Raw genomic sequence first — 115343 nt, 5'->3', positions numbered from 1 at the left:
CCCCAAGCTGTTGTGGTTGCGTGCTAACGAACCAGAAGCTTACGAGCGTACGTGTCATAGTTTGTTACCCAAGGACTATGTTGGGTATTTGTTAACAGGAGTTATGGCAGCCGAACCAACTGATGCCTCCGGTAGCAATGCTTTCCATCTAGCTTCTAAACGGTGGGACACCGAAGTCCTCAACGCAATAGACGTAGACCCAAAACTATTCCCCGACCTTGTTGCTTCAGATGACATAATTGGACGTCTGGCGTCAGAGGTCGCCCAATTTACGGGTCTTCCAGAGGGCCTACCAGTTGTAGCTGGGGCTGGAGATAATGCCGCGGCAGCTATAGGCCTCGGCCTTTCTAATTCTGATCCCAGCATTGGCAGCGTAAGCCTAGGGACTTCTGGTGTAATATTTGCCCCACTAACCACAGCTACTCCTGATCCTGAAGGGCGAGTGCACCTTTTTTGCCACGCTGACGGAGGTTACCATTTGCTAGGCGTAACTCTAGCTGCTGCTGGGAGTTTGAGATGGTACCGTGATACCTTTGTTCCGGGCGGTGAATACTCAGCCCTAATCGAGGCGGCAGCTTCGAGTCCAGCTGGAGCCAATGGAGTAACTTTCCAGCCGTACTTAGCTGGCGAGCGTACGCCCCACATGAACCCTAATCTACGAGGTTCATTTTCAGGGCTAAGTCTTGCTACTAACAAAGCCGACACTATACGTGCTGTCCTTGAGGGCGTAGCTTTTAGTCTCCGAGATGCTTTGGATGTAATGACACCACTTGCACCTTTGGGGCGAGCTGTAGCTACCGGTGGTGGCAGCCGCTCTGAACTATGGCTCCAGATCATAGCTGACGTACTACAACTACCCCTTCTCCGGTCTTCCTCAGACCAAGGTGCAGCGTACGGTGCAGCTCTTTTGGGCCTTCAGGGCGTGGGCCTAGTTGAGAAAGCTGCGGAGGCAGCCCGTACTGATGTTGAAAACGAGTTCGAACCAGACGCTGACACCTACTTAGAGCCTCTTAAAAGGTATCGGGTTGTGAACGGTTAAGGGTTATCAGTTGGGCAGGATATAATTATTTTTGAGTTAATTTCGTAATTGGGTGGTCGATAAAACCATTATATTCCTTGTAAATCTCAGGAGCTTTTTGGCGGGTTTAAATCATCTCTTCAGAAGCTCCTTTGCTAGCCCTGCAAATATAGATTGTAGGATCGAGAAGAGTTTTCTTTTGGTAATGATCTTTGACGTTGCAGATAAAAGAATCAGCCTTTTGGTCCTCTACCAGCGCAACCGCTGCTCCACCAAAACCAGCCCCCGTCATGCGTGCACCGTAACAACCCTCTAGACGCTGAGCTGAAGAAACCATTGCATCTAAGGCGTCAGATGAGACTTGGTAGTTGCGCTGCAAACTCTTGTGACTCTCGTTCATTTGAAGACCAAAATTTACAGGATCGCTATTGTTAAGTGCTTCGGCAGCCGCTAAGGTACGGTTGTTTTCGGTAATCACGTGTAGAGCTCGACTGAAGGTAGTTGAGTCAAGACTACCCTGGGAACTCTCTAGTTGGTCAAGAGTAACGTCTCGCAGGGTATTGGCGCCAAGGTGATGAGCGGCCATTTCACAGTCAAGGCGCCGTTGATTGTAGATAGAATCGACAAGACCTCTCCTAGTCCCAGTATCGAGTACAACTACTACCGAATCTTTTGGTAGAGGGATTTTAACTCTTTCAAGTGTACGGCAATCAATTAGCATCGCGTGACCATCAATACCCGTTGCGGAGATAAGTTGGTCCATGATGCCGCAATTAACTCCTACCCAGGCATTCTCGGCCCTCTGGCTAGCTAATGCCATTGTTACTGGATCCCAAGTGAAATTAGAGACTGCATGGAAAGCACGAGCAGTTGCAAGTTCGAGGGCGGCAGAGGACGAGAGGCCAGCTGCAGCTGGAACGTTACTGGAAATTACACCGTCCCAACCCTTGAGCTCATGACCGCACTCTTGAAGCGCCCAGGCAATTCCCTTTACGTATTCAAGCCATCCCTTTCCGCGGACAAGGTGGTTTAGGTCAAACTTGCCCTTCGCGTTTAGGTCCACTGCGTGTATGACAACGTGATTATCCCTCCGAGCTCGGAGGGCTATCCACGTCCACCGATTTATCGCCATCGGTAGGACGAAGCCATCATTGTAATCGGTGTGTTCACCAATCAGATTGACCCTACCTGGTGCGCGCACGAGTATCGAGGGTTGGTTACCAAAATGCTCTGTGAACTGTTTCATAACGATTTCTTTTGGGTTCATGGTGCTTCTTCCCGATAATGGGTCTCAGGAAGTTGTTTTAGCTTAATTGCTGCTTGTTCCGGGGTGAGGTCACGTTGCGCTTCACCTAACATTTCGAAACCGACCATGAACTTTCTCACGCTGGCACTTCGCAAAAGAGGTGGGAATGCATGTCCGTGCACTTGCCAGGGGCTCGAGTCAGACCCATCAAAAGGTGCTCCATGCCAACCTAGCGAATATGCGAAGGGGGTTTTGAAGAGATTGTCATAACGCACAAGTACCGACTTCAGAAGAATGGATAGGTCCTCTCGTTCGGCTGTTGTCAAGTCGTTCATGCGGGCGATTGGCCGCTGGTGGGGCAAGATTAGGATTTCAAAAGGCCAGCTTGCCCAATACGGCACAACGGCAAGCCAGGTACTGTTGCAGGACACAACTCTCTCCCCATTTTCGATTTCTAAACGGGCGTAGTCGAGAAGTAGTGGGGATTTATGCTTACTGAAGTAGGACCGCTGCTGATCATCCTCTTTAATGGCAATGCTAGGTAGTGTATCCATAGCCCAAACCTGTCCATGTGGGTGTGGGTTCGAGGCTCCCATAAGTTCACCCTTATTTTCAAAGATTTGGACCCAACGGTATTCCTGTCCTAGTTCTTCAGTCTGTTCTACCCAAAGATCAACAACTCGAGAAATATCGTTAGGCGAGAACTCTGCTAACGTTAGGTGATGGTGCGGTGAAAAGCAGATTACGCGGCATGTGCCCCGAGTCGTTTCAGATACCAGCAATTCGTGATCCCCGAACCTTAATTCAGGGGATTTAGGTAGGAGGGAAGCAAAGTCATTAGTAAACACAAAGGTACTGGTGTAGGTTGGATTGATTGATCCTCCTAGGCGCTCATTGCCTGGGCAAAGGTAGCAGCTCGTATCGTAGTGAGGTAGATCCTTTTCTGGGTTTGCTTCGATTTTTCCTCGCCAAGGACGCTGTATTCGATGAGGACTAACTAGTACCCAATCTCCGGTTAATGGGTTTCGGCGGCGATGGGGGTGGTGAATTGGTGAGAATTCCTTCATGCGTGGTGCGTATCTTAACCGAGTCAGGAAGCAATTTGTTTTATATAAAGCTTGATGTAGAGTAGTACATCTAAATCAAGCGTTGGATATTAGACGGAGGTAATATGGAGTACGGTACGGTTGTCGGCATTGATAAGCCAATTTCCCGCCTCGTGCACGGAGCAATGGTGCTGACTGGCGAGGATGATGCTAAGGAATTTGCCCTTTTAGATGCTGTTATCGAGATGGGCGGTAACACATTCGACACTGCCCATGTTTATGGGGGAGGTTCATCCGAGCGTACTATCGGACGTTGGATGGCATCTCGGGGTAACCGGGATCAGGTAGTGATTTTGGGTAAGGGTGCTCACCATAGTCAGGACCGTAAGCGAGTTACACCCTTCGATATTACAGCTGACATCCATGATTCTTTGGAGCGTTTCAAAATCGAGGATATAGACCTCTATCTACTACATCGTGATGATCCTTCGCTTCCAGTGGGTCCAATTGTGGAAGTCTTGAATGAGCATAAAGAGGCAGGTCACATTCATGCTTTTGGTGGTTCAAATTGGTCACACCAGCGAATCGAGGAGGCTAACGCTTACGCCGAAGCAAACGGGCTCACACCTTTTGCAGCAAGTAGTCCCAACTTTAGCCTTGCAGATCAGGTCCAGGCCCCTTGGCCCGACTGTATAAGTATCAGTGGTCCCTCTGGTGAAGATGCCCGGGCTCACTACCTTGAACAAAAAACCCCTCTTTTTACATGGTCCAGCTTGGCTGGTGGATTTTTTTCAGGCCGTTTCCACCGTGACAATCTTGACGAGTTCACGGAGTATGCCGATAAGGTCTGTGTTGCCTCGTACTGTTCAGAGGAAAACTTTCAACGCCTAGATCGGGTTCAGGAATTAGCTGCAACAAAGGGTGTGAATGTGATTCAGATCGCAGTTGCCTTTGTACTGGCTCAACCGTTGAATATTTATGCGCTAGTCGGTTGTTATACTCCCAAAGAATTCCAAGATAATGTCGAAGCCATGGAACTTAAACTTACATCGGAGGAACTAGAGTGGTTGGATCTAAAACGATGAAGCGTGCACTTGTCAACTGGGGTGGTTGGGATGGTCACGAGCCGGAGGCCTGCAGCTCTCTTTTTGCTGGAATTCTTGAGGACGAGGGCTTTAGCGTTGATCTTGTAAATGACTTGGATGTGTTTCTTGACTCTTCATATATTGCTGGTCTAGACCTCATCGTTCCCGTGTGGACTATGAGCAAAATTAACCCTGAGCAAGAACAAGGGTTACTGAATGGAGTCCGGTCAGGAGTCGGACTAGGTGGTTGGCACGGTGGGATGGCTGACTCATTTCGGGAAAATACTGAATACCAGTGGATGGTTGGTGGACAATTCATATGTCATCCCGGAAATATCATTAACTATAGAATCAACATCACAGTACCTGAAGATCCTTTGGTCCAAGGGCTGTCGGACTTCGAAATGGAATCGGAACAGTACTATATGCATGTTGACCCAGGTAATCAGGTACTTGCTACAACAACATTTTCCGGTGAGCACGGGGATGCTCCATGGGTAGCAGGAACCGTTATGCCAGTCGTGTGGAAACGTAATTACGGGAAAGCCAGAGTCTTTTATTCTTCTTTGGGTCACGTCCTAAAAGATTTTGATGTTCCAGAGGCGAGAGAAATTGTTCGGCGAGGCTTATTGTGGGCCAGTAGGTAAAGCTGGTCTGTTCAAGGGGCGTTTAGCAAAATGTTTGGTATCGAACGTAGTGCGTAGGTCATCTTTCTGGCTCCCTACTAGGAATATTAAGAGGGTTTTAATATGGAGCTAACAGGCTTCGTTAATCCAATTTAGGATCAGCCTAAGGTATTTTAGGATCCCTCTGTTCAACAGCCTTTTAATGTCATTATTCTTTTTGACAAAATATAGATTTTTGTCAAGTTCAGGATTAACTAGGTTGTAGTTCGGGATCAGTAATTGTCTGGATTAGAACAGCTTATTGCTGCTAGAATTGGTCAGCATTGTGTTAGCAGAACAGGCTAACGTAGTTTTGGGAAAATGGCGTTGTAAGTTGAGTTTTGTGTTTTGTCGAAGCTAGTTCCTTAGGGGGGCGATTATGTCAATAAAGGTAGCTATGATTGGGGCAGGATCTGTAGGGTTTACACGACGCTTAACCCAAGATATTCTAGCGGTTCCCGAACTGCGGGATACCACCTTCGCTTATATGGATCTTAGTGAGCATAATTTGGAAATGGTAGCCCAACTTTCTCGTCGTGACATAGAGAAAAATAGTTTATCGGCTAGGATTCAGACTACTACTGATCGCCTTGAGGCCCTCGAGGACGCTGACTATGTGGTGAGCATGATTAGGCAGGGCGGCCTTGATGCTTTCCAACTCGATATAGATATTCCACTAAAGTATGGAGTTGATCAGTGCGTTGGGGACACTATCTGTGCTGGTGGGATCATGTATGGTCAACGAACCATTCCTGCTCTCCTCGATATATGTTCGGATATCCGAGAGGTATCAAGCCCAGATGCTCTATTTCTGAACTATTCAAATCCAATGGCAATGAATACCTGGGCCTGCAATCTTTACGGAGGTGTACGTACCATTGGGCTTTGTCACGGTGTTCAGGGTGGCCACAAACAGATAACTAACGTGATAGAACATTGGGCTCGTGGTGAAGGTCTTATCACAGCTGAAGAAGAGGTAACTCCTGCTGATGTTGATATTGTGGCGGCCGGTATTAACCATCAAACCTGGTATGTAAAGGTCCAATGGCGGGGTATGGATATGTTGCCCCGGCTTCTCGAGTTATTTGAGGCGCACCCCGTGTATAAAAATCAAGAGAAGGTACGCATCGACGTGCTTCGGCGTTTTGGGTATTACTCCACCGAGTCAAATGGTCATCTTAGTGAGTACCTTCCGTGGTACCGAAAGCGGGTAGATGAAATAGGCGACTGGATAGACTTGTCGCATTGGATTCACGGAGAAACTGGCGGTTACCTCCGGATCTGTACGGAAGGTCGTAATTGGTTCGAGACGGATTTTCCTAACTGGCTTCAGCAGGAGCCTCCCGTTATTAGTCAGGAAAATCGTAGTCACGAGCACGGTTCTTTCATTATTGAGGCGCTCGAGACGGGTCGCGTCTATCGAGGGCACTTCAACGTTCCTAATCAGGGACACATAACCAATTTGCCCGACGGCTGCATTGTGGAGATTCCTGGTTACGTAGATCGCAATGGGATCAATATGCCCGTGGTTGGTGACCTACCCTTGGCTTGTGCGGCAACTTGTTCAGCAAGTGTACAGGTGCAAAAGATGGCTACTGAAGCAGCTGTTCACGGCGACGTTACGTTATTGAAGCAAGCAATGTTGCACGATCCATTAGTTGGTGCGGTTTGTTCTCCCGAGGAAGTTTGGCAACTTACGGATGAAATGCTGACAGCGCAGGAACAGTGGTTACCGAACTACTCAATTTCGGAAATCCAAGCAGCCAGGGCTCGCCTCGCGCAGCATGAACGTAATGGTACTCGGGTATACCTTCATGAAACTGAAGGGGCGGCTCGACTTCAAACGCGTACAGTTGCAGAACTTGCTAGGGACAAGGAGGCCGCTACCGAAAACGCGGGCTCAGCAGACAGGGGTGAGAATATACAAAGGGTAGTCTCCGGGCAGGCATGAAGTTACGTGTAACATTCTGATGGTAGTAATTTAGGTTGTTGCCGCACTATATATATTGGAGAGATCATCATTACAAAGCCAAAGATTACTTTTGTAGGAGCCGGTAGCACTATCTTCGCTAAGAATTTAATGGGTGACATCCTTAGTTACCCAGAGTTAGCCGAGTCGAACCTGACTCTTTTTGATATCGATGAGGATCGCCTTCGCACTTCTGAGATTGTTGCCCATCGGACTGCTGAAGCTCTTAACGTTAGTCCTACGATTGAGGTCACTACAGATCGCGTTCAGGCTTTAGACAGCGCTGATTATGTCATCAGCATGTTCCAGGTTGCAGGTTATAAGCCTGGTACGGTGACTGATTTCGAAATACCTAAGCGTTACGGTTTGCGTCAAACGATTGGCGACACTCTCGGGATTGGCGGGATAATGCGCGCCTTAAGGACCATTCCCGTTTTTCTAGATATGGCTAGCGAGATGGAGCGGCTTTGTCCAGAAGTGGTGCATCTAAATTATGTCAATCCGATGGCTATGAATTGTTGGGCCTTGAATAGAGCAACCGCCATAAACACTGTAGGCTTGTGCCACAGTGTCCAGGGAACAGCTGCACGGCTTGCACGCAACATTGGTGTTCCCATAGAGGAAATAGATTATGTTTGTGCTGGGATTAACCATATTGCTTTTTATCTTAGTTTCGAACGAAATGGTGCAAATCTTTATCCGGAAATTTCTCGAGTGATCGACGAGGACCGTATACCTGAAGACAACAAAGTTAGATACGAAATGTTCCGCCGACTAGGGTATTTTGTTACTGAATCAAGCGAACATTTTGCTGAGTATGTACCCTGGTTTATTAAACGCGATCGCCCAGACCTGATAGAGGAATTTAACATTCCGCTTGACGAATATCTTCGGCGCTGTGAGGTGCAACTTACTGGTTGGCGATTTATGAAGCAGAAGCTTGAAGACCCCAGCGCAGACCTTGTTCCGGCTTTTGAAGTGGCTATGCTGGATGCGGGTGTTCCCAAAGAAGAGTTGGCCAAGGTTGTCGAGGAGTTTAAGAATCTCGGATTGGTAAAGCGAAGCCTTGAGTACGGATCCACTATAATCCACAGTATTGAAACGGGAACACCAAGCTTAATCTACGGCAATGTTGATAATGACGGATTAATTGACAATTTGCCTCGAGGCTGTTGCGTAGAAGTACCCTGTCAGGTAGACGGCAGAGGCCTCCATCCCAAGGCTGTTGGGTCATTACCTCCTCAACTTGCTGCTTTAATGCAGACCAACATTAACGTGCAGTCACTGGTAGTGGAAGCTATGCTAACTGGAAGTCGAGAGCACATATACCATGCAGCAATGTTTGATCCCCATACCGCAGCGGAGCTTGATATCAACCAGATTCATGACCTTGTTGATGATCTTATCGAGGCTCACGGTAGTTGGTTGCCAGAGGTCTTTCAAGATAGTGCTTGAATTAGTTAAGTAAAAGCCTTCTAATTAATTTCCTGGGCTATCAGTTGGAAGGCGTCGCCGCGCAGGAGACCCATATAAACTCCCTCAATATGGAGCGTATCTGCCATTACTTTTAGGGTTGGGTAGGTAGGATTGTGTGGTCGCAGTGCGTAGACCGACTCTTCCAACTTATCAAGATATTTTAACGTTACATCGTTATCCTCAACTCTTACAGCGCATATTTCCCCATTGCGGTAAAGTTCCCGCTTTTGGAACAGGACTATATCGTTATCCTGGATAAGATCTGCCATAGAGTTGCCTTGGACGCGTAAGGCAAAGTGGTCACCGTTAAGGCCAGTTGAGGGAAGATAGCTTTCGGCATGAGGTACAGCTTCGCTAATGGGGCCGGCTGGTATGTTGCCAAGAACCGGTATGCCGGTGGCTTCGGCCGGGAGCACCAGCAGAGGGGAGCGGCCACGTCCTCTACTTTCGAACGTAATGTAACCCTTTTTGTGTAGGGCTTCGAGGTGTTGTTTGAGTGAGACATAGTGCACGCTGAGTGATCTTGCGAAGTCTGCGAGGTCGGGAAGAGCCCCAGTTTGTTGGAAGTGACGCCTTAGCCGTTCGTAAACTTTTTGCTGCATATTAGAGAGCTTATTCATAAGTACCTTAAATTTTAAGGGTAATGGATCTGTTTTGTCAATTGCTACGCGTTTTAAGAGAGTTTTCATAGTTTGGGTAACGAATTCCATGAGAGTGTGTTTGCGTGATTTGAATGTAATCTGGTGATATTACTTTAGGGGCTGGACAGGATATTGGATCTCGGCTATAGTTTCTAGAGCAATTTGAAGATATAACTATGGCAACATTGATGAACTTTTTCCGCAGGAAACCTTATGTTGGTGCCTCCCAAAGGAGGGAATTATGCTAAATGCCCTCGATCCCCTCGCACTGCACAAAGATTGCAATGCCGTTGAAATAGTCCCAGATACCTTGGCTTTGCCCACGCGCACCTTGGAGTCTGATGGAGTGCTGTATGAAGCCGATCGTAATGCTAACAGCCTTTATATAGTCAATTACGGAGTCCTTAAGGCCGTAGTGCCTACAAGCCTTGGTCGAGATCGGATAGCTGATCTTTATGGGCCAGGTGATGTCCTGGGCTTGGCTGCTTTGGGCAATGCAACTCATCCTGAGACCGTGATGGTAGTGCACGAGGCCTGTCTTACTCCAATCGATCCAAGTCAAGCTATGAACGATCGAAAGCTTCGCGATTACATCATGACAAGCATGGCGGGGCAAATAAGTCGGGCGAGGGAGATGCTTAATGAAGCAGAGATGCCAGTTGGCGCGCGAGTTACTCGTGCACTTTTGCGATTGGCTAAGCGCTTTGGGAAGCCGAGTAACGAGGCCGAAGGGGTGAAGTTACCGCTGGCGCTGACTCATGAGGATTTAGCAGACCTTACGGGAAGTAGTAGAGTAACCATTACCCGTATCCTGGGTGAGTTAAGAGCAGAAGGAGTTTTGAGTGGCACAAGAGGGGTCTACGTCGCAAATCTTGAGGGGCTTGAACGCGCTACTGATGATTATGTTATGCAGGTGCTTTGATAATGATTGACTTCACCGATACCGCAAAGGAGCGGATTCTGCACTTTCTCGAAATGCAAAAAAGCCAAGGTGTAACAGCTTTAAGGTTAGCTGGTACTAGCTTCGACCACAAACTTTGGTTGGTTCGGCCGAGTGATCGACAGGAGACAGATAAAGTCTTTGATGCGGGTGGCTTTCAGGTCTTTATGGATCCGGTAAGCGCCAATGGTTTTGAGGGTTCCACAATTGATTTTGTCGAGAGTGAAATGCAATCAGGATTCCGTGTTTTCCGTCCTAGCGCGAGTTGGGATGACCCGCTCTCCCAAAAAGTTCAAGATGTGCTTGATGAGTACATCAATCCTGGTGTGGCAGGTCATGGTGGTAGCGTAGGACTTGAGCGCGTCGATGGTGACACTGCGTACTTGACTCTGAGTGGCGGGTGTCAAGGTTGTGGTTCAGCAGACGTTACCCTACAACACGGTATAGAAAGAATACTCCGCGAGCATGTCCCTGAGATTAAAAATATTATCGATGGTACGGATCATGAGGCTGGCGAGAACCCCTACTACGAATCAACTGAAACTGGGAAATCAGCACTTTCTAAGTAAGAATTTATTCGCTAATTTCGGTAGCACGTGCCATCGCAAACCAAGTATTCTCAAGAACTGGATCACGTATAGTGCGCGTTATTGGAAATCCATGTTCGTCCCGTTCAGGCACATTTCACATTATACCAGCGCTGGTAGTTCTGAATATTGCACTAGATTAGGCTTAATACTCGGCCAGGTACTATCACGTTTGGTTGCACTGATTTCGAGCTACTTGCTATTATTAGCGAGTGGCGTCTACGCCTCCCAAACATGATTCAAATAACAGTTTACCTGCGTTGTTAAGCGTCAAGGGGATAACTAAGAGTTTCCCCGGAATCAAGGCTAACAACAGTGTAGATTTTGAGATCCGAGCCGGGGAGGTTCACTCCTTGCTAGGAGAAAACGGGGCTGGTAAGACTACCCTTATAAACATTCTTTATGGGCTTTATCAACCCGACGAGGGTGAGATTAAGTTTAAAGGCAAGAAGATAGTTCTGCGGTCACCTAAGGATGCGATTAAACGTGGTCTCGGACTGGTGGCCCAGCATTTTCATCTTGCTCGGCGTCATACTGTTGTCGAGAACATTGCCCTTGGGTTGCCTGGGACTCCGATGTTTTTCCCAACCAAGATCTTGCGTGGACAACTTAGGCAACTTGGTGAGCATTATGGACTAAAAGTTGACCCTAATGCACGTATATGGCAACTATCGCCAGGTGAACAGCAACGCGTGGAAATTTTAAAAGTTTTGATCCAGGGAGCCGAGATCCTGATTCTTGATGAACCTACCAGTGTTTTAACACCCCAGGAATCTGATGCTCTTTTTGGTGTTCTTCGAAAGATGACGAGTGAGGGGAAGGCCGTAATATTAATTTCCCATAAGCTTGATGAGGTTATGCGTATCGCTGATACGGTCTCTGTGCTCCGGAAAGGCAACCTTGTAGGTTGCCTTAATAGCAAAGACACAAGTCCCGCCGAATTAGCAAAACTCATGATTGGTCGTACGATTGAACCGACCACACGTACTGATATTGAACCCAGTAAAAGCTCAGTACTTGAGCTTAAGAGCGTCTGGGTCCAAAATGATCGCGGCACCAATGCCCTGCAGAACATATCCTTTCGACTTCGACGTAGGGAGATCCTTGGGGTGGCTGGTGTAGCTGGCAATGGTCAAGGTGAACTTACCGAGGTGCTTACTGGTCTTCGCTATCCCAGCCGTGGCCAAATCATCATTGATGGAGAGGACTCTACCCTACGAGGAGTGCGCGGGCTTTTTGAAGGTGGAGTTGCACATATTCCGGAAGATCGCAACCGTATGGGAATCGTGCCCAGCATGTCGGTGGCAGAGAACCTGATTATGCGACAGTATAGACATAAACCCTTTGCGAAAGGGCCTATGATTGACCAACGAGAAGTGACCAAGTTCGCGATTGAGTCAATTGATCACTACTCAATCGCAACCGCTTCTAAGGACACTCCGTCTCGTCAGTTATCAGGTGGAAATGTACAGAAAATAATTCTTGCTAGGGAGCTCAGTGGAAATCCGAAACTATTGGTAGCCTCACACCCCACCTATGGGCTTGATGTGGCTGCCGCTGCCCTAACGCACGAGTTGCTTCTTTCTCAACGCGCTCGTGGCGCGGGTGTACTCCTTGTTTCAGAGGACTTGGATGAGCTAATCAAGATCTCCGATCGAATTTTGGTGCTTTTTGAGGGAACAGTTATGGGCTCTGTTGACACCCAAGAGGTCGATAGTCAAACCCTTGGCGCGATGATGGCGGGCGTGTCATTTAAAGATATTCAAGGACCGACAACCAGTGCTTGAGCGTTTTGGATTCAAATTAGTGCCCCGAAAGGCGGTACCCGGATACTTTGTGTTCCTTGTCTCATTTGGTGCCATTGTCGCAGCTATTGTTGTCACAGGTTTTATATTTTGGATTTACGGTGTTAATCCCTTTGCTGCTTATTCGACCATCGTAGAACGAACACTATTAAATAGTCGAGGACTTAGTGAAGTTGTGCGGAAAAGCATTCCCCTATTATTTGCTGGAGTAGGTCTTGTTTTAGCCTTTCGTGCACAATTCTGGAACATCGGAGCTGAAGGACAAATCCTTGCTGGTGCTGTCGGAGCTAGTGGAATAGCACTTTTCGTTCCTCTGCCACCTTTCGTGGCAATCCCGGCTATGTTCGTGGCAGGTTTTGTAGCTGGGGCACTTTGGGGGTTAGTACCAGCTATCCTTAAAGTCCGTTTAGGTGTTAATGAAATCATAACTACGTTAATGATGAACTATATCGCTCTGTATATAGTGCGCTGGTTAATCAATGGACCCTGGAAAGGTGATAGTGTCGTTGGTTTCTCATACAGCGACATGTTTCACCGCTCTATTTGGCTACCTACAATAGGAAATACTAGACTTCACTGGCCCACATTAGTTCTGGGTTTGCTACTGGTTGTGTTGTTAGCAGTACTCATCACCCGTACAAAGCTTGGTTTCGAAATTCGTATGCTGGGAGAGAGTCCAATTGCGGCTAAATATTCTGGTGTAAACGTTCTTTTCACCACTACAATGTTGATTGCCCTGTCTGCTGGTGCTGCTGGACTTGCTGGTGTTGGCGAGGTAGCTGGTATTCATCACCGTCTTGTTGAACCGAATAGCATTTCACTAGGTTTCGGCTACACTGCGATAATAGTTGCGATGTTAGCTAGAGGAAGCCCCGTTGCTGCAGTCTTTACAGCGTTATTTCTTGGTTGGGTTTTTGCTAGTGGAGACATTATGAAAGTGGCGCTCGGACTGCCCTTCCAAATTACCGGAGTTATCAATGGTTTGGTGCTACTATTTATGATTTCTAGCGAACCGCTTCTGCGATTTCGGATCGCTAGAGTTAGTCTCAAGAACCCAGAGACGGCCGAGTCGGAAACCGGGACCGTTTGAGATGGAATTAGACCAGGTTACTTATACTTTTGCTAGGGCTCTAGCTTTTAGTACCCCACTGTTATGGGCAGCTCTTGGAGAGATAATGGCTGAGCGGTCCGGCGTGGTCAATTTGGGTGTCGAGGGCATGATGGTGTTAGGGGCAGTAATTGGCTTCATAGTTTCTCAAGCCACAGGATTACCCTACCTGGGACTCCTTCTCGCAGCAGTAACCGGGGCGTTAGCTGCCCTAATTCACTCTTTCATTGCAATTATTCTAGGAGCCAACCAATACATTTCAGGCTTAGCAATTACTATATTCGGCCTCGGGTTGTCTGGTCTAATTGGTCGAACTTGGGTTGGGCAGCCACTACAGGCCCCAATGAAGTTCGTTACTGTGCCAGGTCTTTCAGAAGTGCCTATCCTCGGACCAGCGTTTTTTACTGATCAATACATTCTCACATATGTCGGTTTAGTAACTGCTGGTCTCTTGTGGTTTGTCCTTTATTATACTCGTCCTGGTTTAATTTTACGCACAGTAGGCGAATCCCCGGTCGCAGCCGACGCTGTGGGTATTAACGTGAAAGTAGTACGTTTTTTTACAGTAGTGTTTGGTGGTTGTATGGCTGGGATCGGTGGTGGTTATCTCTCTATAGCTTACCGACCTTCATGGGGTGAAGGCATGACCAACGGCATGGGCTGGATTGCCCTTGCGATAACCATTTTTGCTCTTTGGGACCCCCTAAGAGCAGTGCTAGCCAGCTTTTTCTTCGGAGCCTTCTTTTTCCTCTCGTTTTTGTTGCAGAAGATGTTTCCCCCCGAGTTACTTACCTTGATGCCATATACCTTCACAATTGTTGCCCTCACTCTTGTGGCACTGGGTAAAGGGAGGCGAGCTTTTGGGTCGCCTGAAGCTCTCGGGGTTCCATACAAAAGAGGAGAGCGTTAAAGTCATTTTTTCACTACTATGTTCGAATCTTTGATGCAGATTTGTGATGGAGTTGGGAATTATGGCAGTTACTCTAAACAGCTTCTTGGCGCTCTCCACCACGGGAAACAGCCCTAAGGTTAATGCGTTAGTTGTACTGGGCACGATCTCTTTTCATGCCTAAGTCAATATTGGTTTTGGTAAAATATGCTTAAAGAAAAAAACAGGTGTAACCTAAAATTGGGAGAGCCTGTTAGGTTGTCATACAGGTTCTAACAATCGATAGTAGGTGGTGCAAGATTAGGTATGGATTAGCTATCTCTGAGGAGTTCCAGGTTTATCGAGGGGGGGGGAAGTACTTTGTTTGCTATGGTACTTTGTTTCGGGGTTATTGGGGGTTTGATGGAAATTTCGTTTTCCGTTAAGAATCAAGTTCGGCCACAGTGGCTCAAAAAAATCTACTGGCCGTCGTTCTTTGTAGCTTTCATTACCATCATCTTTCTAAGATCTGTCGAAGAAGCATTATCAGCTCTGGGCCTTCCCTTTGTACTGCTTAGTTTGGTAGTTAGTGCCATAGTTGTATTTGGTTTGCGGAAGTTAGGCGACACAATTCGAACTATCCTCTCGGCCACGGAGGGAGAATGAGGCAGACAGTTTTCTTCCTTATTTTCTTCTTTGCGGGATTCTCATGTGCACAAGGTCTAAACCACTACATACGTGTTATCAAATCTGGGGATACATCCGAAGGTAGGCTATATAACGTTTATGTTTATGTCATGAACCAATCAGTTGATGCAGTTCCCGCAAATGGTGTAACTATTAGCTTCCCAATTTCTGATGGAGCGCGACTACAAAAAACTTCAACTTGGTCCGAAGGAATGATTGGCTATGCTGGGAAAATTCCCCTTGTTGTGCAGGAAGGTGCTTTAGTCTCGATTAACCACCCAGACACTTTCACCGTCACTAATAGTAGCGACCTTGATCAGTATTGGAAACGATACGGCCTTCAGTATTTGGTTGAGGCGTCTTACGTCGATTCTTTTCCGAATGACGTGGTTGAGGGCATTACGGTCAATATCGCTTCTGACAAAGAGTTTCTGGCTAGAGAAGAAGCACGTGCATTACAAGAAGCTGGAGATAAAAAGTTAGGTGAAGGCGCTCCGCAAGGAGTAGGGACGAGCCGGCGATCTAGCTCGAGAGTTGGTTTGTTAGATGATCTTTCGGAAAGGAATTTCTTTCTAACCCTCGGACTCGGGTGTTTTATCATTATAGTTATAGTTTCTTGGGCAATTATTGTGGTGAAGAAAAAATCGAACAGATCGGTGAAGGAGTCTTATCTAGCTCGAGTTCACAAGGACTGACACCTAATTTATGTTTCAAGGTCAGTCCTTACTTTAGCGAATTTGACCTTTTGTTACCGAATTCAGCGAAACTTCTTAAGTGCACTTTAGATGCATCTATACGAGTTATAATAAAGCCTAAAAAGTCACTATGGAGGTGGACATGAAAAGACGTTGGTTGATGGCAAGTCTTTTGATCCTAGTATTTACGTTTGCACAGGCTCAGGATGCTCTTAAGGTGGGTTTCATCTATGTCGGTCCCGTTGGAGACGCTGGATGGACCTACGCTCATGACCTCGGTCGTCTGGCAACAATGGAGGCTCTTCCGGAAATTGAAACCGTGATCGTCGAATCAGTTTCAGAGGCCGATGTCGAACCATTCATTGACCAGCTAGTTGCCGACGGCGTTGAAGTAATTTTTGCCACGAGCTTCGGGTACGGTGATGGCGTACTAGCTGCTGCAGAGCGGTATCCAAATGTGATCTTTGGACACGCAACTGGTATTCAGCGGGCACCCAACGTGATGACTTACATTGCTGACTTTTACCAAGTTTATTACCTAAACGGCCTGATAGCAGGGGCTTTAACAGAGTCTAATAAGCTTGGTTATATTGCTGCTTTCCCGATTCCTGAAATTAAGCGGCACATCAATGCTTTTGCCCTTGGGGCGCGTGAGATCAACCCTGACGCGACGGTTGAAGTCCGATGGTTATTCAACTGGTTTGATCCAGCAGGAGCTAAAGAGGCCACTGAGGCTCTTATAGCTGAAGGGGCGGATGTTTTTGCGTTCAGTGAAGATACACCCACTGTGATCCAAACTGCAGGTGAACGAGGGTTCCCCAGTTACACCCATTACGCTTCTATGCTAGATTTCTCGCCTGACACAGTTGTTTCCGGTCAAATTGCTAACTGGGAAGCCATCTACATAGATTTCTTAAGTGGTGTTTTAGATGGGACTTATACAAACGAAAACTTGGCTGATCTAGACTATTTTTGGCGCCTCGGGGAGGATGCTGTCGAAGCAGGTGCTGCACCAGGGATGGTTATTAACCCGGTATATGAAGACCGACTTGATGCCCACATGATAGATGATCCTGAATTCGGAGAAATATCTGTTCATGATCTGGTTTTTGCTCGCATCGAGCAAATGACAAAGCTCGATCCCGATTATGAACCTTTCACTGGGCCTCTATCCGATCGCAAAGGAAATGTGGTTTATGAGGATGGTCAAATCGCCACTATTGGTGAGCTCTTAGGTTTACAATGGGCCGCTGCTAATGTCGCTGGGCCATGGTCAGAAGAACCCTAAACACCTGATAAATTAATGACAAAAAATTTGTGCCGGTACCAGGGTTTTTATTGGACCGGCACAAAACTTTGATGACAATATAATCGAGAGCCACTTATTGAAGAATTAGGTTTAGCTTGTTCAGATAAATTCAGATGAATGTGGAAACATTTTAGTTGGAATTCCGTTTTCTGTTGGTATTTTTCCTATTGGGTTGTTTTTCAACCCCTGCTTACCCCTTACCGGATATGCTTCAAACGTTGGCCACACCGACATATCACACACAACATCAGATGGACTGAACCGTAGTGCTAAACCAGCCCGAACCCGGTCAGATGTATTGGGCCCGGACCCGTGAATCAAACCATCGTCATGTAGAGACATTTCACCCGCTTTGAGTTCGAAAGTAACAACCTCATCAAGATGGATTGAATCAGGATTAATCTCTTCCTTAAGCACGTATGATTCATTATTTACAGAACGGTGGGTCACAGCACCATGGTGATGACTACCAGGTACCACCTGCATAGCAGCGTTCGATAGGTTGGTATCAAAGATTGCAATCCAAACACTAACAGCTTTTCGGGGCGACAGAGGCCAATATTGGGCATCCTGGTGCCAAGGCACTACCGTGCCATCGTTAGGGAATTTGCAGAAAAATTGGGCACCCCATAGAAAGAAATGTGGCCCAAGTAGGTCTTCAACATAATTAAGGAGAGCAGGAGTCAAGGTCAGGTCATATACCCAGCGATTAGCTTTGTGCCAACAATTGACACTATTGAAATCAAGTCCAGGAGGAAGAGCTTCGCGCATAGCCCAAAAACTTTGTTCTATTTTTCTTACTGACAGTTGGTTGAAGATTGGTAGGCCTGATACATAGCCGAGTTCTGTGAATTGTCGATTCTCAATCTCGGTTAGACGACGTGTTTTAGGGTGAGGATGTAGATCGATAACGTAGTATATCCGTATGTTGACCTTAGGAAGGTGAGGCCTACACGAAATATTGAATAGATAATGCAAGGTTGTAGTTTCGTATCGGTACTTTCATGTTGCACCGACCTAAGGTAGGTAGAAAGCAAGAGATGTTTGATAAGAGGAAAATAGTAAAGTACCTATTAACCAAAGCAATAGATATCCTGCCTAAGACTCAGGTTCTTTGGGTTTTCTTCCAACCAAGAACAATTGGGAATACAAAGACTAATCCTAATAAGATGCTAAAGGTTTCTATTAACCCCCACGGACGGGTGAACAATAAAACAGCCCCACCAAAAGGTAAGACAAGGGTGAAAAGAAAAGAAATCATTTAGAAAAGCAGTTTACCCTGGTTAGGTGAGTTGTTCATAAACTATGACAACCCTGTTGGAAGATATTTGTGAAAATCAATAGCTTTAGTCGTTAGTTATTTACTATTTCTACAAGCCAGTACGCTTGTCAGTTAAAAAATATGGTTTTGAGATTAAAGAAGTAAATAGATATCAAGTAGTTTTAATTCAGGAATCTTGTACTACAATCCATATAAATGGGAACAAGGACGACGAACACAGAATCAATAATTAATGCCCGACATCGTATAGAGAAGTGTTTAGGCGAGGCTGGTGTGGCTAGTCCCACCGCAGAAGCAGACCTCCTACTAGAGTCGGTTTTAAAGTTAGATCGGGTAAGTCTCTTACTCTGCCCAACGCGGGTTCTGTCTCAGGGAGAACAAGCCAAGTTAACCAAGTGGTTGGCGCGGCGCATGAAGAGAGAACCTCTCCAGCATATTCTCGGATGGGCTCCGTTTTTCGGTCTAGAACTTGAGGTGACTTCTGATACGTTAGTGCCTCGTCCTGAAACAGAACAACTGGTGGAGTTATCCCTTCGGCGACTATCTGATTCAACTAGACCGGTTGTGTTGGATGTAGGCACAGGAAGTGGTGCCATTGCTCTGGCTATCAAGCTTGAACGGCCCGATGCTACTGTTGTCGCCACAGATATTTCGCCCAAGGCTCTAAGATTAGCGCGTCGAAATGCCAATAAGCTTGGCCTGCAAATCAATGTAATCGCGGCTGACCTCTTGACGCATCCAAAAGTAACGAAGTGGGCTAAGAAGGCGCGACTTGTGGTAAGCAATCCGCCCTACCTGCCAGATGGGGATCGGGAACTAGTGCCGCCTGAGGTAAAGGCGGATCCTGATTTGGCGGTTTTCGGTGGCCTTGATGGCCTTGATGTTGTGCGAAGACTAGAGCATCAGGCTCAATCGCTACTTAAGCCTGGGGCTGAGTTACTATTAGAGCTAGATCCTCGCAATCTTACGGTAGTTAGAGACTTTGCAAAAAGCTGGGAATACAGCCAATCATATGAAGACCTTGCAGAGCGTAAACGATTCTTGCTTTTGACGAGATGAGGGTCTTGCCTACTTTGTAGCTTGAGCTATAAATATTTTCAAAGTCGAGCCCCCATAAACTCCCTTTAAAGGTCGGATATATTTGAGTTTACAGGTCAGCCGAATTGATTGGAATCAGGCTATAGAGCAAAAGAAGAATCGCGCCTATTACGATGCAGCTGTCTGCGAGATTGAACACGGGGAAGTTGAAAAGACCGATTTGGAAGTGTACGAAATCAACGACGAATCCGAGTCGAAGTCGGTCAATCATGTTACCTACAGCACCACTAAAGATGAAAATGAGAGCCAAGGATTGTAATGGTTTTAGGGTCGGACCTCGGAATACTAAGTAAATTAATAATGCAGTTGCTATTAATCCTGATAAAAGCCCCAACATATGCGTACCATCAAAGATAACTGAGCCGATAGGTACGGAGAAATCCCTCAGGATTCCGAATGCAGCACCAGTATTCCGGACATAAGTCAATGAAAAGCCTAAGCCAAGCTCAAGCTCCTGACCGCCGAATGCGAATCGTTGCTTTATCCAGAGCTTAGTCAGTTGGTCAGCAGTTATTAACAACGGCGCTAGAAGCAAGTACATTGGTGCAATTATATGGGTGAAGTGGGAATTGGCAGGTATAAATACCATGCTCGCATAAAACATAATTCTTAAAAGTTTGTTCAATGTTAATCTGTTCTACCTAATTACAGGAAATTGGTCTTCAGTAAGATTATGACCAAAACTTCCCTCAATTAATTTCGGTGTCAAAAAACTTTTTCAATAAAGCATCAAGTATCATTAAGCCAGCATTTGTAGCCCGTAATTTAGCTCCCTCTCGTTCCAGGAACCCCTGTTTGGAAGCATCTTCTATCACCATCCCATAACGGTCGCTAACCCGGATGCCGGTTCTCCGCTCTAATAGGTCTAGATCTACGCCGCGACGAGTACGTAGGCCAGTCATAAGCATCTCTAAGACAAACATGTCTGGGGTCACCTCATGTTGTTCCGCTGAATAACCCTTCAGCCATTCTTTTATTGGAGGGTTCGTCAAACGTGCGCCTAGTGCCCCAGATTTAGGTATGAATGAAGCTGCTGATGGACCCAAGGCCAGGAAGTAACCGCCGTGCCAATAGATTTGATTATGCCTCGACTCAGATCCAGGTCTAGCGTGACTAGATACTTCGTATCTAACATACCCATGTTCCGAAAGAACACGTTCGGTAAGTTCGAATCCGTCGGCCTCCTGATCTGGATCAATTACTACCCCGCGTCTTCCGAATGGTGTGTCGGGCTCTACTGTAAGGGTATAGACACTAATATGGGGTACGCCAGTTGCCACAAAAGTATTGAGATCTGATTCAATATCCTGACCAGGCACCGCAGTAATAAGATCAACCGAGGTGTCGAAACCTGCCTGAAGAGCCCAATCTACGGCTTCAATCCCCTGTGTACTATTATGCAGCCGGCCTAGGAAACGGAGAACCGGATCTTGAGTTGACTGCACCCCAATAGAGATCCTACTCACGCCGAGGTCACGCCAATGTCGGAGGCGTTCTGGGTCAAAGGTAACAGGATCAGCTTCGAAGGTGGTCTCAATTCTGGCAGGCCAACCCCAGGTCCGATCTAGAACACCGATGATACGTTCGAGTTCAGCATCAACAAGGTGCGAGGGAGTACCGCCACCGAAATAAATGGTGTCTAGTGGCTCTGGATGTAGGTTGTGCCATTTTTCAGCCTCCTCTTCAAGCCTATCGAGGTATTGTGCTACTAGGCTTTCGTTCCGTAGCATCTTGTGAAAGTCGCAATAAGGACACACCACCGGACAGAATGGTATGTGGAGGTATAAAGCCATTGGCATATCCGAAGTTTACGCTTAGAAGAGGGTAATGGGGAACTTGTACGCCTCAAAATTAACCGCTGGAAAGGAGTTTTCAGAGATGCCCCCAAAAGCCACGAAATATATCTGGGACGAAATTCCTATGGATTGTCCGATACCCCTCCTACAACGCCGTAGGATTTTTGGCGAGAAGATGCTTGCAGCACGAATGCTTCTTAAGAAAGGTTGTACCGTTGAACTTCACTCTCACAAGAATGAGCAAGTGTCGATAGTTTTGTCGGGTCAGCTGAAATTCTTTGTGGGGAAAGATCCAACCAAGGAACTACTGCTGGGTGCCGGCGAGGTACTACACATTCCTGCATTCACCGTCCATGGGGTTGAAACGCTCGAAGATACTGATGTGATTGATTTGCTTAGTCCGCCAGGTGAGCAGGGCGTGGATTCACAAGGTTCATAACGCCAAAATTGTGAGAAGGGATGATCTAGTTAACTAGATCATCCCTTCTCACAATTTTAGGACGTCTACAATTAATTTCCGAGATTAACAATCCTACTCTCGACCTCTGGGGAGACATTACCCATTTCACTGATGTAATTGCCTAAGACGTCGGTGTCAAGCTGCTGGGTATCGACGAAATTAGTTCCTTTAGTGAAAATTTCGAAACCATCGCCACCACCAGCGATATAATTGTTGGTTACGATTTTGTAACTTTCTCCTAACACTAAGGGTAATCCAGCTACCTCCACTGAGACCACCCGACTACCTGGTTCGAGTCGTTGATCGAAAACGAAGTTTAAGCCAGAAACTTGGAGAAACCGTCCAGCGCCGTCCTCAATTTGAGAGACTCCATTCTCAAGTGCGGCTAGCAGTTGCGTGCCGGTAAGGTCAAAGGTAACGATGCTATTCCCCCAGGGGTGCACTTCAAGAAGATTTCCTAAGGCAATGTTACCTTTCGCTATGGAGTTTCGGATTCCACCACCGTTAGCAAAACCTATGTCAGCCTCAGGAAATCCAGACCTAAGAGCATCCGCAATCAGATTCCCAAGGTTCGTCTCAATACTACGAACATCGTTTCGTTCTCCATTTAGATTTACATCTGCAAAGCCGATTTCTTGATTAAGCCTATCACTAAGCCGTGATTCGTAGGTCTCGGTTAGACTCGCGACAGTTGGGTGAGGCTCAAAACCCTCTACCGGAATGTTGAGCGCTGTTTGATGGACAACCTCACCTTGTTTGACGCTGAGATCAACCCTAGATATCGCCTTTGTGAATGACGGAGCTTTTACAAGTGCACTAGTTGATGTTTCGGATACACCGTCAGGTAATGAGGGATCAAAAGCCATTCCAGGCACATACATTCCATTCCAGCCAGGACTATGTCCACCGATAATAAGGTCGACACCATCGAGAGTATTTAACAGGGCGAAGTCCTGTCTAGTCGATTGGTGGGTGAGTAGAATCACCACGTGTGCCCAATCTGAAACTGCGTGGACAGCATTCTGCACAACTTCTACAGAGTCAGCTACGACTAGACTTTTTGTTTCAGGGCTGGTGATGTCGTATAAGTTCGGGTTGGTGATACCAAAAATAGCAACATTAATGCCCCCCACTGTTTTGAGGACGGCAGCCTCAACCCCCAAGTTATAAGTGCCGACTAAATTTGTCGATAGGAAAGGAAAGTTAGCTAGGTTTTCTAACAGATCCATGTAGTCGATACCAAAGTCAAATTCGTGATTACCTAGCAACATCGCATCAAAGCCGATGAGATTCATTGCCTCAATATCGGGAACGCCACGGAAAGCACTCGACATTACGGTACCGATCAGGATATCGCCCGAGTTAACTAATAGAACTTTGCCATCAGTTTCGGCCCTGACCATGTCGACAATGGTGCCTACTTGCGCCAAGCCGCCAACACCATCACCGTCAGGAAGTAAATGCCCATGGTATTCCGAGAGCGAGAGCACGGTAAGCTCTTGTGTCCATCCAAAACTGCAGAAAACTGTTAGGCCTAAAACCAAGGTGAGAACTATACGATGCAATGTTTTCATGAAGAAGGCTCCTCGATTAAATATTGTTCCAATCAGTTTGTACCTAAAAACTGTAACAACATCATACAGATTTGCATGTCTGCTTACTAGCACTAACGCTATGTCAATTAGGTTAAGGTTTTTTGGTGGAGAAAAGTGCAATTTACGAAACTGAGTTTCTTGACGGGTTAGCTCCATTTGTTTTGAAAGAGCTAGTGGAATTAGGTGGAATCTCGATCAAGAAAATGAAGAATTCTTTTCGTTTTAGATTCAAAAAAAACTCTGAAGAACTCTCTCGCCTAAGGACCGTCGTTTCTGTATACCGTTTCCTCCAATACGATATATCTCGTCCACGAGCCCTACTAGGCGACCACAACCTTCGGAGGCTTGTGGAAGCTATTACCGAAATCTCTTCTTCTGGAGACTTTAACAGCTTCAGGTTTAGTGCTGCAGGTAAAACCTCCGAGGTTTTTCAGCGTCTTGGACGAACTTTAAAGGGTCTAACGAGACTACGTTTTGACCCTGACGGAGGCGACTTACTTATTCGAATACGACGGAAAACATCTAACAATGGTTGGGAGGTACTACTCCGGCTTTCTTCCCGCCCTCTCTCAGCACGTTCTTGGCGTGTATGCAATCTTCCAGGGGGGCTTAATGCCACGGTTGCTGTTGCCGTCAATACAATGCTTGGGATTTCTCCTAATGACCGTTATTTGAATGCAATGTCGGGTTCTGGGACCATTCTAATTGAACGTGCATTAGCAGGTCCCTCAGGCAGCCTTTTAGGTTGTGATTGTGATACCCGTGCTCTGGATTGCACCCGACAGAACCTCAAGGCCGCGGGGCTGGAAGGCATTGAGGTTCTTAAGGCGGATGCCACCTCAATGCCAGTACCGGAAGGTAGTTTTGATGTTGTCTCTGTAGATCTTCCATGGGGTGATGCTATCGGATCATTCAAGAGTCTTAACGATCTCTACCCAGCTTTTTTAACTGAAATGCATAGAATAATTTCTCCAGGAGGCCGAATAGTTCTGATTAGTCATGATCTTAAAAGATTCGATGCGTTCCTTAGAACGCAGACTGGATGGCGAGAAAAGCACCAATTCCAGGTTTTCCACGGAGGGCATCATCCGAAAGTTTACTTGCTCGAACGGGATTGAGCGCTAGTTATACTAAGGGTCAGCGATAAATCAGATTCTAGAGTTTTGCTCCTAAGGTATGCGTTATGCTACAATCGTCCGGCTGGTTTTCCCGCGCTATTAGAGCGCTCACGGGGAGTGTAAAGATTATGGCGAAAGTGTGTTCAATATGCGGCAAAGGGCCGATCGTACGCAATAAGCTTGTTCAAAGTGGCAAGCCCAAGCGTGAAGGCGGCGTTGGTCGTAAGACCACAGGAATCACAAAGACATGGAAGTACCCTAACCTTCAAAAAGTGAAAGTGTGGCGGGAAGGGCACGCCCGCTCAATGCGCGTTTGTACGTCCTGCATAAGGCAGGGGAAGACGCTGGTAGCCTAGAACTAGGCTACTCGCCATCACGAGGTTTATGGTTAGGTTACGCGCTGGGTAGCAACCCCTGGTACACTTTCTGGGTGAGGAATTCTTCGCTAATTAGTCCATGAAGGTGCCATTTAGAGTGCGTCCTGGATGGGTTTTGATGGCCATGCTACTAATATATTCAATCTTCACAACCAGCTCTTTCCAGCGGGCAAGCTCCGAAGTGCGGTCTTTAAAGGCTAGGTTCGTTAAAGAGGAAGTGAAGTCTCTAGGGGTAGATGGGCCTGAAGGCCTTTGGTTTCCGATACCTGGAGCACGAGTTCCGGATAACGATTTGTTTCTTCCTGGATCAGTCCGGTCCTATCGTCGCGGAATGAATCAGGGATTCGATTTCCATTCCGGGGATAGTGGAGTACCCATCGATTTTGGAACCCCAGTTATTGCAGCGGCTTCTGGGGAGTTAGTTCGGGTAGACAAAAACTACGTTGAGCTGGAGCCGAATATTTGGCGTGACCTTATCGAAAGAGTGGCAAAAGAGGGGGCAAGTGATAATCAATTAAACCTTCTTCGGGGACGTCAGGTTTGGATAAAGACTACTGATGGAATGATTCTGCGTTACGCACACTTGCACGACATACGTGATGGAATTCGGGAAGGTCAGCCTGTGTATCGAGGCCAGGTTATTGGTTTCGCTGGTAATTCTGGAACGGATGATGGCGTGCAAGGTACTAGCGATGGTGTTCGTCTTCACTTTGAGGTTTGGATCGATGAAGAGTTCTTTGGTAACGGCCTTGCGCCCGATGAACTGAGGGTTGCGGCTGCTCAATTGTTTGTGGGGCCCTGAGTATGTCTAGTATAGACAAACCTAAGACACAGAATAGTGAAAACTCAGCACTAAAAGATTTGTGGGGTATTTTTTGGGTTCGGGGGTTGGCGTACTTAGCTCTGTTGCTTCTAGCTCTTGTGGTCTTATGGAAATTACGGGAAGGCTATGCTTTTGCTCTGCAGATAGGGCTTATTGGATTTATAATTGCTTATATCCTGAATCCACTTGTGACATTACTTATGCGTATTAGGATTCGTCGTGTGTTTGCAGTCATGATCGTATATTTGTTTCTATTATTGCTTTTCATATTTGGATCTTTTGTAATTACCCGCGTAGTTTCAGAGACAGGACGTTTCGTAAATCTCTTGCCAGCAGCTTTCGACAGCATAGATCTGGAATTAGATAATGCCACCAAGCGGTTGTCTGGACTGATTGATCGGTTACCTGCATTCATCTCTGATCGACTTGGTATGGAGACCGCTGATGAAGAGCTCAACAATCAGGTTCGAAATCAACTTCTCGGTATACTTGCCAGGGCCTCGGAGGGAATTAATACCCTCTTAGAGAAGTTAGTTTCAGAAGGTCCGAACGTCTTAATGGCTGGTGCTACAAATATTCTTTCCACTACTGTACAAGTGTTCCTAATTTTAATCGTAAGTGCCTACTTCTTATACGATTTTCCTCGCTTTGCCTTAAGTTTTAACAGGATCATACCGGTGCATTTAAGGCCGAAATATGTCGATCTCACGAAGAAAGCGGATCAAGCCGTTGGGGGTTATCTTCGCGGCCAGTTGTTGATAACCGTTTTGCTTGGTTTCATGATTTGGGTAGGGCTGTCGATAGCAGGGGTGCCACTGGCCCTAGCAATTAGTTTTCTAGCTGCAATATTTAATTTAGTGCCTTATCTGGGACCAATTGTAGGAGTCATACCGGCTGTACTATTTGGTTTTACTGTGAGTCCGCTGACAGCTATTATTGCTGTTCTAATTTTCTTTGCTGCTAACCAAATTGAAGGTTATATATTGGCACCACTGATCCTCTCGCGGAGCGTGAAGTTACACCCATTAACGGTACTCCTAGCCATCCTGGTTGGAATTGGGCTTTTGGGACTTCTTGGCGCTATTCTAGCTGTTCCTGTAGCGGCTTTTGGGAAATTGGTTATTAACGAGTACGTCCTCAGTAGTCCCTTATATGATGACGCACAGAAGGTATCACCAGAGATGGCTGGCAAAGATAACATTAGGTTAGCCCCTAAACAAGATGCCCATGATTAAATTGTGCGGTAGACAGATGTCCAGTTCTTCTCTTTAGTTGATAAAGCAACGCGTTACACTTCATTGACGTGGTGGGTAGAACTAAGCGAAAGATAGGTCGTTCTCGCCAGCCTGATTTAGAAGCGGTCGGGCTGGTGTTGGTTGCGATTGCCATTTTTTCTTTAGCGGTTTTGACCCCAGTTTTTCCCACTGGAGTCCTTGGTGAGTACCTAAGGGAAGCTGGGTTAACCCACATTGGTTGGGCCACCTATTCTCTTCCTTGGCCCTTCTTGGTTCTTGGGATTATGTTCCTGTTTCGCTTTAACCCAGTTTCGTGGCCAAGAATGTTGACTGGATACGAATTTTCTATTCTTGGGTTATGGATTGTAACGGTACTAGTGGTTCCAGTGAACGCAGGTTCTTGGGGGATCAATCTTAAAGCTGGACTGTCTGGTTTTGGCAATCTGGTTGGTTATCTGGTGGGAGTACTTATCATCACCATTGGGATAGACCTGATGATGGGATGGTTACCTACCCACATGTTTCGTACTCTACTCACCCGACTCTTTGCGCTAGCGAGTGCTATTTTTCGAAGTGCTGTCGCGATGCGTAATTTGGCTAAATCACGAGCGGAGTTTTATGCCGACATTGCTCAATTGCGGAGTGCACTTCAAGATCTTGATCGGGATCTACTTGCGCTAAGTAAACTCTTTCCAGGTAGTTCTGAGCTTGAACGGTGGCGGAAGGAAGTCAACAAGACGCTTGCCGGGCCATCGAAACTTACTCCTGAGTGGCTTGGGGAAGGCCAGGCTGATCAGAAAGCGTGGCAGAAGGCTGTTAAGGGTTTTACGCGAGATAGAGCTCAAGATATGTATCTTCAGTTCCAAAATGAGGGAATGCCGGATTTTGAAGGTTGGTTACGTAAGTGTAAAACCTTGCTGCAGGAGAGCTTTAATGATCCGTCAGGATCTTCTGCTGCGCTAGATGCTTTGCGTAAAGCTATTGACCTTGACCTCACTGCTCTTGCTGAGCGTTATCGTGGTCTTAGTCGAGAACGGGATAACATTCAAGCTACTGTAAAAAAGATGAGTCCAAGAGAACTTGAACGCGCTTCGGTGCAACACGGAAGGCGCTTAGAGCATTATGGGAAGATAGCTTTAGATGCAGCGGATATTGAGATTTATGCTGAGGCGATCAGCCTTTGGCGTAGCTTAGTCGACGCGATCGTCGAATTATCACACAAGTTTCCTGGGCACAGTTCGCTTGTTAAAATTGAAGAACGTTTAAGTGAAGAACTCCGTCGTGGGCGTAAACATCTCCTTCAATTTGAAGAGGTACGAGGAGAGTTAGATAGGCTTGAACGTTCATTGCGGAGTGAGGATACTGTGGAGGCTAATGTTAAAACTTCACTTGAGGACGGCGATGGATTTCTCAATGAGTTATTTGTCGCTGAAGATTCAGTTTCTTCTCCTAAGTTTACAGCAGATTTCGAATCTCTGGGTGGTGAGGTCAGATCGGATGAAACGAAGTTTGCTGCGCCGACTTCGTCATTTTCAGAGATGACGCTAGATTCTAAAGGGCTATCCGCAAATATTACAGACGATCCGAGCATACCTTTAGCCGGCAATAGCCTTGGCGAGATTACAGGGTCACTCCCTACAGAGCAAGAGGCGTCTTTAAGTGAGCAGCTAACTGGGAGTGAAGCTGGTCTTACCGCGGTGGGATCTGACGCTGGTGGTTTACCTATTCAACTTCCAGGACTTGATATTCTTGATCCGATTGATCATACTGACGAAGATCCTGAACAGGTTGCTCGCGAGGTTGAGACTCGTGTTCACAAGATCGACGCGACTTTAGCTAATTTTAATCTTCAGGGACGGGTAGTTTCTAGTGTTAGAGGTCCTACGGTCACCCGTTTCGAGGTTGAACCTGCCCCGGGAGAAAAGATCTCTCGCTTTGCTAATTTGTCGGATGATTTAGCGCTTGCCATGGCTGTTGGGTCGGTACGAATCGAGGCACCAATACCGGGGAAGAGTGTTATAGGTCTCGAGGTGCCAAATGCCAATCGTGACCTAATTAACTTCCGGGAAGCTGCCGAGATTGCGAGTTTCCGGCTCAGTAAGGCACGGTTACCTCTTATTTTGGGAAAATCTATCGATGGCGAAATGGTAGTTGCTGATCTATCAAAGATGCCTCATTTGTTGATTGCAGGTTCAACAGGTGCCGGTAAATCAGTGGCGATTAATACCTTGATTGGGAGTCTGCTTTATAAGTTTCTTCCTACCGACCTCCGCTTTCTTATGATTGATCCGAAAATGGTGGAACTTACGCCTTATGATGGGATACCGCACCAATTGAGACCTGTTGTGACAAACCCTAATGATGCGGCCGATGTATTGCTCGGTGCAGTGACTCACATGGAACGACGATACAAAATGATGAGTAAGATTGGTGCGAAGAACCTAGATCAATATAACGAAAAGGCTCGAAATCTTGATCTACCGGAAATGCCTTTTATAGTTATTGTAATTGATGAGTTAGCGGACCTTATGATCACTAGTCCTAAAGAGGTAGAGTCAGCGATAATGCGACTTGCACAGATGGCCCGTGCAACTGGTATGCACCTGGTTTTAGCGACTCAACGTCCGTCGGTTGATATTCTAACCAGTCTAATCAAAGTTAATGTTCCAGCTCGTATGGCTTTCGCTGTTTCGAGTGGTCACGATTCCCGTACTATTCTTGATAACTTGGGCGCAGAGAGGCTTATTGGACTTGGCGACATGCTTTATTACCAACCTGGTTTGGTGAAACCTGTACGTCTGCAAGGTCCATTTATTAGTGAGAACGAGATCGGTAAGTTATCTAAATTTATGCAGCGGCAGTATTTTGACGATGACTTTGTTGAAGCATACGGTGTGGATTTTGATCCTCCTGCTCTCCGGGACGGAGGAACTGAGGGGATAATTGACTGGAATGATGACAAGCTACGTGTTGCAGCTGAACTAGTCATTGCGGAGGGTCAGGGTTCAGTATCTCGCCTTCAGCGTCGGCTCCAAGTTGGTCATGCCCGTGCAGGGAAACTTATGGACTCGTTAGAGGCCCTTGGTGTAGTTGGTGCCCACGTTGGTAGCAAACCTCGCGAAGTATTGGTTGACACGCAGGAACTACCAAATATATTTGGGAAATAACAGGTTTAACTAGTCCCAATATAATTGAACCTTCATTCGCTTTGGATCATGTTCCGCTACTCTCATAGCCGCTGCAAAATCTTCGAGAGGTAGAGTATGAGAGAGAAGGGGCCTAACCTTCACTGTTCCACTTCGAAGGAGCTCGATACTTTCATTGAAGGTACGATTTACGGCGTAGCTTCCAAATATGCTTAGGTCCTTCCTGAACACCTCGTACGGAGAGAATGAAGCTTTGGCATCTGGGGTGCAGACCCCGAACAACCAAACTTTACCTCTTGCCCGAACATACTGAAAGCAGCTTTCTACCACCGAAGGTGACCCAGTGGCATCTGTAACGATATCAAATCCGTGAGGTGCTAGATTCTTCAAAACACTAGGGGCTTCTTCAGTTAGTAGGGTGTGATCCGCTCCTAAGGAAGCCGCTTTCTTGAGACGACTTGGTAGGCGATCTACAATTGTAACCTCAGTAGCTCCGGCTGCTTTAAGGCTTTGCATGATCAAGCAACCCATAGGTCCGGCACCGAAAATCAGAGTGCGGTCCCCAATGGTAGGGCGTATCGTTTGAATGCCCCATATTACACAGGCCAGAGGTTCAATGAAGGCGCCTTCTTCGAAAGATATTGACCCAATTGGGTACACATTACCCTCGGGGGCGATTACGTAATCGGCAAAGCCTCCAGCTCTTGTAATACCTATTCCCTGCCAATCAAGGCATTGATTGATCTGGTTTTTCTGGCAATTCTCACATCGATTACACGCAATATTCGGGTCCGCAGTGACTCTGTCCCCTGGCTGAAAGCGAGTTACTGAAGTGCCTACCATTTCTATAGTCCCACTAAACTCATGTCCCGGGATAAGTGGGTATTGAGCTGGGTAGCTTCCGTGTAAAATATGAATGTCGGTACCGCATATACCTGCTCGTCTTACTTTAATTAGGATATCTTTCGGGCCAGGCTCCGGAATATCTATATTGCTTAGTAGTATTTGACCGGGTGCTGATATTTGGCCTGTTAGCATACGTATACCCTAACCGACGGGACATTCATTATGGATAGTCTTGGTATACAATTTTGCGCGAGAATTTCAGCCGCGGGACTCATAACTCGTTTTTTAGCCCAATAGCCATAGTAGTTAGTCAAGTAACCATCTACTGTTCTGCAATAAAGAAGTGCTTTCCAAAACGGGTTAACCTTGTACATACTTTAGAAAATTGAGATAAGAAAGTATACAGATTGGCATTTAGCCCACGGCAAGGCCTAGGACCTGTACACTGTTACTAATGCGGCTGGCGTTGTTTTACCTCCTGCTGCTACTCGCGCAGGGTCTATTCTCTGCGCTACTTGCTCCGTGGCCTCCCCCAGACCTCTTTTTTGTTGCCGTCCTTACACTTCTCCGTCGATTGCCTGCTTGGCAGGTTGTCCTTGCGGCTTATGGGATTGGATTTTTTCAAGATTTGATTGGTCACGGTATTTTGGGCTTTCATGCTTTTGGTTTGGCAGGGGCATCGGTGGGCGCATTGTTTGTTAGAACTAGGTTGACGCAATCCGGCATCTTTGAACGAATGGTTCTTGTAGGGGTAGGACTTGGCGGGAAATGGATCGCACTAACAGTTTCAATGGTTTGGATGACAGGTACTTTGGATGTCTTGAGTAGTGCGATCCGGGTTGTGCCGTTTGACATTGGTTTTTCCCTCGGATTTAGCATTTGGTTGTTGCCGCTAGCTGACATTCTATTCAGGCGGGCCTCAGTAATGCGCAAGGAGCTCATGTGATTGCCCGTACACGTATTTTGTTAGCCATTATGTTGACGATACTATCTATTTTTGTTGGGCGGCTTATTTATCTTCAGTTAGCGCAAGCGGAGGCCTTCGATCGGTTGAGTGTCGCCAACTTTTTGGAGGAGCGTCGTATTTCGCCTTTGCGGGGACGGATCTTGGCCCGAGACGGTACTATTATCGCAGACAGCAGAGTTGCCTATGATCTTATGTATCTGGGAGGGGATCTCTATCATTCGACCAGGCTAGGGGCTTTATTGGATATCCAGATTGTTTCTAGCGAACCTGATCCAACCTTGTTTGAAGATAGACGCCAGGTGATTGTTTTAGCATGGAATATAGAGGATCCTTTAGTAGCAGCCGTAGAAGAGCTAGTTGCGGGTCAAGAGAATCTCTATCTTAGAAAGCGTATAGAACGTGTTTATCCAACCAATTTAGCAGCCCAGGTAATTGGTTATACCACCGCTGCTGACCCCGAACGATTTCCCGGTTACGTGAATGAGGAGCTTGTCGGGGTTATGGGCATTGAGGCCGGGTTAGAGGCAAATCTGTTTGGGACACCTGGGCTACGTCGTGTTGAGTTAAATAACCGTCGGTCGATTCTCCGTACCCAGGTTGTATTACCGGCCGTACCTGGTGCAGACATTACTCTGACTATTGACCCAACGCTGCAGAGAATAGCCGAGGATGTTTTGATCGGAGCTCTGAACTATATTAATTCTGATCGTGAATTGGTGGGACTTCCTTTTGTCGATACTGTTCGGGGGGCTCTCATTGCGTTGGATCCGCGTTCCGGGGAAATTTTAGCAATGGCTAGTTCACCCAGTTTTGACCAGAATCTTTTTACTAAGCGTCCGATTGAATCTCAAACTATTGACCCAGTACTGCGAGACAAAGAGAATGTTCCGCTTAGTAATCGTGCGGTGCAAGCCTATGCCCCTGCTTCGACATTTAAGGTGGTGGCTGGTTCAGCTCTGCTAGAACATGGTTACGTAGGTCCAAATACCGTCTTTCCTTGTTCACCGCGTCTTTCGTTAGGTGGTCGGACATGGGAGAATTGGGCTGCATATCATAAGGGTGGCTACACGGTACGAGAGGCACTTGCTGACAGCTGTAATACCTATTTTTGGCACGCAGCAGCGAGTACTCCGGAAGTCCTAAACGGTTGGGGACCGTTTATAGAGGATCTTGTAGATCGTGCTTATCAACTAGGGTTTGGTAAACCTGTCGGTTTGGGCTTAGACGAGGAGAAAGCAGGTAGGATCCCGGACCGAGTTTGGGCAGATCAGAATTACGAGTACGGATGGGTACCGGGGTTTACATTGAATACCATGATTGGGCAAGGGGATTTGCTCGCTACACCGATACAGGTGGTTCAAATGATGGCGACAATAGCAATGGACGGTTGGAACGTGACTCCTCAGCTAGTTTTTAAGGTTGGCGAGAGACGTATTCCGGCAGAAGCTAAAGTAATACCGGGCCGTTACTGGGGCACCCTGCAAGAGGGGATGCGAATGATGTTTACTGATTATCCGGCAAGGGATTTGATGGGGCCTAAGGTCTTCCCGATTTCGGTTGCAGGTAAGACTGGCACTGCTGAGACTTCCAAAGGTAGTGATTATACTCACGCGTGGTTCACGGGCTATGGTCCTATTGATGACCCTGATCTGGCTCTAGTGGTGTTTATTGAGCATGGCGGTTCAGGGAGTCGTGTCGCAGTTCCAGTCGCGCGGGATTTTATGACATCCTATTGGGGTATAGAAGAAGTTCAATCTCAATAGGGGTATGGTCCGAGGTGAAACTATTTTTGTTCAACCTTAGCGTTGCTTATTGCTTCTAATTGAAATGCCATATCATGCTTGTTAACGTTAGTTTTTTAATAGAAAATGGGTAATAAACCTACCGGTAAAGCATTAGCGTAGTAAATGGCGGATCAGCATAAGCCTTTGTTTATTTCATGCTTGCTGTGTTAGGCGCCTCCTTAATACGTTGTTTTGTTAGTAACTAAACTGTCATGATGTTTGTTTATGGAAATATTCGAATTCTTGAGACAACCGTGGCCTTGGTATATAGCAGGGCCAATTATCGGTCTAATAGTACCGCTGTTACTGATCCTTGATAATAAGCACTTTGGTATCTCGTCTAACTTTAAGCATCTGTGTGCAGCCATTATGCCCGGTGACCTACCCTACTTTCGATATGAGTGGAGAAGAGAATCTTGGAATCTTGTCTTTGCGCTTGGGATAGTAATCGGCGGCTTCTTGGGTGGGATTTTGATTGCTAATTCAGACTCACTGATAGTGGCTGAGTCGACGCGAAAAGCCTTAACTACTCTCGGTATAAGTGTAGATGGTGGATTGGCTCCCAATACTATTTTCAGTTGGGGTGGTTTATTTACCTTAAAGGGTTTTTTACTGATGGTCTTCGGTGGTTTTCTTGTAGGGTTTGGGACCCGTTATGCGGGGGGATGTACTTCGGGTCATGCGATTACTGGTTTATCGCAAATTCAATTGCCATCGCTGATTGCTGTCGTTGGGTTTTTCGTGGGTGGACTGGTAAGCACTCACATTGTACTTCCATTAATTTTCGCTCTGTAAAGGGGATTGTATGAACACCAAAACTCGCCTAACTAATCCAAGCCTAGCTGAGCAGTCAGCAAGAATGTCGGCACTTTACTACTTTCGCTTCCTTATAATCGGTTGTTTTTTTGGGTTTGTCCTCGTCAAGGCTGAGGTCGTATCCTGGTACCGAATTCAGGAAATGTTCCGATTCCACTCGTTTCATATGTTTGGCGTGATCGGTAGCGTGATAATCGTCGGCATGATTTCGGTATATCTATTACGTAGGTTAGGTACCCAATCCCTTGCAAAAGAGAGGATTACCGTTCAGCGTTACCCTGCCACCTATTTCCGTTATGCCATAGGCGGTAGTGTGTTTGGGATTGGTTGGGCTTTGACTGGTGCTTGCCCTGGGCCCATACTTGCTCTTATTGGTGGAGGTATGACGGCTTTCCTTATTGTCTTAGTCGCCGCGATTCTTGGAACCTGGGTATATGGATGGTTGAAACCTAAATTGCCACATTAAGTACTTCTTGTTTACAACTTCCTTTTCGCATTTATTTGTTTGTCCCAGGTATGCTAAAAGAATGGTTGAGAACTTTAAGGAAGGCAAACAGGTTAATGAAAATACGGGCTACGAGACTCGCATCGTTAATAGACTGCGTCGGCTAGAGGGTCAGGTAAGAGGTCTCCAGCGTATGATTCTAGAAGACAGGTCTTATCACGAAACTCTTACCCTTCTAGCAGGTGTACGGAATGCCTTGGATTCTACTGGAGAAGTAATTCTAGAGGCAGAATTGTTAAAGGGTCAGGGTAGTACAGCAGCAAGGCGTAACGAAGTCAAAGGTATTATTTCTGCTGTGAAGTTGTTACGTGGGTAAGGACTCAGAGGTGCTAGTTTATCTAGAGGGCGGCTCTTAGAGCTTCTCCAAGCGCCTCAATATCTTTCTCGTCGTTGTATACATTTGTGGAAATCCGAATTGATTGTCCTCTGAAAGATAAAACAACGTTTCTCGTTGAAAGGCAATATCGTAAATGTTCCGGATCGATTCCAGGCGGTAGGCCCAGTCCAGTAAGATGGGAACCACGCCAAGACTTAGCCTCTATTGTGTATCCGAAACTTTCAATTTCTTGGAATAAGTCGCGGGTCAATACCTCAGCGTAAGTTTGGATTCTAGCGGGATCCCAATTAATTATTTGCTTAAGTGCAGCTTTGAGCATTGGCATAAGAATGAAGTTGCTAGGTTCACCTACGTCGTAGCGTAGGGAGCCCGGTCGGTACTCATCCTGATAGTTGACTAGATTTGTGAAGTCCTCGCTACCCAGCCGGTCAATCCAGCTTTCTTCGAGAGGAATGCCGTCATTGAAACGCGACCCATACCAGGCAAGGCCGATGCCGTAAGGACCCATGAGCCACTTATAACCTGCACAAATGAGAGCGTCAGGTTGTAGTGCCCTAATGTCAAAGGGTAGAGCCCCTACGGATTGGGTACCGTCGATGATGAAAGCTGCACCAACTTCCCGCGCTCTTATCCCGATCTCTTTAAGAGCAAATCGGGAGCCATCAGACCAATGAACATGACCCAGTGTTACAACTGCAGTGTCATTGTTAATAGATTCAAGAATTCGATTACTCCATGACTCTGCTCGCTTAGGTGTTTTAGGTGGAGCGACAAAGCGTAATTCGATTCCTTGTGATTCCAGGCGGCGCCAAGAGTAAACGTTGCTTGGAAACTGTTCTGCTGCGAGGATTATGTTCTGTTTAGGTTCTATTTGTAGGTTGCGAACAACTGTTGCTATTCCATAAGAAGCTGCTGGGATTATAGACACCCGATCAGGGTCTGTCGCATTGACTAATTGCGCGAATAGTTCTCGGACCTCACGAATCTCGTCAAAAAAGTGGTGCGGTTCGATCCAACTGGGGTCCAGAAAACCTTGGATAGCGGTGGTACCTGCCGCCGTGACTTTATGTGAGTAAGGCGCCAAGTAGGCGTTGTTAAAGTAGTGCAAATTTCTAGGAAGGGAAAAAGAGTCCCTCTGGCAATCTAGCGGGTCAGGTATCATGGAATAAAAGACCAAGAAACACCGAAGGCGTGACGGGTAGGTTGGTAGGGTCTGGGTTTACCAGAAAGCTGCTTAAGATTGATTTATAGCCTCTTTATCCACCGATCGCTATCATGGTTCTTGGTCTATGAACAGGGGTGATGACCCCACTAGCAACTTTCCTATGAGCTGCGACCAGGAACAAATCTTGTAGCGCCTTGATAGGATTACCATTATTGAGAGCTTCTCTTGCATCTATTTCCCGGTCTGTCATTAGGCAGGGTCGTATTTTCCCGTCGCTTGTGAGGCGCATTCGGCTGCAAGCACCACAAAATGGTTCACTTATAGGATTTATAAATCCTATTGCACCAGACCAACCTGGAATGCAAAATAAACGAGCCGGAGCTGAAGGATCATTTGTGACCGGACTGAGAGGACCGAATTCCTGTTCAATCATGACTCGGGCTTCTTTTCCCGAGATGAAGGAGTTCTGCCAGGCCTCGGGCTCAGCATTGTTGAGATGCATATATTCGATAAAGCGGACGTGATACGGTTTTTCGCGAGTAAGTTCTGCCAAAGACGTAATTTCTGTTTCGTTGATGTCTCGTACTATCACTGCGTTGAGCTTTACTGGTTCCAGACCTGCCCTTTCAACAGCTTCTATTCCACGCCATACCTGTTCAATGTCGCCACCTTGGGTCGCAGTGTTAAAGACCTCAGGGGTGACCGCATCTAAGCTGATGTTGACTCTATCTAGGCCGGCTTCCAGGAGTTCAGGAAGTCGGCGAGCGAGGAGACTAGCATTTGTGGTGATGGCAACGTCCTTGATGCCAACGACATGTTTAGCGTGACTTATCATTTTAGCAAGACCCTTGTGTAGCAAAGGTTCACCGCCGGTGAAACGGACGGAGCTAAGTCCAAGGTTAGAAGCTGCTTCAATCACGTTAGCAACGTCCTTGATTGAGACAGTGTTCTGTGGTTCCAGGGATCCTTCGCCAAGAGGATCGCAATAGAAGCAACGGTAGTTGCATCGAGGAGTTATGCTTATACGTAAGTCCCGAACTACTCGGCCGTATTGGTCTACGAGTGTGTTCACCGCACTAGTTCTCGGTTCCGCATGTTAGCTGATGGTAACGTATTTAAGTGTTGTTGTGTGACCCCAATCAATTGCTGGGTCTCCTTAGGCTTGCAAAAACATTCATGTAGACTTCCCTAATTTTGGTAACCAACTGCCATAATACCCACCAGACCAGTAATGGTCTTCACTGGTCCACGTTAATAGTACTTCAATTACTTGATTAAAATGGATCTTTGAAGCAAAGCGGGTACGAAGAAACCATAATTCCAAAGTTCCGGCAAGCAAATCCCGATCTGCGCTGTTTTTAAGAGTTCCAAGCCGGAGAGCATAGACTACAGTCCGGTTAACTGCTAGGTCGAATAGAATAGTTCGCGAGTGGGTTTCAGAGTCGTTTATAGGGCTGTCCAATCTAACCACTTGGTATTTCTTAATGCCCAAATACCATTGTACTAGGTATAGCCACTAAATTTCTTGGAATACTAATACCATCATTGTTTCTGGATTGCTCTTCTACCACTCAGGTTACCGCTAAAGCCAGCAAGGTTAATCATTAAGTGGAAGCATCCGGTTTATTAACGAACGGCTAGGGCTTCCCCTAAATCTGTGATGTCACGGAATACATAAGTTGGCCGAATGTCACTCGTTTCTATTTCCTCTTCAGTGGAAACGCCGGAAAGCACCAGGATAGTAGATATACCAGCGGCGTTACCCCCAGCAATATCGGTTGTCAGGCGGTCTCCAACCATTGCAGCTCCTGTTGCCGCAGGACCTAAACGACGAAGAGCTTCTTCGAACATATGAGGATTAGGTTTGCCAATTACCGTGGGGGAAACACCGGAACTAACTTCTAGTACTGCGATAATAGCACCAGCACCTGGTAACGGGCCGGTTTCTGTAGGGTAGGTCGCATCAATATTAGTGGCTATGAAAAGGGCTCCCTCATTAAGCAAACGACTTCCCATAGCAAGTAGCTCGTACGTAAGAGAGTTCCTGGTGAGCCCCGCGACTACAGCCTCTGCCGCTTCACCGTTTCTGACTTGTTCGGGGCCAATAACCTTAAATCCTTGTGTTTCCATAGCACGTATGAGTCCAGATTCCCCCACGACATAAACAGTTTTCACTGTCGGATGAACATGTTCGATATAACTAGCGGTGGCTTCCGAAGAAGTCAGTATTCGGTTAGGATTAACATCTACACCAAATCTAGCTAGCTTCTCGGTATATTGACTAGCTACCCTCATGGCATTATTGGTGGCCAAAACGAACGGTAAGTCCAGAGAGTTAAGCCTAGCGAAAAACTTATCGATACCAGGTTGCGGCGTTTCGCCATGCCAAAGCACACCATCCATGTCCAAGATTAAGCTTTTGATCTCATGCATGCTTTTCAGATTACCTCGATTGAAGCAAGTTGCGACTATAACTTTGAACCAAGACGGTTTTTAAGGGCTTCTATCAAGCCACTCGGGGGGTTAAAAGGTAAAGTTACTGGCTCATGGATTAGTGCACTCTGAAAGATTCCCAAGAGCAAGTTGAACTCTGTTAAAGACTGCCGGAGATGGGTTGGGTGAAGTTTGTTCTCGTCTTCAAGCCAATCAAATACTGCTTCAGTAAGACCTGCTTGTCCTAGGGTATCCTGAATGCGGTATTCGTGCTCACCGAATTCTTTTTCAGCGTCCGGGGTTCCTAGTTCCCAACCCACCATGGTCCAGTGAGCAAAACCTTGTGTACCTAAAACGGCAATCCGCTTATGGTGGTATTGGCTTTCATCATCATTAGTGTAAGGTGAAACTGCAGTACCAAAGGTGACATTTGCCCGTACCCCGTTAGCGTATTCAATAGTAGCCGTAGCATGCCGGGTAGATGGCGTAAGGTCTTCTAATGGCCTTCCGTCTGCCACTTGTCCAAAAACCCGGATTGGTTTCGAATTGTCAAGATAAGACGAAACGAGTTGCAGGATATGAGGTCCTTGGTCGACCGGGGTAGAGCGGGCACTTGCGTCAACAAAGCGGATGTCGCCAATTCTACCGGCAGAAACTTGTTTTTTGAGCTCGAGGTTGCGAGGGTGAAAGTGTAATTGTGTATTTACGCAAAACTTGGTTTTGGTATTACCCGAAAGTTCTATTAGGTCCCGCCAATCGTCACCGTCTACAGCTATGGGCTTTTCCACAATGACTGCTGGTACCCCGTATTCAGATGCCTTTTTCATGAGTGGATAACGGAGTCGTTTGCCACTTCCCCGAAGGGTTGGCGAGGTTACAATGTGAAGCAGATCAGGATTTTGCTCTTCTAGCATCTGGTCAAGATCGACATATTGGTTTTTGATCCCGAACTCTGAACCGAAAGATGTAAGTAATTCTTTGTCCATGTCGCAGATTGCTACAATTTCTCCTTGCTCTACATACTTATATGCTTGGGCGTGCCCACGAGCTCGGCCTCCGCAACCAAGAATAGCGCTTCTATACATTTGATACCTCCGTGCTTCAGTAAGAAAGATTCTCAGTATTCTACCCCCAGTGCTTGGGTAATTGGTGCCATTAGAATAGTTCCATGAAGATCGAAGAGTTTCTAGAGAGCATTAGGGTTGGTGAATTGCCATCAGAATTATCCATGGCGTTAACTGCACTTTGGTTGGATGCGAGAGGAGATTGGACGGCTGCGCATGACCAATTACAGGACGCAGGTGATTTAGGCTCCGACTGGGTCCATGCTTATCTTCATAGGAAAGAGGGAGATCTCATTAATGCTGCTTACTGGTACCGTCGGGCTAGGCGTAAGGTATTTGAGGGTACGTTTAAGCAGGAATGGGATGCAGTGGTCTTGGAGCTACTTACGTCTACGGGATAAGAGGTAGGTTTTCGACCACGTGTTTTAGTGACGATTGTCTTGAATTTGGTCCGGTAAAAACCGAGATTAGTTGGTTAAAAAGTGAACTGCTACGTGGTTAATCCTGGATATGATAGATAGCTGAATAGTGGTTATAAGGGTAGTTGTTTCTTTACCGTACACTATTAAGACTCACCCTGGATGATTACCTCGTAGCCGGCATCCTGAAGAGCTTTCGTGCCTTGGTGCATTCCGGCATGATCATCAAAAGCTATTCTGAGCGCACCTCCTGCCTCGCGAATCGACAGAACCTCGATGTCACAAATATTTACATTTGCGTTGCCAATTGCCTGGGTTACTAGGGCAAGTTGTCCTGGCCTATCTGGTAATGCCAGTACCACCTCGAATCTTGCTGGCAATAAACTGCGACGTACCACCGGTATTTCGTCCCGAATGTTTTTTGCTCGTGTAGCTCGTTCCAGGAATTCAGCGGGTCTATCAAGATTGTCTGAAAGGCGCTGCAGTTGAGTAGCGAACCTATGTAATGATTGTTTTAAGGCTGTACCGTTAGCGACAACCATGTCACGACTCATTTGTGGATTACCGGAGGCCACTCTGGTGAGATCCCGGAATCCGCCAGCTGCTAGAAGCATCATTAGATCTTTATCCTGGTCGTTTGAAATTAACTCAGTTAACGCCACAGCTGCCAGATAAGGGAGATGGCTTACTGAAGCCACAAGTCGATCGTGTTTTTTAGGATCCATGTGAAGAGGCTGGGCACCAAGATGCCTAACAAAGTACTCGATTTGTTGTAGAGCTACCTGGTTTGTCGCTGAAGTAGGGGTTAATACCCAAACAGCGTTTTCAAGCAATGAGGCATCAGCATGATTAACTCCATTGCGTTCACTTCCAGCCATTGGGTGGCCGCCAACGAATTGGAGGTTACATAAGCCCTCAACCACTTCTTCCTTTACGCTTCCGACATCAGTGATTAGACAGTCTTTCTTAAGGTAATTAGCTAGTTCTAGCCCTAGAGGAACAAGGGAACGCACTGGTGAGGACAAAATTACCAGATCAGCATGTTTTAACCAATTACCAGGTATCGTATGTGCCTCATCAATTATGCCTAGGCTTATCGCGGTTTCTAGAGTCTGTTGGTCCCTATCAAAACCAATCACTTTGTGAGCAAGAAAACGCTGGCGTATGCCCAGTCCGACAGATCCACCTATAAGCCCTACGCCTGCCAGGACAATAGTTCCAAACAGTGGCGAAGGTTTTGTCACAGACTTTTACCTAGGGCTTTCACAATAGCACTGACTCTTTCCATTAGGTCGTGGAATTCTGAGTTGTCTAATTGCTGAGCTGCGTCCGATTTAGCCGACTCAGGATCAGCGTGCACTTCGATAATTAAACCGTCGGCCCCAGCAGCAGTGCCGGCTAAGGCAAGCGATGGTACCAGTGATCTTTTCCCTGCCGCGTGACTAGGGTCAACCCAAACTGGTAGGTGGGAGAGTTCTTTTAGGACAGGCACAGCGCTCACATCGAGTGTAAACCGGGTAGAAGTTTCGAAGGTCCGTATCCCTCTTTCACAAAGAACTACGTTGGGGTTGCCTTGAGACAAAATGTATTCAGCTGCCTGGAGATATTCACTAATACTTGTCGAGATGCCCCGCTTAAAAAGTACTGGTTTTCCTGAGGCACCTACTTCAGCCAGCAGGGCAAAGTTCTGAGTATTCCGTGCACCAACCTGCATCATATCGGCTTTTTCTGCAACACTTTCAACAAGTTCAGGGGCAGTTACTTCCGTTACAATAGGGAGGCCAGTGGATTCCTTGGCTTCAGCTAGTAGTTCAAGACCAACTTTGCCAAGTCCCTGAAAGCTATAGGGACTTGTTCTTGGTTTAAAAGCCCCACCTCGGAGGACCCTAGCCCCGTTACTTAGTGCTATGTTTGCGGCTTTTTCTAGCTGTTCGCGGCTTTCTACTCCACAAGGTCCCGCAGCGACTACGAAATGTCCGTTCCCGGTTTTTACGTTCCCAATCTTCACAAAGGAATCCTCAGATCGGAATTCTCTCGAGGCTAATTTAAACGGTTGGGTTATTGGAACTACCATCTCGACGTCCCGGAAGGCCCGAAGTCTCTCTCGGACATTATGGGTAGGCGCTGGACCGATTGCTCCGATAACCGTTCTCGACTCTCCTTTGCTCAGGTGCGGGGTGAAGCCTAGCGATTTGATCTCACTTAAGACGTGATCAATCGATTCTAGTGGGGCTTGTTTTTTCATAACTACAACCATAGAAATCTCCAATTCATCCAGGTTCAAATACTTAGGTTAAGGGTTGACCCCACCAAGATAAAGATGTTTTTAGTGGTCTTTCATTTAAGGGAGGTCCCTACCAGAAGAAAACTGTCGAAGTGCGTGTATGCGGATAGCCGTAAACATCACCGTCCATCACGTCACACCTTTCGGTTGGTCGAGACATGGGAAGGAGTGTATGGGAGAGCAAGGGGAGATGTCAAGGGAGAAGCCTGTGATCACGTTTGTAATTGACGAAATATAGGGAGTTTGACACGCCTAATTTTGTGCTAGATTAAATACCCATGTCTACGGACCTTATGTAGTACGGATGATTTTGCTATACAAAGGGAACCTCTAAATTATGCTTTGGGGCTTAGAAGATGTTCGAGACACAGGTCGTAGTTTATGCCTTGCCGGAAGTCAACACCCAAGTCTTCGACTGTGACCGTGCCAAGGGCCTCTAACATGGCATCGCGTACCCGGAGCCAGACAGTCGATTGCGCATGACAACGACCAGCCTCTGGGCAGCCCTTATGCCATTTTAGGCTTACGCAACTTAACGGTGCGACAGGTCCATCAATCGCTCTGACCACGTCCTTTAGATTTATTGTTGATGGTTCAGCGGAGAGAGAATACCCACCACCCGTACCTTTTTTTGAAACGATAATCTCTCGCGCTGATAGGGTTGCAAGTATCCGTACGAGGTAAGGTCTTGCCACGCCGGTTGCGGCACTAATATCATCACTGCTAACCCAGTAAGACCGCGATTTAGTGGCGAGATAACCGAGGGCTTGAAAAGCGTAGATGTCAGTTGCTGTAAGCCTCATGAAACTACTCCAGTCTTCGGGAGGGGAGATAGGTTTATGTCAATACACCCTAGTCTAGCAAGTGAGTGGAATTTAGGCTTCTTGCCGTTCAGTTAAGCGTCGGACTAAAAGCAGTAACGTGAATGCGGCTATGGCTAAGAGAGCTGACAGGGTTAGTGCCACATCAAGGTCTTTTTCTAACGCTGCATATATGGCTAGTGGTGTGGTCCTAGTTCGGCCAGCAAGACTTCCAGCGACTACGATCGTAGCGCCAAATTCCCCTAGAGCTCGTGTCCACATTAGGATACAGCCTTCGACAAAACTAGGCCAGCTGAGAGGTAGAGTTACTCGCCAAAAGGTGCGCCAGCGGCTGGCATGGAGAGTTATAGCAGCAGCTTCGAGTTGATGAGACTGAACACTGAATCCTGCTTTCATAGCACGGATGAACAGGGGGCTGGCGACAAAAATTTGCGCTAATACCACTGCCACGCTGGTAAATGCCAAAGACATTCCTAGTTCATCCAGAGGTCGGCCGATTAATCCGCGCCTACCAAAAACTAAAAGTAGGCCCACGCCTGCGACCACTGGTGGTAGAACTAAGGGTATGTCTAGCAGAGCTTCTAGGAAGCGGCGCCCAGGGAATTTGTAGTGCGCTAACAGGTAGGAGACCGGGGTACCGAGAGTGATAGTGACTAATAAACTTATTCCTGTGGTAATTAGGCTTAAACGAAGTGCCTGGGTAACCGTGGGGTTTAATAGGGAAGATAGGAAGTCCGGCGTGAGTGCACGTAATACAAGGACCAACACCGGCAACACTAAAAGTACAATTAAAACACTACCAGCAGCTAAAACTAGGCCCCGAGGGAGAAATACTTTCACGGGGAAATGAATCCGTATTGTGAAATTATATTCTGACCCGGACTTGATAATACGAAATCGATGAATTTGATCGCGAGTTCAGGGTTTCTACCGTTGGAAAGAAGGGCGATTGGAAAGCGAGCTACTGGAGATAACCCTTCCGGTATAGGGAGTTGCTTCACGCCTTGAAGGTTGTGTAGGTCACTTCGATATACGATCGTTACGTCGGCTTCGTCCAGCATTACCTTTGCGGCAGCTTGTCGAACGCTAATCTCTTCTGAGACGAGGTTGCTTAACACCTTTTGAGAAAATCCTACGCCATATATCTTTTCAAGCCTAGTTAGAAGTTGGCGGGCGTACCGGCCCGCTGGTACTTCTGGCGTTGCCAGTACAAGTAGGATTCCAGATTCTGCCTGGAGGTCTTTGGGGCTGACGAGGTTAGAATGAACCGGAGTAATTATGCTGAGCAGATTAAGGGCAAAGACCTTTGGGATGGTTATGGTTAGTCCTGCATCTATAATCCTTGTCATTTGTGTTTCATCCGCACTAGCAAACACGTCTGCAGGTGCTCCTTGTAGTAATTGAGAGCTCAGAATAGATGAACCAGAAAAATTCAACGTCACATTTGTACCCGGGTGCTGCGTTTCAAAGACTGCAGCAACGGTACTGAATGCCTCGGTCAGACTAGACGCTGCAAAAACCGTAATATTAGCAGCAGACACCAAATTAATTAAGGCCATAAGGCAAGAAACTATTAGTAGGTTTCGCATGTCTTACTGTTGAGGATACCAGGACGCGAAAAGCAAGTCCTACTTGGTTCTGTTGATTTATGAGGGGAAGGATCTTGGGGTATGTCATACTGGCGTTTGGTTTAAGGATGTGTAACTGAGTAATTTCGGTGATTGACCAGGGGGTAAACATGCCTGGAGTAGCAATTATAGGGGCACAGTGGGGTGATGAAGGAAAGGGCAAGGTAGTTGATGCTCTTGCCAATAACGCTGACTTCGTAGTCCGGTATTCTGGTGGGGCGAACGCTGGCCACACCATTGTTGTTGGAAATGATGTCTTCAAGCTTCACCACCTACCTTGTGGCGTATTGCACGACCAACCTGTGTCCATTCTTGGTGGTGGCATGGTTGTTGATCCGTGGTCGTTACTGGAAGAGTTAGAGCAACTTGGGAGGGTGCGTGATGTTGGGAGAGTGCTGATTTCTGATGAAGCACACCTTGTTTTGCCGCACCATCGTAAGAATGATGAAGGAGGTGGTTTTGTAGGAACAACGGGTCAAGGTATTGGGCCAGCGTATAGTGATAAGGCGCGCCGTGTGGGGTTGCGCGTTGGTGATTTGCTAGAAATTGACCACCTTAAAGAATGTTTAGGACGACTTCTAGAAGCTAAACCAAACTCAACCCAACGCGTGGGCTGGACCTCGGTTAACGCTGCGTTGGAAGACCTTGATGAAGTTCGTAGTGATTTGATTCCACTAGTTGCTGATACCGGTCGGATGATTCGACAGGGACTTAGGGAAGGTAAGCGTGTTCTTTTTGAAGGTGGTCAAGGGACAATGCTTGACCTTGGCTATGGAACCTATCCATTTGTGACTAGTAGCCATCCCACAGTCGGAGGGATTCTTGTTGGTTCTGGTGTGGGTCATAAGGCTCTAAATGGCGTTTACGGCGTCGTGAAGGCTTTTGCCACCCGGGTGGGGAATGGACCCTTTCCGACGGAGATCGAAGATGCGGAAACCGCCCTCAGGCTGCGTGGCAGTGGTAAGAATCAATGGGATGAGTACGGTACAACTACTGGGCGTCCGAGGAGAGTAGGTTGGCTTGACCTTGTCCAACTCCGTTATGCTGTGGAGATTAATGATTTCGAGGGATTGGTTGTCACCAAACTTGATGTGCTTTCTGATTTTGATGATGTCCGTGTATGTGTTGCTTATAGAAACGGGAAGCCGGTTTATCAAGACATGCCTGGTTGGGGTGAGCTTCGTGGTTTGGGTAGTCGGTTGGCGCTACCGAAAGAGGTTATTGGTTACCTCAGTTTGATTGAGCGTGTTACTGGGGTTCCCGTTGTTATGTTCTCGACAAGCCCAGACAGAGAAGACACTTTTGGTGAGGTTAAGTGGTAATAAGTTCTGCTAAGCGGCCAGTTGACTGCGGTTTGGTTGGTAATTCTTTAGTAAAGTAATGAAGAAATACCCTTGTTCGTTCTAGCCGTGCATTAAATGACTGTTAACGCTGATCTATAGCCTTGAATGTTCTTCCTCGTGGGCCTTCGTAGACAAGTCGGGGTCTCATTAGACGGTTATTGGCGTATTGCTCAAATAGGTGAGCCATCCATCCGGAGATTCGGGCAACGGCAAAAATTGGTGTGTACATATCTATGGGAAACCCAAGCATGCGGTAAACAGAGGCAGAAAAAAAGTCGACGTTCGGGCGTATTTGTTTACCTTGACGCTTCATTTCGCGAGTCATGACTTCTTCCATTTCGAGGCTCATTACAAACCATTTTCTATCTCCGGATTCTTCGGCCAGATGTCTAGCAACTTCTTTTAGTATCACAGCCCTAGGGTCCAATACCCGATATACGCGATGGCCAAAACCCATTACCCGGCCGTGGGGTTTTGAAAGGATGTCAAGGACATAACCTTCTACATGCTCCACTTTATCGATAGCCTCAAGGGCGTTCATTACTGCGGTGTTGGCTCCGCCATGAAGAGGTCCTTTTAGAGAAGCTATTGCCGCTGTAATGGCGCTATATACATCTGTGCCTGATGATGCGGCAGTTCGGGCGGTAAAAGTACTGGCGTTACAGCCGTGTTCGGCGTGAAGCACTAGGGCCACATCCATCGTTTGAGTGGCCGCCAACGTTGGTTTTTTTCCGTTGAGCATGTATAGAAAATTTCCAGCGATGGATAGACCCGGATCAGGCGGAATTGGTTCGAGGCCCTTCCGGATACGCTCGAAGGCAGCAGTGATGGTGGAAAACTTTGCTAGCAGGGATGTACCGATGCGGTGGGAATTACCCAGGTCGATATCCTCAGAGTTATTATCTAAAGAAGCGAGTGCAGAGACAGCGGTGCGGATCGCATGGATTGGTTGTGTGTCAGTTGGGATCATCCTAAGGATGCTATAGATAGGTTCCGGGATAGCGAATAAGCTTTTCAGAGAACTCCTAAATGACCCTAATTGCTCTTCGTTAGGGAGATCTTCGTTCCACAGAAGATAAGTTGCCTCTTCAAAGCTAATACGGTCGGATAATTCGCGAATATCATAACCGCGGTAAATAAGTTCGCCTTTATCGCCATTAATTGATGCGATTTCAGTAGTGTCAATGTTGACACCAGCTAATCCAGGAAAAATATTGTGTTCCATCTGTCCTCCTTATCCTTACTATTGAGACTTCTTTAATGATACCAATGTGTTTGCCGTAGATTCCTGTTTTTGATTAAAACTGCTCACATCTAAACTTTTAGTGCCTTAGGTTAATTAGTTTTACGCTTAAGGTTTCACCGAAAAAGTGTTGAGGTAATTCAGCATTGAAAATACGGGATAGGTCAGCTAAAAAACGTCTTCCCCCGGCCAGAACCTAGCCCAAAGCGGATTTGTGATTTTATATTACCACCTACGTTCTACAGGGTATTTTGCACGTCACCTGGAGCTTTGTATAGGGGATGCTTTACAGAGTTAACTAATGTACCGGTGATAGACTGGTATTGGGTAGACTGCCGATCTCTTACCTAGGGTCAATTGGGCCGCTTGGAAAACTATCGGAAGTTACTCAGAGGCTAAAGGTTATGATGGATTTGCGACGGGGAAGTTTACAATTGGTCAGTGATTTGATAAAGACTTCAAGCATATCTAGGGGATACCACTTCACCTTTTCTGGAGGCGAAGTGTGATACGAAATTCTCAACTCTTCGAGCCCTTCACTGATGAACCGATCAGCGTTGTGTCGGAATCCGGAGAATGGACAGGTAGTTTCGAATTTGATTTAGATCCTGTACTAGTTAAACAAATGTACCGAGAAATGGTGGCTACTCGGCTCCTTGATGAAAGGATGATTCGTCTTCAAAGAACCGGTCGGATTAGTTTTGTTGCTCCGGCTGCTGGGCATGAGGCTGCTCAGGTAGCTACCGCTCACACTGTTATCCCCAAGGAAGATTGGCTTTTCCCTTATTATCGAGATTCGGGACTAGTACTAGCTCTTGGAATACCTCCGGTGGAATTATTTGGGCAAATTATGGCTTCCCGGGCAGATCCTAACCGAGGTCGTCAAATGCCTGCTCACCCAGGATCTAAGGCTTTTAATCTATTTACTGGTGCTTCTCCGATTGCTTCCCACATTGCGCCTGCTGTTGGTGCGGCAATCAGCATGAAGCTTCGTGGTACTGGCCAAGTAGTAGTTACTAATTTTGGGGATGGGGCTACCAGTGAAGGAGACTTTCATGCTGGTATTAACTTTGCTGGTGCTGAAGGTGCCCCCATAGTATTTGTATGCGAGAACAACCGCTACGCTCTCAGCGTCGGATACAACAAGCAAACTGGTTCTGAAAACATTGCGATGAAAGCTCATGCATATGGAATGCCTGGTTATCACGTGGACGGTATGGACCTTCTTGCGTGTTATTTCGTGATGCGAGATGCGGTCAAGCGTGCACGAGATGGTGCAGGACCATCATTGGTCGAGATGGTGGTATACCGCTATGGACCTCATTCTTCGGCAGACGACGATAGTCAGTATCGTCCCAAGGAAGAGGTAGAAGCATGGTGGCGTCGTGATCCACTCGTTCGCACGAAACGATTCTTGGAAAAGCTAGATCTGATTAACGAAGAGGAGGACCTGGCTCTCCGTCATGAGGTAGATACGGAACTTAAAGAAGCTGCAAAACTTGCTGATCAGGCTGGACCAATTCCGACTGATTGGATGTTTGAGGATGTTTTTGATGAACTCCCGCCTCACCTCCTAACTCAACGAAAAGAAATCGGATAGGTAAAGCGGAAATGGCTGCTCAGACGATAGTGCAGACCATTGCACGGACCTTGGATGAAGAAATGACGCGCGATGAGCGTGTTGTTGTGATGGGTGAGGATGTTGCTAAACGTGGTGGGGTCTTCCGCGCTACAGAGAATTTATTTGATAAGTATGGGCCGGATCGAGTGATTGATTCTCCGTTGTCAGAAGCTGCAATTATCGGAGCAGCTGTTGGTATGGCAGTTCACGGTCTTCGGCCTGTAGCAGAGATTCAATTCGCTGATTATGTCTTTCCTGGATTTGACCAGCTGGTGTCTCAAGCAGCCAAGTTACGTTATCGTTCCGGGGGACAATTTTTCGCCCCAATGGTCGTTCGTATGCCAGCAGGTGGTGGCGTAAAGGGAGGGCATCACCACTCCCAGAATCCAGAAACTCACTTTGTTCATACTCCGGGTCTAAAGGTGGTCTATCCGTCTAACCCAGTTGATACGAGGGGTCTATTAAAGACGGCTATTCGTGACGATGATCCCGTGGTTTTTCTAGAGCCGAAGCGTCTCTACCGAGCTTCGAAAGAATCAGTGCCCAAAGAAGAAGTTCTCATTCCACTTGGTCAAGCACGGATACTGCGTGACGGGAATGATGTGGTTCTGGTCTCTTACGGAAGTAGTATGGCTGAAACTACCCAAGCGGCCGATGCTCTTGAGCAACAAGGCTTTTCAGTTGCCTTAATTGATCTCAGAAGTTTATTGCCCTGGGATCGTGAAACCGTTCTTAGTGAAGTGGCGCGAGTAGGCCGGGTTGTTCTTGTTTCGGAAGCACCCCGACAACTGAATTTTGTTAGCGAGGTAGCAGCGGTCATTAGCGAGGAGATTCTAGATAGTCTCTTGGCTCCACCGCTCCGAGTGACAGGTTTTGATACTCCATTCCCCTATGCGCAAGAACGTACTTACTTGCCTAGCCTTAATCGCATTCTTAAAGCCGTGCAGAAAGCCCTGGATTATTAAGTCATGAAAGTTGTCTGTTGGATTTTGGTCCAATTATTGGCGCAACACCGACCTTATTAGATGGTTGGTTAAGGAGAGCTAATGCCGAGAGAATTCTTATTGCCGGAGCTTGCAGAGAGTGTTGTTGAGGGCGAGATCGTTTCGTGGCTTGTCCAAGAGGGTGAGGGTGTTAGTGAGGATCAGCCAATTGTTGAGGTAATGACTGACAAAGTAACTGTAGAGCTACCGAGTCCTTTTTCTGGAATTCTCGAAAGACATCTTGTAGCCGAGGGTGATGTGGTAGAGGTCAATCGGCCAATAGCTCTTTTCTCTGAGGAGGGTGAGTCTGGAGTTACAGATGGCGATCGCGCTAGCTATAAAAAGATCGAAACAAAGGTTACGGACGAGGAAGATGGGGAGGCTCTCACTTTATTTACTCCCTCGAGCGAGGAAGAAGATACTCCCATATTTCAAGTACGAACTAACCAGCGAGATCGTCTCGAAGACGATGGTGAGGCCGACTCTACTAGTTCGGAAGTTCGTGTGCTGGCGGTTCCTGCTGCTCGTAAGTTAGCTCGGGAACTAGGTTTGGAAATCCAAGCAATTCAGGGTACCGGTCCGAAAGGTCGGATCCAGATTGAAGACGTTAAAACCCACGCTAAACGTGGAACCATAAGATCTTCCGATACCGCAACCCTTTACGTTTCTCCATCTGGGTATGAAGAGCTAGAGGAGCGGTTACCTTTCCGCGGAATTCGTCGGGCAACCTCTAATCAAATGGTGGCTTCCCATTTGCAGACGGTAAGAACCCTACATGTGGATGAGGCGGATGTTTCTCGACTTGTTCGTGTACGTAGTCGCTTGAAACCAATTGCTGCTGAGCGCGGAATTTCTCTTTCATACCTCCCCTTTATAATGAAGGCAGTAGCTTCAGCACTTAAGTCTTTCCCGTCGCTAAATTCTAGCCTTGATGAAGAGGCAGGCGAGATTGTGCTTAAGAAATATGTCAACGTCAGTATGGCTGTTGCTACAGAAACGGGCTTGGTTGTTCCGGTTGTACACAATGTAGACCGCAAAGGCCTTCTTGAGATCGCTACTGATATCCTCGACAAAGCGACTAAAGCCCGAAAAGGTGGGCTCACTAAGGAAGACGTCTCCGGAGGATCATTTTCGATAACCAATGTTGGCTCTCTTGGGGGCTTGTTTAGTTTCCCAATAATAAATATTCCGGAAGCGGCTATCTTGGGCGTACATACAATTAAGAAGCGTCCCGTTGTGCTCGATGACGAAAGTATTGTTGCAAGGCCCATGGTGTATTTGAGCCTTTCGTTCGACCACCGCCTTGTAGACGGTGCTGAAGCTGTTGCTTTTACCAGCCAACTGATTCAAATGATCGAGGATCCGGAACGGTTGTTGTTGGAATTCTGAGGTCAAGGATTTAACAGAGAATGGTTAAGGCTCTATGGACAAAAAAATTAGTTGGCTTTCAGTGGGTTACTGATATCTTCCCGATAGCAAAATTACCACGTGTTTTGGGTCGGGCCGTACACTAGGCTGATGATCCGAGAAGATCTTCCAGTATTACCGAGGCAGCCTGGTTGCTATCTTTACAAAGATCAGCTTGGAAGAATTATTTATGTAGGTAAAGCTGTCAATCTTCATTCACGAGTGGGTAGTTATTTTAACGCAACACCTGGTAGGAAGGCCCGGGCCATCATTAGTGAGGCAGTGAGCCTAGAATTTTTAGTAGCTGAAAATGAGATTGATGCTTTATTACTGGAGGCTAATCTCATTAAAGGTCACAAACCGCGCTACAACGTCATGTTGAAGGATGATAAGACCTACCCCTTTTTGAAGCTTACTAATGAAGAGTTCCCGATGTTGCAATTTACCCGGAGAGTTACAAAGGACGGTAGCACCTACTATGGGCCTTACCCTAATGCAGGTGCTCTCCGGCGTGTTCAGGAGTTAATCGGTTCCCTTTTCCCCATTCGACAAAATAGCGGTTATCCAATGAAACAGCGCAAAAAGGCCTGCCTTCGTTTCCATATGGGACGTTGCCTTGCACCGTGTATCGGGGAGGCTGACCCAAACATCTATGCCAGTGTGGTTGACCAGGTGCGGTCTTTTTTGCAAGGGCGTGTTGAGGATACCGAAGCTGGTCTAGTCAAGGAAATGACTGCGGCAGCCGAGCGTCAAGACTTTGAGCTGGCGGCTACGTTTCGCGACCGGATCGATGCTCTCAGGAAGCTCACGGGTTTTGATAGTCCGGTTGTTAGTAATGCTGGTGAAAATTTAGATTTTCTTGGCTTTGCTGTTGGAGGAAATTTTGCTATGGTGCAGCTCTTCCAAATGCGTCAGGGTCGAGTAGTAGGTCGTGATAAACGATTTTTAACTAACGCTGTTGACGCTGAACCGAGTGAGATAGTTGACAGGTTTCTGGGAGAATATTATACCTATGCCCCCAATGTGCCACCTCTTATCTTGATTCCAGATTGTGAGCTCGAAATTACTGCCTGGACTACCTTTTTGAGCAATAGGGCAGGAAGAAAAGTAGAGCTGCGTACTCCCAAACGAGGCGATAAGGTTAGCCTGATGGGGATGGCAGTGCGCAATGCGCGTAGTGGCCTCGAATCAGAACTAGCTCTCCTTGAGCGTCGTGGTGAGACGCCCGGCGTCCAAGAGCTGCAGCAGCTTGTTGGTTTGGAGTTTCCCCCATGGCGTATAGAAGGGTTTGACGTTTCAAATCTTATGGGTACCCACACGGTTGCTGGTATTGCAGTGTTCGAGGGTGGCCGTTCGCTCAAGAAAGAGTACCGACGGTTACGTATTACAGGTCTCGATAAGCCAGATGATTTTGCCAGTATTTATCAGGCGGTCTATCGTCGTTTTACGGGCTCCCTTGCTGACAAACTAGCTCTACCGGATCTTTTATTGATCGATGGGGGTAAAGGACAATTGACTGCGGCCCGCAGAGCTCTTTGTGAGGCTGGATTGAAGATTCCGCTATTGGGATTAGCAAAGAGGAATGAAACGATTGTTACTGAGGAGAGAGGGGACATTGTGGTGCCTGAGACCAATCCGGGATTGCGCATGCTCATTTACATTCGTGATGAGACGCACCGGATAGCGGTCAGTTACAACCGCAAGTTGCGAGGAAAAGCTACGACACGATCCATCCTTGATGATGTTCCCGGTATTGGGCCTAAGCGAAGAAATGCCATATTAGGGTATGTCTCCTCAATTGAGGAATTGAAAGAGGCTACGATTGAGGAGCTCTCCCTTGTACCGGGTGTTGGGCGAGTAGCTGCTGAGTCAGTAAAAAGCTTTTTCTCTTTGGAAGGGGACGCTTCGGAAGTTGTTACTGATTATGGTGACTGACTTCCTATTTGCTAATCTGAAGGTGGTTATCATTAGTACGGATCTCCTGGTAGCGCTTAAACCATCCAGTTCTATGTAGTTCCATCTTGATGTCGATTCTCAAGGTATCCTTAGCCGTTGTACGCTTTACCTCACGGAACCCAACTTTCATGAAAGCAATTTGAGCTCGCAGATTATCACCAAAAGTAGATAGCTTGATATGTTCGAGTCCGAGGGTATTGAATGCGTAGTCCATTAAGGCGAAGATAGCTTCAGGGCCGTAACCTTGGCTCCAATGACTACGTTCTCCAATGATGATTCCTAACGTGCTAGTAGTGTGGCGGATATCATATAGTTCAATTGTGCCAATATATTCTTTATTTTGGTCGAATATCCCGAAAGTTTCTCGGTCTGGACGGCGACTGTCGGCGAGTAGTACCCGCTTTAGTAACCAAAGAGGCATTCGGCTTGTGGGTGTACCGTTAAGGTGTGCAATCTCTGGATCGCGGAGGTGTTTATGGATCCTGCGCCAGTCCTTGGGACCAAGTTCTTCGAGGGGTTTAAGCACCACACGCCGGAAGTTGGGCCACATTTATCCAGTTTAGCGCAACCATGGAGTCTGTACCGGTACCTAATCAAGGGTAGTCAGGTTTGAGACAGTGTTTCTTTAGGGGTTGATGGTGTTAACGTGAGTTTTATATGAATACTACTGAAGGAAAATTAAACTTCACCGTGTTTACTGAAAAATTTGCGGTTCTTCGAGAGGCTATCGGTCAAATAATCTTGGGCCAACAGGCCGTGGTGGAAGACCTATTAATAGCAATTTTAGCTAGGGGCCATGTTCTAATCGAAGGGGCACCTGGTCTTGGTAAAACTAGGCTAGTTCGGGCCTTTGCCGAGGCTACGAATCTGGGATTTGGAAGAATCCAATTTACTCCCGATCTAATGCCTGCTGATGTTACCGGCACCACTGTTTTTATCGAAGATGCTTCTTCTCCTCGTTTCGAGTTTCAGCCTGGACCTGTTTTCGTGAATGTGTTGTTAGCGGATGAAATTAATCGGGCTACCCCGAAAACCCAGGCAGCCCTTCTCGAGGCCATGCAAGAGCGTTCGATTACTATTTCAGGCTCGCGTAATGAATTACCAGAGCCGTTTATGGTCCTCGCGACTCAGAACCCGATTGAAATGGAAGGGACCTACCCTCTGCCGGAGGCTCAACTCGACCGTTTCTTGTTTAAGGTCATCATTAAGCGCCCAGACAGGGACACGTTACGTCGCATTATTCAGAATACTACAGGTCCTAATGAGATTGCTTTAAACTCGATTTTTGAGCGAGGAGAAATTGTTGAGTTGCAGAATATGTTGCGGGCTGTCCCAGTGGCGACCAGTGCTATAGAGCAGGTGGCGAACTTAATTGAGGCTACTCACGTGCACCCAATGGTCCGATTAGGCGCTAGTCCTCGCGGAGCGCAGGCGATAACGCTTGCTGCCAAGGGCTATGCCCTTGCGGAGGGTAGGCCCAACGTTGAGATTAATGATGTCAAGCGAGCAGTGTCACCGTCCTTGAGGCATCGTCTTTTACTCTCGTTTGAGGCTGAAGTGTCAGGTTTAGATCCCGATGTAATTATTGATGAGATTGTTGAATCGACTTTGACCGTGAGCAGGTGAAAGTTTAACGGTGATTACTTTACAAAGTCGTGCACTAATTGACCGATATTCTCTAGCATCCCGCTCTACTAGCGTGGCTGAAGGCGAAAGGCCTTCAAAAGGCGTAGGGGGTTCTGTCGAATTTCATGATTTTCGACCTTACCAGCACGGAGACGAATTGCGATACGTAGATTGGAATGTTTATGCTCGGACTGGGCGTCTTTACACCCGGCTTTATCAAGCTGATAGGACTGTAGATGTTCATATTGTTCTTGACACCAGTCGGAGCATGATGTTGGGCGGAAAACTCCGGTATAGTCGTTTTTTGGCGGCTTTGGTAGCGTACGTAGCTTTGCAAGATTCTCAGTGTCAAATACACTTATTTAGCGGAAGAACAAGTCGTCCATTTCATGGGGTTAACCGGGTCGGCGATATTTGGGAATTTATTGAAGAAACCCTTGTTGATCGTGAGGCTACGTTCACTCCTAGTGAAGCCCTCAAAAAGTTTGCGCTCGGGATACCCGCTTTTCGAGGAGCCGGGTTGGTGCTGATAATATCTGATTTGTTTGACGAAGCATCTTTACAGCCAGCACTCGCTGCTTTTCGGGCTCGTAGTCTAGATGCTAGCTTTCTTCACGTAATGGCTGAGGATGATTTGAGTCCTGATTTTGGTCATCTCGAGGTGGTTGATTTGGAAACGGGTGGGCATCTCTCCGTTGGTCCAGCTGAGGTCGAGTCTTATCATCAATCTGTCCGAGAGTTTTTGATGAAGACACGAGGGGCCATATTGCAAGCAGGATATCGCCATAGCCTCCTCAGATTTACAGAGGATGATACTGAGGCATTGGAGCGTAATGCGCTTTCTTCGCTAATCAGGGAAAGGATTTTCCAAAAACGATAGAAGGAAACTACCTTATAAGAAAGATCTGCGGGTTCGATAGTAGACCAATCTCGTCCTTTGTTGACAAAGGACGAGATTGGTCGGTGTGGCGGAGAGAGCGGGATTCGAACCCGCGAGGCAGTGATAACCACCTACACGCTTTCCAGGCGTGCTCCTTAAACCACTCGGACACCTCTCCGGACAACTACTAACATCCCGGAGTCTAGCAGTACCCCCAAACAGGGTCAACAATAATCGTTCCTAGGGTAAAGTTTAGAGTTAACATTGAGGAAACAGTTTACACATAATAGCAGTGCTAATTGATTACCAGAATTAACACGAGGGACGAATTATGGACCTCTATCTATTTTATAGCGTCGATTTTCTTTGACGGCTATCCTTGGGTAGGCCCATCAGATAAATTGGTGGGCTGCCAGATAAAGTTTAGGTTAGAGTTCGTCATGTCATATGAGATAGATCACCTTCTGTATGGTGTTCCAAAGCTAGACGCGGGAATTGCGAATTTGAAGCAGTTATTAGGGGTGGAGCCGGAATTAGGTGGGGAGCATCCGGGTTTTGGGACACGAAACGCCCTACTTTCTCTTGGTACCGGTGTTTATCTTGAACTAATCGCTCCAGATCCGCTACAGGATCTTACCGGCACTCGAGGAGAGGCGTTGTCTGCGCTAAATTCGCCAAAACTAATGACGTTTGCCTTGAGAACTAATGATCTTGGTCGGATACAAAGTCTAGCCGAACAAGTTGGGTTAAATACCTTGGGGCCGATAACAAGGTCCCGGCTGAAACCTAGTGGCCAAATCCTTCAGTGGCACCATTTAAAGTTTCCTGATAATCCGTTTGGAGAAGCACTGCCGTTCTTCATTGATTGGGGCGAGACTGAACATCCTTCCGAAACTTCTTGCGGAGGCTGTTCTTTGCAGGCCCTAGAGGTGTGGCATCCAGAGGGAAGTTCACTAGCGGAGCTCTACGCTGCTCTTGAGATAGACATCAAGGTTGGTGTGGACTCTGAAACCACCCTTCGGGCGGTGTTGGCCACACCTCGAGGTGACGTTACTCTGATTTAAGGGGGATCGATCCAAGGTTGTGCTTGTTGGTATCTGACAGTAATATGGGTACTGATAGTGTATGACTTCAATATAGTTACGAGGTTTTAGCCTTCAAGGTTAAGGAGAAAACATGCTTAGAGATCGAATAGTAAATCTCAGTACCCCTGAGGAGGTCCAGTCTTTCCTGGCTACTCATCCGACAAGCGTTATTTTCAAGGCTGGGACTTGTCACAAGACCATGCAGGGATTCGGATTTTTGCAGGAGAAACTTGAGCCTCGCGAGGACTTGATGCTAGGGATTATCAGGGTTGTCGAATGGCGTTCCTCGAGTAACCTGGTAGAGGAAATGACGGGAATTCGCCATGAGAGTCCGCAAATACTCCTCTTCAAGGATGGTGAAGCTGTTTTCGATGTAGATAACTGGAACATCACTCCTGAGGTTCTAGATGCTGGTTTAGAAAAGGCTCCTCTCAGTGGTGACGTTAAGCCTACTGAGGGTCTTACCACTAGCGATTTGTCGCGTTACATTCAGGTTTTAGAACAGTATCTGACCGGCATAATGAATCACCAGCAGTTTGAATACGTCTACACTACGATGTTTCGGGATGATGCGAGTCTCCGAAGTCGGGACGAAGTTGAAGTGCTCAACTCGATTTTCGGGGATGTCGACCAGCACATGAACATGCACTTGATGATGGCAGGCCGCTCTGAGGACAATAAAGTCCGTGAACGTGCTGAGGTTGCGTTCAGTAAGCTGAAAGAGTTAGCCAAGATTCCTGCCTGAACGTTACCCGGTTTGCTTTTGGGAAGCGATAAAATCGTTAGCCTTTTCGGGATTTCTGAGTTATTGATTTTATAACTGAGGTAGTGTTCTAAATATAAGTTAGGTCTGAGGTCAGACTGGGAATAGTGGCCCGCTTACAACTTCTAGGATAACTTATCTAGTAAACTGCGGACGCGGTGAATTCTTCTTTGCAAAAAAGACCAGCCATCCCACCCTCTAGCGGATTAAGTCAACCAGCTATCCTCTTTGGGATTATCTTTTTTAGCGTTGCTTACACTGGTCTCATTTGGTTACTAGGTTCCAGGCTTGAGACTATTCCTAAGCTTCCTGACCAGGGATATGCCTGGTACTTTTGGAAGTTACCTGAGCCAACTATCTGGTCTCGGGTAACTTCGTGGGGCTTCTACATGGCTCACCAGTTAGCTATGTGGGCGTTGATATATTATGCGCAGACAAGAGTAAAGCGTTATATAAACGGTCTACATCGGATAAACTACGTGGCTCTAGCGATTAATGCTAGTTTTATCCTTCTTCATCTATTGCAAACTCACCTCTGGTATGACGGTCTTGCCCAAGACGTGTCTATTTTCAGTAGTCAGGGAGCGGTCATAGTCATGCTCATCTGGGTCTTGTTGATGGAAAATCAACGCCGTGGCCTGTTTTTTGGAGCAAAGGTGCCTCTGGGAAAGCGAGTCCAGCAGTTTGCCAGGAAGTACCACGGGTACTTCTTTTCCTGGGCTGTGATTTACACCTTCTGGTATCACCCAGCTGAAGCTCTTTCAGGGCATCTATGGGGCTTTTTCTACACTACATTGCTTATTCTCCAAGGTGGCTTGATGTTCACGCGAGCGCATAAGAATAGGTACTGGACTGTGTTTTTAGAAGTAGTGGTTCTTGCCCATGGAACTCTTGTAGCAATTATGCAAGGGAATGGAATATGGCCAATGTTTTTTTTCGGGTTTGGGGGAATTTTTGTTATTACGCAGATGCATGGTTTGGGTTTGTCTCGAATATTACGAGGCCTGATTCTAGGTTGCTATGTCGTCGGTGCGATTTGGATTTACAGCGGCCGTGGTTTGGAAACCATTCATGAGATAATCAGAATTCCGATTATTGATTATCTTGGAGTTCTCGTGTTGTCGGGATTGCTCTCGTTGGGATTGTGGGTCACACGTCGTCTTCGGGCAGGTACTACGCCGGTCTTATAGACGTTGGTAAGCTACTATGGGATTTTAAGATCGATCTAGGCTCTCAACATAAGTCTGAGCTTCTGACAAACTGATGCCAGTAAGTGAAATGACCTTCTGAATCGCCTCGTTCTTGTCAGAACTAGCGATTGTACTTATTGCCTTCTCAAGGTCTGTCCGAAGGGGCAGTTTAGGGGTTTCATCGAGACCTTCTTTAGAATGTTCGTTCCGAGCTGATGATAAGGATTCGTCCGCCATGTCCTTCACAAGGCTTTCGACATATGCTTTAGCTTCACTAAATTTTACCCCGGTCTGATCTTGATATCTCTTGATTGCTTCAAGCTCTTTTCCCTCTGAGATTAGGGTATTAATCTCCCAAAGTTGCTCTTCATTGGGTTCCACTACGGCTGATTGGCCAGTTTCATTCAGCTCTCTCATGGATGAACGGCGTGTTCGGGCGGCATTGGACATTACTAGAAAGACTATGCCAATACCGACGTCTAACCACCGAGGCGGTGTTTTGGTGAAGATCCCACTTCCGGACGCTAAGAAGTAAACGGCAATAGCGAGAAAAATAAATCTCCTCATAATAATCCTCTCTAGAAACTTGGTTACCATCCGGTAAGTCGTTTCAGAACTGCTATAGGCAGGAGTATACGCGAACACTGTGTTCTTTCAGAACGGGTTTATCACTTTGACAAGACGTCTATTGCAACGTATATCTGGCAAAGGAGGGCCCCTATCTGTCCTCAAGGACACTCTGAATTTAGGGATTGTTGAGAGGTATTATCCAAAAATTTTTCGCCAGTTTACTGGTTTTCACCGATGCAAGATCAACTTTCGGGTCGATTAAGCGCTGTTCTGGTCGTCCGTTTAAAGAAGCAACAGCATCAACTCTAATCTCAATACCTTCGGTTCCGGTCGGATCAAGATTGAGTTTTAGATAGCGGGAAAATTGCCGGATCATGTCTGGTCGGCTAGACATTTTTTGATACTGTCGTGCCGTGAGGGTGAAAAGGGGATTTATGCTTTTAGCTTCTCCAGTTTTTGGTTTATAAGCAAAGAAACGCACCTTTGCCTCTTTAGCGCGGAGCTTCATGTGCCAAGCAAAGCGATGACCTTCCTCAGTCCAATGCACCACACTTGGAATTAAGTAGTGTCGTAGCGGAATGGTTACTTGAAAAATCATCCATAATGCGAGGAGAATGCTCGTAACTTTGTGCGATTTAGTGATGGTATAAAAAGTTTTATTCGGTAGCGACAATGACTTTTCTTCTGGCCATAATGCGTCAATTGCTAACCAGGAAATTACTAGCCCTGAAAGAATACCAACAAGGATTGGCACAAGGGATAGCCCAATCGCTGCCCAGGCAATTAAGCCGCCCAGTAACCCAGTGATCCCCACTCCCCATTGCCCTAATCTAGAGACAGATTTGATTCGCATAAGCATTTTTTGTGGCCAGTCTGGAGAAAAAAAGATTGTGCCAGCAAGCATCATGAACCATGGGAAAATACCGATCTGGAACCAGAAGGCATTTAATAGATGAAAGCCAGTGATTAAAGAGAAGGCGATACTTCTGCTCCGGGGCCATAGTAGTAAGGGAACAATAAATAAATCAAGGAGAAGGCCACTGTAGGCAATGAACAGGAGTCCCCAAGTCTGTTCAAACATAGGACCTACAAGGGGCAGGTCAGCAAATCCAGCGAGACCGATTGCAAGTGGTCGCGCGAGAAGCCAATCGGTGCCAATCTTAGCTACACCACCAAAGAAGTAAGGAATTGCTATCTGACTTCCAATCAAGTAAAGGGACCACGCAGGGATTTTAGTTCCCCATCCTTTGCCGATAATGATCTTGTCAAGCGATAGGCATCGGTTAGCTGGGACAAAAATCAGCAGGAAGCTAAGTAGGCACACCAAGTACATGTGATTCAGGTAATGAGATTCTTCAAGTAGGAAAACATATGTAATGCCAACAAAGAATAGAGGCGCACTTATTCTGTAAAAAAGACCTGTTGTGATAAATAGTGAGAGGATGCCGAGGACAGCAAAGTGTAAGAACATTCCGCTGCCAGCCCAGGGAGTTACCCATTCAAAAAAAGGGTAGGGAAAATTAAAGGCAGGCCAAATGTAGTACTCCCGAATCCAATCGTTCAAGAAATAACGCCAGACTTCCCAGTGCATGATCAGGCCGAAGGCTATACGGAAAACCGCGAGGCTGGTGCCATCGAGATCAGTAAACAGGTGAGCGATAATAGAGGGCTTAGGCGTCTGTGAGGTTTGTTGGCGAGATGCCCTATTTAGGTCAGTCATGGTTTCTGATGGCGCGCGAAACTCAAAACAGATCTTAATTTCCCGTAACTCAAGGTGGGTTGAGGATATCATGTCTCACGACATTGCTTGGTACAAAGTAATTTCGAAATTCGTACAAATATCGGATTCTATGCAGCTCATGATCACAAGTTCGCTTTGAAATTATTTGGTACAGAATGTGGCCATAAGCTGGAGATTAACGTCTTTGCATAAATTTCTTAGGATTGCTGCGCGACCGAATAGATTTTAGGACCCCTTTCTGTCTCTGTCGCCCCGAAGGAATCTTTCGAAGGCATCATTTTCCCGAGAATTATGCTTAGGTTGGATCCGTTCTGCTTGTCTTAAGTCAGGATCGTTAGTTTTAGCGTCAGGGTTTCCACTTGACCCTTCTAGGCTATTTATGCCTGAGCTAGGTATTTGATTAGATCCTTGATCATCGCTAGGTATTTTCAAAATAGTAAGATCTTTAGAGCGATTGGTTCGTGGCCATGCGTGGGATTCGTCATGATTCAGCTGCGATGTATTTTTAGAGCTTGCGCGTCGTACCTTCAAAACTGCCCAAAAAATTAGGCAAAACGAAATCAAAAGGCCGTATAACACCAGCACAATGGCTACTAGCGACGACACTCAGCTATTTTACCCCAATAACTATGACTGGATGATTTTTGCCATCAACTTGGGTTCAATGTTCCCCCCACTAATTAACAGAACTGTTGGTCCTGGGTTAAGGGTTAGGTTTGGATAGATCTCTCGTAGGAGCATACGGTAACCAGCTAGGGCCAGTGCGCCAGTAGGTTCAACCATTACGTGTGCCTCTAGGGCGTACCAGCGTGTTGCTTGTAGTATTTCTTCTTCGGTAACAGTAACAAAGCCGTCAACATGATCCTGAATAATAGAGAAGTTCAAATCCCCAACCCGTTGAGTTCGAACTCCGTCCGCGATTGTTCGGGTTACATCCTCAGCAGGCCACTCTACGGGGCTGCCTGTTTCAAACGACTGGGCGGCATCTCCAGCTAGTTCAGGTTCTACGCCAATTACTTTAGCTTCAGGACAAATCGACTTGACTGCAGTACTTATTCCAGCTATCAGGCCGCCACCACCGACGCACACAATGACGTTGCTAACCTCAGGAAGGTCCTCGACTATTTCAATGCCGACTGTTCCCTGACCAGCAATGACCCAAGGGTGTTCAAACGGAGGAATCAGGACCTGGCCTGTTGCCTCGACCACCTCTTTAGCAACTCTCGTCCGGTCAGCTCTGTTGTTTTTACACCGTAAGACTTTAGCACCATGTTCGATAGTCTTGCGGATTTTGATTTCAGGTGCGCCTTCAGGAATAACTAGCGTGGCTGGAACTCCAAACGATTTGGCTGCAAGTGCAACTGCCTGTGCGTGATTGCCGCTTGAATGGGCGACGACCCCTAATCTTCTTTCGTCAGGATTTAGCGAAGCTAGGAAGTTATAGGCACCACGGTACTTGAACGATCCGGTCTTTTGTAGGTTTTCGGTCTTAGCGTACACCTCACCTTTTAAGGGTAGTTTCACTAGTGGGGTACGGATTGCTGCGTTTGCAATTCGGTGGGCAGCAGAGCGGATTTCTGTAAGTGTTACACTCACGACCCTCCAATAATATGCTTTTTGTGTGAGAAGGCAAGGCTAAGTATCATCGCCATATTGCAACCCACCTTGCAGTACCCCTCACTATTAGAGCGCAAAATGGTAATTAATGGAATTGATTGTTAATGGGCGTCCCCACAACGTTGACGTATCTCCCGATGATCTCTTGCTATGGGTTTTGCGGGATGCTCTCGGAATGACCGGTACCAAATACGGTTGCGGACTAGGAATTTGCGGTTCCTGCACTGTACATCTAGACGGTCAAGTAACTAGGTCCTGCATAACCACCGTCGCTGCTGCCGAGGGTCGAGAGATAACCACTATTGAAGGACTCTCGGCTTCTGGAGGCCTGCATCCTGTCCAGAGGGCTTTCTTGGAATTAGAGGTACCACAGTGTAGTTGGTGCATGAGCGGACAAATGATGACAGCAGCGGCTTTTTTAGAGAAGAATTCGGCACCCAATGAGACTGAGATTGTTGAGGCAATGACCGGAAATTACTGTCGTTGTGGATGTTATGTGCGTATCAAGACTGCTGTAGCGATGGCCGCAGAAATAGCTCGAGAAGATTCATGAGGTCAGAAAAACGACGTTGGCGTATTTCTCGAAGAGGCTTCCTTATCGGATTTGGACTACTGGGTTCGGGACTTGCAATTGGATTGACGGTTGGAGTGCGTGAGGGTAGGCTTGCCTTAGCTCGGTACCTTGATGATTCTACTGCACCAGGGACAGTGAAAGCGCCTCCCAATCTTTGGTTCGAAATTTTGCCAGACAGCACGGTTAAACTGTACTCGCCGAAAGTTGAGATGGGACAAGGTGTACATACAGCTCTAGCCCAGATTGCTGCCGAGGAACTCGAGATCGAATGGAAAGATATCAAGGTGGTGCAAGCCAGTACTGTTCGGGGGCTTAACGACCCTTTCGGTACTGGTGGTAGTAGTTCAATAAACTCCCTTTTCGATCCGCTTCGGGAAGTTGCAGCCACACTGCGCGAAATGATCCGAATAAAGGCGGCAGACCTATGGTCCCTTTCCCCTGAATTAGTTGTGGCTACGAACGGTTATGTCTTTCAAAGAAACGACTTTACTGAGAAACTTTCGTACGGAGAAATTGCAGTTACTGCTGGAGAGTGGGAAGTACCAGAAGTTATTCCGACATTAAAGCCCAGGCGCGAATATAGATACATTGGTAAATCTCTTCCTAGGGTAGATTCTTTATCGAAATTAACTGGCGTGGCAACGTATGGCTACGATAAATATATTGACGGGATGGGCTATGGGGTAGTAGCCCGACCTAAGGAACTTGGAAGTGAATTAGAATATGCCTCTCCAGGTCGGGCTATCGAACAGCCTGGCGTGATTACAGTTTTGGTGGAGGACGGTTTTGCTGGGGTGGTGGCGACTAGTCGCAAAGAGGCCACCGAAGCCTTAAAGCACCTGGAACTGCGTTGGAGCGTTGTGGAGTCGTTTGGAACTGAAGATATTGAACGGGTCACGACCGTTCAAGACGGCCGTGGTGTTTTGATTCAGCGTCACGGTAGAACGCGAGCTAACCTACAAAACAAAGACCAATTAATTTCAGCAGAGTATCGTTCACCACCGGCCTATCACGCCCATCTTGAACCGCAAGCAGCCTTGGTAGACGTACGTTCAGACGGTGTTCAAGCTTGGGTTTCCACGCAGTCACCGGAGTTGGTTCAGAAAGAACTAGCAAGCATTCTGAAGAGAAAGCGGTCAGATGTAGAGGTTATGCCGACCTATCTGGGAGGGGGATTTGGCCGTAAGTTGAATGTAGAGGTAGCTGGTGAGGCTGCACGACTTTCTCAGGCGGCAGGTCGTCCTGTACATGTGGGTTGGACTAGGGAAGAAGATTTTTTGTTCGGAAGCTTCAGGCCACCTACCCACAGCGTTCTCCGAGGTTCTTTGAAGGGCGGTCGAGTTGAAGCAATAGAACATCAGCTAGCTAGTGGTGACGTAAGTCTTGCTGACCTTCCTGCGGTGGCTGGTGCCGTGATGGGAGCCGATTTTGCTGCTTGGAAGGGCGCTACAATCCAATATGCTGTGCCACATCGGCGTGTGACCCAGCAAAGGGTTTCGTTGCCTATTAAAACTACTTGGTGGCGTGGATTGGGCTTACTTGCAAACACGTTTGCTGTAGAGAGTTTCTTTGACGAGCTTGCAATAAATGCAGGGGTAGATCCATTAGAGTTCCGAATGAATCACTTATCCGGTGATGAAGAAGCTTTACGGCTGCGCAAAGTTCTAGAAACTGCTGCAGAGCATGCTGATTGGGGAGGGCCGTTGCCAACTGGTCGAGCCCAAGGTATAGCTTGTTGCACTAATGTTCGGACTGTGGTTGCTCAGATTGCCGAAGTTTCGGTGGAGAACAATGTAATTTATGTTCATCGGGTGACTGCAGCTGTTGATCCGGGACTTGTTATAAACCCCGATGGAGCGATTGCCCAGACTCAAGGTTCAATAGTAATGGCACTAAGTTCTACTCTGAAGGAGAACGTGAGTTTTTCTAACAGTTTGCCACGGGCCAGGAATTTTGATCAGTACCCCCTTTTGACGTTACGGGAGACCCCAGAAATAGATGTTGTATTAGTCGAAAGTGGGGAAGAACCGTTTGGAATGGGTGAGCCGCCGATGGGTCCTGTAGCCGCCGCTGTCGCCAATGCTGTGTTTGCGCTAACAGGCAAAAGGATTCGCAGGATGCCCTTAGATTTCTCCTAATCCCTCATTCTAGTTTTTCTGGACCTTAATAGGTAACTGCTCCTGGTAGAATAGAGGCAGAGGGAATCATTTAGTTAGTTCGTTTATCTTGAATCCGGGAGAGGACGACTTCATAAGCCTTTTATAATGTCTGAAAACCTTTCTGTAATGAGTGTGATTGATTTCTTACAAATTGATGTCGAGTGTCGGGAAGGAACCAGGATGGCTACCGGTTACGTTTCAGCTTTTTATAGGTCAATAATTAAGTTCGGTCGTTCACTCTCTGAAGAAGAAATAGTGAGGACTCTTAATTTGTGTTGCGATGCAAGGGTAGAGTGCAGCTAATGACGCTCCTCCATCGCGTTAACCGTCATGGTGCAGTGATACCTGACCCTTCAGCTCTTCCCAATGAACCGGTTGATTTTGGGTCTAAGCTTCAGGCTAGTTTAGAGATTTGGCGGGACAAGGGACACCGATCAGTTTTGCTCGAGCTACCGATTCATCTTTCGGAATTGATTCCTGTTGCGGTCAAAGCTGGCTTTGCTTTCCATCACAGTAATGCTCAAGAGCTAACCTTATTACGTTCGCTGACTGCAGAACCTGTTTTTGTCCCTTCTGCTACTCATACTGTTGGTGCCGGTGCAGTTGTAATTAACGATCAACAAGAACTTCTAGTTGTTTGGGAGGCGACTGAGCGCAATAACCCTAATCGATATAAATTGCCAGGTGGGTACGTCGATCCGGGAGAACACATTGGTACCGCAGTTGAGCGTGAAGTATTAGAGGAAACTGGTGTGCACGCTCGTTTTGAAGCCATGGTGTGCGTACGCCACTGGCACGTAAATCTTTTTGGAAGTTCTAATTTGTATTTTATTTGCCAGTTAACACCTTTAACCGAAGAGATCAGAGATCTTGACCCTGAGATTCATGATGTCAAGTGGATGCCTGTCAAAGACTATTTGGCAAGTGATGAAATATATCCGTTCAATCAGCGAGTGGTTGAGATGGCATTACGAGGTGATGGCATGTCAACGGGTAACTTGGAAGGCTACGCTCGGAGTCCAGAAGAAGTAGAAATATTTTTTCAACCTTAAGTTATTTGGGCGATTGGTTCTGTAATAAACATTGGAAGCTTCTTGGCTTCAGCACATATTTTGGTCGACGTTATTTTGGCGTATGTTGGGGTTATTGCCGGAATTAATGCCACAAAGACAAGCCACTCTCTATTTCTGTTAATTTTTCTGAGGATCTTTTACGGATAATGATAACTACTATTATTGGGCTCTTAATCCCCTTCCTGTTTCAATATTAACGAGGCTAGGTTAACCACTGCTTGCGAGGAGATTTTTCCAGTAACATTTCTATTCTAGGCGTTTGAATAAAGGGTTTGAAATGCATGTTTAAGGAACAGTTATTGCGGTTACCGCCTGTTATACTTCTTGTTCTGTGGTCGGCACTTCTTTATACAACCTTCCCATTGCCGATAAGCGCCTCGAGGGCATAGCTGAAAAAGTTGTCGAAGGCGAACGACTTAGTTTTGACGAAGGCATGATTCTTTACGGAACACACGATTTTCCCACTGTTGCCAGGCTTGCTGATCAAGTGCGACGAAGAAAAGTAGGTGATAAGGCTTACTTCGTGCACTCCTTAAGGTTATCGCAGACAAACATTTGCTACGTTGGGTGTACATTCTGCGGCTTCCAGCGAAAATTTGGTGAGGAAGGCGCTTGGGATTGGGAGTTAGAGGATGTATGGGAGTTTATTGACAGACACTACCACCCTAACCTCACTGAGATTCATATATCTTCTGGTCATCACCCTAATCGCCCTTGGCAGTACTATCTTGACTTGACGGCTGGTCTTACCGAGCGTTATCCGGGGGTTCAGGTAAAAGCTTGGACTGCTGCGGAAATACATCACTTTACGAAAATCACTCGTCCGCGTAAGACATATCGAGAGGTGCTCGTTGAACTTAAACAAGCCGGGTTAGTCGCTCTACCTGGTGGCGGAGCGGAGATTTTTGCTGAGGCGGTTAGGACTAAGATTGCTCGCGCTAAGGTAAAAGCGGAAGAGTGGCTGGAAATCCACCGAATCGCCCACGAGCTCGGGCTTAAGACCAATGCAACGATGCTTTATGGTCACGTCGAGAGTTATGAGGATCGGCTTGATCATATGATTCGCTTGCGGCAGCTAGAGGATGAAACGCCGGGTTTTTTAAGCTTTATCCCGTTGGCATTTCAGCCTGACAACAACGTTCTTGCAAAAGAGATTCAACGTTTCGAATTCACAACAGGCTTGGATGACCTCCGGAATTTAGCTGTATCGCGGCTAATGCTTGACAATTTTCCTCACATTAAGGGGTACTGGATTATGATTACCCCCGAGCTAACCCAGGTGGCTCTTTCAGCTGGGGTTTCTGATATCGACGGGACGATAAAGGAAGAACGGATTGCTCACGCTTCCGGAGCGGTTACAGACTATGGGCTTAGTGAAGATAAGCTGGTTAGTCTTATTCGAGAAGCAGGTCGAATGCCGGTAAGGCGGGATGCTCTTTACAATGAATTAAAGCTCTTCGTTTGAACTTAGACTCACTTTGGAGGTGACCGTCATTTCCTCAAAGATACCCGCTATAGGGATGGCTGAGTCATATTCAGGTTTTAAGGAACGACTTGGCATGGTGTCATATGCCAACGTGGCACCTCTTTTTTGGAGTCTACAGGAAGTGGAAGGCATAAGGTTTGTCTCCGGTGTTCCAACTGAACTTAATCAGATGCTGCTTTCGGATGAGATTGACCTCACGCTAATGTCTTCGATTGAATTTCTTAGGCATCGGGGTCACCTTCTAGCATTACCGGATTTCTCCGTATCTACCCTTGGATCTGTTTATAGCGTCATGCTATTTCATTGGAAGAAATGGACTGACTTGGATGGAGCCAAAATAGCAATTAGTACAGATTCTGCCACTAGTGTTGCACTATTGCGACTGTTATTCCAGAAGGAAAAATTAAAAGCCGACTTTCGGCCCGCGAAACCAGTTCTTTCTGAAATGTTATCAAGTCATGATGCTGCCCTATTGATCGGCGATGCTGCTCTTATAGAGAGTTTAGCCAAACGTAAATTTGATGGTCGCCGCCCACATATAACGGATCTTGGTGCCAGATGGAATCGATTGACGGGCTTACCTTTCACTTTTGCCGTATTGGTTTCCAAGGCAGATAATCCACCCTCAGAAATCTTGGTAACTAAACTCCGACAAGCAAGAGAAACAGGCCTCGCTAGCCTTCATAAAGTTGTGGAGGTTGAGGCAAAGAAGCTCGGCCTTTTGGAGAGCCAGATGCGCAAGTACCTTGGGAATTTTCGATATTACTTTGAGCCTGCTGACAAAGAAGGTCTGTTTGCATTCGGTAGAATGGCTCTTCCTGGCTTTAAGGTGGAAGATGTACGCTTCTGGCAACTCTAAAGATTAGGTTTTGGACTGGTGTGTGGCATGACTTTGAACACCAATCAAATTAATTAACAGAACATACTGGTCATCTTTTTACCAGTTTTAGGGCCCCTTCGATGCTTTGTTCGAGCATTTTAATCAAGTGTTTTATTTCCGATTTCGAAATGACTAAGGGCGGGCTAAATACGAGTGAACTCCCAACATTACGAGCTAATACGCCGAGTTTTTGGAAATGCCTTTTTACTTCTGCAGCAAGTTCTGCGTCAGGGTCTCGGTTTCTACGGCTCTTGACAAAATCAAGGGCACACATAAGTCCAAGACCACGCGCGTAATCCACGCTTTCAAATTTGGTTTTCAGGACCTCAAATCCGTCAAGCAGGTAGTTGCCCATCGATTCAGCATTTTCGACTAGCTTCTCGCGTTCTATGATAGAAATATTTTCAAGTGCTACTGCACAAGAAGCAGGGTGTCCAGAACAGGTGAAGCCGTGCAACCAGGCTTGTTCAAGGTCAGCATCCTCAATTGCTTCCCTAATAGCGTCTGATATTTGTATTCCTCCCAAGGGTAAGTACCCACTAGTTACACCTTTAGCAAACGAGAGAATGTCTGGAGTGACGTTCCACCTGTGAAGTGCAAAATTAGCGCCTGTGCGTCCGAATCCAGTGATGACTTCATCAGCGATCAAGAGTACATTGTGCTGGTCACAAATTCTTCGTAACTCAGGGAAATAATCATCGGGCGGGACAATCACTCCCCCCGCGCCCTGAACGGGTTCGGCGATTACTGCAGCAACAGTGTTAGCCCCCTCCTGTAAAATTATTCGTTCAATAGAGTTAGCTGCTGATTGTCCTATGGTTTCCCCGGATTTTAGTGGTTCGGTATAACGATAGGGGTTGGGTGAGGCGCCATGAAGGAAACCTGGCGTGCGAGGTTCGAACATTGGCCATAAACGAGATATACCGGTAGCACTCATAGTCGCAAGAGATAGACCGTGAAATGAATCCTTACGTGATATCACCTTAAATTTCTCGGGTTTACCCAACATTTTCCAGTAGTACCTGGCAGTTTTGAATGCGCTTTCGTTAGCTTCGGTACCGCCCGAAGTGAAGAAGGTGGTGTTAAGGCCCTCGTATGCATAGCCGGCTAGGTAATGCGCTAATTCAATGGCAGGCATATTACTAGTTCCGGAATAATTGTTGGCGTATGCGACAGTACGCATCTGAGCATGGGCTGCATCTGCCAGTTCATCTCGTCCGTAACCTACGTTAACGTTCCATAAACCTGAGCCGGCATCGAGATATCGTTTCCCATCAACAGTTGTGATCCATACACCCTGACCAGATTTGACTATTAAAGGGTTTTCATGGCTGGACGGATGTTGCATTGGATGGATTAGAGCTCGGTCGTGGATTAGTAAGGTATTAAGATCTAACGCTGGGTCGGCCACGTATCACTCCTATGTTGGTGCGTTGCACTATGATTGAGGTAATTGAACCATGCGTGACGTTTTATTAAAAGGGGTGGACACATGCTGGCTTGTCGGGCGTGGATCATCAAGACCCCATGTCGGTCAGAGGCCGATGGATCTCAAGTAATCACGGTTCTTTTTCGCGCTTTTTCTAGGGGTACCCATACCAGGGAGAATATCTTGTTCAACCGTTATCCAACCATTGTAACCAATGTCATGTAATGCTGAAAGGACAGCTTGGAAATCCACGCTACCCTGACCAAGTTCGCTGAATACGCCAGCGCCAATCATTTCCGTGTAATTCATATTTTCCTGGTTTGCTTGTTTTACCACTTCTGGACAAAAATCTTTGAAGTGAACAAGACGTATTCGGTCGGCATATCGGAAAATTCCCTCGACCGGGTCACCGCCACCGAGAGCAAAATGACCGGTGTCGTAACACAAGCCGACTAAACTGGGGTCAGTATTAGCCAAGAAGGTGTCGATTTCATCAGGAGTTTCAACATAGGTAGAGCCGTGGGGATGAAATGCTGATTGAAGGCCAGTACTAATCAATGTCTCTCGAGCGACACGTTCAGCACCGCGAGTGTACACTTTCCAGGCAGTTTTGGTCAGGCCGTGTTCTCGAAGAATTCTACCGGCGTTTGCATGGCGTAATGGGACTGAGCCGTGATCCGGGCCGATATTGATAATAGGGCTGTTCGAAGAAGCTTTTGCCATGAGTTGGGCTGTCCGGATCGCTTGCTCTACACCAGCTTGGTGACTTGATTCGTCGTAAAGACGAACGGTGACCCACGAGCCAATCAATTCTAAGTTACGAGCCCCAAGCTCTAAGGCTAGAACCTTGGGTTCGGTAGGCATGAACCCCCAGTCCCCTAATTCGGTACCGACATAGCCTGTATCAACTAACTCATCAAGCATCTGCTTGTAACCAAGTCGATTACCCCCAATGTTCTCTATAGTTCCCCAAGAGCAAGGGGCATTACCGATTTTCAGGTTATCTCTGATATTTATACCCTCCGATTTGCTATACGGTTTGTGTTGTAGAAGCGGAAAGTTGACGTAATTTATACCCTAGATATAGTACAAAAAGAGTTCATGATTCAGGTTATTCCCCTTCCCCGAGTTCTTCAACCCCATTGTGGAGAACCGCGTACTCTTGTTTGTTCTGGCCAGCATCAGCGAAAGGTACAAGCTGGAACTCTTTTTCAATGCCGTTCTGTCTCGCAACTTGTTTGTAGAGGATGTTTCCCCACCAACCAGAAGTAGGAATACCCTTAGCGCTTTCAATGGCTGTATCGACGGCCAGTACCTGTGGTCCCCTTACAAAAGCATTAGAGGTCGTCGTCTTGTCTGCGTGAGGAACCAGTCGGGTCTTCACGGGGATGTTAATAAGTACCGTATCTCCAGGTTCCCAGTAGCGTTCAATTTCTATCATGCGGGTGTCCTTAGGGGTAAAGATCTGATCGTTAATGATCGCTTGGAAACTAGAAGCCCATGCTGGTGCCCGTAAGACGATAGGAAATCGATCAGCGTGTGTCGGGAGAACTTCAATGCTTAATTCACCAGTATGGGGATAATCACCACTGATATTGATAATCACTTCTTTTCGGTCATCCTGATCACCATAAGCTAGAACATGCCTGCCTGGAACGTACTGGAATAATACTGGTTTATCATTCAGAATTCCGGAGACAAAAGTCGGAATCATTGCAATGCCACGGGGAATACTGCTCGAACAACAAGAGATTGGTGGTGTTAGTTTGAGGTCGTGACCATTAAAGTCCCTGCATCCAAGTAAGGGTACGAAGTAAGATACTTCCCCGGTACGTGGTGATTGGGCTGCCAGCAAAGCGTTATAAGTTGTGCGTTCTAATTCATCGGCATATTGGATTTCGCCTGTCAATTCGAGTAGGTGGCGTGTCAGTTGTAACCAAGTTACGGTGACACATCCCTCTCCAACAGCCTTACCGGCAGGTAGGCGGTCGTCCTGTGTGAATTGTTCGAAATAGCTAGCTGTTCCTGTCATGTAAAGGCGATTATTGGCAATATCGTTCCATGCATTTGTGCAGGCTGTGAAGTAACGCTCATCGGGGTCAATTCGATACAGCTCCATTAATCCCACTAGGTTAGATAACATCTCGTATGCTTTCCTGTTAGCTGTCTTGTAAACATTTCCGTGTTCCAAGAGGCTACTCAGAAGTTGACAGCCGTCTTCATACATCCAGGTTTCGGGGTCACTTTCGTCTTCCCAGGCTTCGATGATCCTATGGCTGAATTCTAAGTAACGCGGTTCACCTGTTAGGCGAAAGAGCAAAGCTATTGGTTCCAAAACACTCGTTGCAGCCATTCCTTCATGTGCGCTGGCAAGTCGCAGGCTTCGATTTTTCGTGACGAACAATTCATACATAAGGTCTGCCGCTCGCCTGCTCGCGTTGAGGGCAGGTGAGTGACCAGTAGCACAAAAATAGGTAAGTAAGCCAATAAGATTGTATTTGTGGGTCCAAACGTCCCAAACCGGGCCATCCCAACCGAGTCCAGATCCTTCGTGGAACTGGTCTTTTTCCCTATAGGTACCCAGATAACCGTTTTCTAGTTGGGTGCTTATAAGTTTATCCACGGTAGAGTCCATACGTTCCTTTAGTTTTTTGTTACCAGTAAATTGCCAAGCATATGTTGCTGCGTGCAAGTACTTTCCTACATGCTCCCCAGCCCACCATTGTTTACCTGGTCGGTTAACGAAAGGATCTAGGATCATGTCTAGGTCCAGGCTTAGGAGACGCTTTTCAATATTTATGTTTATCCGGTCGACAAGCCATCCTTCGTAGGAGACGTCTTCTAATTTTGCTGGCTCAAAAGCAGCCTTTACTTTCCATTGAGGAGTAATCTTCACTTGATACTTCCCTTCATGCCAGAGGTTTTTATCCAACGAGAGGTTGATACAAGAAACCTTATTTACGATTATCACGACTCCGGCTGATGTCTGTCGTAATTTCTTACTAATACGACAAACTTTGGGTCAAGGGTCAAAATTGTGCTGGTCCCTATGACGATTCACCCTATATGCCTTAGGTCACCCTAGCTTACAGGCGCCACATCATTGTTTGTCTTGACGAGGTCGCTAATCCCCAAGTCACTATCAAGACACGCGTTACCTACTGGGGGACAAGGTTTACTCTGATAATTATCTGAACAATCTTGTTACAAACTAGATCAAGTCTGTTATGAGAGTCGTAATTTTACGAGTTAATGTTTCGTCAATACCGTATATCAACCAGGGTAATGGAGTCGAAAGCTTTTGTGTGATAACTATTTTTTCTGTATGGAAATATGTTGAGAGGTCAACTATTTTCGCAACTGCACATGACACAAAGGCGGACACGATCGCGTCGAGGCACTATAATATGAGCAATTATGCTGTTCCGAATATTGTTACCTACCTAGGAGGCACAGTAATGCCTAAGACATTCTTGTCAGTTACAGTATTGCTTCTTCTCATGTTCTATTTGGTGGGGTGCGGGCCGAATCAAACAGTTAAGGATCTTGAATCAAGGAGTGCTGGTCTTATTGTCCAGGTGGGAGAGCTTCAGCTTGAGTTAGAAGAAACCCGTGAGGCTGCCTCCGTTATCGAGGCTAAATTAGAAAGTCGAATCAAGGGCCTTTTGGTTGAGAATGAACAGGTGAAAGAGGAAGCAATTAATCTTGACGATCAACTGGTGGAAATTGGTGGTGAGGTTCGGTCGTTGATTGATGAGCGCGAAGCCCTCCAGCGAGAATTTATAGCGTTCAAAGAGTCTTCAGGGCGGGAGAGAAATCAGGAAATTGCAGCTTTAGAGGCTAAGGTGATCGAGGTTAGGGATCGGGAGACCGCCCTCGAGGTCGAGCTGAGTCTGACTAAAGATCGTCTAGCTGAAGCAGAACTCAGTCGAGTAGAACTCTCTAGGCGAGAAGTAGTTGCAGTTGAGTCTGACCTGGGGGAAATGCCCGATGTTGAGCAGGCAAATGAGCTAAAAGCGTCATTGTTAAGAACCCTAGAAGAGCGGGACACTCTTTTGTCCCAACTCAACCAGCTTGAGAATCGTAATGAGTCACTCTCTGAAAGGCTCGAGCGTACTGCAGATGAATTAGAAGCGGCTCAGGATTTAGCGAGTGATCTGACCTTAAAATACGAAACCCTCTTACAGGAGACGAGGGAGCTTGATGAAGTAGGGGACGATCAGCAGGCACAGTTGCAAACGATTCGGCAATCCCTAGAGAACGCTCAAAATGAAGTTGCGAGACTTACGGGTGCACGTGGAATCTACACTGTTCAGCCAGCCGATTCATTGTCGTCCATAGCTAGTTTCTTCTATCGGAACGGAAACAGGTGGCCTGACATAGCGAACGCAAATAGATTTCTCATTAGCGATAATCCGGACCTTATTTATCCTGGAATGGTTCTAGTCGTGCCTAACTAAGGCTAAAATTTAGGGTTGTTTATAAGACCAATTCAAGAACAGCAATCCCTTCGATTTGACTGTGTGCTTTCAAAAGTCTTAAAGGACATATCGCGATAAGTCTATGTCATCAATAATCGATTCAATTTTCTCTTTGACATATCTACTATCAATTAATACGGGCCCTAGGCCGGTGCTAAAGCTGACATCTTGAAGTACGCTTTCGAGGACAGTATGGAGGCGACGGGCCCCAATGTCCTCAATTTCTTGGTTAACTCTTTCCGCATACTCCGCTATGGCTACAACCCCGGATTCTTCAAATGTTAGTTCAGTCCCATCTACGCTCAGAAGTGCCGTGTATTGTTGGGTAAGTGAGTGGCGTGTTTGTGTGAGAATCTGTTGGAAATCAGCTGCTGTTAACTCTTCTAGTTCTACACGAATCGGAAAACGTCCCTGCAATTCAGGTATTAGATCAGAGGGTTTAGATACGGTAAAAGCTCCTGCGGCAATAAATAGGACGTGATCTGTTTTTACCTGACCATAACGGGTATTAACTTGCGTCCCCTCAACTATCGGCAAAAGGTCTCGTTGAACTCCCTCACCGCTCACATCTGGCCCCCCAGACCTATCATCTGAAGTAATCTTATCAATCTCATCAAGGAAAATTAGCCCCTGGTTTTCGGCACGATAAATCGCTTCTCGGCTTATTTCGTCATGATCAATAAGATTTTCTGCTTCTTCGCTCTCAAGAGCTTTACGGGCCTCGGTGACCGAGACTTTGCGATCTACTCTTCGTTTGGGCATTGCATTTGACAGCATGTCTTGTAGCTTAAAGCCCATTTCTTCCATCCCCGGGATCATCATTGATGCTTGAGACTGTTCTTCTTTAATTTCGATTTCCACCTGTCTTTCTTCTAGCTTTCCAGCTAGAAGCAAGACCCGCATCTTATTACGTCCCTCCTGCGTACCCCCAGGTAGAAGCACGTCAAGTAGTCGTTCTTCGGCTGCAACAGAGGCACGTTCAGCAACTTCATCTTTTTTTTCGTCTTCAACCATTATGTAAGAAGCTTGAACCAAGTCTCTGACAATAGAGTCGACGTCGCGTCCTACATAACCCACTTCGGTAAATTTGGTGGCTTCTATCTTTATAAAAGGGGCTTTAGCGAGCCTGGCAAGTCTTCGCGCAATTTCTGTTTTACCCACACCCGTCGGGCCAATCATTAGGATATTTTTCGGTGTGATTTCTTCCTGCAGTTCGTTTGAGAGTTGTCTGCGACGGTAGTGGTTTCGCAGCGCTACTGCCACTGAGCGCTTAGCCTTATCCTGACCAATTATGTGCTTGTCAAGTTCCTCAACAATTTGAATTGGGGTCAGACCTTCGATTACACGAACAAGTGCTTCACCGGTCATGTAATCTCCTCCGGAGGTACGCTTATCAAGGTTACGGTACCGCTTGTGTAGACATCTATACTTGCAGCAATAAGAATGGCTTCCTTGGCTATCTCGGTTGCTGAAAGGTCTGTGTGTCGAAGTAGTGCAGAGGCAGCTGCAAGAGCATAGGCTCCGCCTGAACCAATAGCTGAGACTTTCTCATCAGGAGAAACAACATCACCCACTCCTGATAAAGTGAGGAGCTGTTCTTCGTCAGCAACTATTAACATTGCCTCCAGGTTACGAAGTACGCGGTCAGTTCGCCACTCCTTCACGGTCTCGACTGCCGCTTTAGTTAAATTGCCTCGGCTTGTATTTAGGTGCCCTTCGAACTTATCCATTAATGTGAAAGCATCGCTTACGGCTCCAGCGAATCCAGCGAGTATACTTCCTCCCATTAGTGTCCGGACCTTAACTGCACCACGTTTTACGATTTGATCACCGAGTGTCACCTGGCCGTCGCCAGCTAGGGCAGATACCCCATCTCGATGAACAGCCACTATAGTTGTGCCATGCATCCGCATCATATGGGAGCAAGCATAACAGGCTCCAAAGTCAACTGGTCTTTAGCAGGGTTTAGGATGCCAAGGTTAGTCGGTATTTTCGGGACAGAACTAATACCGGAGACTTCTTCCTTATTGGGGTTCGAAGGAGGCGGATAGCCTATGAAAATCGTGCTTGACAGGCATGAAACACGTTGTTTCTGGGCGTCGAGACCTTGATTTAGGATTAAAAGGGTTAGTTGATAGTCAACGGTTTTTCTGAACCATATTATACGCATCTATATAAGTCTGGGAGAGACGCAGAGCCGTGAACGTATTTCCAGCCCTTAAAGGTAGGTGATTTGGTATTGCGACCAAGTAATTTTAAAGCATTACCGGTTAATTTAGGCGACGTTTCTGTTATTCGTGCCGCTACTTAATCTAACCGGGAAAGCTCTGCAGGCACTAGTCGACTCTGTATTTCGGAAGCCCTGGTACTATTATGCATGCCATTCTATGAATTTGGTGGTGGTTGGCTTGAGGTCATAACGGGCCCCATGTTTTCTGGTAAGTCCGAAGAGTTAATTAGGCGTGTGACCCGAGCTCTTATTGCTGGCCAGAATGTCCAGGTTTTTAAACCTACCCTTGATGATCGGTATGACGCAGTAGCAATTGCTTCACACAACGGTCGTAAATTGGAAGCTCAGCCAATATCATCTATAGATGATATTGCGAGCCTCCTGAGAAAAGACACCCAGGTGGTAGCTGTAGACGAAGTCCAGTTTCTAAGCAAAGCTTTTACGCCGCTAGCTTTACAGCTTGCTGATCAAGGAACCAGAGTTATTATAGCTGGCCTCGATCTCGATTTTCGGGGCATTCCCTTTGGTCCAATGCCGGAACTTTTGTCCCAAGCAGAGGTGGTGGTGAAACTTACGGCTATTTGTTCCTGTGGCCGGGCTGCTACTCGAACACAACGTCTAATCCAGGGGCAACCAGCTCACACCAGTGACCCAGTAATCCTGGTTGGTGCTTTCGAGAGCTACGAACCGCGCTGCCGTGAACATCATATTGTCTTGACCGCTGAACGACTTACGCCGTTGTTTGGGACAAAATCTTCACTCGTGGAATGAACTCGGTTGCACAGTGAGCGAAGGTTTTTCGGGCTAACCTTAGGCTGTTGTTGGTACAGGGTCTTGGTTTTCGATTTGAGCTTGCCTAAAGGATCTTTAGTGCGAATTGACATTGGTTGTGTAATTTGCGTAAGCTACTCATTAGATGGATAGAGACCGGCCGGGAGCAAAGCGGGTTTCTTCCGGTGCGAAGTTGTCGGACCGGGCGTTGTTGCTACAGGGATCCACGGCACTTGAAGGTTCAGTCGAGGTCTCTGGAGCTAAAAACGCAGCTTTGCCGTTGCTTGCCGCCAGCCTTTTGACCCGTGAACCTGTAACCCTTTATCGTGTCCCGAGGATTTCGGATGTTGAGGTTTTACTAGACATCCTAGAGAGTTTAGGTACCCGCTGGAGTTGGTCGGGGCCTTCTGAAGTTACCTTGCACACTCCTGAGCTCCTTTCGATTGCTCCTCCTCCGGAACTAGTTCTTCGTATGAGGGCTTCCTTCGAGTTGCTAGGTCCAATACTAGGTCGAGAGGGAGAAGCCGAATTAACACTTCCTGGTGGTTGCCGTCTTGGGCCACGTCCTGTAGATCAGCATGTGAGGGCCATACGGGGGATTGGGGCATCTGTCACTGAGATCGAAGGATCTATTACTGCAGCCTATCGACGTCCCCTAGAAGGGAATGTGCGGTTCGATATTAGGACAGTTGGTGGGACTCGCAACGCAATTATGGCAGCTACACTAAATTCCACTCAAGTCGTTCTAGAAAATGCTTCGACTGAGCCAGAAGTATTGGCTTTAATAGGATTCTTGAATCATCTTGGAGCAAGCATTGTTGTTGCCGGTAACACCATCACTGTTCGAGGAGTTGGGAGTCTTACGGGAGGAGATTACGAAGTAATTCCAGATCGCATGGAGGCTGGAACCTACCTTCTCGCAGCAGCAGCTACTAGGGGTTTAGTAACTGTTTCCGGAATTGAACCCACTCACCTTTTTCCAGTCGTTAGTTTGTTGCGTGACACGGGAGTTTCTATTCAAGAGCTTGACCCTGTAACTTTGCGAGTCGATGCTCGTTCTAGAGTTTTGAGACCTATGGAAGTAGTTGTTAAGCCGCACCCAGGATATCCTACGGATCTACACCCCCAAACGGTAGCTTTCTTGTCTACTGTAATGGGAAAAAGTCACGTTGTAGATACAGTTTTTCCTTTGCGCACAGCATACCTGCCAGAACTATCTCGCTTAGGGTGTCAACTTGATTGGGAGGGTGACCGAGCTGACATATGTATAGAGGGGGGGAGGCTCCAGGGTGGAACTGCACATGTAACGGATCTCAGGGCAGGAGGAGCATTAGTGATTGCCGCGCTTTCTGCTCCCGAAGAAAGTTACCTAACAGGTATTGAGCATATTCAACGGGGTTACCAAGATCTTCCTTATAAACTTACTTCATTAGGGGCGACTATTTCTTTTGTCCGATGAGGGTAATTGAACTTTTGGTTTTGTGCGAGTTCGTGCTGTAACTCGAATCAGATGACGGTTCTCCCTCTGACGATGGATGCTAGAGTCTTGTGCAGGAATAATTTATAGGAATCCTTCACGGTGACGCCCTACCCCAGACACCTTGCAGAGCTGGTGGGGTTACGCCTAAATATAGTTTCGCTTGAAAAATTATCTATTGGTATATAAGTGCATTTCTAGGGGTTGGCGTTATGCCAAGCGGATATTCTGTCAAGGGATCAAGCGGCCGCCATCTCTGGGAAAGGCCCGGGCGAACCGGACGTTAGAAATTCCTAGTAAGAGGGCGGTCAGTCGTTCTGCACCAATCGCGAATCCACCGTGTGGAGGCATTCCGTGCTTGAAAACCTCAAGGTAACCACGGAAATCTTCAGGATTCATTTGTCTCTCGTTGAGTTCACTAAGAAGAACTTTGTAGTCATGGATTCTCTGTCCTCCTGATGTGATTTCGACTCCACGGAAGATTAGGTCTAGTCCACGAGTAAGACCATCTTCCGTGGGATAAGTGTAGAAGGGTCTGGCGGCCTTTGGATAGTTAGTGACAAAGATGAAGTCACTACCATGTTTTTCTTTTGCCCAACGGCCTAGTAACCTTTCAGCTTCAGGGTCAAGGTCTTTTCCGCCAGTTTGATGATTGAAGTGCTCAGCAACCAATTTTCGTGCTTCCATCAAGGGTATGCGGGGTATTTGGACTTCGAGATTAGGAAATTCGGCTTCTAGGTATTCGAGGTGCTGTTTGCAACTTGTTTTAACACTAGTCAACATTCCTTTGATGAGACTCTCCTGCAAGTCCATCACGTCGGTGTCATCTTCAATGAAGCCGAACTCTACATCAAGAGATAAATATTCTGATAAGTGCCTGCTGGTGTGTGATAGTTCAGCCCTATAGACCGGAGCTACCTCATAGACCTGTTCGTAAACTCCCACCATAATTTGTTTGTAGAGCTGAGGAGATTGCGCCAGATAAGCCCGTTTACCGTAATAATCAACTTCAAATAGGTTAGCACCGCCTTCAGCGGCAGCCGATACCAGTTTTGGTGTAAAAATTTCAGTAAAGCCTACTTGATCAAGATGTTGCCGAAATGCCTTGACTAACTCTGCCTGAATTTTTAAGGTCGCTTGGGTCTTTAAGCCTCGTATCGAGACATGACGGTATTCGAGGAGAGTTTCTGCATTAACATGAACTTCCTCCTTTGGTATCTCTATTGGTGGGGGTGCTAGAGCGACGTTGATGATTTCTAAGGAATTACAGTGTAATTCAATACCACCTGGCGCTTTGGTATTATTTTCAACCGTTCCACTTACCTCAATGCAACTTTCGAAAAGCGGTAGCTCCGTATCCTCAAATACACATTGTACGGCTCCTGATCTATCTCTTAAGTGTAGAAACTGGATCCCACCTAGATCCCGCCGGTTATGGACCCAGCCACGGATGGTTACGGTTGTTCCCACCTTTGTAGCCAGTTCCGAGACCAAAGTTCGTGATGGCAAAAAGACTGACATATATCTCCTCAAGCAAAAACCCAGGCGGGAGATGCCCTGGGGTCAAGTCTGCGAGGTTAAGTAAGTTTGCACCCCGACGCTACCTAAGCAACAATTTAGCTGGGCGTTGAAGAGGGTTGAAAGGAAGCCGCAGGATCATCGCTGGGCAGCATCCTAGCAGGGGTCGAACAGGGTGTCAACTTAATTAACGGTAACCCTTCCTTCAATTTCGTTAATGGTTGTAAAGTTCCTGAATCGACCCTGGGCCTTTAGGGTTTAGAACAGATTTAGGTAAATTTTTGCTGGAATTGGTCATTTGTTCATTAAAAGAGGTAATTTTTAGTTGGTTTGACAGGAGCTCCGTACTTTATTTATGAGGAAATATATTGACTTAATGCAAGAGAGTCTTAAGCCTTTGGGTGATCTTCTCGTGCTCGTTACGTGATTAGTTCAGCTTGCTAAAGAGTGTAACGCCCGAGCTTGGACGCCTGAAGTGCGGCTTTGGCAAGCTGGCTGATCGGAGTTTTTTTGCTAAAGCATTCGGGTGTAAGCCATTCATGGGCATCGTGTTCTTCGCTCCTACGAACTATCGTGTTTGAGCTTTCCCCTCGATAAACTATTACCACCATCGGTTGCGTCAATCGAGTAGCAGCGTAAGTCGTAATAGGTCGTGGATCAAGGGAAACTTTGAGGCCTGTCTCTTCAAGGACTTCTCTGTGAGCTGCGTAGAAGGGTTCTTCGCCCTTCTCTACCCGTCCCGATACTGCCTCCCAAAGCCCAGGTCCAGCATCTTTCTGTTGTGAACGGCGCATAGCTAGTACCTTATGATCATAGAAGATCACAACTGCAATCGCCACGACGAATGAGGTTGATAAGGACGTTTCCACGCAGAATTTAGCATACCTCACCTACGAGGTCTTTAAGAGTGAACTCTGAATACTGCGAGGGCTGCCACAGTCGATTAGGCCGTGTGAGACCGATTAAGCTAATGATCGCAACACAAAAGGCCCAAGTCAATTTGTCATTGCAACTTTTGGTTTATCTTTTTGCGCCAGATGATGGCCCTATGGAGTATTAATTTCTTGTAAAGTACCATTGGGACCAATAATCGCCTTAGGTAGTAGAACCTCTTCCCATTCGTTTTCAGTTAGATGGCTATCAGTTTTTGAGTTGGCGCCTTCAACCGTCAGGGCTTGGAAGTTAGGTATGCTATATGTATCGGCTTCAGAATCGGCTACCGAGTAGCCGAGGTCTTCCAGCATTGCTATAGTAAGTAGGGATATGGGCATTGTAGTTCCTGCATTCTCTATATAACCAGTCATGAGTTCTGCATCAAAGATATCTTCGTCAATGTGGCTACATTTTGTTCCGGCGCCACCGTCCTCTTCTAAGGGAACGTCACCAACGCCACCAAGGTTATTGTATTCAGTTACTCCAAGAGGTCCAGTAAAGGTCGGATTTGTGTCGAACGCTGTGACATAAGAACAGACAATACTGTTACCAGAAAAGTCCAGGAAGCTGAAATCATCCCATAGGGTGCCAATCCCTATCACGTGCCCCATCTCATGAAGGATAACTTCGTCGAGAGTGCCATTTGCTTCCATATTATCGATATCGGCACTATCAAACCTCATAAGGCCAGTAACAGTTAGGTTATTCGAGCCTCGGATTGTACATGGTCCAGCAGAGCCAAGTACCCCTCCCGCTCCGTCAATCGCTGGAACATCAACCCAAATAATAATGTCATCAATTGTTTCAGAAATTGCTGGTTCATTAACCCCGCAGTAGTCAGCCGCAAAATTAACGTCTATATCAGGGAGATCACCAGTGATAATACTCTCCCAGCGAGTTTCAGCGTCATCGAAAATCTCTTGTTGGCTAGAGCTGGGTTCAGTGACATAACGGACTTCAATGTCGTAGGCACTGTCATTAACTACGCTGTTTTTTGTCGGGTTCCCACAGCCTGAGATGGTTACTGAAACGGCGATTAATGGAAGTAACCACTGCTGGATCTTCAACATAAGCCTAATCATAACTTGGGCTAAGTTGCTGGAGTCATCCAGTTCTATTGGGATTTTCTGAAATCAAGGGTTGAGAAAATCCCAATGCTGATCAGAGGCTTTGGGAAAACATACGCCCACAGTTAATTTGGTGAAATCATCATGTCTATTGGAAAATTCTGGTGCACCTGAGTGATTTTTTGGCACGGGGTTTTATGTTGGCGCCTCTAACGACTCTGATAAACCCCTATTTTAAAGAGTTAGTGGCGGTGTGATGAAATTATGGTGAGCTCTATATTGTAGTAGGCTGCGGCAAATTATTAACGGGTCCTTTTAATGTAAGGTTACTTAGGGTTTTGGTCAAGCTAGTCAACGTGATTTTCTCAGGAGCTGTTATTTTTAACCACTTCTGTGGCTAGAGAGTCATCTTGTAACAGTAAAGCCACAAGGCCTTCTTTAACGTGCACTTCGAGCCCACTAGTACTCAAGTTGGATATTCCCTGGCCTACCCCAAAGGCAAGCAAATGATTATCTAAAGGATAATTAGCCCCTCGGATCGAGATAGCTGACTTAGGGGAAAGACTTAACACGCTAAATAGAGTACCGGCTGGTCTTGTGGGTCGTAATGACTCATTCTGGCTTATGAAGTGCACGTCAGTGTCGATAGTGTGGACAGTAGTCGGAACTCGTTCCTTGTGCAACCTAGCAGCTATCAGTAAGCCACCAAGTGATTGGTCTAGGCGACTACCGATGACTCCCATCAGTCGTAGATGAGAGGCTCCCAGATTTAGCGCCTCTTTAGCAGCTAGTTCTAGGTCTAGGTCGTTTTTCTGGGTCGGATGTCGGCTGTGCGGAGTGTTGGGGTATCGTTGTAAATCCTGAGGAGTTACAGAGTCAAAATCTCCTACTATCAGATCTGGTGAGACGCCTAATGCCGAAGCGTGAGTTAATCCCGAATCAGCAGCAATCACCAGGGATGCCTCTTTAGCAAGGTGACGAAGCCTGGCGTTAGGTGTGAGGTCGCCCCCGGCCAACACCAGCGCAATCATTTTCTACCTAGCTCAACCCACGCATCGTCAGGTATATGAAGGGATACCGACTTACCGGGGTAGATATTGGACGGCACTTCGCGAGCGAACCCTTCCCATTGCACTGAGAGGCCCCAAGAGGGTATCAGTAACTCTATTTGGATTAAGCTACCCTGATTCTCATAACTCAATACTTCAGCGGCCACGTTTCCGCCAAGCGAAATCAAGTCAGTGCGAAGAATAGCGGGTCCCTGAACCTGGATTCCTGTAGCGTTACTTAGGCTTTGCTCTGAAAAAATATTAGGGTGGCCTAGAAACTGGGCTAACCATACATTCTTTGGTGCTTCACGCAGTCGGTCTGTGGTTGCTATTTGCTCAAGACGGCCTTGACGCATCACAGCAACCCGTTGACCCATGGTAACTGCCTCGGATTGGTCATGCGTTACGTAGATTGCTCGGACCTTGAGTTGCCTCAAGATCATTTTGAGTTCCACCTTTAGCGTCTCTCGTAAAGCCTGGTCAAGATTAGAAAGCGGTTCGTCTAGTAACAAAACTTCAGGTTCTGGTGCTAGGGCACGGGCTAGGGCTACCCGTTGTTGCTGGCCACCAGAAAGCTCGTGGATGCGGCGGCGCTCACTTCCAGATAGTCCTACTAGCTCGAGTAGTTCTCCTACTCGGCGTTGTTGGTCATCCCGAGGCACCCCAAGTTCGACTAAACCGAAAGCAACATTTCTACCTACATCAAGGTGAGGGAAGAGAGCATAGTCTTGAAACACCATACCGATGTTTCTGTTTTGGGGTGAGACTCCGGAAAGATCCCTGTTTTCCATCAGGACTCGACCTTCATCCGGCGGCTCTAGTCCGGCAATTAATCTCAGAAGAGTGCTCTTGCCGCAACCAGAGGGGCCCAGTAAAGCTAAGGTTTCTGCTGGGGCGATCTCTACCGTGACCGAATCAACCGCTAAAGTTCGACCATACCGTTTTGTTAAGCTTTTAATTCGGAGCGTCATCTTAGACAACCATTAAATTTGCGCCGCCATTGGTCAGTACACAGGGTTCCCAGGAAGTGCTGTGCTGACCAAGGAACCCTGAGGTCACATGTGTAATCCTGACTGGATTTATCAGGCGGGGACCATCCCATGCGGATCAATAACGTACTTCCGTGCGGCGCCGGCATCAAAGTCTTTGTACCCTTGCACCGCTTCATCAAGCGAAATCACCGTAACATTAGTAGCGTTGGCAATTTCGATCTTATTATGAAGAATACAATTCATCAGCTGTCGGTGGTATTTCATTACTGGACATTGCCCTGTTGTGAAGTGATGAGATTTAGCCCAACCTAAACCAATTCGGATTCCGAGCATTCCCACCTTAGCGTTTTCGTCAACCCCACCTGGGTCACCAGTGACGTATAGGCCCGGAATTCCCAATGCGCCTCCTGCCCGAGTAACCTCCATGACGGAATTGAGCACAGTTGCGGGTTGTTCCACACCTGCGTCATGGCCATGACCACGAGCTTCGAAGCCTACGCAGTCTACTGCAGCATCAACTTCTGGAACTCCGACGATCTCTTCAATCTGTTCAGCCAGAGATGCGTCCTGTGTTAGATCAACTGTTTCGCAACCAAAGCTACGAGCCTGCTCGAGACGCTCTGGGATCATATCCCCGACTATGACAACTGCTGCCCCCAATAGATGACATGAGGCGGCACTGGCAAGACCAACTGGCCCGGCACCAGCAACATAAACGATGGTTCCAGGACCAACCCCAGCAGAAACCGCTCCATGATATCCAGTAGGGAAAATGTCCGATAGAAGGGTAAGATCCTTAATTTTTTCAAGCGCTTGGTCGTTATCAGGGAATTTCAAAAGGTTGAAATCTGCATAAGGAATCATCACGTACTCTGCTTGGCCACCGACCCAGCCACCCATATCTACGTACCCATAGGCTGCTCCTGGTCGAGCCGGGTTCACGTTCAAACAAATCCCGGTATTACCTTCTTTACAGTTTCGGCACCTGCCACAGGCAATGTTAAAAGGTACGGAAACAATGTCACCGATATTGAGGAACTCTACATCGCGACCTGCCTCAATTACCTGACCAGTGATTTCATGACCCAGTACCAAACCGGCAGGGGCAGTTGTACGGCCCCGAACCATATGCTGATCGCTTCCGCAGATATTAGTCGAGATAATCTTCAGGATCACACCGTGGTCACACTTGCGATTTCCCAAGGATAATTCGGGGAAGTCGATGTTGTGAATCTCCACTACTCCAGGCTGTTGGTAGACTACACCTCTATTGCTGGCCATACGTATCGCCTCCTTGAGGAGTTCTTCTAGTCCGAACTCAACATTAAAATCATTCCGCGTGCTAGATCACTATTGTAGGCTATGACCAGTTCGAAGACAAGAATATCCAGTAGAAATTGCTAAATTAACCACTCTTGAGATACTAATTAAATACCGTTTTTTGTGGCGGGACATGGAACCCTATCATATTTCGGTGCGGCCAAAACGATCCAAGAGCATCATCACGCCACCAGTTAAAAGAATTAAAATTAAAGCCAGAGTCATTCCTGCAGCATAACTAGAAGCTCCGGGCCTACTGAGTCGGTCAAATATTGCGATTGGAAGTGTAGCGAACTCGGGTCGCGTGAGGACAAGACTAGCGCCGAATTCTCCTAGTGATACTGCAAAGCCGAAGCTTGCAGCTGTTACGAATGATGGGGCTAAGAGGGGTAGTTCAATTCGCCGAAAAATGGTTAGAGGAGTGGCACCTAGAGTCAGCGAGGCGTGCAAAAGATTAGGGGGAAGTGATCTGAGGGCAGGTAGGAGGCTACGAGTTACGAAGGGAAAGCCTATAAGGGCGTGGGCGATTGGGATACCCCAAAAACTAGTTGCAAGCTTTGGGAAAGCAAGTAGGAAACCAAACCCGAGAGTTACAGCACTGACCCCTAAGGGTAGAAGACTGAGCGAATCCAACCAGGTCCAGCCACTACGAACTATCGAGTATGCGAACGAAAAACCGATAACTAGGGATATTGATGCTCCGAGAATTGCGAAACGCAACGAGTTGAATAGTCCTTCCCAGGGACTGGTAAAACCGATCGTCCGAGGTCCGTCGAAAAGAGCAAGAAATCCAGAGAGATTGGGATACGGTGTTCCTGCAGGCCAGAAGGCTCGGGTAACAACAGCAAGAATTGGGGCAAACACCAACAAAAGAGAAATTGCCAGAGCTGTTCTTATCCACCAGAGGTCTGGACCTGAAGCTCGCGGTAATTGAGCTTTATTTGAGTCCATGGCGATACTCAGTTTGGCTTGGGCAAAGGTGTATACCCAGGCCACTAAAGACACCACTATGAGTTGTACCAAGGCAAGGGAGGACGCTGTCTTGAGATTAAGCAGGTGGGCAGTTTGGCGGTAAATCTCGACTTCAATCGTGGCGAAGCTAGGGGCTGGGGCAAGGAAAAGAATAATGCCGAAACTAGTAAAGGTAAGTAGAAAAACGAGGGCTGCAGCAGATAGCAGGGCTGGGGCAGCTATTGGCAAAGTTATTCGAAATAAGATATGCCTGTGTCCAGATCCCAGTAAGGAAGCCGCCTCGTTTAGCCTCGGAGTAACCGATTCCAGATAACTTCCCACAATACGGACCACTAGTGCAATGTTGTAGAACAGGTGAGCGAGAACAATAACCAGCAGGGTATTCCTTAGATCGAGACCAATCATGCCTTGGCTCCCAATGAGAGCCAGAAAACCAGTTCCAGCAACTACGGTTGGGAGGACAAATGGAATCATCAATGCACTTCGCCAAAGACGCTTGCCGACGAAATCAAAACGAGCAAACAGAACAGCCAGTGGGAAGCCTGCGACGACGGTAACGGCAGTCGATAGGAGGGCTTGCCCAGCTGTAAAGCCGACTCGACCTAGTAAGTATGGATCCGTAAGGATGGTAATTATTTCAGCGCCCCACTTCCCTCGTGACATTACGGCTCCAAGAGGGAAAATGAGAAATACGACTAAAAACAGGATTGCGACAATTCCGAGCCAGGGCGCAGCGGGAGATCGGAACTGGGACATGATTACCAGTGTACGATTGGTGCCGTAAACTAACCATGGTAAGGCCGAAATCATCGCCAACCAATGCACAAAGTGTATAAGGGGCTATGGATCCCTCTATCGGATACACACGAAGAACCGCCCCAACTGCGGTGATACGCGTACATCGGGACTCTATTAGTAGGGATAGGGACCGATTAGCAGCTGAAGAGCCTCTACAAATCCGGATGTCAGCTGGCCGTGAGAGTTGCCAGGTAGCCGTAACAATGCGGACGCCTGGAAATGACTTTGAATTAACAGCTGGCTTCCTTTTTTCCGAAGGCCTGATAAGGTCCTTCGACGACATCATGCGGATTTCCTACTGCAGTCGCTTGCCTATTGAGGAACGCTATAATGCCGTCTCGCTCGAATTGCGCTCACAAAAAATACCCACACTAGAGGGAATTGGGCGACAAGGTGTGATGAGCAGCGCGTGCGGCGTTTGTGGTCAACGAACAATTAAGGATCTTGCGGAACGCGGTGTTGAGATAGTCCGATCCAAATTAGATGTTCCTGAAAACTTACTGCTCGACCTACCGCATAGGCTACGTGAAAAACAGCAAGTGTTTGAAAGCACTGGTGGACTTCATGCAGCTGGATTATTCTCTCCAGATGGCAGGGTAGAGGTCGTCCGTGAGGATGTTGGTCGGCACAATGCCCTTGACAAATTGGTCGGATGGTCGTTATTACAGGGACGCTTTCCCTTAGATAACAAAATCCTCATGCTCAGTGGTCGGGTCAGCTACGAGCTTGTGGCCAAGGCGGCTGTTGCAGGCATTCCCATAATTGCGGCTGTGTCTGCACCGAGTAGCATGGCAGTTAGTCTCGCTAAAAGTTTTGGCATAACTCTAGCTGGTTTTGTGCGTAAAGGCTCGTTTAATCTTTACACCCATCCAGAGCGAGTACGCTTTCGGGACGATATACCAAGTGTCCCCTCAAAGGTTACCGCGTGAACCGGCGTAAGGGCATCGCGGCACAAGGTCCAATAGAGTTGGCTTCGCCGTTACTAAAATCCCCAAAGCGTTTAGCAGCTGGCGTGCCGGCCTTGTTAGCAACCGCGAAGCACGTTTTGGCTGAAATGTCACCTATTAGGGGTATTTCTATACTTTCTCACCTCAATCAAGAAGAGGGCTTTGATTGCCAGGGATGTGCTTGGCCTGATCCCGAAGGTGGGAGGTCGCCAGCGGAATTCTGTGAAAATGGAGCCAAGGCGGCGGCTGAGGAGGCCACAGTCCGGAGAGTGACTCGAGAGTTTTTTGCAGAACACACTGTTCAGGAACTCAGCCAAAGGTCGGACTATTGGCTTGGTAAGCAAGGTCGTTTAACGGAGCCAATGATACTGCGAGACGGTAGAGATAATTACGAACCAATTGCTTGGGAAGAAGCGTTTAAGCACTTAGGCAAGGAGCTTCAAAATATTTCTGACCCCAATAGAGCCGCATTCTATACGTCGGGTAGAACCAGTAACGAGGCGGCTTTCCTTTATCAGCTGTTTGTCCGTCTTTTTGGGACCAATAATCTTCCTGACTGTTCAAACATGTGCCATGAATCTAGCGGTGTTGCTCTTAACGAAACTATTGGCGTGGGAAAGGGTACTGTCCTCCTTGATGATTTCGATCAAGCTGAGTTAATTATCGTAATAGGCCAGAACCCGGGGACCAACCACCCGAGAATGCTGACGAGTCTGGAGCGAGCTAAGAAAGCTGGGTGCAAACTAGTCAGCATTAATCCGCTTCCTGAGGCAGGCACTAGCCGATTTAAGAATCCCCAAGACTTCCGAAACCCCATAAAAGGGGTGGAGACTCTATTGGGTCAGGGAACTACCCTTGCCGATATTCACTTATCCGTTCGATTGGGTGGCGATGCTGCACTTATGAAGGGCGTTATGAAAGAACTATTGGTATTGGAAAAGCAGGAACCAGGAAGTGTTGTCGATACTACCTTTATTAATGAATTCACTCATGGTTATGAGGACCTTGTTCAGGATCTTGAGAAACAAGATTGGACTCAAATAGTTGAGGCCAGTGGGATTGATCTGGTAGATATTAAAAAATTAGCCAAGCTCATAGCTTCGCATAGCAAAATAATTTGTTGTTGGGCAATGGGTTTAACCCAGCACCGAGAGGCAGTTGCTACGATACAGGAAATTGTTAACCTCTTACTGATACGGGGTGCTATTGGAAAACCCGGTGCGGGCTTATGTCCGGTTCGTGGGCATAGCAACGTTCAGGGTGACCGTACTATGGGAATCTGGGAGCGCCCACCTGAGGAGTTTCTAGATCGACTTTCGGATGTTCTTGGTTTTGACCCGCCACGTGAACACGGGCTAGACACAGTCGGGGCAATATCAGCCATGCATGATGGTCAAGTCGATGTATTAGTTGCGCTGGGGGGCAATTTTTTATCTGCAGCTCCTGACACTGAATTCACAGCAGCAGCCCTTAAAAAGTGTGCGCTTACGGTACAAATATCGACTAAGCTCAATCGATCTCATCTAATCACAGGTACTGAGGCTCTTCTTTTGCCTTGCTTGGGACGAACTGAGCGTGATTTTCAAGAATCAGGGCCACAGTTTGTTACTGTTGAAAACTCATTCGGGGTTGTGCACCGTTCGAGCGGTCATCTTCCTCCTGCTTCCCAATCATTACAGAGCGAACCTGCGATCGTAGCAAACTTGGCTGAAGCGGTTTTGGGTCATGACGGGGTCGTTGACTGGAAAGGTCTTGTGGCAGATTACGATCGAATTCGTGATCTTATAAGTGATGTTGTACCTGGAACAGAAAACTACAATGTGCGTGTACGTGGCCCGAATGGTTTCGTATTACCCAACCCTGCTCGCGACCGTTGCTTCAATACGCAAACGGGTCGAGCGAGGTTTAGTGTGCATCCGTTAACAAGTCTTGACCCCGGTCCGGGTCGTTACATGATGATGACGATTCGTAGTCACGATCAATACAACACAACAATTTATGGTCTCGATGACCGTTACCGAGGTATTCACGGAGGTCGGAGAGTGATTCTAATGAATCCCGACGACATAACCATAGAAGGTTTAGTTCAAGGCCAAGCCGTTAATATCGAGAGTCATTTTGAAAATCAGACTAGGATGGGACGGCATTTCTTCGTAGTGCCCTATGCAATTCCGAGGGGATGCGTAGCCACCTATTTCCCTGAAGCAAACGTCCTTGTGCCAATCAAGAGTGTTGCAAGAAAGAGTAATACCCCCACTTCCAAGGCCGTGCCGGTATCAATTACCCCAGTGGTTTAACAAATCACGTTTGGTTTAAAGTGTATGGCAATGTCCAGCGTAGATTTGCTCTATGGTCGGGGAACACTTTCGGTAAGTATTCCTGAGGGTTGTATGCCTACGGTAATCCGGAAGCGCCCTATGCCGATTATCCAAGACCCTGCTTCGCAGATAGCTGAGGCGCTCGCTAATCCGGTTGGAGTTCCGTCGCTAAAACAGCTAGCTCGAGAAGCAGCTAGCGCCTGCATTCTAATTTGCGACATTACACGACCAGTCCCAAATGGGCTGTTTCTCGGTCCATTAATTCGGGTTCTAATGAGTGGAGGTATCGCCCGAGAGAGAATTTCTATTTTGGTAGCTACGGGTCTGCATCGGCCTAATCTTGGGCAAGAGTTAGGCGAATTGATCAACGACCCTTGGGTTCTTAAGACAGTGGCTGTCCATAATCACGATGCCCGTTCAGATGATGACCACGCGACGCTAGGAACTACCCCAAATGGTGTACGCGTCCGACTTGATCGTCGTTTAGTAGAGGCTGACCTGCGCATTGCGACTGGGTTAGTCGAACCACATCTCATGGCGGGTTATTCAGGGGGGCGGAAGGTAATTGCACCTGGTGTGGCTCATGCCGAAACCATAACGACTCTCCACAATTCCACATTTATGTCTAATCCTCTAGCTACTAACTGTGTTCTAGAAGGCAATCCGCTTCATGAAGAGCAGCTTGAGATCGTGAAAATGCTCGGTGGTGCTTTGGCTCTCAATACAGTTATTGATGAGCAACGTAGGCTCTCATTCGTAAACTTTGGTGAGATTATCCAGAGTCACCTTGAGGCTGTAGGGTTCACGAGGGAATTTTCTGAGGTGTCTTTACCAATGCGCTTTAATACCGTAGTTACGAGTGCAGCTGGATATCCACTTGATAAAACCTACTACCAAACAATTAAAGGTATCGTGGGCCCTCTCGACATTGTCGAGCCAGGAGGGGATCTGATTGTGGCTTCAGAGTGTTCTGAAGGACTTGGTTCAGGTGATTTTCAGGAAGCTCAGAGGAGGTTAGTAGAGCAGGGGGAAGAAGGCTTTCTCGCAACTATTGCTGATAAGCCGCATGCTGCTATAGATGAGTGGCAGACTCAAATGCAACTTCGGACTTCACGAACAGCCAAGATTCATCTCGTCAGTGGCCTAGACGCGGTAGATAGGCAATTGACTAACGTGCAAATAGCTGAATCGGTCGAAGCGGCTTTGGTGGCGAGCATGGCCCGTCATGGCACTTCCAAAGTAGCGTTCATTCCGGAGGGACCGTATATAGTTCCTCGTAAAGCTATGCCTAATACTTACCGCAATCCCTAAGAGCTACCGGCCTCTATCTTGAACCCGATGTAAGAAGATTCATGCGACTGAGGCCCTCTTCTGGACATCTTTGGCAATATCAATAAATTACCTAGTGGCGCGAGGTCTGAACCAATGACTATTAATTGTTTTTGTCAACAGCTTTAACGGACATCTTCGGGATCTCTACCCTGTAACACTACTTGGGTCCATTGCAATAACCAGCGCTCTTGATTTGCCTCTATCTCACTAGGGGAAAGTACAACCAGGTCTGAATTTCGAGGTAAAGAGGCGTATAGGTTGAAGGCCTCAGGCAAGGTGATATTTTCAATTGCAGGGTAGACAAACATATTCAGGGGGATGTCGGCCTGGTACATCGGGTTCAACATGAAATCTATGAACATGCGGGCTTCTTTCTGCTTTGTGGTCCCAGCAAGTATTCCGATGCCTTCGATTTGACGCCAAACGCAGTCCTTGCAGAACAAGTTAGAGGTTGGAGCTTCTTGGGCTACCGGAGATGAGAATATTACTTCTGCAGCGGGGCTGGTAGCGTAGGATAGCACTATGGGTCGGTCGCCGCCGTAGCGACTAAAAGAACCATAGTAGGCCTCGTTCCAACCCTCTGTCACACTGACGTCATTGTCCCGCAGTTCTTTCCAGAAATCGAGCCAGTCATAACTACTGGTTTCACCAAATTTGCCGATCGTAGTTAAGAGGAAAGCTAACCCCGGACTACTAGTTGCTGGATTTTCAACTACAGTCAAGCCGCTATAAGCTGATTCAGTGAGATCAGAAATGTCTCTAGGGAGCTCGAGGCTGGCATTTTCGAAGAAGCTGATATCCAGATTAAAAGAGACGTAACCTACATTGATTGGCGTTACGAACCCGTTTGGGTCGAACCATAGTTCTTCTGGTACTGTATTTAAATAGGAGCTCCGATATGGTTCAAATATCTTTACTTTGGTAGCTCGCCCTAACAAGCTGTTGTCCACACCATAAAGAAGATCGGCTATAGGGTTGTCCTTAGTCAAAATAGCGCGATTAATTACCGTGCCAGCATCACCGCCAGATAGGAATACCACTTTGATTCCGGTCTGTTTGGTAAAAGCTTCTAAGACGGTTTCTGAGACGGCAAATGAATCGTGAGTTAAGACGGTAATTTGCGAGGAGGTAACCGCCTCACAAAGAAGCAAAGTTAGTAGAAAGAGGATGTAACGCACGAAAACTTCCTTTCCGAATCGCCAGGGAAGGAAGACGGGGCCGAATTAATGGCTGACACACTACCTACGCCCGTACGAACGGGTTCAGGTTAGAGGGTGTGATCTCAGCCCGCTCAATTATCCTGTGGAAGTCAAGAGCCTGGGCACCCCTGGTGATTACTCTGAAGGTACCGCGCTCGACACGTGTTGTCAAAGTTTGACTGTTGAAACCTGAGTTGGTTTCACAATAAGACTTAAGTTAGTTGATTGAACTTACAACCATGTAGTTTTGTTGCAACTTAAGGTTGCTTTAGCGACTTTTATCGGGCGGTCCAACCACCGTCAACTGTTACTAAGCTCCCGGTCATATAGCTAGAAGCGTCGCTGGCAAGGAATATTGCAGCCCCTTGGATCTCTTCCATTCGTCCCCATCGAGTAAGAGGTACCAGATCTTCTACGATTCGTCGACCGTCCTCTGTATTTGCTATCGGCTCATTCAGTTGGGTTAGAAAGGGACCTGGACATATCGCGTTACAGGTAACCCCAAAGGATGCTAGTTCAAGCCCAAGCGTGCGAGTGAGTTGAACTACAGCACCCTTGCTTGAAGCATAGGGGGTGCGCCCGTCGAGTCCAACAACGCCAAGTGTACTTGCTACGTTAATTATTCTCCCATAACCTGCGCGCTTCATATGAGGAATAGCTGATCGGGCAGTGAGCCAAACTCCGTCTACATTTACTTGCTGGACAGCCCTGAAAGTTTCGTAAGAGAGATCTTCAATAGGTCCACGGATGTTGATTCCTGCATTATTAATAAGGATATCCAATTTACCGAAGTCAGCTATCGTTTTTTTAATAGTTGCGTCAACTTCTTTAGGCGAGGAGACATCACCCTGGATACCAACGGTTCGGGTTCCGTAGGTTGCGGAGATTTCGGAAGCCACACGTGCCGCCTCTTCAGAGTTCCGACTAGTTATCATGACATCGGCGCCAGATGAAGCTAGTCCCTCAGCCATTGCGCGCCCGAGGCCTTTGGTTCCACCAGTGATTAGCGCCGAGCGACCTTCAAGTTTGAATAAATTGATCCCTGGTAGCATAATTCCTTCCAATCGTTTTTCATTATCTTAGATTAAGGTACCTGATTCTGTTCAGTTCGTCATTATTGCGATCGAATAATGACTTCTTGTCAAATGCCCTGGATGTTCCTAACTATTTGCTTCAAATAGTTAGCACGCAAAGGTGCTTACAATAGAAACTATACCAACCAGGGTTCGACGTGTATCGGCTCTTCCCTTTAATGTGTACTACTTTGCGTGGGATCTGTCTAATCATCTGTGACCCGCTAAAGTGTTCAGACAACCTTGGTTTTGGTGAGAACTTGAAACTGTGGATTCCGTTTCAATAGTTGTTGCAGGAAATGGCCGGTTTGGCTATATTCTGCAGACGAAGCAAGAGTAGGAGGAGTGCTCTCAGCGACAATTGTCCCTCCCGCTTTTCCGCCTTCAGGCCCAAGATCTATAACCCAGTCGGCGGTCTTAATCACATCGAGATTATGCTCAATTACCACAACCGTATTTCCGCGGTCAACGAGGCGATGCAGTACATCAAGAAGTCTTTTGATGTCAGCGAAATGTAGGCCTGTGGTTGGTTCGTCAAGAATATATAGGGTTTTGCCTGTTGATTTCTTCCCTAGTTCTTTTGCTAATTTGATTCGTTGGGCTTCTCCTCCTGAGAGCGTCGTCGCGCTTTGGCCTAGCTTTAAGTAACCTAGGCCCACGTCTTTCAGTGTACCCAGTACCCTTCTGATCTTAGTGTGATTCTTAAAGAACTCTTGAGCTTCGTTAACTTCCATTTCCAGGACGTCAGCGATGGTCTTTTTTCTGTAGGTTACAGAGAGTGTCTCTCGGTTATATCGTCGTCCGTTACACTCCTGACACGGGATCCACACATCTGCGAGGAAATGGAGTTCGATACGATTTAGGCCGTGACCGCCGCACGCCTCGCACCGACCCCCTTTTACATTGAAACTAAAACGACCGGGGTTGTAACCTCGTTTCTTGGATTCAGGCGTTAGTGCAAATAACCGACGGATCTCATCGAACACCCCTGTATAAGTAACTGGGTTGGAGCGAGGCGTCCTGCCAATCGGATCCTGGGTCATCTTAATAACTTTATCGATGTATTCTGCGCCTTTGATAGATTTGTATGGGCCAGGTTTCACCCGGCTACCCATAAGCTGTCGAGCGAGGATTGGATAGAGCGTTCCTGTAACAAGGCTTGACTTTCCACTGCCAGAAACTCCTGTAACGCATGTCAACGTTTCTAACGGGAAAGAAACATTTAAATTCTTGAGGTTGTTCAATTTCGCCCCAAGTAATACCAGCTTCTTATAGCTATTCCGGGGAACATCATTCGGTGGGGCAATACTCTCTTTGCCGCTCAAATAACAACCGGTTAATGAGTCGGACGTAGCAATGATTTCTATCGGGCCCTCTGCAACTAGCTCTCCTCCATGACCACCAGCGCCAGGTCCCAGGTCGACGATCCAGTCGGCAGCACGCATAGTTTCTTCATCATGCTCAACAACAAGAACAGTGTTGCCCATGTTTCGTAGGCTTAATAGAGTTTCGATTAACGACTCGTTATCCCGGGCGTGTAACCCTATTGAAGGTTCATCAAGAATGTAAACTACGCCCATAAGGCCGCTCCCGATTTGGCTGGCCAAGCGAATGCGTTGGCCTTCGCCACCAGATAAAGTGGCTGATCGACGGTCGAGCGTGAGATAGTGGAGTCCAACGTTAAGCATGAACTTTAAACGCTCTCTTATTTCTTTAATTACTCCTTCAACTATTTCTTTCTCAACCTTGTCAAGTCGATTCAAAAGCTTATTGACCCAGGTATAGGCTTCACCGATGGAGTACCTACTAATCTCTGGGAGCGTTTGCCCCCCGACAGTAACTGCCCGCGCCTCGGGCCTAAGGCGCTCGCCATTGCATTCTGGACACGGAAGCTCGCGCATGAACCCCTCGTACCAACGCCTGGTATTATCCGAGCTGGTTTTGCGGTATCCACGTTCGATACTAGGAATAATGCCACTGAGTGACCGACGTCCTTGTCGCTTACGGCCCTTACTTGTTTGATACGAAAATCGGACTGCCTTGCCTTGAGAGCCATAGAATAAAGCCTCCCTCCCTTCTTTCGGTATTTTGTTCCAAGGGGTGTCTAGGTCGAAATCATAATGATTACAGACAGCCTGCAAAGCAGACACTCGCCGTCCTGATTTATTTTCAACTACCCCGTGAAAGAGAATTGCCCCTTCATTGATAGTTAGTGTCGGGTCCTCTACGATCAGATCTGGGTCTACATTCATTTCGGTTCCTAATCCTTGACACTGTTCACACATCCCCAGAGGGCTGTTAAAACTAAATGTTTGGGTTGACAGTGTGGGGAATGAGTAGTTGCAATGAGGGCAAGCATTATGTTCAGACAGCAGGAGCTCTTCATGGCCAAGATCGGCTACGAGGAGTCCATCAGCTGTTCGCAAGGTTGTCTCGACGGATTCGGTCAACCTAGAGAGAAAGCCATTGTGTTTTTCGTCAGGTATTTTCAGGCGGTCAACGATTATTTCGATCGTATGTCTTTTCTTCTTATCGAGTCCGGGATCTTCGTCAAGCCTGAATTCACCTCCGTTTATCCGAACTCGAGTAAAGCCATTAGCTAGAGCGGTGTTTAAAACATCGACGTGAGTCCCTTTCCTGTTACGCACTACCGGAGCAAGAAGCTGTATTTCAGTCCCAGAATTCATATTCGCAAGTTGTTCGCTAATCTGTTCAGCGCTTTGACCTAATGCTTTACGGCCACAATTGGGACAGTGAGGGTGGCCGACATTGGCATACAAGACCCGAAGGTAATCCATTACTTCGGTTACGGTTGCCACAGTTGACCGTGGGTTTTTGCTGACTGTTTTCTGTTGGATTGCGATGGCCGGGGAGAGGCCGATGATTTGGTCCACCTTGGGTTTCTCCATTTGTCCGAGAAACTGTCTGGCATAGGTTGAAAGGCTTTCCACATAACGTCGCTGGCCTTCTGCGTAAATAGTGTCAAAGGCAAGGCTGGATTTTCCGGAACCAGATACCCCAGTGATAACAGTAAGGGCATCACGAGGGATGTTCACATCTATATTTTTCAAGTTGTGGTGTTTAGCGCCTCGGACGGTGAGGTGCGATTCGGTCATAAGTACCTTTAGTCTCCTGGCATCTCCACAAACAAGTATACCTTAATTATTGAGGTTTGCTAATCAAATTGCTTATGATAAGCCCGTGGCAAGTGGACGTATTCACGAAAACGTCAACCTAGTAGCGCTTGGTTTCCTTATTACGGCTTATTTTATTGCAAGATTATTGGGCCAAGCCCATAGTTTGGACGATGCGTTACCTAGGGCAGCCAGAACAGGTTTCTTATTAAGTTATTTAGTAGGGACCTTTCTTGTCACGCCTGATCTAGACCTAGCCAAGAATTCTGTGCGAGCTAAAAGTCATTGGGGCATACTTGGACTGCTTTGGGTGCCTTATGGGAAGCTGTTTAGGCACCGCGGTTTATCGCACAGTTGGGTCGTAGGTCCCTTGACGCGACTCCTCTATATGGGCCTTATAACAAGCGTTTTTATTGTCATTGTTATGGCACTCACGTCTTACTTTGGCTTTGAGTTACGAATAGCTGGTCGATTAAGTCAATCCTGGGAACTACTTTCTTTAGGGGCTTTGAGTGGTTATTTCCTGAGTCAGTGGTTGCACTTATTGGCTGATGGTATCAGGCCTTAAAGTGATTCGTTCTTCTGCCCTCAGGGGGGCGAGGCCGATTTACATGAGGTCTCCCGGCCAAAATTAAATAATGTTGAGGAGAAACTAACAACAAATAATATCTAATTACGAGATTCTATCTTCTGAAAGCTGGGTCAGGTGGGAACCTCTATAATTAATGACATTTTTGTAGGACATAATGCTAACTTCAGGGATATTTATATCGGACCTCTCAAAAAACTTTGTTTTTCCAATGTCATTGTTGGTTGGGCAAATACTTCGCACTGAGCTTAAGCTCATTCAACGTATACTGATGCGGCTGTGAAAATTACCCGCCTTGACCTAGATAAACTCGGGTTTTCCCGTGTTCAGGAGGCATTGTCCAATCGCACTTCGACTTTCCGAGGGAGAGAACGTGCGCTTAAGCTAGCACCCTTAAAAGACCACCGCGGGATTGAGAAGGCGCTGGATCAGATAGAAGAGGTAGTCACAGGTGAACCGATCTCACTTGGCGGAGTGAGCGATATTCGACCTCTCATAAGCAGGGTTGTAGATGGGGGTGTGCTTGATGGCCCCGAGATTTTAGAGGTGAGTTACACAATGGCGGCTGCTGGAACTATTCGGCGAAGCATCCTTGCTTCCGAAAGGACTTCCTTGGCCGAACTAGTGATTCGACTAGAAACGTTTGATGGACCACTAAAACTTGTCGGTGAGATGCTAACGCGCGAAGGAAAGGTAAGTGATAATGCAACCCCGAAAATTAGGGATATTCGCCAGAGACTTAATCCCTTGCGTGATTTGATCAAACAACGACTACAGAGCCTCCTATCAACCTACAGCTCGCATATTCAAGATGCGATTATCACGCTTCGACGAGGACGCTATGTGATTCCGGTGAAGTCCAGTTCTCAATCCCACGTACCAGGTATAGTCTTGGACCTTAGTGATTCTGGATCCACAGTCTTTATTGAGCCTGCATCGATAGTGCCAATGGCCAACGATTTAGCTTTATTGGAATTTGAGGAGCGTGATGAGGAGAGGCGAATCCTTCTGGATCTATCGCAGCAGCTTGCATTGGACCCGGCGATAGACGAGAGCCTCAAGATTTTAGCTGAACTTGATTTCATAAACGCCTCAGCCCGTTTGGTAGGCGATTGGGATCTTGTTCGCCCAAGTCTGAATGATGAGTCCCGATTTAGGCTTGATGGATTACGGCACCCTCTCGTAGAAGATTGCGTAGCTAATTCAATCAGTCTAAATGAAGAACTCCGTTTCCTGATCCTAACTGGACCAAATGCCGGAGGTAAAACGGTGTTATTGAAGGCTCTTGGATTGGCGGCAGTTATGGCCCATTCGGGGTTGTTCGTGGCTGCTAAAGTGACCCCAGTGCCAGAGCTCGGCAACCTAGATCAAATCCTCATGGATATAGGAGACGAACAAAGCATCGAAGCTAGCCTAAGCACCTATGCTGGTCACCTAACTAATCTTAAGGAAATTCTAGATAGAGCGGACAATAAAGTTTTAGTATTGATCGACGAATTAGGGTCTGGTACGGACCCGTCCGAGGGCGCTGCTTTGTCGCAAAGCATCCTAGAACAAATCCTCGACAGCGGAGCGCGAGGCTTAATTACGACCCATCTGGCACCGATCAAGGTGTTTGCTTCAGAGGCTTCGGGAGCAATTAACGCGGCAATGAATTTTGACGTGAATCGTTTGCAACCTACTTACCATTTAGTTATCGGGCAGCCAGGGAGGTCATATGCGTTGTCTATTGCAGAGCGCTTAGGGATCTCTGTCGAACTTTTGGAGAGAGCTGCAGAGATATTGGGTCCTGACGGCGAGCGTCTCGAGGTATTACTAAAAGAACTTGAGGGCCAGCAGGCTGATCTCCAACTAGACATAAGCGAGGCACGCGCAGTTCGTGACCAGGCTCGTAAGGAAGCCGAAATTCTCCGGAGTAAAATCGAGAGCCTAAGAGCTCAGGAAGCTAAAGTTCTAACAGCTGCAACCAAAAGAGCCGACAAGATGCTAAAGGAAACGATGCAACAGGCAAAAGCCTTACGTAAGACTGCTACAACGAATAAAGATAACCGAGGTAGGGCCCTCGAGGCTCTTAGGGATCTCCGTCGCAGCAACAAAGTACGGACCGATTCTACAAAGAATATTAAGGCCCCTATCGCAACAAGAGAACTAGCACTAGGAAGCAGGGTTCATGTAAAACCATATGATGCGCAGGGGTCGATCTTGGAAATTCGTGGTGATCAACTTATAATTCAGCTAGGGTTAATAAAGGTCACGGTTGATGTAGTTGACGTTAGCCCAATCGAACGTGAAGCGCCGAAGGCAAGCGCTGATACCGTCTTAGATTTCGGGAAACCAATTAGCGAATTAAACATTAGAGGGGAACGGGTGGAACCTGCCCTCGAGAAAGTCCGCGATTTTATTTTAGAGGCCTACTACCTAAAGGTTGATCGCATTAGAATTTTACATGGAAAAGGAACAGGTTCCTTGCGAGAGGCGGTCCGTAAGTACCTAAAATCGGAGAAGCGGGTAAAAAGTTTTGAAGACGCGATCCCGTATGAGGGTGGACACGGGGTGACAGTGGCACATCTAAGGTTATAAGGGTAAGGCTATCCATAGTCTTATGTTTTGCTTTGTGCAAAACGCGAAGCTGAACCTCTTCCTCAGCTTTACTGGCTTGAACAAGCAAGACTGGAGGTTTTAGGAAAAAGCTCTGTAGTAGTATGTGAAAATTAGATTGTCCTCAAGCATAGCTTGTTACGTGTCGCAGTCCTCCTGGTAACATTAATTGGTGAAAGGCATAGTCTTTGATCTTGACGGTACGCTCGTCGATTCTCTACCAGACATACTCAATAGCTTCTGTTACGCATTTGAAGTTGTAGGGTTATCCGTACCGGATCAAGGTGAGGTGCATGGTCAGCTCGGTAAGCCTCTTTGGGACATGTATTGTCATTTTGCTCCCACAGATACCATTAGTGAATTGGTAGCAGCATACCGAGACCACTATCCCCGTCATTTTCTTGATCATTCTAGGCTTTTTCCTGGCGTAAAAGAGGTGCTCACTCAACTGCGCAATCTTGATTTTAGTTTGGCTATTGCTACCACCAAACGAACTAGCTCAGCTATCGAATTTACTAACGCGCTGGGTCTCGATATTTACTTTGATCATATACAGGGCACTGATGGCTTCGCCTTCAAGCCTAACCCTGAGGTAATATACCGGGCTTTGAAGGCTCTGGGAGAGGCTGGTCTTTGGATGGTAGGGGATTCGTCTACTGATATAGAAGCAGGAAAGGCAGCTAGGCTTAGTACCTACGCTGTAACTTGGGGGGCGCATGATGCCAAACGTCTTCGTAAGTCAAATCCTGATGCATTGGAGCCTAGTCTTGACCGACTTCTTGACCTAGTACTTTGATTTATTACGATTGGTTGTTAATGGGTCAATATGGGTAGTTGAACCTAGAGCAGGGCGCAAAATACCGTCTCTGACGTACCCGGCATATAATATACGACTATGGAAAATTTTGAGAAGCAGTACGTGATTGACGCTCTTGCTGAAGATAGTTGGCGGATGTTTCGGATCATGGGAGAGCTGGTTCAAGGCTTTGAGGAAATGAGTGACGTTGAAAAGGCAGTGACCATCTTTGGATCTGCCCGTTTAAAGGAGGATAGCGAGATCTATCAGAAAGCTACCCTGCTCTCGAAGAACCTTGCTGATTGTGGATACGCAGTTCTAACCGGTGGTGGTCCGGGGATTATGGAGGCTGGTAACCGCGGTGCTTTTGATGCGGGTGGTCGTTCAATTGGCCTTAATATTACTCTTCCTCACGAGCAGAGCCCAAACCCTTTTCAGACTGACTGCCTAAATTTCAAGTACTTTTTTACACGTAAGGTCATGTTGGTCAAGTATTCAACAGCCTTTGTAGTTTTTCCAGGTGGTTTCGGAACGTTAGATGAACTTTTTGAGGCGTTGACTTTGATTCAGACTAGGAAAATTAAACCATTCCCTGTTTACCTTGTTGGGGTGAGTTTTTGGGAGGGATTACTTGAGTGGATTAAGAGCACTCTATTGGGCTTAGGGACTATATCTGAAGAGGATATGCATTTGTTTAAGGTTGTTGATGATATATCAACTATTCCCGGTGAGATTGACCTCTACTACGATTCCGAAAGCCACGGGGGTTTTAATTTTCCCGGGTAGCCAAAATATTTGTTGATTTTGGGTTTACGCAAGATCAATTCGGCTTTCGGCCACAATAAGTGCTTCGCGATTGCGGCTAAGAGACTGCTTACTGCAGTTAGGTTTAACTAGCTAGGTAGAAGCATAAGACTTGACATAGATAGACTCAGATAATATAATTTACATCAATAGGGGTTTCGCCAAATCTATTTCTTGCCCCGCCGTTGCCTAAGAATGAGAAATTGCTTGTAGGCAACAAATTTATAAGGAGGATGCAATGTCTTTGTTTCATTTGAAAAGCTCTTTGCCTGCATTTGCATTAAGGCCAAGTATTTGGGCTGAGGGCGATCTTGATAGGTGGATTAGTGGTCCGATCTATAGCGAAAAAGATAAGGTTCAGGCTGCTGATCTATATGAGACGGACGATTCTCTCATTTTAGAATTGTCCGTTCCCGGTTTAACTGGTAAAGAAATCGATATTAGCGTGTTGGGTCGTAAGCTTGAAATTAAAGTTACTATCCCTGACCAAGTCGAGGAAGACCGTCGTTACAGTTATAAAGGAATTAACCACGATTTGGTCTCGCGTACCATCGATCTACCGGCGTCAGTGGATCTGGATGAAATCAGTGCCTGCGTTGAAAATGGCTTACTCACTATAAAGATGCCGAAAGCCTCTGAAGCCAAGGTCAAAAAGATAGTTATCAGTAATTGAGCCGTTAGAACGTAACCAATTAATTGAGGGGGTAAATCCGGTGATATTTACCCCCTCAATTAATTGGTTACGTTCTTGGTCTTGGGAATTTATTCATAAGAGAGTGGGAGTGCGGCTTTTCCAAAAACCTGCTTTGCAAGTTGGTAGATCTCATCAGGTTCTAAATTCCTTCCGAGGTAGTCTTCATCATTCCAGAGTTCCACATGGGGGTGGGGATCATCTCGGGTACCTTGAACCGCTTCTAAAGTTCCAGAATTTCCGGTTTTCCCAATTACCTGTCCCTGAGAGACTTCTTGCCCAGCTACAAGGGAAGCTGGGATAGAAGAAAGGTGGGCGTAACGGGAGATGAAACCCCCGGCGTGACGAAGCCATACCTGCCGTCCACGTAGGCGGTCAAGTACATCAACCTCGGTGTCAAGGCTATCCCGCGCTAGCCGTATTGTTTCATCGTAAATTTCTTGGGTTGATTCCGTGTAGTTGATATCAGCACGGATCACAATTCCAGAAGCAACTGCTCGTATTGGGGTGCCGTACTCTATTTCGACTCCAACAGTGCCGTTATAAAAATCGAACCCCTCATGCGTACCGTTGCGATACCTTCTAGGGGCACCAGGGAGATGATTTGGTCGTGAGCTAATTTTAGCTTCTTTAACTGGGACGAGGTAACCACTTGGCCAATTAGGGTTAAAAGGTTGATCTACTAACTCTTCAAGGCGCCTATATAAGCCTGAATTCCTAATAATGGCATTGTCGGCGCCAAGATCAAACGCGGATTTACCATCTGAGTTAGTTAGGGTCGGGTCAGAACCGGCATTTAAGAGGAACAATGGGATTCTGGCAGTTCTTGCGGATTGTGTTGAAAACATCAGAGCTGTATACCCATCAGTCGTAGTGGCATTAAGATTGGCTCCAGCTTCCACCAAAACCCTCAAACCATCAAGGCTGCCCTTAGACGCAGCAACCATAAGCGGGGTTTTCCCCTCGTTGTTTATTACGTCTATATTTTCTACCTCGGATAAGACGATTTTGAGGGCATCCGGGTCCAGTCCGCCTGCAAGTTCGAATAGTGTGGTCAAACTAATTTCTTCTTCGGAAGGAATAGGTGAGCTAACAGGCATTTGGATTATCTTTAGTTGCCATAGGGCAATAAATCCGCCCACGCCAATCACGAGCACAATGATGAGAGTACGAAACATAATCCACGATAACGTAGAGATACTTGTCGTGTAAGGGGTTACTTAGTGGGAGAATCAAATATTTTGAGGCTGGTGCGTAAAGTTTCCCTATTGATGGGGAGATTGTTGATTTGACTAAATTAATAAAGAAGAAAGGGTATTTTTAGTAATTGCAGTAATTACACGGACACGTTACTGAAAAATTTATATTTGGAAAATCTTGTTTAGGCTAAGTAGGTGCGCAAATAAGAAACTTAGAATTAGGCTTGCGCCGTGAGTAGCGATTAAGCCAGACCAGGATAGCGGTTTCAATAAAGACGCTGCGCCAGTACTAAGAAATAAATGACTTACTCCCAATCCTATCACCCAGTGCAAGCCGTCTAAGGTAAGAGCTCGTTGAGTAATATCGTGAGCCAATAGAATGCCCCAAACTGGTGTTTCCACCAGCAACAGGGCATAGTGGCGGGGGAGCCAAAAACTCACAGCCCCATATTGTGCACACTAATAGTTAATAAGTGGGGAAAGACTCACAATACATTTAGGTTGCGCGGTTTCTATCGATCATTAATCACGAAGCCCTTAAGTGATTTCGTGATTAACCTATAAGGTATTTCTTGTGACTAAACAAAATTTGATGGTAAGGTGCGAGACGCTTTTTGGTGCAAGTAAAATCATGTTGGGAGAACGTTATCTTGGCGGGTTAGAGTTGTCCGATTTCTATTGGGTAGTTGAGGGGTTATTGTTTCAATCACCTGACTTGGGAACCACCTTATAACCTAGCCACGTTAGATTTTTCGTATAATGTCTACGCTTTAGTTTAAGGCGAGTAACCGATAGGCTCTATTTAAGGGGGGGAGAATGGTGACGAAGGGTTGAATATACTTGATGTATATTTTGATCCAATCAATATTTAGGTTAAGGTGTGTAAATTTCTCAGGTGATTTTTGTTTAAAATAGGATTGAAAGCAATTACTTATCGGAGGTAATAAAGAAAGATGCTAAAAAATAGATTTTTGAATGCACTGGTTCTTTCCCTCACGGTTTCTCTGTTTGGTTTAGTGTGGGCCGATGGGCATGAGACAGAGTTCACGTTCGCGCACTCTGGTCCAATCCGAACGATGGATGCACCGGTAACGTGGTTTGGTTCCACACACTGGCTTACTAATACTCTTTACGATTGCCTTATCTGGCGTGCCCATGAAGGCGGCGGTTATGTACCCCAGGCAGCAGAAAGCTGGGAATCCATTGACGATGTTACCTGGCGCTTCCACCTTCGGGAGGGCGGGATTTTCCAAAATGGCGAACCCCTTGATGCTGAGGCCGTCAAATGGAATCTTGATCGGGTTATGACAAGAGAAGACTTCCTTGTCCATCCGCAGTGGGCGTTCATCGACCATGTAACTATTGTGGACGAATGGACGGTTGACGTAATCACTGGTAAGCCCCACGCTTACACCCTAAATGACATCAGTTACAACGGTTGTCAGCTTTTGCCCCCCGACTACTTAACTGAAGTAGGCGAGGAAGAATTTGCCCGCAATCCAGTAGGCTCTGGACCTTATAAACTCGTTGAGCTGAAGGAAAGCGACCGCTATGTCTTTGAAGCTTGGGATGACTACTGGGCTGGTCGGCCTGCAATTGACCGCATCATCTATCAGGTAATACCTGAGCAGGCTAGCCAGATTGCTGCACTCCTTGCTGGGCAGGTAGATTTTGTCCCAAGTGTTCCTCTTCCGGAGGTAGCACGTCTGCAGGGTGAATCCGATATTCTCCTACAGCAGGGTGCTCCAAGTAGAATGATTCACCTTTACTTGCGTGGCGAAACTGAATCAGGCGCCATGGATGAGACTTACCCTGGTTACGAGCCAGCTACCCTCGATATTCGTATTCGGCAAGCGATCTCACACGCTCTTGACCGTACTCTCTTGGCGGAAGTGCAGGGATCAGCAAGACCAGCTCTAGTTCGCATTGCCTCTACACATCGTGAGAGTTTCGCGAAAAAGTACCATGGTGAGCTGAATGCTGATGTTTGGTTCGATCAAGATAAAGCACGGGCACTGATTAAAGAAGCAGGATATACAAACGCTAACAAGCCGAAGCTCTTCTTTGATGCTATGGCCTTCCAGCTTGGTAACGAGAAGGAAGTTGCTGAGGTTGTCAAAGCTATGCTTGAGGATGTTGGTTTCGAGGTTGAGTTAAATATTCTCGGGCTTTCGGCGCTACGTGAGCAAGTGGGATCACCAGGTAATAACCGTGATGCCTACATGGTTGCGCTTGGTGGCTCGCCGTTCCTAACTCCCTTGTTTTACACATGCGAATGGCAACAGGCAAACTATAACGTTTGTGTTGAAGAGTGGGACTCTGTAGGTAAACAGATCCTGACTACGATTGACGCAGACGAGCGCCTCGCACTATGGGAGCGCTGGCAAGAGATATTCATTGAACAGGCTGTGACGGTTCCGCTCTACGAAGTTGTTGGCGTAACCGCAATGAATAATGAATTTGACTGGACCCCCCGGGCTGACGGTTGGTTTACATTCCGGGATCTCAAACTAAGAGATTAAGAACGGGCTGCTGAGCCGCGTTGGTAATCAACTCTCAAGAGTTGATTACCAACGCGCACTAGCACCAGAATACTGATTCGTTGCAGACTTTTATTGTTTCTCGTCTGGGTCAGCTTTTAATGACGATATTTATCGTCTCGCTGATAGTTTTTTTCATGGTTCGCCTTAAGGGCGACCCAATTTCGGTTATGGCGCCACCCACTTTTAGCGAAGATCAGATTGCGGCATTACGTGCCGCCTGGGGATTTGACAGGCCTTTAGTGGAACAATATTTGGTTTTTGTTAGAAAAGCGATAACTGGAGATTTTGGGTTATCAATGCAAGCTCGCATACCGGCAATGGAACTTGTCCTCGAAAGGCTTCTAAACACCTATCTTTTGGCAGGAGTGTCAGCTGTCATCGGCATCTTGATTGCGATTCCCCTTGGTGTTATTTCAGCACTTAGGAGAAACACCTGGTTGGACATTGTGGCCACAATGGGGGCGACCCTTGGGACTGCCATGCCGAACTTTTGGGTGGGGTTAATGCTAATACTTATTTTTTCCGTCAATCTCCGTTTATTACCAGCGTTTGGGGCTCTTGAAGCTAGTGCAATTATTATGCCGGCACTGACTCTGGGAACAGGTATTGCTGCTAGACTCTCACGGCTTACACGATCAGCCATGCTCGAGGTATTGAGTCAGGACTATGTTAGGACAGCATACGCTAAGGGACTTGCTGGCAGAGTTGTAATTATTCGGCACGCTTTAAGAAATTCGTTGCTGCCTGTTGTTACTGCACTTGGGTTGCAACTTGGTTGGCTTTTAGGGGGATCGGTGGTAGTGGAGGCTGTTTTCTCATGGCCAGGCATTGGTCGGCTAATGATTGAGTCTATCGGCGTGCGAGACATAACGGTAGTGCAGGCGGCTCTTTTTTGGTTCGCCCTCTCTTTTATTATTATTAATTTAGTTTTGGACGTGATTTATAGCTTTATTGATCCTAGAATAGAGCTCCAAGGAAATCAGGGATGATGCCGAGATGAGTTCCCAAATTTCTTCTGAAACATCATTAGCAGACAGCGTCTCTTCAGGAGAAGTACTTGCCGTTAGGCGCACCCGATTTTGGTATGCTTTTCGTTCTCTTCGTCGTAGTCGGGTGGGTACTATTGGTGCCGTATTAGTTGTTGGCGTTGTTCTAGTTGCCCTGTTTGGTCCACTAATTTCCCCTCATGACCCCTTAGAGCACAATTTGCGTTCTCGTTTCAAGCCGCCAGGACACCAGGACGCAACTGGAATCTATTATTTAGGTAGTGACCAACTCGGGCGTGACATTTTGAGCCGAGTTATCGCAGGGACCAGGGTTTCTGTAACTGTTGGGGTTCTTGCAGTCGTGATAGCCGGCTTGATTGGCGTATCGTACGGCCTGGTTTCTGGATTCTCAGGGGGCCTTATCGACAACTTTATGATGCGTATCGCTGATGCCTTCTTAGCTATACCGTTCATTGTGCTTGTGGTGGCCGTATCGGGGGTGGTTGGTGCTGGCCTCATGACTCTTATTTTTATCCTCGGAGTGACTAGCTGGGTTACCTACGCTCGAGTGACCCGGGCAGAAGTACTATCGGTCCGTGAGGTTGATTACGTCATGGCAGCCCGTGCTCTTGGACAGTCTAGTTTCAAGATTATGTTTAAGCATATTCTCCCTAACGTGACTGGATCCATCATCGTCTTAGCAACCATGATGGTTGCCACTACCATGCTTGCTGAAGCGTCACTAAGTTTTCTGGGTCTTGGTGTTCAGGCGCCTACTGTCACATGGGGCCTTATGTTGTCAGATGGGAGACAAGTCATTGGTAGTGCCTGGTGGATGTCAACATTTCCAGGTATAGCTATAACCATAACTGTATTAGGAGTGGTGTTTTTAGGAGATTGGCTTCGCGATCTACTTGATCCGCGATTGCGGGGTCAATAAGTGTAGGAGGGATAAAGCGGGTTACCTAAATTAAGAATTGATCAGGCTTGCAATAGTGAGAATATATTTCTATGAGACATTTTTGGAGGAATATGGAGCAGAGTAAAAAAGACCAATTAATGACCGCCCATCAGGCTAACGAACTTTTAGGGGTATCTGATGTGGCTTCTTTCGGCAATAACCTAGATGATTTGCGAGGAGATCAGCCGACATCCCAGTTGTCTGAACACGCTATTACAACAGCTAATAATGCTCTACAGGAGGGGCAGACTCATTACGTGGATGTTCCAGGAATCATGCCGCTTCGTGAAGCCATAGCAGACGCTCTACCATCTGGGTATAACCCAGAAGGAGTGTTAGTAACTGCTGGGGTTCAAGAAGCCCGCTTCCTTGCTCTTCAGGTTTTAGCAGAGGAATCTAGTGTTCTGGCAGTGCCTTCGATTGTCCATCCTGGCGTTAGGAAGGCGTTGGGTATCAGATCCACTAAACACACGTGGATTAAGGTAGAAGATGATCTTCGTCGAATTCCGACGATTGAAGCCATCGAAAGCGCCTTAGTTGCGGGTGCCAACAGAATTTTTCTTGAATCGCCAGGGCGCCTAACTGGTGCTGTTTATGACAGTAATGAGGTCGATCAAATTTCTGACCTTGCTGATAAACACGGTGCTCTAGTAATGATTGATACTGGTCTTTCTGGTTGGCTCCAAGACCCTAATATTTATAACGATTTAAATAGTTTGGGGCGGATAACCTTCTTGGGTGAAGCTTTTCCTGGAGTTGGCCTTGAAGGCCTTTCGATCGGGTATATAGCGACTAACGAGGAACATTTACCGGGAATCACTGCCATGAAACAGATTATTTCGATCTGTACTTCCACAGCCACCCAGTACGCAGCCCTTGGAGCGAGTGACGGCTACGGAGTTCGTCGGAGTGAGGCTGCAGCAAGCCTAAGCCAAAATAAGGAAAGTATGCTTGAGTGGCTGAACTCTTTTGGAGCTGAAATCCTTGTTGGCAATACAGCCAATCTGGTGGCTGTAAGCCGAACGGATGCCATTGTTAGTGCTCTTAGAGATCGTGGATTGACTCCATTAGATGGAGCTGGTTTCGGAGCTCCTGATGTTCTCCGACTTTCGATAACCGAAGGGGTCAAGTAATGACATATCTTTTGAGGCAATATCCCAATCCACAGAAAACACATCGAACTACTCCAGGCTTAGGAGAGATCCTATGAGTGAACAGAAGAAAAAGCGAGGCACTGAGGTTCTTTATCACCTCATTTCGCAAGTACGTGGTTACGACGATGCCATAGTCTTGGGCCGGGGCGATCCTGATTTCGATACCCCTGGGCACATTGTAAAAGCTGCTAAAGATGCAATGGAGAATAAACTAACCGAACCTTCCCCAGCTGAAGGATTGCTTGTCGTGCGTGAGGCCATTGCTGAACGGGTTGAACGGGTCAACGGAGCCAGTTTTGATCCGAACACTGAAATCGTATTTACTAATGGAGGCCAGGAGGCACTATTCCTTATGGTTGTCGCAGCCATTGGCGAGGGCGACAGTCTCCTGGTACCCGAACCTAACTACAATACATATAAGGACTCTGTTACTTTTGCCCGTGGTCAGATTGTAAGTATGCCCACCTATGCGGAAGAAGCTTTCCGGGTCGATCCTGATCGTGTGAGACAAACAATTACTCCCGAAACCCGAGCTCTTCTGCTTGTCTCTCCCAATAATCCTGCAGCAAGTGTAATTTCTAGAGAAGATCAGCAAAAACTAATACAAATTGCACAAGAGAAAGATCTAATCATCATTGCAGACGACATTTATGATTTGATTCTGTACGACGACTTTGTGCATACGAGCCCAGCTTCTCTGCCAGGAGGGAAAGAGCGTACTCTCACGCTAAATGCGCTTTCGAAAACCTATGCTATGACGGGTTGGCGGGCTGGTTGGGTTGCTGGTCCAGCCGATCTAATGACTCGCGTTCGGGACTTGAAGGCAGCTGTTTCAGGGCCGGCGTCTCTTGTTTCCCAATATGCTGCTTTAGCGGCACTGACCGGTCCTCAAGACGAGGCTAATGCCATGCGTGAAGCTTATTCGCAGCGACGACGGATTGTCCTTGATTACCTGGATGATATGGGGTTCACTTACGGAACTCCTCAGGGCGGGCAATTTGTCTTTGTGGATGTTAAACATACTGGTATGGGGAGCATAGAATTGGCGCAGCGGATTCTTGACGAAGCACATGTACTTGCTTACCCGGGTGGAGCTTTTTCTGAAGATATGGACAACTTCCTCCGTATCACTTTCTTACAACCTGAGGAGCAACTAATTCAAGGTCTTGGCCGCATGAAGGCGGCGATGGACGTAATAGGCGTTGGAGGTTAGGTCGTGACCATTAGTTTGCTGAAGGGACGTAAATGGCATACGACTTAACTGACAAAGAACCAGTGACTTTCTACCCCGAAAAGGACTTAAGGGGTTTTATTGAAACGTTTCTTACAACGCTTGGGGCCACAGCAGAAGAAGCAGAAATCGTAGCTGACGGCGTAGTTACGGCATCCTTGTGGTACCACCCAGGTCAAGGTCAAGGGGTAGAGAAGCTCCTCCGTTACTTCAACAGGATTCGTAATGGTGGAATTATTGCAGACGCCCCAATGTCCTGGGACCGAGATGGACCTAGTTACGCTCTTTTAGACGCCGCTAAGGGATTTGGTTATGTTGCTGCCCAACGGGCAATGCTTCGCGCTTCAGAGAAGGCAAAGGCCACCGGTTTAGCGGTAGTTTGGGTGCGTAATAGTAACCATTTTGGTATTGCTGGATATCATGCCCTGACGGCAGCTAATGCGGGTCTCATAGGTTGGTCGATGACTAATGCTCGTGCTGAAATGGCTCCTTGGGGTTCAGCAAAGCCTGTTCTCGCCACTAATCCCTGGGGCCTAGCGGTCCCTTATCCAGGCAAAGAACGTGGACCCGTGTTACTTGATATGGCACTTACCATGTCAGGCAAGGGAATGATGCGTTGGTATCTAGAGCAGGGTCGTGCTATGCCCGACACGTGGGCACTTACCCCTGACGGAGAAAGAACCACGGATCCGGCAGCCGCTATGGACGGGCCGGTACTCCCAATCGGTGAGTATAAGGGTTATGGTTTGAGTTTCTTTACTGATGTGTTCACTGGTGTGATGACCGGTGCGAAGTTCGGGTTAGACGTTTTCCAAGACGAGAATCACTATGATGTTGGTCACATGATGATGGCGTTTGATCCCACCATTTTCATGACTAGCGAACAATTTGAAACACGCCTAACTAAACTTATTGCGGAGGTCAAGAGCGCTCCCCCCATCGACCCTTCTTCACCCGTCTTGCTTCCAGGTGATCTAGAGGACGAGCGCATGCAACAAAGGCGCAAAGAGGGGATTCCTGTGTCCCAAGAAACCCTCCAGTCTTTGCGGCCTCTCGCTCAGGAACTTGGTTTGGAGCCTCTCGGTTGAGCCAGGCAAGTCAGTCACCGGAGGTACGCAAAAGCATTGCCGAGAGTGGATCTGGGTCCGCGAGTAATTTCGAGATCCAGCGTGGCCTTATTCCTGAAGATCTAACAAAGTATAAATGGCTTGTTGAGGTCGCACTTGATCCAAGTGGCACCTATGTAGCCTATACAGTTCGTGAAATTGACCTTCAGATAAATGGTTATAAGACAAACCTCTACTTGCGGGATCTTAAACAGCAGGAGGGAAACCTAATTACCAGTGGGACGGGATCAGCTTCAAGTCCTACCTGGAGTGCTGACGGGAAGAGTTTAGCCTTCTCCTGGAGTAAGGGTGATAGCCATTCTGTTCAAATCTGGTCGAGCGAGGTAAACCAACTGCAGATTCACGACGTAGGTAAGGAGCCTATGACGGGGTTAGTGTTTGATAATGACGGCTCTCACCTAGCTGGAGTTCGCTGGACACCAATACACGATGAATCTAGTCGCAACATAGAGGTTGGATTGCCGGCACCAACCATTAAGGTAATTCGACGTCTTAGGTATAAACAGGATGGCGTTGGTTTTGTACACAACCGTTATTCTCAAATCTGGGTTATGGAGAGGGTTAGTGGAAATCTAACCCAAATCACCGATAGCGAATGTGACTACTCTGAGCCAAGTTGGAGTGAATCAGGGAAACGCCTTGCATTTGTTGGTACGGCTCGAGAACAGAACGTAGCGCTTGGCCAGGGACAAATTTTCCTTTGTGATTATCCAGGAGGATCGCCAGTCCGACTACTGGTTAATTGGCAAGGTGCTTGTCGTAGTCCGGCATGGGGTGATGACGACCGTAGCATAGCGTTTGCGGGGCACAATCACCCAGCTCCCACTAACCGCAGGGTATTCCTAACCCCTCACCTTGCCGACGTGGAGCATGGTACTGCAGTGGAACTAGGTGCTCTAGACCAGGAGGTCGGAAACTACGCTGCATCGGACACCCGGGTAGCGCTATCCAACATAACAGTCAAGTGGCCTGCGGGTGACCCTTGGATTTATTTTCTTTTGACCGTAGAGGGGGCTACCCACTTTTGTCGGATCAACACGACAGGAACTTTTGAGACTATTGCTTCTGGCCAAGGAGTCGTTTTCGACTACAGCCCGAGGGCTGGGGATGCGGCAGTCTATGGTTGGGCAGATCCAACAAATCCAGGTGACTTGTTTGAATGGACTTCGGAAGAGACAAAGCGCCTTACTGCGTTAAATCCCTGGTTACAGGACCGGAAATTAGTCTTACCCGAAGAGCGTTATTTCGAAGGTTTAGATAAGGATCAGATACAAGGTTGGCTTTGGTTACCAACCAAGTTTGATAAGTCTAAGCAGTATCCAGCTATCGTGTACGTGCATTGTTCGATGTTTTCTTGGGACTTTAGCCATGAATTTCAATGTCTCGCTGAAGCTGGGTTTGTAGTTAACGCATTTAATGTACGAGGTACAACAGCTGGTTATGGTCAAGCCTGGACCAGAGCAAGTGAAGGTGATCAGGGTGGTCGTGATTACGACGAGACTATGCTTGGGGTGAATGACCTCGTGACACTACCGTTCGTTGATGAAAATCGTCTTGGCGTGACCGGCGGTAGTTGCGGCGGCTTTATGACGAACTGGATTGTAGGGCACACCGACAGGTTCGCCGCTGCAGTGACTCAGAGGTCTATTTCTAATCAGATCAGTTTTTTAGGGACGTCTGATATTGGTCCTGAGGGCACAGAAGGAGAAACTGGTGTTAACCCCATCGAAAATTTAGAGTCATCTTGGCGACAATCACCCATTGCTTATGTAGGTGATATTCATACTCCTTTGCTCATTATTCATAGTGATCAGGATCATCGTTGTCCGCTTGAGCAGGCTGAACAGTTGTTTGCCGCTCTGCGCTGGCTCGGTCGTGAGGTAGAACTAGTAGTGTTCGAAGGAGAGAGCCACGGGCTTTCCCGAGGCGGGAGGCCTGGAAATAGAGTTGAAAGATTACACAGGATCTTGAGTTGGTTCGAGAGTCATATAGGAACTAAGCCATCGTGATATTGAGGACGCTCTTAGTCGTAGCGTTGTCTGAAAGGGGAGACATAAATGAGAGTTGGTAGTTTGGAAGCTCAACCGGGGGAGCACACTTTCGGGTATTTGGAAGGTCCACGGTCCCGATCTGGTCTTGCACCTGACGTACCGGTACACCTTTTTGCCGGCACTGAACCTGGTCCCACACTATTAGTGCAGGGGGCCATTCATGGTGCCGAAGTCATTGGATCAATAGCGATTCTTAATATAATAAAGAAACTTGATCCTAAGTCGATACGCG

General features: G+C 47.1%; 103 protein-coding genes, 1 tRNA gene and 1 riboswitch (2 of these 105 cut by a window edge). Of the genes, 62 read left to right on the top strand and 42 right to left on the bottom strand.

Annotated features, from left to right (window positions below; all coding sequences use genetic code 11):
• Positions 1-1039, top strand: the 3' portion of a protein-coding gene (gene xylB, locus CMO31_03460) for a xylulokinase (protein MAZ53056.1). It extends 401 nt beyond the left edge of the window; 1039 of the gene's 1440 nt are visible here — the last part of the coding sequence; its start codon lies off the left edge, out of view; it ends in the stop codon at positions 1037-1039.
• Positions 1040-1145: 106 nt separating this feature from the next.
• Here the strand turns inward: xylB and galK are convergent, their stop codons facing one another.
• Positions 1146-2285, bottom strand: coding sequence for a galactokinase (gene galK, locus CMO31_03455; protein MAZ53055.1), 1140 nt, complete (start codon positions 2283-2285; stop codon positions 1146-1148).
• Positions 2282-3331 carry a galactose-1-phosphate uridylyltransferase gene (locus CMO31_03450; protein MAZ53054.1) on the bottom strand — a complete coding sequence of 350 codons (1050 nt, stop codon included), beginning with the start codon at positions 3329-3331 and terminating at the stop codon, positions 2282-2284. The genes galK and CMO31_03450 overlap by 4 nt, the downstream gene beginning before the upstream one ends.
• Before the next feature lie 104 nt (positions 3332-3435).
• Between CMO31_03450 and CMO31_03445 the strand changes: the two genes are divergently transcribed.
• The 4 genes from CMO31_03445 to CMO31_03430 all read left to right on the top strand — a co-directional run bounded on the left by CMO31_03445 (position 3436) and on the right by CMO31_03430 (position 8484).
• Positions 3436-4395 (top strand): aldo/keto reductase, encoded by a 960-nt coding sequence (locus tag CMO31_03445; GenBank protein ID MAZ53053.1) that lies wholly within the window; start codon positions 3436-3438, stop codon positions 4393-4395.
• Entirely contained in the window at positions 4392-5042 is a 651-nt protein-coding gene (locus CMO31_03440; protein MAZ53052.1) for a hypothetical protein, read from the top strand. Before CMO31_03445 ends, CMO31_03440 begins: the two co-directional genes overlap by 4 nt.
• Positions 5043-5439: 397 nt before the next feature.
• Positions 5440-7011 (top strand): alpha-glucosidase/alpha-galactosidase, encoded by a 1572-nt coding sequence (locus CMO31_03435; GenBank protein ID MAZ53051.1) that lies wholly within the window; start codon positions 5440-5442, stop codon positions 7009-7011.
• Positions 7012-7080: 69 nt separating this feature from the next.
• Complete coding sequence (locus CMO31_03430) at positions 7081-8484, top strand: alpha-glucosidase/alpha-galactosidase (GenBank protein MAZ53050.1); 1404 nt, start codon at positions 7081-7083, stop codon at positions 8482-8484.
• Positions 8485-8504: 20 nt separating this feature from the next.
• Here CMO31_03430 and lexA read toward each other — a convergent pair whose 3' ends face one another.
• Positions 8505-9215, bottom strand: coding sequence for a repressor LexA (lexA, locus tag CMO31_03425; protein ID MAZ53049.1), 711 nt, complete (start codon positions 9213-9215; stop codon positions 8505-8507).
• A 172-nt stretch (positions 9216-9387) separates the two neighbouring features.
• On the opposite strand from lexA, the gene CMO31_03420 reads away from it, so the two are divergent.
• From CMO31_03420 to CMO31_03385, 8 genes are all read left to right on the top strand, one after another.
• Positions 9388-10068: a Crp/Fnr family transcriptional regulator gene (locus CMO31_03420; protein MAZ53048.1), complete on the top strand. Its 681-nt coding sequence runs from the start codon at positions 9388-9390 to the stop codon at positions 10066-10068.
• A gap of 2 nt (positions 10069-10070) precedes the next feature.
• A complete protein-coding gene (locus CMO31_03415; protein ID MAZ53047.1) occupies positions 10071-10655 on the top strand; it encodes a Fe/S biogenesis protein NfuA in 585 nt (194 codons plus the stop codon).
• Positions 10656-10885: 230 nt separating this feature from the next.
• Positions 10886-12460, top strand: coding sequence for a heme ABC transporter ATP-binding protein (locus tag CMO31_03410; GenBank protein MAZ53046.1), 1575 nt, complete (start codon positions 10886-10888; stop codon positions 12458-12460).
• Positions 12453-13568, top strand: coding sequence for a sugar ABC transporter permease (locus CMO31_03405; GenBank protein MAZ53045.1), 1116 nt, complete (start codon positions 12453-12455; stop codon positions 13566-13568). The genes CMO31_03410 and CMO31_03405 overlap by 8 nt, the downstream gene beginning before the upstream one ends.
• Before the next feature lies 1 nt (position 13569).
• Positions 13570-14496: an ABC transporter permease gene (locus CMO31_03400; protein ID MAZ53044.1), complete on the top strand. Its 927-nt coding sequence runs from the start codon at positions 13570-13572 to the stop codon at positions 14494-14496.
• Between the two features lie 348 nt (positions 14497-14844).
• On the top strand, positions 14845-15120 hold the full coding sequence (locus CMO31_03395; GenBank protein MAZ53043.1) for a hypothetical protein: 276 nt from the start codon (positions 14845-14847) through the stop codon (positions 15118-15120).
• Entirely contained in the window at positions 15117-15836 is a 720-nt protein-coding gene (locus tag CMO31_03390; GenBank protein ID MAZ53042.1) for a hypothetical protein, read from the top strand. The genes CMO31_03395 and CMO31_03390 overlap by 4 nt, the downstream gene beginning before the upstream one ends.
• A 142-nt stretch (positions 15837-15978) precedes the next feature.
• Entirely contained in the window at positions 15979-17124 is a 1146-nt protein-coding gene (locus tag CMO31_03385) for a BMP family ABC transporter substrate-binding protein (protein ID MAZ53041.1), read from the top strand.
• Positions 17125-17244: 120 nt separating this feature from the next.
• Here CMO31_03385 and CMO31_03380 read toward each other — a convergent pair whose 3' ends face one another.
• Positions 17245-18054 (bottom strand): phytanoyl-CoA dioxygenase family protein, encoded by an 810-nt coding sequence (locus tag CMO31_03380; protein ID MAZ53040.1) that lies wholly within the window; start codon positions 18052-18054, stop codon positions 17245-17247.
• A 95-nt stretch (positions 18055-18149) separates the two neighbouring features.
• On the opposite strand from CMO31_03380, the gene CMO31_03375 reads away from it, so the two are divergent.
• Positions 18150-18410 (top strand): hypothetical protein, encoded by a 261-nt coding sequence (locus tag CMO31_03375; GenBank protein MAZ53039.1) that lies wholly within the window; start codon positions 18150-18152, stop codon positions 18408-18410.
• Between the two features lie 212 nt (positions 18411-18622).
• Positions 18623-19486, top strand: coding sequence for a protein-(glutamine-N5) methyltransferase, release factor-specific (prmC, locus tag CMO31_03370; GenBank protein ID MAZ53038.1), 864 nt, complete (start codon positions 18623-18625; stop codon positions 19484-19486).
• Positions 19487-19574: 88 nt separating this feature from the next.
• On the opposite strand, the gene lspA is transcribed toward prmC, so the two are convergent.
• Positions 19575-20129, bottom strand: a complete 555-nt coding sequence (gene lspA / locus CMO31_03365; protein MAZ53037.1) for a signal peptidase II — start codon at positions 20127-20129, stop codon at positions 19575-19577.
• Positions 20130-20214: 85 nt separating this feature from the next.
• The gene (locus tag CMO31_03360; protein ID MAZ53036.1) at positions 20215-21324 is read right to left on the bottom strand and encodes a coproporphyrinogen III oxidase; all 1110 of its coding nucleotides are present in this window, start codon (positions 21322-21324) and stop codon (positions 20215-20217) included.
• Between the two features lie 28 nt (positions 21325-21352).
• Here CMO31_03360 and CMO31_03355 point away from each other — a divergent pair, with 28 nt between their 5' ends.
• The gene (locus CMO31_03355; GenBank protein MAZ53035.1) at positions 21353-21760 is read left to right on the top strand and encodes a cupin; all 408 of its coding nucleotides are present in this window, start codon (positions 21353-21355) and stop codon (positions 21758-21760) included.
• A 71-nt stretch (positions 21761-21831) separates the two neighbouring features.
• On the opposite strand, the gene CMO31_03350 is transcribed toward CMO31_03355, so the two are convergent.
• Positions 21832-23532 (bottom strand): hypothetical protein, encoded by a 1701-nt coding sequence (locus CMO31_03350; GenBank protein MAZ53034.1) that lies wholly within the window; start codon positions 23530-23532, stop codon positions 21832-21834.
• 47 nt (positions 23533-23579) lie between these two features.
• On the opposite strand from CMO31_03350, the gene CMO31_03345 reads away from it, so the two are divergent.
• The 5 genes from CMO31_03345 to CMO31_03325 all read left to right on the top strand — a co-directional run bounded on the left by CMO31_03345 (position 23580) and on the right by CMO31_03325 (position 30096).
• Positions 23580-24494, top strand: a complete 915-nt coding sequence (locus tag CMO31_03345; GenBank protein ID MAZ53033.1) for an RNA methyltransferase — start codon at positions 23580-23582, stop codon at positions 24492-24494.
• A gap of 128 nt (positions 24495-24622) precedes the next feature.
• Positions 24623-24850 carry a 50S ribosomal protein L28 gene (rpmB, locus tag CMO31_03340; GenBank protein MAZ53032.1) on the top strand — a complete coding sequence of 76 codons (228 nt, stop codon included), beginning with the start codon at positions 24623-24625 and terminating at the stop codon, positions 24848-24850.
• A 100-nt stretch (positions 24851-24950) separates the two neighbouring features.
• Entirely contained in the window at positions 24951-25673 is a 723-nt protein-coding gene (locus CMO31_03335) for a peptidase M23 (protein MAZ53031.1), read from the top strand.
• A gap of 2 nt (positions 25674-25675) precedes the next feature.
• Positions 25676-26929 carry a hypothetical protein gene (locus tag CMO31_03330; GenBank protein ID MAZ53030.1) on the top strand — a complete coding sequence of 418 codons (1254 nt, stop codon included), beginning with the start codon at positions 25676-25678 and terminating at the stop codon, positions 26927-26929.
• A 584-nt stretch (positions 26930-27513) separates the two neighbouring features.
• A complete protein-coding gene (locus CMO31_03325) occupies positions 27514-30096 on the top strand; it encodes a cell division protein FtsK (GenBank protein ID MAZ53029.1) in 2583 nt (860 codons plus the stop codon).
• A gap of 9 nt (positions 30097-30105) precedes the next feature.
• Here the strand turns inward: CMO31_03325 and CMO31_03320 are convergent, their stop codons facing one another.
• Positions 30106-31113, bottom strand: coding sequence for a hypothetical protein (locus CMO31_03320; GenBank protein MAZ53028.1), 1008 nt, complete (start codon positions 31111-31113; stop codon positions 30106-30108).
• Between the two features lie 262 nt (positions 31114-31375).
• Between CMO31_03320 and CMO31_03315 the strand changes: the two genes are divergently transcribed.
• The 5 genes from CMO31_03315 (at position 31376) to CMO31_03295 (ending at position 35309) form a co-directional block, all read left to right on the top strand.
• The gene (locus tag CMO31_03315) at positions 31376-31867 is read left to right on the top strand and encodes a Rod shape-determining protein MreD (protein ID MAZ53027.1); all 492 of its coding nucleotides are present in this window, start codon (positions 31376-31378) and stop codon (positions 31865-31867) included.
• Entirely contained in the window at positions 31864-33651 is a 1788-nt protein-coding gene (locus tag CMO31_03310; protein MAZ53026.1) for a penicillin-binding protein, read from the top strand. The genes CMO31_03315 and CMO31_03310 overlap by 4 nt, the downstream gene beginning before the upstream one ends.
• 252 nt (positions 33652-33903) lie before the next feature.
• A complete protein-coding gene (locus CMO31_03305) occupies positions 33904-34467 on the top strand; it encodes a YeeE/YedE family protein (protein MAZ53025.1) in 564 nt (187 codons plus the stop codon).
• Between the two features lie 64 nt (positions 34468-34531).
• Complete coding sequence (locus tag CMO31_03300; GenBank protein ID MAZ53024.1) at positions 34532-34954, top strand: transporter; 423 nt, start codon at positions 34532-34534, stop codon at positions 34952-34954.
• 61 nt (positions 34955-35015) lie between these two features.
• On the top strand, positions 35016-35309 hold the full coding sequence (locus tag CMO31_03295) for a hypothetical protein (protein ID MAZ53023.1): 294 nt from the start codon (positions 35016-35018) through the stop codon (positions 35307-35309).
• Positions 35310-35331: 22 nt separating this feature from the next.
• On the opposite strand, the gene CMO31_03290 is transcribed toward CMO31_03295, so the two are convergent.
• The 5 genes from CMO31_03290 to CMO31_03270 form a co-directional block, all read right to left on the bottom strand.
• Positions 35332-36492 (bottom strand): aminotransferase, encoded by a 1161-nt coding sequence (locus CMO31_03290; protein ID MAZ53022.1) that lies wholly within the window; start codon positions 36490-36492, stop codon positions 35332-35334.
• Between the two features lie 94 nt (positions 36493-36586).
• The gene (gene moaA / locus CMO31_03285) at positions 36587-37567 is read right to left on the bottom strand and encodes a GTP 3',8-cyclase MoaA (GenBank protein ID MAZ53021.1); all 981 of its coding nucleotides are present in this window, start codon (positions 37565-37567) and stop codon (positions 36587-36589) included.
• Between the two features lie 102 nt (positions 37568-37669).
• Positions 37670-37966 carry a hypothetical protein gene (locus CMO31_03280; protein ID MAZ53020.1) on the bottom strand — a complete coding sequence of 99 codons (297 nt, stop codon included), beginning with the start codon at positions 37964-37966 and terminating at the stop codon, positions 37670-37672.
• Positions 37967-38121: 155 nt separating this feature from the next.
• Positions 38122-38928: a haloacid dehalogenase gene (locus CMO31_03275; protein ID MAZ53019.1), complete on the bottom strand. Its 807-nt coding sequence runs from the start codon at positions 38926-38928 to the stop codon at positions 38122-38124.
• Between the two features lie 35 nt (positions 38929-38963).
• A complete protein-coding gene (locus tag CMO31_03270) occupies positions 38964-40013 on the bottom strand; it encodes a hypothetical protein (GenBank protein MAZ53018.1) in 1050 nt (349 codons plus the stop codon).
• An 83-nt stretch (positions 40014-40096) separates the two neighbouring features.
• Here CMO31_03270 and CMO31_03265 point away from each other — a divergent pair, with 83 nt between their 5' ends.
• Positions 40097-40393 (top strand): hypothetical protein, encoded by a 297-nt coding sequence (locus tag CMO31_03265; GenBank protein ID MAZ53017.1) that lies wholly within the window; start codon positions 40097-40099, stop codon positions 40391-40393.
• A 164-nt stretch (positions 40394-40557) separates the two neighbouring features.
• Here the strand turns inward: CMO31_03265 and CMO31_03260 are convergent, their stop codons facing one another.
• From CMO31_03260 to modA, 5 genes are all read right to left on the bottom strand, one after another.
• Positions 40558-41655 carry a prephenate dehydrogenase gene (locus CMO31_03260; GenBank protein MAZ53016.1) on the bottom strand — a complete coding sequence of 366 codons (1098 nt, stop codon included), beginning with the start codon at positions 41653-41655 and terminating at the stop codon, positions 40558-40560.
• On the bottom strand, positions 41652-42668 hold the full coding sequence (gene aroF, locus CMO31_03255; protein ID MAZ53015.1) for a 3-deoxy-7-phosphoheptulonate synthase: 1017 nt from the start codon (positions 42666-42668) through the stop codon (positions 41652-41654). The genes CMO31_03260 and aroF overlap by 4 nt, the downstream gene beginning before the upstream one ends.
• 362 nt (positions 42669-43030) lie before the next feature.
• Positions 43031-43498 (bottom strand): transcriptional regulator, encoded by a 468-nt coding sequence (locus CMO31_03250; protein MAZ53014.1) that lies wholly within the window; start codon positions 43496-43498, stop codon positions 43031-43033.
• 72 nt (positions 43499-43570) lie between these two features.
• A complete protein-coding gene (modB, locus tag CMO31_03245; protein MAZ53013.1) occupies positions 43571-44356 on the bottom strand; it encodes a molybdate ABC transporter permease subunit in 786 nt (261 codons plus the stop codon).
• Positions 44353-45105, bottom strand: a complete 753-nt coding sequence (modA, locus tag CMO31_03240) for a molybdate ABC transporter substrate-binding protein (GenBank protein ID MAZ53012.1) — start codon at positions 45103-45105, stop codon at positions 44353-44355. The genes modB and modA overlap by 4 nt, the downstream gene beginning before the upstream one ends.
• Before the next feature lie 149 nt (positions 45106-45254).
• Here modA and CMO31_03235 point away from each other — a divergent pair, with 149 nt between their 5' ends.
• The gene (locus CMO31_03235; GenBank protein ID MAZ53011.1) at positions 45255-46466 is read left to right on the top strand and encodes an adenylosuccinate synthase; all 1212 of its coding nucleotides are present in this window, start codon (positions 45255-45257) and stop codon (positions 46464-46466) included.
• A gap of 103 nt (positions 46467-46569) precedes the next feature.
• Here CMO31_03235 and CMO31_03230 read toward each other — a convergent pair whose 3' ends face one another.
• Positions 46570-47712 carry a citrate synthase gene (locus CMO31_03230; GenBank protein MAZ53010.1) on the bottom strand — a complete coding sequence of 381 codons (1143 nt, stop codon included), beginning with the start codon at positions 47710-47712 and terminating at the stop codon, positions 46570-46572.
• Positions 47713-48235: 523 nt separating this feature from the next.
• Here CMO31_03230 and CMO31_03225 point away from each other — a divergent pair.
• The 4 genes from CMO31_03225 to CMO31_03210 all read left to right on the top strand — a co-directional run bounded on the left by CMO31_03225 (position 48236) and on the right by CMO31_03210 (position 53676).
• Positions 48236-49330: a 2-oxoisovalerate dehydrogenase gene (locus CMO31_03225; GenBank protein ID MAZ53009.1), complete on the top strand. Its 1095-nt coding sequence runs from the start codon at positions 48236-48238 to the stop codon at positions 49328-49330.
• An 11-nt stretch (positions 49331-49341) separates the two neighbouring features.
• Entirely contained in the window at positions 49342-50316 is a 975-nt protein-coding gene (locus tag CMO31_03220) for an alpha-ketoacid dehydrogenase subunit beta (protein MAZ53008.1), read from the top strand.
• An 81-nt stretch (positions 50317-50397) separates the two neighbouring features.
• Positions 50398-51723 (top strand): branched-chain alpha-keto acid dehydrogenase subunit E2, encoded by a 1326-nt coding sequence (locus CMO31_03215; protein MAZ53007.1) that lies wholly within the window; start codon positions 50398-50400, stop codon positions 51721-51723.
• Between the two features lie 129 nt (positions 51724-51852).
• Positions 51853-53676, top strand: a complete 1824-nt coding sequence (locus CMO31_03210; protein MAZ53006.1) for an excinuclease ABC subunit C — start codon at positions 51853-51855, stop codon at positions 53674-53676.
• Positions 53677-53680: 4 nt separating this feature from the next.
• Here the strand turns inward: CMO31_03210 and CMO31_03205 are convergent, their stop codons facing one another.
• Entirely contained in the window at positions 53681-54247 is a 567-nt protein-coding gene (locus CMO31_03205) for a GNAT family N-acetyltransferase (protein MAZ53005.1), read from the bottom strand.
• Positions 54248-54354: 107 nt separating this feature from the next.
• Here CMO31_03205 and CMO31_03200 point away from each other — a divergent pair, with 107 nt between their 5' ends.
• Together CMO31_03200 and CMO31_03195 are read left to right on the top strand one after the other, a co-directional pair.
• Positions 54355-55323 (top strand): AAA family ATPase, encoded by a 969-nt coding sequence (locus CMO31_03200; GenBank protein ID MAZ53004.1) that lies wholly within the window; start codon positions 54355-54357, stop codon positions 55321-55323.
• A gap of 10 nt (positions 55324-55333) precedes the next feature.
• Entirely contained in the window at positions 55334-56203 is an 870-nt protein-coding gene (locus CMO31_03195) for a hypothetical protein (GenBank protein MAZ53003.1), read from the top strand.
• Between the two features lie 86 nt (positions 56204-56289).
• Here the strand turns inward: CMO31_03195 and CMO31_03190 are convergent.
• Positions 56290-56381: transfer RNA gene (locus CMO31_03190), tRNA-Ser, on the bottom strand.
• 262 nt (positions 56382-56643) lie between these two features.
• Here CMO31_03190 and CMO31_03185 point away from each other — a divergent pair.
• The 3 genes from CMO31_03185 (at position 56644) to CMO31_03175 (ending at position 59241) form a co-directional block, all read left to right on the top strand.
• Positions 56644-57267: a hypothetical protein gene (locus CMO31_03185; GenBank protein ID MAZ53002.1), complete on the top strand. Its 624-nt coding sequence runs from the start codon at positions 56644-56646 to the stop codon at positions 57265-57267.
• Positions 57268-57379: 112 nt separating this feature from the next.
• Positions 57380-58033 (top strand): thioredoxin, encoded by a 654-nt coding sequence (locus tag CMO31_03180; protein ID MAZ53001.1) that lies wholly within the window; start codon positions 57380-57382, stop codon positions 58031-58033.
• A 206-nt stretch (positions 58034-58239) separates the two neighbouring features.
• The gene (locus CMO31_03175; GenBank protein MAZ53000.1) at positions 58240-59241 is read left to right on the top strand and encodes a hypothetical protein; all 1002 of its coding nucleotides are present in this window, start codon (positions 58240-58242) and stop codon (positions 59239-59241) included.
• 24 nt (positions 59242-59265) lie between these two features.
• Here the strand turns inward: CMO31_03175 and CMO31_03170 are convergent, their stop codons facing one another.
• The 4 genes from CMO31_03170 to CMO31_03155 form a co-directional block, all read right to left on the bottom strand.
• A complete protein-coding gene (locus CMO31_03170; protein MAZ52999.1) occupies positions 59266-59808 on the bottom strand; it encodes a hypothetical protein in 543 nt (180 codons plus the stop codon).
• Between the two features lie 178 nt (positions 59809-59986).
• A complete protein-coding gene (locus CMO31_03165; protein MAZ52998.1) occupies positions 59987-61603 on the bottom strand; it encodes a vitamin K-dependent gamma-carboxylase in 1617 nt (538 codons plus the stop codon).
• A 174-nt stretch (positions 61604-61777) separates the two neighbouring features.
• Positions 61778-62158 carry a hypothetical protein gene (locus tag CMO31_03160; protein MAZ52997.1) on the bottom strand — a complete coding sequence of 127 codons (381 nt, stop codon included), beginning with the start codon at positions 62156-62158 and terminating at the stop codon, positions 61778-61780.
• A 21-nt stretch (positions 62159-62179) separates the two neighbouring features.
• Positions 62180-63148, bottom strand: a complete 969-nt coding sequence (locus CMO31_03155; GenBank protein MAZ52996.1) for a threonine dehydratase — start codon at positions 63146-63148, stop codon at positions 62180-62182.
• Positions 63149-63257: 109 nt separating this feature from the next.
• Between CMO31_03155 and CMO31_03150 the strand changes: the two genes are divergently transcribed.
• From CMO31_03150 to CMO31_03125, 6 genes are all read left to right on the top strand, one after another.
• Positions 63258-63722, top strand: a complete 465-nt coding sequence (locus CMO31_03150) for a (2Fe-2S)-binding protein (protein MAZ52995.1) — start codon at positions 63258-63260, stop codon at positions 63720-63722.
• A complete protein-coding gene (locus CMO31_03145) occupies positions 63659-65881 on the top strand; it encodes an aldehyde oxidase (GenBank protein ID MAZ52994.1) in 2223 nt (740 codons plus the stop codon). Before CMO31_03150 ends, CMO31_03145 begins: the two co-directional genes overlap by 64 nt.
• Before the next feature lie 126 nt (positions 65882-66007).
• Entirely contained in the window at positions 66008-66205 is a 198-nt protein-coding gene (locus CMO31_03140; protein MAZ52993.1) for a hypothetical protein, read from the top strand.
• Positions 66205-66954 (top strand): hypothetical protein, encoded by a 750-nt coding sequence (locus CMO31_03135; GenBank protein MAZ52992.1) that lies wholly within the window; start codon positions 66205-66207, stop codon positions 66952-66954. Before CMO31_03140 ends, CMO31_03135 begins: the two co-directional genes overlap by 1 nt.
• Before the next feature lie 382 nt (positions 66955-67336).
• Positions 67337-68440 (top strand): aminofutalosine synthase MqnE, encoded by a 1104-nt coding sequence (locus tag CMO31_03130; protein ID MAZ52991.1) that lies wholly within the window; start codon positions 67337-67339, stop codon positions 68438-68440.
• Between the two features lie 55 nt (positions 68441-68495).
• Complete coding sequence (locus CMO31_03125) at positions 68496-69320, top strand: hypothetical protein (protein ID MAZ52990.1); 825 nt, start codon at positions 68496-68498, stop codon at positions 69318-69320.
• 70 nt (positions 69321-69390) lie between these two features.
• Here the strand turns inward: CMO31_03125 and CMO31_03120 are convergent, their stop codons facing one another.
• From CMO31_03120 to CMO31_03110, 3 genes are all read right to left on the bottom strand, one after another.
• Positions 69391-70689: an aspartate aminotransferase family protein gene (locus tag CMO31_03120; protein ID MAZ52989.1), complete on the bottom strand. Its 1299-nt coding sequence runs from the start codon at positions 70687-70689 to the stop codon at positions 69391-69393.
• 186 nt (positions 70690-70875) lie between these two features.
• Complete coding sequence (locus CMO31_03115; protein MAZ52988.1) at positions 70876-71694, bottom strand: xylose isomerase; 819 nt, start codon at positions 71692-71694, stop codon at positions 70876-70878.
• 187 nt (positions 71695-71881) lie between these two features.
• The gene (locus CMO31_03110; GenBank protein MAZ52987.1) at positions 71882-73666 is read right to left on the bottom strand and encodes a hypothetical protein; all 1785 of its coding nucleotides are present in this window, start codon (positions 73664-73666) and stop codon (positions 71882-71884) included.
• Positions 73667-73997: 331 nt separating this feature from the next.
• Between CMO31_03110 and CMO31_03105 the strand changes: the two genes are divergently transcribed.
• Positions 73998-75230, top strand: a complete 1233-nt coding sequence (locus CMO31_03105) for a hypothetical protein (GenBank protein ID MAZ52986.1) — start codon at positions 73998-74000, stop codon at positions 75228-75230.
• 78 nt (positions 75231-75308) lie between these two features.
• Here CMO31_03105 and CMO31_03100 read toward each other — a convergent pair whose 3' ends face one another.
• The gene (locus CMO31_03100; protein MAZ52985.1) at positions 75309-76592 is read right to left on the bottom strand and encodes an HslU--HslV peptidase ATPase subunit; all 1284 of its coding nucleotides are present in this window, start codon (positions 76590-76592) and stop codon (positions 75309-75311) included.
• Between the two features lie 23 nt (positions 76593-76615).
• Positions 76616-77158, bottom strand: a complete 543-nt coding sequence (locus tag CMO31_03095; protein ID MAZ52984.1) for an HslU--HslV peptidase proteolytic subunit — start codon at positions 77156-77158, stop codon at positions 76616-76618.
• 470 nt (positions 77159-77628) lie between these two features.
• Here CMO31_03095 and CMO31_03090 point away from each other — a divergent pair, with 470 nt between their 5' ends.
• Positions 77629-78252 carry a thymidine kinase gene (locus CMO31_03090; GenBank protein MAZ52983.1) on the top strand — a complete coding sequence of 208 codons (624 nt, stop codon included), beginning with the start codon at positions 77629-77631 and terminating at the stop codon, positions 78250-78252.
• A gap of 145 nt (positions 78253-78397) precedes the next feature.
• Complete coding sequence (gene murA / locus CMO31_03085) at positions 78398-79711, top strand: UDP-N-acetylglucosamine 1-carboxyvinyltransferase (GenBank protein ID MAZ52982.1); 1314 nt, start codon at positions 78398-78400, stop codon at positions 79709-79711.
• Positions 79712-79960: 249 nt separating this feature from the next.
• On the opposite strand, the gene CMO31_03080 is transcribed toward murA, so the two are convergent.
• The 7 genes from CMO31_03080 to CMO31_03050 form a co-directional block, all read right to left on the bottom strand.
• Complete coding sequence (locus CMO31_03080) at positions 79961-81250, bottom strand: aspartate--tRNA(Asn) ligase (protein MAZ52981.1); 1290 nt, start codon at positions 81248-81250, stop codon at positions 79961-79963.
• A 437-nt stretch (positions 81251-81687) separates the two neighbouring features.
• A complete protein-coding gene (locus tag CMO31_03075; GenBank protein ID MAZ52980.1) occupies positions 81688-82086 on the bottom strand; it encodes an NUDIX hydrolase in 399 nt (132 codons plus the stop codon).
• 207 nt (positions 82087-82293) lie between these two features.
• Complete coding sequence (locus CMO31_03070) at positions 82294-83262, bottom strand: hypothetical protein (protein MAZ52979.1); 969 nt, start codon at positions 83260-83262, stop codon at positions 82294-82296.
• Between the two features lie 350 nt (positions 83263-83612).
• Complete coding sequence (locus CMO31_03065) at positions 83613-84278, bottom strand: thiamine diphosphokinase (GenBank protein MAZ52978.1); 666 nt, start codon at positions 84276-84278, stop codon at positions 83613-83615.
• Positions 84275-85267 carry an ABC transporter ATP-binding protein gene (locus CMO31_03060; protein ID MAZ52977.1) on the bottom strand — a complete coding sequence of 331 codons (993 nt, stop codon included), beginning with the start codon at positions 85265-85267 and terminating at the stop codon, positions 84275-84277. The genes CMO31_03065 and CMO31_03060 overlap by 4 nt, the downstream gene beginning before the upstream one ends.
• A gap of 111 nt (positions 85268-85378) precedes the next feature.
• Positions 85379-86569: a formaldehyde dehydrogenase, glutathione-independent gene (gene fdhA, locus CMO31_03055; GenBank protein MAZ52976.1), complete on the bottom strand. Its 1191-nt coding sequence runs from the start codon at positions 86567-86569 to the stop codon at positions 85379-85381.
• 183 nt (positions 86570-86752) lie between these two features.
• A complete protein-coding gene (locus tag CMO31_03050) occupies positions 86753-88390 on the bottom strand; it encodes an iron ABC transporter permease (protein MAZ52975.1) in 1638 nt (545 codons plus the stop codon).
• A 32-nt stretch (positions 88391-88422) separates the two neighbouring features.
• Here CMO31_03050 and CMO31_03045 point away from each other — a divergent pair, with 32 nt between their 5' ends.
• The 3 genes from CMO31_03045 to CMO31_03035 are packed head-to-tail and all read left to right on the top strand — an operon-like array spanning position 88423 to position 92954.
• Positions 88423-89307, top strand: a complete 885-nt coding sequence (locus tag CMO31_03045) for a sulfurtransferase FdhD (GenBank protein MAZ52974.1) — start codon at positions 88423-88425, stop codon at positions 89305-89307.
• Positions 89304-91622 carry a hypothetical protein gene (locus CMO31_03040; protein MAZ52973.1) on the top strand — a complete coding sequence of 773 codons (2319 nt, stop codon included), beginning with the start codon at positions 89304-89306 and terminating at the stop codon, positions 91620-91622. Before CMO31_03045 ends, CMO31_03040 begins: the two co-directional genes overlap by 4 nt.
• A gap of 24 nt (positions 91623-91646) precedes the next feature.
• Positions 91647-92954 carry a hypothetical protein gene (locus tag CMO31_03035; GenBank protein ID MAZ52972.1) on the top strand — a complete coding sequence of 436 codons (1308 nt, stop codon included), beginning with the start codon at positions 91647-91649 and terminating at the stop codon, positions 92952-92954.
• Positions 92955-93097: 143 nt separating this feature from the next.
• Here CMO31_03035 and CMO31_03030 read toward each other — a convergent pair whose 3' ends face one another.
• The 3 genes from CMO31_03030 to CMO31_03020 form a co-directional block, all read right to left on the bottom strand.
• Positions 93098-94153, bottom strand: coding sequence for a thiamine ABC transporter substrate-binding protein (locus CMO31_03030; protein ID MAZ52971.1), 1056 nt, complete (start codon positions 94151-94153; stop codon positions 93098-93100).
• Between the two features lie 43 nt (positions 94154-94196).
• Positions 94197-94314: riboswitch (TPP riboswitch) on the bottom strand.
• A 138-nt stretch (positions 94315-94452) separates the two neighbouring features.
• Positions 94453-95238 carry a 2-deoxy-D-gluconate 3-dehydrogenase gene (locus CMO31_03025; protein MAZ52970.1) on the bottom strand — a complete coding sequence of 262 codons (786 nt, stop codon included), beginning with the start codon at positions 95236-95238 and terminating at the stop codon, positions 94453-94455.
• Positions 95239-95480: 242 nt separating this feature from the next.
• The gene (locus CMO31_03020) at positions 95481-98363 is read right to left on the bottom strand and encodes an excinuclease ABC subunit A (protein ID MAZ52969.1); all 2883 of its coding nucleotides are present in this window, start codon (positions 98361-98363) and stop codon (positions 95481-95483) included.
• Between the two features lie 85 nt (positions 98364-98448).
• On the opposite strand from CMO31_03020, the gene CMO31_03015 reads away from it, so the two are divergent.
• The 5 genes from CMO31_03015 (at position 98449) to CMO31_02995 (ending at position 103841) form a co-directional block, all read left to right on the top strand.
• The gene (locus CMO31_03015) at positions 98449-98949 is read left to right on the top strand and encodes a hydrolase (GenBank protein MAZ52968.1); all 501 of its coding nucleotides are present in this window, start codon (positions 98449-98451) and stop codon (positions 98947-98949) included.
• Positions 98950-99249: 300 nt separating this feature from the next.
• Entirely contained in the window at positions 99250-101550 is a 2301-nt protein-coding gene (locus CMO31_03010; protein ID MAZ52967.1) for an endonuclease MutS2, read from the top strand.
• Positions 101551-101737: 187 nt separating this feature from the next.
• Positions 101738-102364, top strand: a complete 627-nt coding sequence (locus CMO31_03005; protein ID MAZ52966.1) for a haloacid dehalogenase — start codon at positions 101738-101740, stop codon at positions 102362-102364.
• A 99-nt stretch (positions 102365-102463) separates the two neighbouring features.
• Entirely contained in the window at positions 102464-103150 is a 687-nt protein-coding gene (locus CMO31_03000; protein ID MAZ52965.1) for a TIGR00730 family Rossman fold protein, read from the top strand.
• A gap of 256 nt (positions 103151-103406) precedes the next feature.
• Positions 103407-103841: a heat-shock protein Hsp20 gene (locus CMO31_02995; protein ID MAZ52964.1), complete on the top strand. Its 435-nt coding sequence runs from the start codon at positions 103407-103409 to the stop codon at positions 103839-103841.
• A gap of 89 nt (positions 103842-103930) precedes the next feature.
• Here CMO31_02995 and CMO31_02990 read toward each other — a convergent pair whose 3' ends face one another.
• The gene (locus CMO31_02990) at positions 103931-105037 is read right to left on the bottom strand and encodes a hypothetical protein (protein MAZ52963.1); all 1107 of its coding nucleotides are present in this window, start codon (positions 105035-105037) and stop codon (positions 103931-103933) included.
• Positions 105038-105220: 183 nt separating this feature from the next.
• Positions 105221-105499, bottom strand: a complete 279-nt coding sequence (locus CMO31_02985; protein MAZ52962.1) for a hypothetical protein — start codon at positions 105497-105499, stop codon at positions 105221-105223.
• Positions 105500-106011: 512 nt separating this feature from the next.
• Here CMO31_02985 and CMO31_02980 point away from each other — a divergent pair.
• The 8 genes from CMO31_02980 to CMO31_02945 all read left to right on the top strand — a co-directional run.
• The gene (locus CMO31_02980; GenBank protein MAZ52961.1) at positions 106012-107580 is read left to right on the top strand and encodes a hypothetical protein; all 1569 of its coding nucleotides are present in this window, start codon (positions 106012-106014) and stop codon (positions 107578-107580) included.
• An 80-nt stretch (positions 107581-107660) separates the two neighbouring features.
• Positions 107661-108590: an ABC transporter permease gene (locus CMO31_02975; protein MAZ52960.1), complete on the top strand. Its 930-nt coding sequence runs from the start codon at positions 107661-107663 to the stop codon at positions 108588-108590.
• A gap of 7 nt (positions 108591-108597) precedes the next feature.
• On the top strand, positions 108598-109527 hold the full coding sequence (locus tag CMO31_02970) for a peptide ABC transporter permease (GenBank protein MAZ52959.1): 930 nt from the start codon (positions 108598-108600) through the stop codon (positions 109525-109527).
• Positions 109528-109598: 71 nt separating this feature from the next.
• Positions 109599-110681: a hypothetical protein gene (locus CMO31_02965; GenBank protein MAZ52958.1), complete on the top strand. Its 1083-nt coding sequence runs from the start codon at positions 109599-109601 to the stop codon at positions 110679-110681.
• 73 nt (positions 110682-110754) lie between these two features.
• Complete coding sequence (locus tag CMO31_02960; protein MAZ52957.1) at positions 110755-111915, top strand: aromatic amino acid aminotransferase; 1161 nt, start codon at positions 110755-110757, stop codon at positions 111913-111915.
• Between the two features lie 32 nt (positions 111916-111947).
• A complete protein-coding gene (locus tag CMO31_02955; protein MAZ52956.1) occupies positions 111948-113021 on the top strand; it encodes a malate dehydrogenase in 1074 nt (357 codons plus the stop codon).
• A complete protein-coding gene (locus tag CMO31_02950) occupies positions 113018-115069 on the top strand; it encodes a hypothetical protein (protein MAZ52955.1) in 2052 nt (683 codons plus the stop codon). The genes CMO31_02955 and CMO31_02950 overlap by 4 nt, the downstream gene beginning before the upstream one ends.
• A gap of 48 nt (positions 115070-115117) precedes the next feature.
• Positions 115118-115343 carry the 5' portion of a hypothetical protein gene (locus CMO31_02945; GenBank protein ID MAZ52954.1) on the top strand. It continues 824 nt past the right edge of the window, so the window shows 226 of its 1050 coding nt (coding positions 1-226); the start codon lies at positions 115118-115120; the stop codon falls past the right edge of the window.

It is taken from the genome of Trueperaceae bacterium, assembly GCA_002707365.1.
Taxonomy (GTDB): domain Bacteria; phylum Deinococcota; class Deinococci; order Deinococcales; family Trueperaceae; genus UBA6957.
This window is presented reverse-complemented; position numbering and strand designations above follow the sequence as displayed.

What these genes read in the sequence shown, in the direction of transcription:
- galK (MAZ53055.1), bottom strand. Translation starts at nt 2,285, where the DNA reads ATGAACCCAAAAGAAATCGTTATGAAACAGTTCACAGAGCATTTTGGT.
- CMO31_03450 (MAZ53054.1), bottom strand. Translation starts at nt 3,331, where the DNA reads ATGAAGGAATTCTCACCAATTCACCACCCCCATCGCCGCCGAAACCCA.
- CMO31_03445 (MAZ53053.1), top strand. Translation starts at nt 3,436, where the DNA reads ATGGAGTACGGTACGGTTGTCGGCATTGATAAGCCAATTTCCCGCCTC.
- CMO31_03440 (MAZ53052.1), top strand. Translation starts at nt 4,392, where the DNA reads ATGAAGCGTGCACTTGTCAACTGGGGTGGTTGGGATGGTCACGAGCCG.
- CMO31_03435 (MAZ53051.1), top strand. Translation starts at nt 5,440, where the DNA reads ATGTCAATAAAGGTAGCTATGATTGGGGCAGGATCTGTAGGGTTTACA.
- lexA (MAZ53049.1), bottom strand. Translation starts at nt 9,215, where the DNA reads ATGGAATTCGTTACCCAAACTATGAAAACTCTCTTAAAACGCGTAGCA.
- CMO31_03420 (MAZ53048.1), top strand. Translation starts at nt 9,388, where the DNA reads ATGCTAAATGCCCTCGATCCCCTCGCACTGCACAAAGATTGCAATGCC.
- CMO31_03415 (MAZ53047.1), top strand. Translation starts at nt 10,071, where the DNA reads ATGATTGACTTCACCGATACCGCAAAGGAGCGGATTCTGCACTTTCTC.
- CMO31_03400 (MAZ53044.1), top strand. Translation starts at nt 13,570, where the DNA reads ATGGAATTAGACCAGGTTACTTATACTTTTGCTAGGGCTCTAGCTTTT.
- CMO31_03395 (MAZ53043.1), top strand. Translation starts at nt 14,845, where the DNA reads ATGGTACTTTGTTTCGGGGTTATTGGGGGTTTGATGGAAATTTCGTTT.
- CMO31_03390 (MAZ53042.1), top strand. Translation starts at nt 15,117, where the DNA reads ATGAGGCAGACAGTTTTCTTCCTTATTTTCTTCTTTGCGGGATTCTCA.
- CMO31_03385 (MAZ53041.1), top strand. Translation starts at nt 15,979, where the DNA reads ATGAAAAGACGTTGGTTGATGGCAAGTCTTTTGATCCTAGTATTTACG.
- CMO31_03375 (MAZ53039.1), top strand. Translation starts at nt 18,150, where the DNA reads ATGTTGCACCGACCTAAGGTAGGTAGAAAGCAAGAGATGTTTGATAAG.
- prmC (MAZ53038.1), top strand. Translation starts at nt 18,623, where the DNA reads ATGGGAACAAGGACGACGAACACAGAATCAATAATTAATGCCCGACAT.
- lspA (MAZ53037.1), bottom strand. Translation starts at nt 20,129, where the DNA reads ATGTTTTATGCGAGCATGGTATTTATACCTGCCAATTCCCACTTCACC.
- CMO31_03360 (MAZ53036.1), bottom strand. Translation starts at nt 21,324, where the DNA reads ATGCCAATGGCTTTATACCTCCACATACCATTCTGTCCGGTGGTGTGT.
- CMO31_03355 (MAZ53035.1), top strand. Translation starts at nt 21,353, where the DNA reads ATGGGGAACTTGTACGCCTCAAAATTAACCGCTGGAAAGGAGTTTTCA.
- CMO31_03350 (MAZ53034.1), bottom strand. Translation starts at nt 23,532, where the DNA reads ATGGAGCTAACCCGTCAAGAAACTCAGTTTCGTAAATTGCACTTTTCT.
- CMO31_03345 (MAZ53033.1), top strand. Translation starts at nt 23,580, where the DNA reads ATGAAGAATTCTTTTCGTTTTAGATTCAAAAAAAACTCTGAAGAACTC.
- rpmB (MAZ53032.1), top strand. Translation starts at nt 24,623, where the DNA reads ATGGCGAAAGTGTGTTCAATATGCGGCAAAGGGCCGATCGTACGCAAT.
- CMO31_03335 (MAZ53031.1), top strand. Translation starts at nt 24,951, where the DNA reads ATGAAGGTGCCATTTAGAGTGCGTCCTGGATGGGTTTTGATGGCCATG.
- CMO31_03330 (MAZ53030.1), top strand. Translation starts at nt 25,676, where the DNA reads ATGTCTAGTATAGACAAACCTAAGACACAGAATAGTGAAAACTCAGCA.
- CMO31_03325 (MAZ53029.1), top strand. Translation starts at nt 27,514, where the DNA reads ATGCGTAATTTGGCTAAATCACGAGCGGAGTTTTATGCCGACATTGCT.
- CMO31_03320 (MAZ53028.1), bottom strand. Translation starts at nt 31,113, where the DNA reads ATGCTAACAGGCCAAATATCAGCACCCGGTCAAATACTACTAAGCAAT.
- CMO31_03315 (MAZ53027.1), top strand. Translation starts at nt 31,376, where the DNA reads ATGCGGCTGGCGTTGTTTTACCTCCTGCTGCTACTCGCGCAGGGTCTA.
- CMO31_03300 (MAZ53024.1), top strand. Translation starts at nt 34,532, where the DNA reads ATGTCGGCACTTTACTACTTTCGCTTCCTTATAATCGGTTGTTTTTTT.
- CMO31_03295 (MAZ53023.1), top strand. Translation starts at nt 35,016, where the DNA reads ATGGTTGAGAACTTTAAGGAAGGCAAACAGGTTAATGAAAATACGGGC.
- CMO31_03290 (MAZ53022.1), bottom strand. Translation starts at nt 36,492, where the DNA reads ATGATACCTGACCCGCTAGATTGCCAGAGGGACTCTTTTTCCCTTCCT.
- CMO31_03275 (MAZ53019.1), bottom strand. Translation starts at nt 38,928, where the DNA reads ATGCATGAGATCAAAAGCTTAATCTTGGACATGGATGGTGTGCTTTGG.
- CMO31_03270 (MAZ53018.1), bottom strand. Translation starts at nt 40,013, where the DNA reads ATGTATAGAAGCGCTATTCTTGGTTGCGGAGGCCGAGCTCGTGGGCAC.
- CMO31_03265 (MAZ53017.1), top strand. Translation starts at nt 40,097, where the DNA reads ATGAAGATCGAAGAGTTTCTAGAGAGCATTAGGGTTGGTGAATTGCCA.
- aroF (MAZ53015.1), bottom strand. Translation starts at nt 42,668, where the DNA reads ATGGTTGTAGTTATGAAAAAACAAGCCCCACTAGAATCGATTGATCAC.
- CMO31_03250 (MAZ53014.1), bottom strand. Translation starts at nt 43,498, where the DNA reads ATGAGGCTTACAGCAACTGACATCTACGCTTTTCAAGCCCTCGGTTAT.
- modA (MAZ53012.1), bottom strand. Translation starts at nt 45,105, where the DNA reads ATGCGAAACCTACTAATAGTTTCTTGCCTTATGGCCTTAATTAATTTG.
- CMO31_03235 (MAZ53011.1), top strand. Translation starts at nt 45,255, where the DNA reads ATGCCTGGAGTAGCAATTATAGGGGCACAGTGGGGTGATGAAGGAAAG.
- CMO31_03230 (MAZ53010.1), bottom strand. Translation starts at nt 47,712, where the DNA reads ATGGAACACAATATTTTTCCTGGATTAGCTGGTGTCAACATTGACACT.
- CMO31_03220 (MAZ53008.1), top strand. Translation starts at nt 49,342, where the DNA reads ATGGCTGCTCAGACGATAGTGCAGACCATTGCACGGACCTTGGATGAA.
- CMO31_03215 (MAZ53007.1), top strand. Translation starts at nt 50,398, where the DNA reads ATGCCGAGAGAATTCTTATTGCCGGAGCTTGCAGAGAGTGTTGTTGAG.
- CMO31_03210 (MAZ53006.1), top strand. Translation starts at nt 51,853, where the DNA reads ATGATCCGAGAAGATCTTCCAGTATTACCGAGGCAGCCTGGTTGCTAT.
- CMO31_03205 (MAZ53005.1), bottom strand. Translation starts at nt 54,247, where the DNA reads ATGTGGCCCAACTTCCGGCGTGTGGTGCTTAAACCCCTCGAAGAACTT.
- CMO31_03200 (MAZ53004.1), top strand. Translation starts at nt 54,355, where the DNA reads ATGAATACTACTGAAGGAAAATTAAACTTCACCGTGTTTACTGAAAAA.
- CMO31_03185 (MAZ53002.1), top strand. Translation starts at nt 56,644, where the DNA reads ATGTCATATGAGATAGATCACCTTCTGTATGGTGTTCCAAAGCTAGAC.
- CMO31_03180 (MAZ53001.1), top strand. Translation starts at nt 57,380, where the DNA reads ATGCTTAGAGATCGAATAGTAAATCTCAGTACCCCTGAGGAGGTCCAG.
- CMO31_03170 (MAZ52999.1), bottom strand. Translation starts at nt 59,808, where the DNA reads ATGAGGAGATTTATTTTTCTCGCTATTGCCGTTTACTTCTTAGCGTCC.
- CMO31_03165 (MAZ52998.1), bottom strand. Translation starts at nt 61,603, where the DNA reads ATGATATCCTCAACCCACCTTGAGTTACGGGAAATTAAGATCTGTTTT.
- CMO31_03150 (MAZ52995.1), top strand. Translation starts at nt 63,258, where the DNA reads ATGGAATTGATTGTTAATGGGCGTCCCCACAACGTTGACGTATCTCCC.
- CMO31_03145 (MAZ52994.1), top strand. Translation starts at nt 63,659, where the DNA reads ATGTTATGTGCGTATCAAGACTGCTGTAGCGATGGCCGCAGAAATAGC.
- CMO31_03140 (MAZ52993.1), top strand. Translation starts at nt 66,008, where the DNA reads ATGTCTGAAAACCTTTCTGTAATGAGTGTGATTGATTTCTTACAAATT.
- CMO31_03135 (MAZ52992.1), top strand. Translation starts at nt 66,205, where the DNA reads ATGACGCTCCTCCATCGCGTTAACCGTCATGGTGCAGTGATACCTGAC.
- CMO31_03125 (MAZ52990.1), top strand. Translation starts at nt 68,496, where the DNA reads ATGGCTGAGTCATATTCAGGTTTTAAGGAACGACTTGGCATGGTGTCA.
- CMO31_03120 (MAZ52989.1), bottom strand. Translation starts at nt 70,689, where the DNA reads ATGCAACATCCGTCCAGCCATGAAAACCCTTTAATAGTCAAATCTGGT.
- CMO31_03115 (MAZ52988.1), bottom strand. Translation starts at nt 71,694, where the DNA reads ATGCTTGATGAGTTAGTTGATACAGGCTATGTCGGTACCGAATTAGGG.
- CMO31_03105 (MAZ52986.1), top strand. Translation starts at nt 73,998, where the DNA reads ATGAGAGTCGTAATTTTACGAGTTAATGTTTCGTCAATACCGTATATC.
- CMO31_03095 (MAZ52984.1), bottom strand. Translation starts at nt 77,158, where the DNA reads ATGCATGGCACAACTATAGTGGCTGTTCATCGAGATGGGGTATCTGCC.
- CMO31_03090 (MAZ52983.1), top strand. Translation starts at nt 77,629, where the DNA reads ATGCCATTCTATGAATTTGGTGGTGGTTGGCTTGAGGTCATAACGGGC.
- murA (MAZ52982.1), top strand. Translation starts at nt 78,398, where the DNA reads ATGGATAGAGACCGGCCGGGAGCAAAGCGGGTTTCTTCCGGTGCGAAG.
- CMO31_03080 (MAZ52981.1), bottom strand. Translation starts at nt 81,250, where the DNA reads ATGTCAGTCTTTTTGCCATCACGAACTTTGGTCTCGGAACTGGCTACA.
- CMO31_03070 (MAZ52979.1), bottom strand. Translation starts at nt 83,262, where the DNA reads ATGATTAGGCTTATGTTGAAGATCCAGCAGTGGTTACTTCCATTAATC.
- CMO31_03065 (MAZ52978.1), bottom strand. Translation starts at nt 84,278, where the DNA reads ATGATTGCGCTGGTGTTGGCCGGGGGCGACCTCACACCTAACGCCAGG.
- CMO31_03060 (MAZ52977.1), bottom strand. Translation starts at nt 85,267, where the DNA reads ATGACGCTCCGAATTAAAAGCTTAACAAAACGGTATGGTCGAACTTTA.
- fdhA (MAZ52976.1), bottom strand. Translation starts at nt 86,569, where the DNA reads ATGGCCAGCAATAGAGGTGTAGTCTACCAACAGCCTGGAGTAGTGGAG.
- CMO31_03050 (MAZ52975.1), bottom strand. Translation starts at nt 88,390, where the DNA reads ATGATTTCGGCCTTACCATGGTTAGTTTACGGCACCAATCGTACACTG.
- CMO31_03045 (MAZ52974.1), top strand. Translation starts at nt 88,423, where the DNA reads ATGGATCCCTCTATCGGATACACACGAAGAACCGCCCCAACTGCGGTG.
- CMO31_03035 (MAZ52972.1), top strand. Translation starts at nt 91,647, where the DNA reads ATGGCAATGTCCAGCGTAGATTTGCTCTATGGTCGGGGAACACTTTCG.
- CMO31_03020 (MAZ52969.1), bottom strand. Translation starts at nt 98,363, where the DNA reads ATGACCGAATCGCACCTCACCGTCCGAGGCGCTAAACACCACAACTTG.
- CMO31_03000 (MAZ52965.1), top strand. Translation starts at nt 102,464, where the DNA reads ATGGAAAATTTTGAGAAGCAGTACGTGATTGACGCTCTTGCTGAAGAT.
- CMO31_02995 (MAZ52964.1), top strand. Translation starts at nt 103,407, where the DNA reads ATGTCTTTGTTTCATTTGAAAAGCTCTTTGCCTGCATTTGCATTAAGG.
- CMO31_02990 (MAZ52963.1), bottom strand. Translation starts at nt 105,037, where the DNA reads ATGTTTCGTACTCTCATCATTGTGCTCGTGATTGGCGTGGGCGGATTT.
- CMO31_02980 (MAZ52961.1), top strand. Translation starts at nt 106,012, where the DNA reads ATGCTAAAAAATAGATTTTTGAATGCACTGGTTCTTTCCCTCACGGTT.
- CMO31_02970 (MAZ52959.1), top strand. Translation starts at nt 108,598, where the DNA reads ATGAGTTCCCAAATTTCTTCTGAAACATCATTAGCAGACAGCGTCTCT.
- CMO31_02965 (MAZ52958.1), top strand. Translation starts at nt 109,599, where the DNA reads ATGAGACATTTTTGGAGGAATATGGAGCAGAGTAAAAAAGACCAATTA.
- CMO31_02960 (MAZ52957.1), top strand. Translation starts at nt 110,755, where the DNA reads ATGAGTGAACAGAAGAAAAAGCGAGGCACTGAGGTTCTTTATCACCTC.
- CMO31_02955 (MAZ52956.1), top strand. Translation starts at nt 111,948, where the DNA reads ATGGCATACGACTTAACTGACAAAGAACCAGTGACTTTCTACCCCGAA.